This window comes from Nostoc sp. (assembly GCF_036919555.1).
In the GTDB taxonomy this organism is placed as follows: Bacteria; Cyanobacteriota; Cyanobacteriia; order Cyanobacteriales; family Nostocaceae; genus Nostoc.
This window is the reverse complement of the sequence record NZ_JBALCS010000051.1, coordinates 115,344-230,686: the sequence shown is the minus strand read 5'-3', so window position 1 is coordinate 230,686 and position 115,343 is coordinate 115,344. Positions and strand designations below refer to the sequence as shown.

Here is a 115,343-nt window from a genome sequence, read left to right as displayed (position 1 = left end):
ATCGTTTCAATAAAATTGTTTCATAAATTCCACAGGTGTAGGCGATATCAAACAATTTTGGATTTTAGATTTGCAATTTTAGATTTGAGAGCAAGCATAGCGGCCTTGCTTGAACCGAAAAACCAATTCCATTATCCATTATCCAAAATCTCAAATTGATACGGTCAAAGATATGCACTACTACCTCCTACCTAAGGGGTAATTCGCTCGTAGGGTTTTTTGCGTATGTAGATAGCCGTCTAGGCTAACACTCCTGAGAACAGGGTAGACTGAGCAAAGAAGGCAACTAACTTGCATTTGATCATGACTAATCGCCTTGCTGAAGCTAAGAGCCTGTATCTCCGCAAACACGCCGAAAACCCGATTGATTGGTGGCCTTGGTGTGACGAAGCACTTGCAACTGCAAGGGCGCAAAATAAACCAATTTTTCTCTCCATTGGCTATTCTAGTTGCCACTGGTGTACTGTGATGGAAGGCGAGGCTTTTTCTGATATTGCGATCGCTGACTACATGAATGCCAATTATCTTCCCATCAAAGTAGACAGGGAAGAAAGACCTGACCTCGATAGCATCTATATGCAGGCTTTGCAGATGATGAGCGGTCAAGGGGGTTGGCCTTTGAATATTTTTCTTTCCCCAGAAGATTTAGTGCCGTTTTACGCTGGTACTTATTTCCCTGTAGACCCGCGTTATGGTCGTCCGGGATTTTTGCAGGTGTTGCAAACGCTTCGCCGTTATTTCGATACAGAAAAAGAAGACTTACAGCAACGCAAAGCCTTAATTATTGAGTCTCTTCTCACGTCTGCGGTGTTGCAAGACGGTATGACAACCGAGCTTGAAGACCATAAATTACTCCGCCAAGGTTGGGAAACCAGTACAGCTATAATTTCTCCTAGTCAATCTGGCAATAGCTTTCCGATGATTCCCTACACAGAATTAGCACTGCGGGGAACTAGATTTAATTTTGAATCTCGCTATGATGGCAACCAAGTTTGTACCCAACGGGGACTAGACTTAGCACTGGGAGGCATTTATGACCATGTGGGCGGTGGCTTTCATCGCTATACTGTTGACCCGACTTGGACAGTACCCCACTTTGAAAAGATGCTCTACGACAATGGACAGATTGTGGAGTTTCTGGCTTCTTTGTGGAGTACAGGAGTGCAAGAACTAGCGTTTGAGAGGGCAGTTGCTGGTACTGTACTATGGCTAAAGCGGGAAATGACCGCGCCGGAAGGTTACTTCTATGCCTCTCAAGATGCCGACAGTTTCACTGAATCTACGGCGGTAGAACCAGAAGAAGGAGCCTTTTACGTCTGGAATTACAGCGAATTACAACAACTGTTAACGCCTGAAGAATTAAAGGAATTAGAACAGTTTACGGTGACACCTAACGGCAACTTTGAAGGTCGTAATGTCTTGCAAAGACGCTATTCAGGGCAACTGAGTGCAACGTTGGAAACGGCACTGAGCAAGCTGTTTACCGCTCGCTATGGCGTTAGTTCTGAAGAAGAGGAAACTTTTCCCCCGGCTCGTAACAACCAGGAAGCAAAAACCGCTAACTGGCCAGGTCGCATTCCCTCGGTGACAGATACGAAGATGATTGTCGCCTGGAATAGCTTGATGATTTCTGGGCTGGCTAGGGCTGCTGGGGTTTTCCAACAACCGTTATATCTGGAATTAGCAGCACGAGCGGCGAATTTTATCTGGGAAAATCAGTTGGTCGATGGGCGTTTCCACCGACTCAACTATCAAGGAGAACCAAGTGTTTTAGCTCAGTCTGAAGATTACGCCTTTTTTATTAAAGCTCTCTTGGATTTACAAGCTTCCAACCCTGAGCAGAAGCAATGGTTAGAAAAAGCGATCGCTATCCAAGATGAATTCAACGAATTTCTCTGGAGTGTAGAATTAGGTGGATATTATAACACATCAAGTGATTCGAGTCAAAATTTAATTGTCAGAGAGCGTAGTTACGCGGATAATGCTACACCAGCAGCTAATGGAATTGCGATCGCTAACCTTGTGCGTCTGGCTTTACTCACCGATAATCTAGATTATTTGGATTTAGCTGAACAAGGTTTAAAAGCTTTTAGAAGTCTAATGCATCGCGCTCCCCAAGCTTGTCCCAGTTTATTTACAGCTTTAGATTGGTATCGTAACTCTACCTTGATTCGCAGCACAAGTGAGCAAATAAACGCTTTGATCCCCAAGTATCTGCCGGCGGCTGTGTTTGCCATAACATCTGATTTACCAGAGGGAAGTGTTGGGTTAGTTTGCCAAGGTTTGAAGTGTCTTGCACCAGCAGAAAGTGTAGAGCATTTATTACAGCAAGTGCAGCAAAGTCAAAATAGAGGATAATTTTGGCAACATCGGACGCATAACCGTGAATTAGGTGAAGTGATCATGACGACCCATAGCGAATTAACTGCCATAGTCTTAGCAGGTGGTAAGAGTTCTCGGATGGGTCAAGATAAAGCCCTGATTCCCATTCAAGGGGTGCCATTGTTGCAGCGAGTTTGTGGGATTGCTCGAAGCTGTGCTGATACTGTTTATGTAGTCACTCCCTGGCCAGAACGCTATCAAGACTTGCTTTTGCCTGGTTGTCAGTTTATTCGGGAAGTAGCTTTGTCTGGAGAATCTCTAGCCCACGGGCCTCTAGTTGGTTTTGCCCAAGGGCTAGCCGAAGTACAGACAGATTGGGTGCTGCTGCTAGCTTGCGATTTGCCGAGGTTGCAGGTTGAGGTTTTGCAAGATTGGGTAACTAAACTTGATAGCGTGGGAGATGATGCGATCGCAGCTTTAGCCGATCATCCCAAAGGTTGGGAACCTCTATGTGGTTTTTATCGCCATCGCTGTTTGCCACAACTCCTAGAGTTTATCAACCAAGGGGGGCGATCGTTTCAACAGTGGCTTCGGCAATATCCTGTAGAAGTTTTGCCTTTAGCAGAACCAGAAATGCTCTTTAACTGTAATACACCAGAGGACTTGGCTTTAAGTTAATCCAGAGTATAAAAAATGCTAGTCTTTATACCTCTGTTTACGATTGCAAGAAGTCTACTTAACCCGACAGAATTTGCGATCGCTATCACTTTCAGGATATTGCCAAGAATAGGCAAAATGGCTAACCCCCTTCAGTTGGGGAGCAAATTGGTGAAGTGCTTGCATTTGCGCTTCTAGGGATGGACGATTACTGATGGATTTTCCCCACTGACCTGCTAAAGCCGGGATGATCTGCGTACCCGGTTTTGCCATACTCAAAACCCGTTGCACTTCCGTCACAATACAACTAACATTACCGCAACTCCCATATAACATGGGATGCCACTCCAATGTAGTGGGGAACCGATCCCAAGGTTGCAAACGGGAATCATAACCTTGTCCTAGAGTTTGGTTGCCTTCAGGAAAAAACACCACTCCTGTAGGAATACCTTGCTGCTTTGCTGGGTAACTAGCTATGTTGACAAAATCTAGAATTCCTTGCATGGCGTGGGCAACGGCAAGCTGCCATAACTCCCATTGCAAAAGTGGTTGTCTATCAGTTGCAGACAGGATTAACTTTGGCGCTGGTGGGGGAATGCGTCCTTGCCAGAGGGGTTCTCCTTCTTGAGGATAAAGTTTATCGACTTCCGCTATATCTCCAGCAGTGACGTATCCCTTACTCAAAAAGCGGCGAATCAAGTCCAGCCCTTTGTAATTCTGTGCCCGTTTAAATAAAGCTTCTTGGGTTGCAGGACTAAATAGCCATAAATCTGAAACTTTGGTGGCGATGGAATCACTTCCAGCTTGTCGGGGATAACGCACATAGTCCAATAGCAAGCCATCTGGACGACGGCGCAAAATTTCTTGTACTAATTGGTAGTAGTCGCGTTTTGCTTGCAAGTTGTAGGGGTCGATAAATACTTGAGAGCCGTTATCTACGACATATAGGCTCGTTTGACCTTTGCCATTACGAGCGATCGCACCTTGTCTATCTCGGCGCTGGGCATAAGTATAGCCGAAATTTATGGTAAACATCCAGGCGTAGACCTTCAAACCACGTTGCCGACCTTTTTTAATTGCTGTGGCGAGTATATCGACGTTTTCTGCCCCTGGAGTGCGAATCACAGCAGGCCAAACCGTCGGGTTAGCTCTTGCTGGCAATAGTACCTGTCCGTCGTAAAATACTTCTAAATAAACTTGGTTATAGCCACGGTTAACAATCCGATCCATAATCTGATCAATTGTTCCTGGCTGAATGTCACACGGATACAACCGCAACCAAATGGCTTGGATTTGCGGCCAAGTCCGAGTGCGGCATTCCCGTAATTCCTGTCCCTGTTTTTCTACCATATTTTGGTAGTTCCCTTGAGCATCTTCATTGCCTTTGAGGGCTGATAAACGTAAGTTTTCTTTTTCTTGCACCGCCGTTGATGATAACTGACAATACTCGGTTCCTTGCGCCCTTGCTGCTTCACTCTCAAAGTTGGGGAGCAACGAACTACTAGTGAAAACAACAGCGAATAGGCATCGCCAAAATAATGTTGATCTTGCAACGTTCAAGGGATGGTTAGACATACCTACCAGTAGATGGACACATTAAAAATTCAAAATTCAAAATTGAAGAAAGTTTCAGATTCTTATTTCTGACCGGAGTTAGAGCCACCAAAACTCTGAGCTAGGTGTTGACGTTCGGCCTTAAACCCTTTAATTTACGATAATCATCGACCCCAACTCAGATAATTGTGGACAACGTGTATCGAATTATATATAGGACTCATATCTGATTTTTGAACAAGATTTCGGATAAAACCCTGATCAAACGGGATTTTCAGTCTCAGTATGTTTTCAGAAATCAAATCGGATTCCTATAGTTAACTAGTAAAGGTTTTAAAACCTATTTTTTCAAGACTGCCAAAGACCTATTTGTGTTGCCACATTTTTGTATAAAGACATAAATGCATACAGGGCAGTATAAAACACCTGAATAGAAAGCAAGTTTAGTGTACTATTGGGTAGATTCTGCCTCTACCTTAGTACAACATCTCATTAATTCGTAGCGAATTTTCTGCGTGCCTCTGCGTGCCTCTGCGTTAAAATTCCAACCCTCAATTCGCCACAATTTTACGCAAAGCTTTACTCAGTTAGAGAAAATCTACCAAAATCAGTAGGATTTTTTGAACCAAGAATACCCTGACTTTTAGCTCTGTAAACTAAAAGCAACATTTGTTATTTTTGAATGTGGTGCTGAGTATGCCATTTTTACCCCAGAAGGAATTTTAATATGCATCGTCGTTGGCTCTTATCTGCTTTAGCACTTTTGATCAGTATAGTTTTAGCTGCTTGCACGACTGCAACCACTCAGCAGCCAGAAATAAAAGTCACAAACCCTACTGAGACGACAAACACAAATTCTCAGCAATTACCAAAAGGATCAGCAAAAAGAGTTGTTGCTCTTTCTTCTCTTGCTGCTGACATTATCTCTCGACTTGATCAAACAAAAATTGTCGGAATCACTGGTAGCAGATTATTTAAGAATGACTCCAGATTCCAGGATATTCCCCGTGTTAGTGAAGGTCAAAGTCCGCCAAATTTAGAAAAAGTGGTAGCACTCAAACCAGATTTAGTTATTGGTGCAGAAGGTTTTTCTAACATCCCAATTCAAAAACTTCAGCAGCTAGGAATTCCGACCTTTCTCACTAAGGTGAATAACTGGGAATCTCTAGAAGAACTTACTAAAACACTTGCTAAATCAATTGACGCTGATTCTCAGCCTTTGTTAAATCGTTATAAAACTTTCTTGCCAGAAAAGCCAACTCAGGGTTTTTCTACTCTAGCGCTGGTGAGTCGTCAACCAATTTTAGCGCCGAATAAAAATAGTTGGGCAGGGGATTTGCTGGCGAAATTCCAGGCGAAAAATATAGCAGCAGATTTACAAGGAAAAAGTCCAATTGGTGGCTATGTGACACTTTCGGCTGAGAAGGTTTTAGAAGCAAATCCAGAGGTGATAATTTTGGTTAATCCTCCACAAGGGAATTCGGAAGTAGCGCTTTTAGATTCGCTAAAAAAGGAAGCTTTTTGGCAGCAACTGCAAGCAACTAAAAATAACCGAGTTTATGTGTTTGATTATTTTGGTCTGGTGAATCCAGGTAGTATAGATGCAATTCAAAAGGCTTGTCAGCAGCTTAAACAAGCGTTGTTTGCACCACAGGGGACTTAAGTCAATAAATGTAATTTAAAATTTCGTTTTCACCTTCTAAGTAAGTGGACGTGAATAATTAAAGCTTACTTCTTATATATATTGGGGAACTGTGATTGCAGTTGAGCCAACTTCGGCAAGTCATTTACCATCACGTAAGGGTAATTCGGATTGCGGTCAATAAAGTTTTGATGGTACTCTTGGGCTTGATAAAAACTCTTTAAGGGAAGTAGTTGAGTCACTATCTGCTTATGAAAGATGTGTGCTTTGTTTAGTTGATTAATATAATCAAGCGCGACCCGCTTCTGCTCGTCATTAGCAAAAAAAATGACTGAACGATATTGCTTCCCTGAGTCGGGGCCTTGTCGATTCAACTGTGTTGGGTCATGTGCCACCAGAAAGTAAATTTTCAAAAGCTGCTCATATGATATTTGTGATGGATCATAGGTGATTTTTACTGACTCAGCATGACCAGTCAATCCAGAACTGACAAGTTCTTAGTCTGCGGTTGCTGCACTGCCACCAGAAAAGCCAGAAACAACATCAGAAACACCTTTGAGATGCTCAAAAACCGCTTCCATTACCCAGAAGCATCCTCCTGCGAGAACTGCCGTCTGTTTTCCCTTAGCTGTAGAAGTTGAGATATCGGTAGCGGGATTAAAAAGTATTGCATAGGACGCACTACGCATTATTACAACAGATGTCAGCGAAATGATGCACAAGCAGAGTAATAAGTATCGGGAGAGACTAAAACTGCGAATTGACATAAGACTTTAAAGCCCTCCATTTATTGAATAGCAAACCGACTACTACTAACTCCGAATGATTAAAATATAAAGTCCATACCAAAACAAGTTCAGCGACAAGAGCCACATAGCAGCAAAATATCAAGGTCTATAATTTTATGGAGTTTCATCGGTGATTCTTTACTAATGTTGTCATCACTATAGGATTCATTTCTGAAAGCAAGATTAAAAAAATATTAGAAGTTGCCTGAGAGGATGCTGAGAATTTTCGGACTTTTATCGCTGCTGATGGAAATGCTTGCTGGGGTTGAGATTAATACTTTTTGGTTAAGGAAAGTTATCTGTTTAGGCAAGCTGTTCTTGAGCGGCAGCCTCCCAGGATGGGTTAAGAGCCTCCAGGCTCTTAACTAGTTAAGCCAATACATTTACAGCGTTTTTCAGGTAAATGAGGTACACAGATAAGGGCACAACAATGTTGTGCCCTTACAATAATTTGTACGTGTATGTATGGGGTTCTCCCCCTGCCCCTTTTCCTCATCGATGGCTGTGCTTTTAATCTTTTGCAGAACTAATTGGTTTTTGAGCAAAGGGGATATTTTTTTTACCTTCAGGAGAAGTACCTCCAAGGCTGCGGAAATACAGTCCTCCAATGGTGAGTAAAAAGGTCACATATCCCACTGCTTGGACAAGATAGAGATTGTCTCTGTAACCAAATAAAGATTTGAGGATAATGCCAGGAAACTGTTCGTCAGGCAAGATTGTGGAAGTATTTGAAACCATTGGCCCCAAAATACAGGAGTGGACTTTAGTAAAGCGTTCGTAATAGAAACAAAGGTTTTCTGTGGCACGACTGCTAAGGGCAAGGTTAGCCACAGCCTCGTCAAAATGTTTCAAGGCTGAAACCACCAATCCAGCCACAATCAACACTAATAAAACGCCCATTACCTGGAAAAACTGGCGGATGTTAATGTTGACACCCCATTTAAATAGCAGCACCCCAATGGCAGATGCCCCTACCAAACCACCAATAGCACCCAACGCTGGCATTAATCCTTGTTGAAAATTAGCAGCAACGAACAAAACAGTTTCAAAGCCCTCGCGGACAACGGCAATTAAAATTAAGGTAAAAACGCCCCAACCAGCATTTGAGTTTTGTGTCAGCGCTTCTGTTACCGCTCCTTCAACTGTAGCTTTCATGAATCTGGCTTGTTTAGTCATCCAGATTAGCATCCAACTGAGCATTGCGATCGCTAACACACTAAACACACCTTCTAGCGCTGGCTCAACTACGGTGGTGTATTGAGGATTCGCCGCTCCCAGTACTTGAATTACCCAACTGAATAGCACTCCTATTAAGGCACTGACAACAATGCCAACGCCGACACCAGCATATACCCAAGAGTTGAGTCGGGATTGTTTAGCTTTTTTTAGTAAAGCTAGCACAATGCCAACAACAAGGGCAGCTTCCACTCCTTCTCGAAGTGTTATTACAAAAGTAGGTAGAGCAGTACTAAAATTCATCTTTTATCCTTTGTCTTTTGTCCCTGTAATCCTTCTCTTAAGCAAGCTACGCGCAGCGTCTCCCTTAGGAGAAGTTCTTATGACCGGAAGCCAAAAATTGAAAAATCCAGAGCGGAGGAAATCTCCGCTCTGGATTTTCGCTCCGTTCAGACTTTTATCTTTGTCATTAATCCCTAGCCAATAATTAATGACTAATGACTATTGACCAAAATCGCGTAGCATCTTTTTCAGTTCGAGATTATGCATCTCTTCTTGCCCAATCATGCCGCGAGCGAATTCTTCAAGATAAATGCTGGCATTGGTGACAGTTTCGAGCAGATCTTTATACAGATCCAATGCCTTTTTTTCATGAGACAAGCTTTCTGCCAAGATATCCTTGACTTTATGCTGGTAGGTTTCTTCCATTGGGGCGATTTTCAGGGAGGGATGCCCATCTAAACCGGTGAGAATTTCTCCCACTTGTTCGGCATGAAGTAAAGACTCACTTGCCTGTGCTTTGAAAAAAGCCACAATTGGAATACGGTTAGGACCAGTCACCATCAAAGAATAATGTGTATAGCGCACTACCCCTGCTAGTTCAAATTCCATGATGGCGTTCAGCAGGTCAATGGTCTTTTTCTGGTCAAGTTCTTGCATCAGTTCTTAGTTCAAGTAACGAATGGAATGTAATGAGTTAGGAGTTGGAAGTTATGAGTTAGGAGTTGGAAGTTAGGAGTTGGAAGTTAGGAATTGGAAGTTAGGAGTTAGCAGATCGGGATTCTTAACTCATAACTCATAATTCATAACTCCTAACTCCTAACTCCTAACTCCTAACTCCTAATTCATAACTCCTAACTCCTAACTATTTCCTCATTTTAAACTCCTTACCCTATGCTTCCCATTAAATGAAAGTGTTATTGCTATGCTTGGGTATTGGATTTGTCAACCACTTTTTGAGAGTTTTCCTCAATGGTTTTCACCAGCTTGGTAACATCATTAGGATTTTTGACTGCTTTTGCTGGTGGGATGGCGGCGGGCCAAACTTTTATTAGTTCAGCGAAACTACTGTCGATCGCTTTGTGTGCTTCGGGATCGGCTTGAGCTACTTGACTAGAAATTCCTTTGTATAAATCATTGGCGTAAACGACAAAACCACGAGAGTCTTGATACTCAATTGGTGCGGTTATTTTACCATCTGCGATCGCAGCGCCATATTCGGAGTTAGCTGAATCTAGCAATTCGTTAATTATCTGGAGCACAAATCCTGGTTTTGAGCGTTGATCTGCTGGCAAAGCTGCGATCGCGGAATCAACTGCTTGCATTGAAGAGGCAAAATTAGTTTTAACTTTGCTATCCTTCGGACTAGATTTCACCAAATCTTGCAAACTCACCAATGTTGTCTTAAATTCTTTGACTTTGCGCTCATTAAGTTGATCTTCTACATCAACGTAAATCTCCTCAACTGGATGTCCAATATGAGGTTCTGCCTGTTTCGGCTGATTTTGATCCAGTAGTTCTTGTGCTACCAAAAGATGCCCTTTCATTAAGCCTAATTTAGACATGTAGTCAACATCTTTTGCCTCACCGGTGAGTACCACTTCCTGAACACCAACCTGGTCTTTAATTTGGTTGAACTGTTCTTGAGTAATTACTTTTTTAGTAACTAAATCTTCTGGGCTGCCATAAGGACGATTTGCCTGAATTTTGTTGGATAAAGCCGGGACACCTAGCTTCGCTTCAAACTTATCCAATTCTGACAAGATAGCACTGTTAATGTTAATTTTTTCTTTGCCACCGTGACCACTATGACTGTTCTCACTTACTGCCTCTGTAGCTTGAGGGCTAGTAACTGGTGCTGATGGATTTTCTGCGGTTGGTGTACTGCTACATGAACTCAAGGTAACTATTAAGGCTGCTGCTGCTGTTAAACAGATATAACGAAATTTTATCATCTTTGCTCCTCGCACAACTAAAAAAGGTATTAATTGAAACATTTCAAACTATTACTAGAAAGTAGTTTGTTTGACACATTGTCATAGATTTTACTGTCGCATATAATGAGATTTTTTATCAACTATTTCCCTAAAACTTTAATAAATTAATTACGAATTACTAATAATATTGTCAAGAATTTTTAACAGGATTTTTAGAGTTGCTCTCAGCAAGTACTTCAAATTGACCCATGCAACCGTTTTCTGCGATCGCATCCTGATGGGGATGGAACATATACTTACCTGGGTAACGAAAAGCAAATTCTAAGATGTGCCTTTCTGCTACACCCATCGTAATTACATCACTTTTCTCGCTAGGAGTCATACTCATGCCATAGCGATAAACATCAAAGAAATTGGCGTGGAGATGAAACGTCACTGCCGGATCGTATTCAATAATGTTCAGAACATACAGCCGAATCAACTGATCTTTGTAAATGCGAATCGGATGATGCATGTAATAGTGGGGCTGACCGTTGAAGGCGTAATAGTCATTATGGCTATCATCATTCACGTCATATCCACCCATCACTAGTACAATCTCATCAGCTGGCGGACGGGGAGTAGGTGGATCGATGATAAACATTCCGTACAGCCCCTTAGCGATGTGACGGGTGACGGGTTGAATATGGCAGTGGTATAAGTGAACACCATAGGGTTCAGCATCAAATTCATAAATTGTGGCACTACCATTTCTGATTGGGCGAATACCATCCATTTCTGCCGGATGAACGCCATGAAAATGCAAAGAGTGAGAATGTCCCGCATTGTTAAGAAATAGTACCCGGATGCGATCGCCCTGTTTTGCCCGTAGCGTTGGCCCAGGTATGCGACCGTTTAAATCCCAGATGTTGTAAGAGACAGCACTATTGAGCTTTATTATGGAAGTACCCGCAGTTAACTGAAATTCCCGGATAGTCCGCCCATTTTCTTGCTTTACCGTCCCATAATCAAAATCTCTTAACATCTTCATCGGATTAGTAACATCGTCTGGTGCTTCTATATCGAGTGGTGGCACTTTGACCATTGACTGATTTTGTAGATTTAGCATCTGCCAAAGTGCAGCTGCACCAGTCACTCCAGCACCTGCTAGGCCCAGCTTCAGTAATTGACGGCGGCTCCACGGTTTTTCGTTACCTAGAGCGAAGTTGTTGGGCATGACATTTAGTTACGGTTAGCGCCAAAAAAGAATTGCAAATCTTTTGCAATTGCTTTTAAATATTAGAGGAATTAATAATTATTGTCAATAATTTTATAGTAGTTCAAAACTGCTACTAAAATTATTCGATTTAGATCGAGCTAGAATCTGTCTTGAAAATAGGGAGTAGGGTATTTCTTTTTCGTTCTTGGTTGTGGGATTTTACCGTGATTATCTGTCTTGCAAAACTCTAGGCAATTTTTCTCAGTTAATGGTATTTTTACTTAAATCAAAAGTATAAATAAATTAAATAAATAGTTTTTTGTATCTATTCCTGATCTGACTAATGCTTTAACATTAATCGGATTAGAAATAATGCATATCATAGTATTTAGGAACTAAATGCCGGCAATAAATTATTGGTAAGGTGTAAGATATTTAATTAGCTTAGAGATAAAAATATATCGCATTTCAAGAAATTTTCGATACCTATAGGAATTCGGTTTGATTTTTGAAAAGACACGTAGGGTGTGTTAGCGATAGCGTAACGCACTTAAGCCTTGAGAATGGTGCGTTACGAACTTCGTTCTAACACACCCTACAATACCTAATTTTTTTGTTCAGAAATCAAATATACCAAATAAGATACCTATAAAGAAAGCTAAGATAGCACTTTTCTTGCCATTCACGGGGGGCAGTGAATCCACATGGTGAAAAAAAGAACGCAATAGTTGGCTTTCAAATGTACTTTTTGGAATCATGATACTTTACCAAAATTAAGAATACAGTTTAGATTTTAATCTGAAAGCGATCATTCTTTGGAATACTTTTGCTCCTAATTGCCCATCACAAAATCCTATAGAAGATATTTGGTTACAAGCAAAAACCTGGGTTAGATGTTTTTGCGCTTTAATTCCAACATTCTCTCATTTAAAGTGGATGTTTGAGTGGTTTATCCGAAACACTACCTTTGATTTTCTGTCTCTCCAGATGTACGGAGTTTTTTCAGAAATCAAATACTAGTCGTATATAGGGTTTGTAATTTCTCTAGCAGCAGTTCACCGTCGCTTTTAGCAACATACTGTTTTGTCTGATGATTACTTCCACAGATTGTGCAGACGAATATAATGTGTTGATGATTCATAAATAAATTGCAGGGTTCAATTTCTGATGCTGTGTCTATAAAAATCCATATCGAACACTCAATGGTATCCGACATGGATTTTAGGCAATCAGCCTGTCTGGTCATTGGGTGAACAAACTAAGGGCAAATGAATTTACAACCGAATGACACAGCAATAGGGCTGGTTGACATTGACTTCTTGCATAAATCAAAAATTAAGAACCCCACCCCGCATTTGAGTAAAGCAAACGCTCCCCTCCCGAAGAGCGGGGAGGGGGTGGGGTGTTAGGGACTTTTGCAAGAGGTCTATTGACTTACGAAACACTACGCTTCCAAGTCAAGTCGGTACGCGGAGTCTGCCGCTTTCGCAGCCACAGTCCCAGCAGCAAACCAATTACCACAATTCCGGTAAAGTAAGTCAGCGAAATCAATCGGACAGACATCGGCGGAGCGACACCTTTGACTGGAATATTCTCTGCAACTTGGAATGGTTGAAATTGCTCTTTTGCGTTTGCAAGCGGCGCAACCTCGACAACAATGCTATGCGGGGCACCATCAAAGAACTCCTGCTCCCACGCCAATTTTCCGTTGCTGTCTGGAGTACCCTCATAAGCAAACGCCACCCAATTATTTTCGAGTTGGGTGGTTGTTACCTTCAACACCACATCTGTCACGGGTTGGCTAGTTTTGGGATCACTGACGCTAACCTGCAACTTGGCAGGTTGACCCACCGTTGCACTCTGATCACCCGATAGTTGCATATAAAGTCCTTGAGACTGCAATTTAGCGGGCTTACTAGAGGGCGGAACTTCTTCTTCCATACCTGGCATCGACATCGACATATGTGATTCGGCAAGTTCAGCGCTGATGTTGACCCAGAGGAGTGCAGCTATGGCTAGCACAATCAATCCACTCAACAATAATCGCACCTGTTGCGGAGCAATTTCTCCCGGTTGAATCGGTTGTCTACCCCCAATCACCCAACCTCCTAGTAGCCCAACTGCCAGCAAAATCACAACCAGGATGCCAAAGTAGCGGAACTTTAAGGGATTTTCAGGCAGCGTCAGCGTCAGCTTTTGCTGAATCGGCTCAAACGCATTGGCAACGAGCGGAGTAACTGCTACCAGGAGTTGATACGTTCCCCGGATCGGCAGGGTTTGTTGAACTTGCAACTGACCTGTTGGTGCATTGCCCTCAATGTCCAGCAACTTTGTTCCCTCGACGATCGGAAAATCTGTTGTGAACCAGGGGTTTTTAGGACGGGTGAACAATTGCAAGTGGATTTTGGCATTCTTTAAAGATTGCCCTTGAGCATCGAAAGCTTGCAGCATCAGCTGCACTGGCGGATTGTAGTGCCCAGATCCCAACACTGTGGTGGCTTCAGCTTCAAGGGGTCGAACCTGATTAATCGGTGGATTGGTTGTTAGCCGCACCGATGGTTGAGGGGATTGGGAAAGTCCGATCCAACCATATAGGATAATTCCGATCATGCAAATCGCACCGATTAGCTTAGACCACTTAAGTTTTGTCATTTGATTTCTTCACTCCTGCTAATCATTGACTCAATCAACTAATGGCAACTCACCATCAGTGTGTGGTGACGCAGAGTATGAGTCGTATCATGAATAGCGGGGTATGTAGTGAAATAAATTGTCCACAGAGTCAAAGAACATAGTCCAATATAGAGCGCTGATTGTACAGGCACTGATAGCACTTGACGGGTGACTTGTTGCTGGATCGAAATAGAAGATTGAACTGTCATTTTGTACCTCGCAGATAAAACGATATTAATGATTGATTCGGTAGGCATTCTGACTTCTATAGTTAGCAGTGAACAGTAAATCACTGAAAACAGATGAATAAGACTCTGTATGAGCCGTACTAGCATACTGAGCCAGCTGTTTCGGTTTCATTCATGAAGATTACCTATATTAACATCAATGTAAGGTTTAGTAAAACCTATCTAAATGACAGGGGCATTGCAATCTTATGTCGTAAGTGTGACTAGTTTTGTCGCTTGCTACTCACGGATGGTGCGAGAGTTACCCTTACCTTTTTGGCTAATTCATTAGTTTTAGTTATATTAAATTTCTCAATAATTTATCGAAAAAATGTATCTTAGAATACGGTTTTGTGGATAATAATTGGGTTTACAGCTATCGATCACAGAGCAATACCTTCTCTACCAGACGCTACGCATAGCTTGCTTCCCCGTAGGGGTACGGTGAGTTTCTCTACGAGACGCTACGCGTTCGCTAACGCAGAACTTTTCGGTCTACTGAAATTAATTATGCGAGGTAAAAAATAAGTACTTCGTCTCATATTTCACAATTGCAGAAAACTGCAAGTATTACTACAGGTGAAGGATACCGGCATTGGTATGGCGCTTGGGTTGCTAATACAACATCGATGAACACCACAAACAAGGGCAAATTAGTAAGATCAGAGCTTTACTAAGGATTCCCGCTAATACAAAGATGTCTATTAATAAATCAAAATAGTTGTGGCAAAACCACACTATTTTTTTTGTTAATGGGTTATATAAACTATAAAACTGAGAAATTAAGAAAGTAATGCTGACAAAAATTGCTGTTGAAAAAATTCTTGACCGTGCCTTGATGGGATACGACTTATCTCTCGAAGAAGGAGTGGTATTGTTAGAACAAACTGACCCGGAGGCGATCGCTGCAATACGTGTTACATCCGACACACTCCGCCACACTCAAGCCGGGGATACGGTTACATACGTAATTAATCGTAATATCAACTTTACTAATATTTGTGAGCAGCACTGTAGTTTTTGTGCTTTCCGTCGAGATGATGGTGATGCTGGTGCATACTGGTTAGATTCGGCGCAAATTTTGGAAAAAGCGACAGATGCGGTGCGCCGGGGTGCGACGGAAATTTGTATGCAGGGCGGATTAAATCCACAAGCGCAGATAAATGGTAAATCTTTGCCCTACTATCTCAAGGTAGTGGAAACCATCAAACAAGAATTTCCCCAGATACATCTCCATGCTTTCTCTCCCCAGGAAGTGGAATTTATCGCCAGACTTGACGAACTTAAGTATGCTGATGTGATTATTGCTTTGCGCGATGCTGGTGTTGCCTCAATGCCAGGAACAGCAGCTGAAGTGTTAGACGATGAAGTTAGGCGAATACTGTGTCCAGAGAAGATTGACACAGCCACTTGGCTAGAAATTGTCAGCACCGCTCACAAATTAGGCTTGCATACTACTAGCACCATGTTATCTGGGCATATTGAAACCCACGAGCAGCAAATTGGACATTTAGAAAAATTGCGATCGCTCCAAAAAACCGCCATCAATCAGGGATATCCAGCAAAGATCACAGAGTTTATTTTGTTACCCTTCGTTGGACAAGAAGCGCCGAAATCCTTACGTCGTCGTGTCGGACGCGATCAACCAATTTTAACCGATGCACTGCTGCTAGGGGCTGTGGCGCGGATTTACTTAGGTAATTGGATTCCTAACCATCAGCAGAGTTGGGTAAAACTGGGGCTTGCTGGTGCAACGGAAGCCTTAGTTTGGGGTTGCAACGATATCGGCGGCACATTAATGGAAGAACATATTACCACAATGGCAGGTGCTTTGGGCGGTACGTGTATGGAAGTGGAAACCTTGCAAGCTGCGATCGCTTCTTTAGGAAGACCTTACCAACAACGGGATACTCTTTATCAAAAAGTTAGGAGTTAAGAGTAGATTAGCCATGCACTCCATAAATACAGCTAAAAGAGAGCTTTTTTATTGGGTAACTGTTTTGTTTACGTTTGCCTTGGGCACTGCAACAGGAGACCTCTTAGCAGAGTCTTTGGGACTGGGTTATGCACAATCGGCACTGATATTTGGCGCTTCAATTGCAATTATAGCGATCGGTTATTTTTACTTCCGCATGAATGCAGTTTTGGCATTCTGGTTAGCTTACATCTTAACTCGTCCGCTGGGAGCATCTATGGGTGATTTACTATCCCAATCTGCTACAAATGGAGGTTTCGGTTTTGGTACGGTCGGAACCAGTATGCTTTTTCTCTCCATAATCGTAAGCCTGGTTATTTACTTAAGCCTTAAGCAGAAGAAGCCAGCCTTACTGCCGATTGACCGATAAAACTGATTAGCGATTGATCGCCTTCTCAACTTGAGCATTTCTCTGTTTGTGACCTAGCAATTTGGTGGTAATTTGCGATGCCTGCCTGCGGCAAGCGTTTGCGAACAGCGTGTTGCAGCAACAGTCAGCATTCTCTACGATGACTTACTATTTTTATTGTGAAAAAGAAATGAACAAAGTTGCAAAAGTCACAATTTTCTTCTGGATCATGAAGATCATCGCCACGACGCTTGGCGAAACGGCGGGTGACTTTATCTCAATGTCTCTTGGACTGGGGTATTACGTAGCCTTTGCCGTAACGTTCACCATTCTGGCTATTCTCCTGTTTTTTCAAATTCAATCCGACAGATATCGTCCTGCCCTTTATTGGGCGGCCATCATCGCTACAACCACAGCTGGAACCGAAGTTTCAGACTTGATGGATCGATCTCTTGGGCTGGGCTACGCAGTGGGATCGCTTATTCTGGTAGCCGGTCTTCTGAGCGTTCTTAGCATCTGGTACTACCGCGATCGGGATCTGAGTGTTTATCCGATCATCAGGAAAGATGCAGAAACCACTTATTGGCTGGCTGTCGTGTTCTCCAACAGTTTGGGAACGGCCTTTGGTGACTTTCTGACAAGCAACTTGGGACTAAGCTATATCCAGGGCGCATTTGTGACAGCCAGCGTCATTGGTATTGTCATCGCCCTTCACTACTTAACAAAGTTGAGTGATATCTTTCTATTCTGGCTCGCGTTCATCTTCACACGTCCCTTCGGAGCCACCTTCGGAGATTTTCTGACCAAACCAGTCAAAAGTGGCGGTCTATCACTGCCAAGGGAATATGCTTCCGCGATCGCCTTTATCCTGCTGGCGGTTGTCCTATTCTTTTCCGTGCGAAAGGAGAAAAAAGTACGTTACCCAATTGAGTGATGCGTTTAAGCATCTCGATTTTGGTACTATCGGCTCATCTATAGTTCTTGTGTGAATACTTGGAGTTTGTATCCTGTTCACAACTCTAAAGCAGAGAAGACTAATCGTGGTTACGCCTTCTAACGATGAATGAAATTAAAGTATGCTCCGACAAATTTCTAATTTCTGGTTGCGTCATATACATCCTCGTTTAGCTCCCTTAATTGCCACAATTGGTATTGTTGGACTTGCTAGTTGTCTGCTCATCCTTTTTGTTTTAGCAAAACTGGCTGAAGAGGTTTTGGAGCGAGAAGCTTTTGCATTTGATACTACTTTTCTGTTATGGCTACATCAGTTCGCCAATCCAAATTTAGATAATTTAATCCTATTTATTACAAATCTTGGTAATCCTAATACAGTGATTGTAGTTGCAGGCGTTACTGTCTTGTTGCTTTGGTGGCGACGTTACCGAGAACAAGCAAAAGTTTTTGTAATTGCTTGCTTGGGAGCGTTAATTTTAAATACAGGACTAAAGTTGTTTTTTTCTAAACCTCGCCCTGAACTGTGGCATCAGTTGATTTCTGAAAAATCTTTTAGTTTTCCTAGTGGTCATGCACTAGGTTCTATGGTGCTTTATGGTTTTATTGCTTACGAGTTGGCAACTCACTATCCTCATTTTGCCAAAGTTATTTATAGTTTGACAGTTATTTTAATTGCTGCTATTGGTATCAGCCGCTTATATTTAGGAGTCCACTGGCCTACAGACATAATTGCAGGTTATGGAGTCGGTTTTTTGTGGCTGATGATATGTATTACGATGCTTAAATTGCAAAAATTGAGGTAGGGAAAGTTAGATAACTCTAACTCACAAGCTCTTGGCAAAGCCTCTCCAAGAGTTGACATTGCGATGATAATTGTCCAATCAGATTTTTTAATCCCCTGATTTTTTGCCCAAGATGCTTGTAATTGAGCGTCTTTTAGTGAATGAGACAGCCCAGCCCACTCTCTACTCCCCACTTAAATGATCCCCAAGATACCAATTCAAGATACGATGGACATTGATTTACGTATTCTTCTACTTAATGCATATGAAGCGCTATTGGTCGCGTTTGCTTGCGCTGGTTTTGGTTGTAGCTATCGGCTTAATGGGCTGTTCTGGCAGTCCAGATAGTTTGAGTGGGGATTATCGCCAAGACACCTTAGCTGTGGTCAATATTATGAGACAAGCTCTGGATTTATCACAAGATTCACCAGACAAAACAGCAGTTCAAGCAGAAACACGTCAAAAAATTAATGACTTTTCATCTCGCTATCAGCGGGTTAACTCTGTTTCTGGTCTTGCCTCCTTTACAACCATGCGAACAGCCCTCAACTCCCTAGCTGGACACTACAGTTCTTACCCAAATCGTCCTGTACCCGAAAAACTCAAAAATCGTTTAGATAAGGAGTTACAGCAGGTTGAAGTAGCGCTGAAGCGTGGCGGTTAACTCTTGCCCAGGCGAAGGTCATGAGACTGTTGGCGAATTGATAGGGGGTCTAACCCCTCAGCCTCAATCCATCTTAATTTTTTGAATTTTCAGTGCGTTTCAACGCACTTTAGCTATTAGCCGGCAATTTATTGCAGGGCGGGAAAGCATCGCCAAACCAAGGTTTTAGTGGTGAGGGGTCTAACAAAAGAGTAGATTGACCAACAGTCTCATGAAATTCGCGGCCACATGAGACTTTACCTACCTCCGTGGGTTTCAAATTCCTGGAGTCTGCGTAGGCGGTGAGTCCAGCGCTGCGGGAGGGTTTCCAACGCCAGTCGCTCATGGGGGAAACCCCCAAGACCGCGCTGGCTCCTCCGCAGGCGACTGGCGAACCCAAAGGGACTTCGTTTGTGTAGCCGCGATTTCTAATCGCTTACTTCGTCTCCATCCAATTTTCACCAACACGCGCATCCACCAGTAACGGTACACTCAACTGGACTGCGTTTTCCATCACCGACTTAATTTGCGGTTGTAATTCTTCCCATTCCTGTGGGGGGATTTCAAACACTAATTCATCGTGAACTTGCAACAACAAACGCGCTTGATAATTCTTCAAAATCTCATGCAATCTTACCATTGCAATTTTGATAATATCAGCGTTTGAACCTTGAATTGGTGCATTAGCAGCAGAGCGTAATAAACCCGCATCATAAGCACCCAAATTCTTCAATTTACTCAGATCAATATCTTCTGGGTTACTACCTTTTAATTTGCGTAAACTATTATGAGTAAAGTCAAAGTAACGACGGCGACCGAGAATAGTTTCTACATAACCAAGAGCGATCGCTTCTTTTTTCACTCGCTCCAAATATGCAAATACTTGAGGATATCTTTCATTAAATCGCTTAATGAACTCGTTGGCAATAGTCTTATCTATCCCAGTTGAGCGCGAAAACCTTAGAGAACCCATTCCATAAATCACGCCAAAATTGATAGTTTTTGCCATCCCTCGTTCTTCTGATGTTATATTTTCTTTTTCAAATACTAACCGCGCGGTAACAGTGTGAACATCTTCATTTTGCTGATATGCTTGCACTAATATCGGCTCTTGACTCAAATGAGCCAAAATTCGCAATTCAATTTGTGAATAATCAGCAGCCACCATTAACCAACCAGCTTCTGGCAAAAACGCCTTCCGAATTTGACGACTAAAAGCTGTACGAATGGGGATATTTTGCAAATTCGGATTAGAAGAAGATAACCTACCAGTTGATGTCGCTGCTTGATTAAAATCGGTATGCACTCGTTGCGTATCTGGACGCACCAATGCAGGTAATGCATCAACATAAGTAGACTTTAATTTCGATAGGGTGCGATACTCAATGATCGCCTCAACAAATCCAGTGTTATCATCTTCTTGGAGTCTTTCCAGAGTTGCTGCGTCTGTAGAGTAGCCCGTTTGAATTTTCCGAGAATGTTTAGTGCTTAATCCCAACTTTTCAAACAAGATTTGGCTCATTTGCTTCGGAGAACCCAAGTTAAAATTTTCTCCAGCTATTTCAGTTGCTTCCTCTTTTAACCTGGCTAACTCAGTTTCTAAATGCTGCGAAAGTTCTTGTAAATAAGCTGAATTAATGCGGACACCTGTGTATTCCATTTGGGCTAAAACTGCTTCTAGCGGCTGTTCAACTTCCACTAATAGCTTAGATAAAGCTGGAAAATTATCCAGTTTCTCACGCAATTTCGCTACTAAACCAAAAGTAGAATAAGCATCCATACCGCAGTAATCTGCTACGACGGTAATATCTATATCAGCGATGGTTTTACCTTTAGGAACTAAATCTAAATAACTTTTAGCCGTCAATCCCAAATAGTGCTGCGCCAAATCCATCAAATTATGTTTAAAATCTGGATTTAGAATATAACTTGCCAGCATAGTATCAAACACTACTCCCGCCAAATTAATTCCTTGACACCTTAGAACTAAGCGGTCAAATTTGGCATTTTGTAGAGCTTTGGGATAATCGGCACTTTCGAGAATTGGGCGTAATGCTTCTAGCGCCAAATCTTTATGCAAATTTTCCCCAGTTTTGTGCCCCACAGGAATATAGGCTACCTCATCTGGTTTCGTTCCCCAACAGCAACCAATTCCTACTAACTCAGCATCTCTTGGTTCTAAATCAGTGGTTTCAGTATCCCAAGCAACGGGAGTATCTGGATTAGTGAATGTTTGCAAAAGTTTCACTAACTCAGTTAGTTTTGCTTTGGTGTTGATGATGCGTGGTGTAATCGGGGAAGTAGATTGTTGTGGAACTGCTGCTGTATCACTAGCACTGAAAAACCACAAATCATTATCTTCATCATCCTTCAATTCTGAGTTAGTAGAGTTGGGATTAATTGTGTCAGTTTTGGCTTCTTGTTTTTCTGCAACTTTGCCACCAAAACGTTGCTGGAGGTCGTTGATTTTGCCTAAAAAAGACTTGAATTCTAACTTTTCTAAAATTGGTGATAAGACGTTTGTATCAAACCCTTTTAATTTGCAATCTTCTAAATTAAATTCTATTGGAACATCTAAAACTATGGTTGCTAAATAGCGAGACTTATCAGCGTCTTCTTTACCACTTGCGAGTTTTTTCTGAGTTGCGCCTTTAATTTCATCTAACGCAGCATAAATATGATCAAGAGAACCATAGGTATTTAGCAGATCCACTGCTGTCTTTTCACCGATTCCTTTGACTCCAGGAATATTATCTGATTTATCACCACAAAGAGCTTTGAAATCAACAATTTGTGAAGGTAAAACGCCCATTTTTTCTTTGACTTGTTCTGCTTCAAATTCTGTGATGCTATTTGTAGAGCGTTTTAGGGCATCTGGACTAAAATTCAGAACAGTGATTTCTTTGTCAGAGTCGATCAGTTGAAATAAATCGCGATCGCCCGTGAGAATCTTCACCCTATACCCAGAAGCAGTTACTCGTTGTGCTAAGGTTCCCAAAATATCATCTGCCTCGAAACCAGGGGCAGTGAAAAATGGTAGATTGAAGCCATTCAGCAACTCATGGAGGTTTGCTAAGTCGGGAATGAAGTCTTCTGGCGTTTCTGGGCGATCGGCTTTATAAGTCTCGTCAGCTTCGTGCCGAAAAGTTGCCTCACCCAAATCAAAAGCGATCGCCATTGCTTGGGGCTGTTGTGTTGCCATTACCTCTAGCAGGCACTTCACAAAACCAAAACATATACTGGTCGGAATCCCCGTTTTGGTACGCAGTCCTCCATCTCGCCCTTTGGCGAAAGCAAAGTATGAACGATAAGCGAGTGAGTGTCCATCTACGAGGATGAACGTGGGGCGTGTTGCGGTTGCAGAAGTGAAAGTTTCAGACATAGCCCTATTTTAGCCAGAAGCTTCGTTACATAGTTAACGAGAACGCTATTCCCAATCCAAAATCTCAAATCTAAAATCCAAAATGGTATAACCTCTTACTGGAACTTCAAATCTAGGAAATTATGCAGAAAGCATCTGCCACACATTTGGCATCTACTGATCATCAGGCTGCTGCAAAAGACATTAAACTATTAGTTTTGGATATAGATGGCACGATCGCCGGAGAGTCTAACACCGTCAGTACAGGTGTAAAGCAAGCTATTATTGCAGCCCAAGCACGAGGAATTCAAGTGGCGATCGCTACAGGTCGAATGTATCGTTCCGCCTTGCGCTTTCACCAAGAAATCGGCTCTACTTTACCATTAATGGCCTATCAAGGAGCCTGGATTCAAGACCCAATCACCCAAAAAATTCATCGCCATTGGGCTGTTTCTAGGGAAATTGCCCACCAGCTAATCGACTATTTTGAACAGCCGGAGTTGCGATCGCTTCTATCTGTCCACTTTTACATCAATGATCAGCTATATGTCCGTGAGTTAACCAGAGAAACCCAAATTTATGCAGAACGTTCTGGTGTTATCGCCATTCCTGTGGGTGATTTGCGCCAAGCTTTAACAACTGAACCGACAAAAATTCTCGCTTTGTGTGATGACACTGATGTGATCGACAATCTATTGGGAAATTTGCGCCGCCAATACACACCTGCTGAACTTTATATGACAACATCTGTTGCTACCTTTTTTGAAGCAACTAACGCCTCTGTGAATAAGGGAACTGCTGTGCGTTACCTAGCCGAAGAATTTCTGGGATTACAGATAGCTAACGTTATGGCGATTGGCGATAACTTCAATGATCTCGAAATGCTGGAGTATGTTGGACTTAGTGTAGCTATGGGTAACGCACCAGTTGAAGTGCAAGCGATCGCGCAGTGGGTAGCTCCTAGTGTAGAGGAAGATGGAGCAGCAGTAGCAATTGAAAAGTTTTTGCTGTAATGAGGGCACTTATTCAAACCTAACCCATAAAAATCAGAAAGGACACCGACGACTGGCCGTGTTTCGTCTCGGTGCCCTAGCTGGTTCGCTCCTCACACACCTGCTAATGTAGCCGAGGTGATGCATTCAGTCAATAGCTGTGATAAAAATTTTTATTTTCTGGTTAAGTGACAGAATTTCATAGCGAATTAAAATTGGCTAACCTCTGCGCTTCTCTCAGCGTCCCTCTGCATTTAAAAAAGCTACGAATCTCGGAAATGCTGTACTAAACAACATTACCATCTATCCGGTAAGCGTAAAGCTCAGTCACGAAAAGTGCTGAGATACAAGCGACTCGTGCGGTTTTAACCGCATTGAATCTTTCCTGACTGGGAACTTTTTATACCAACTATGCTAGTATAAAATAGGAGGTTGAAACTATGCTTGTATTTGAGTTTAAAGCTTATGGGAAGTCAGCGCAATTAACGGCAATAGATGATGCAAAACGGAGCAGCAAATGCGGTCAATCCACAATATAGTGGCCAGGAATGCTCTAGCTGTGGCGAAATTGTAAAGAAAACTCTATCAACTCGAACGCACGTTTGTAAGTGTGGTTGTCTCATGGATAGGGATGAAAACGCAGCTAGAAATATCCTTAGTCGAGGATTGGGTACTGTGGGACACACAGGAACCTTTGCACTAGATGCAAGCAACGCTTTAGGAGATGAAACCTCTACTCTAGTTGGTGCAAACCTGCTTGAGCAAGTTATGTCTTAAATTGAAGAATCTCAGTGTCTTTAGACCTGAGAGTGTCAATGACTTATAACTCCAAGGGCGCAAAAATCCCCAAATTTTCCTCTAGCACATATTTTAATACTGACTGAGTAGCCATGAGCAATCCAAGTCTGGCTTGAGCTATCTCTGGTGAGGTAATTTTCACCTCACCCCAAATCCGGCAATTAGACCAGAACTTTTCAAAAGCTTGGCTTAAATTCAGCGCGACTTTATCCCATTTCACAGAACCGCTAACATCAGGGCACTCTATGTTGTCTATGACTTGTACTAACTCGGCAATTAGACGACGCTCATCTGGGTGATTTAGTCGCAATGTTCCATCACTGTTGAGCCAAGGTATGGGGTTGGGGGCAATAACACTCCAAAATGCTGGACTACTATTTGGAACTGGTTCTCTAAGTTTAATCAATCCCTCTCGGTGAGCCAGAAGCACTAGCGAACAGCAGCGTGCATGAGCATATTGAACAGCAAACAGTGAATTGGGCATTGGGCATTGGGCATTGGGCATGGGACATTGGGCATCAATTGTCCCCTCATCTCCCCTTGCTCCCCCTGCCCCCTGCTCCCTGCCCCCTGCTTCCCCTGAACTTCCGACTGCCACACTTTGTAACCAAGTCGCTAATGTCGAGTGAGTCAATTCAAAATATATCCAACCAGGGGGAACTATTTGGATGCTAAAAACGCCACCACAGATCCCTGATATATCTGAGGCGATCGCACTAGCAAACTCCATAGCTTTTCGATTCTGAGATTTTGAAAGTCGCAGGGCTACACCTGAGATATACAAAACTTTACTATAATCTCTATCTTTATATAGATGACTTTTCTCATCTTTTATGCTTTTAGATTTAATATTATGAGTACTAATACTTAGTAATTTTATTAAATGGCTATATACTAGCTGTTTTATTGACGTATATTTGCTGGCTAGTAATTTATCATGCACGTAATTTTATTGAAATAATCATGTAAAATATATTTTTTAATTTTCTGTCATCTATCTTGGGGTATAAATCTAATCTTTATGAAGAAAAATGAGAGGAGGATAAAATTTAATGAATAATCGATGAATAGTAAGTAAATTTTACTACCATCATTGTACAGTAGGAAGTATAACAAAAGAGTAGAGAGTAATTTGCTTTCTATTCTTTGGATTGGCTGGCGCTGTTAGGCGTTAAGCCTGCCTCGCCAACACAAAGACACTCCTTGCACCTTTTTATTTACACGTCTTTGTTTTCAGCCGAACGCTCTTTGTTACCTATGCAATCTCAATCCTCCTTTTCTGAGGCATCACGGCCTTTTTTGACTTGGCAACGCATTCTTGACTGGGCTCAAGAACACTACCGCTGCCGCACCTTTAGCAAAGATGAGCGCATTCCAGCTCGACCTGGATTGCTATATTTAGTGCAAAGGGGTGCGATCCGCATGGTGGGAACCGCACAAGTTAGTGCGACTGCTAGTCAGCTAACGTCTCGACGAATCAACAGAACCCCAGAAGAAGCGTTCTTGGGTTTTGTGGGAGCGGGACAGCCATTTGAAATTGTTGCCCAATCACCATTCACACTTCAGGCTTACGCCCATGTTGACCAAACTGCGGTGCTGTGGATGTATTGGCACGACCTAGACAATTGGCCTCACTTCCGTCGTGAAGTCATGGATGCCTTTAGGTATCAGCACCAGCGTAAGCTGCTGTGGCTGAGTGCCTTGGGACAACGCCGCACAATTGACCGACTCTTAGGATTTCTGACATTGTTGATTGAGGAATATGGAGAGCCAGCAATGAGCGACACTGATCCTGATGTGATTCGCGGTTATTGTCTGCCTTTTCCCCTCACCCATGCCCAAATTGGTAGCGCGATTGGTTCCACTCGTGTCACCGTCACCCGTTTGATGGGCAAGCTGCGTCAACGTGGCTTAATCCTGACTCAAGGCGATAATCTCATTTGCTTGCCAGCAGAGTCAATTAATAGAGCTGGTTAAAGCACAGTTCAGAGCGGCGATTTCCGCCACTCTGTCTTGAGTGCGATGGGCTACGCCCCGCGGTCGGCGATCGCTCCTGTCAGCGAATTTTGACAAACCCAGCTTGGGTAATTAGTTCCTGTCCCTGTTCACTCAGCAGTAAGTTGGCGTAAGCGACACCTGCTTGCTGCTCAGTCTGACCATTTTGTTTGACCACCACAAACAGATTCCGGGTAATCGGGTATTTTCCTGATTGGAAAGCCTCAATGTTCAACTTGTTTCGTTTACCAGGACATTCCGACGGGAGGACAGAAGGTTCTTGGTAAGGAGCAATGTATGTCCCTTGCGTCCGCCCCAACGGCAAGGCTTTGATTGAGCATTGAGGAATCACCTCTGGGGCAGAAGCGTAATAGATGCTACCAGGACTACCAGCCAATTTTTGCAAAGCTTGGGTGGTTGTGGAGATAAATTCCACATTGGAGCTGAAAGCTTGACCACCCAAGATGTCTTGCACAAAAAGCTCAACCGTACCGCCATCAGCAATACGGCGGGAATAGGGCTTAATCGGAATATTGGGGCCACCCACCTGGCTCCAATTATTGATTTTGCCTGTGTAAATTGACTTTAACTGGTCTATCGTTATTCCTGGGATGTTGAGACTGGGGTTAACTGCGACTGCCAAACCATCAATTGCTACAGGAATTTGTTTCAAACTAAACCCACGCTGCTGGGCACGGCTTAATTCCTGATCTAGAACTGGACGGGAAGACTGAGCAAGAGCTAATTGACCGTCTATCAGCGACTGGATACCAGTACCAGAACCAGGAGATGCATTGCTGGGTTCTACATAACGCAGTCGAAACCCTGGTTGCGCCGCTTGAATTACTGGATCAACAACTAGTCGAATCGGTGCCCAAGATGTACTGCCTCCGTAATTGAATAATCCTGTAGGAACATCCTGTACTGAGGTGAAAGTCCTGCCACTAGGTTGTTCTGATCCAGTTTGGGGCGTTTTGGTGCTAGCAGAATTAATTGTATTTAGCTCAAGACCAGACTTTCTGCTGAACCACCAAAAACCGCCAGCTACTAGCCCGACCGTGATTAGGATGGATAAGACAAGAATAGGTATTTCGTTTTTTTGGGACATAGTAAATTACCCGTGCGTCCATTCAATACAAGTGCTTGACTTGATAGGTGCTTGCTACTTGAGATTGTATTTGGAGAACGGGTATTTTTTTAACGAATTCTGACAATCCTCACTTCTGACTACTTTATAAGCCAAGGGATAATAAATTTTCCCATCAATATCTTCGCCAAAAACTTTGTCTGACACCTTTATGCTTAGTTGAAATTACTCAAGGAACGGGCTTAGAAGAAGTCCTCCTCGGAGATGGTTCGCATTTAATCCGCGATTCAGCCGGAGTAGGGAGCCTTTCCCCAGATGGCGATCAAAGATGTCGCCATAGTTACCTACAGATGTGAGAACGCGGCGTTGCCACTCCTGATCGAGACCGAGTTCTGGTGCGGAAATCGGCATCGCCCCAGCACCGCCTGCATACCAGGGTGTTTCCGGTCTTTCTGCGTTGATTAATGTATGCACTGTCCACGCGACGATCGCCGACCACTGAGCGTCCTCGGTTCCGGTTGCAGCGATCACCGGAAAGGTCGTCAGTGGCTCCGGGAGGATGCGGCTCGATAATCGGTTCACTCCAGGGTCGAGGCGGATCTTTGCAAGGGTCGTGATTTCACCAGCGATCGCGTGGCAATTTTGCACGTTGTATGTATCGATCATTTCCCCGTCCTCAGAGAATGGCCGACGGAACCAGTTCTTGTGGAGCGCACCGAAGTAAGCTGTGAGGCTCCGCTCGACCGAACTGCCAATCATGAAGCAGATGCTTTCTTTGGCCAGGTCGCTGACGTGGTGTGCAGCCGAGGTGGACGCCACCATCACCGCATTGGATTCTACGAAGATAGTAGGGCCAGGCAGCAGTTTACCGGCCAGCTTCTGCTCGTCAATCTCCGAACCTGTGAGAAAGTATACGTCATCCTGCTGGTTACGCACAGCGTCGAAGTCCTTCGGCGTTTCGTACTGATGATATTCGATGCGGTCAGAAGATCCCAGTACGGCGGCGGCGATCGCCCGACAGACGTCAACGTTGAGACCACTCCAGCTTCCTGGCTCGGCTTCAGTTGCCAGACCTGTCCGTTCGACGCTGCCACAGCGAACCACATTGTGTTCCTTGACACGTTTGATCACCGAACTCGCCTGAGCGGTGGAAATCGAGCCGCAGACACCAAGTAGAGTCAGCAAGACTAAGACAAAGCGCATGAATTCTCCTCAGGGAATGTCGAAAAATGGGGATATTTGAAGATTACTGAGTAAAGAAGTGGGGAATCTCACTTCTTTACTCAGCACTCAACGAAGAGGCAGGGGGCAGGGGGCAGGGAGCGGAACATGGGTCTCAATCCCCCACTTTTTATAAGTGGTTCTCGTGGCTGTGGGGTCGAATCCCACTTCTGTTCTATCCCCCCTGCTCCCTGCTCCCTGCTCCCTTGCCTCTTTTTTAAGGGTTAGCCACTGGATAAGTGCTTGGTAGTGGGTTAAAGCCCTTGGGAATTTTGTTGACTATCCCCTGGCGCTTGTCCTCCGGCGTGATTCCGATCGCCCGGCAGCCTTGCCCACCGTAGTGCGGTAGTGTGTTCACAACGGTGTCTGGAATCTTCGCAAATGAGGCTGGCAGTGGCGGCGAGATGCCGAGAAGTCGTTTCGGATCGAAGCCCGACAACAGGCTATCGGTGATTGGCGAATTGATGTCCCGTGGGCCGAGGTACTTCTGCTCAAATCCTGGCGGACCGAACTTGTTGAACTCTGGGGAGTTGCCAGCAGCGAGTGCCTGTGCCTCATCAGGCAGACTGGCGAGGGCGGGCAAACCAAAGATCGTGTTGATCGTCTCGATCACCGAGTTGTGGTCGCCCTCAGCGTGGGAGACGGCGTGCGTCCGCGCGTAGGGTGAGATTAGGATCAACGGCACACGGACACCACGGGAGAGCGGCAGCCCGTCAGGCCCATAGGACAAGATCCTCGGTGGCACATGGTCGTAAAAGCCATCGGACTCGTCGTAGGTAATGATGATAGCACTCTGCTGCCAAAGCTTTGGATTTGAGGCGATTGCGTTGATCACCCTGGCCGCCATCCCCTCACTGAGCTGGCGATCGCTGTAGCCCGGATGGTCGTCATCGCCCGACTTCGCTGCATTAATCGCGGCGATCTCATCCGGCGGCGTGTTGGGGTTAGTGATCGGCGGCTTCAAGCCCTGCTGGTTCGTGTAGCCGCCACGGACGTAGAACACGCCGCCTTTGGGCAGGGTATCTTTGGCGATGTCGGTGAAGAAGTCACCAAGCCCACGGAGGTTTTTGCTCACCTCCGGCGTGTTGGCGATATAGCCGAAATACTGTGCGCCGTTGTGATGGGTGACATAGGCATTGTGGGAAGCGATGCCGTTGGTATCGGTCGGCTCAAGATTGTAGCCTTCTTGATACCAGTGCCAATTCACAGGCTCAGTTCGGAGTTTCTGGATATAGGGGATATCCTGCTGGATATCGGCTAGATCGAATGAATGATTTCTGTTGCCAGCTAAAACTGACCGAATATTGCGCCCCTGGAAGGTGAGCGGTAGACTGGCGAAGGTCAGGTTCGAGGAGATATTGCCATCGGCGTAGCTCTCTTTCGGACCAGCAGGTTGCTTGTTGTTCGTCGTTGTGTCGAACTGGGAGCCATAGAATGGCTGTGGGTCGTTGACTAGGGGTACACCCTGCGTCGTGCCAGTGTGGCTGCCCACGGTGTAAGATTTGCCGCTCGCACCGTGCTTCACCCACTGCGTTTCACCCGACTGGCCCGCGATCATCGCCACCGCATTCGGGGTTGAGGGTGTGTCTTCGGTTGCAAAGATGTTGTCGAAGACCGTGAAGCGACTAGCCCACTTCCAGAAGAACGGAATGGTGTCGCAGTCGATGTGCGACATCACAAGGTGGGCAAACTGCTTGCCCTCAGCAACGTTGGCTGCTCCACCCTTGGACGCAAAGCGTGTGTACTCGTCGTTGACGAACTGATCCATCTGTGGCTTGCCGTCCACAACATGGAGCTTGGTTGCAAGTCCGGTATGCGAGTGGTCAACACTGTCAACGGCGCTGGCGTTCTGTTCAGACCCGATCCGGAATGGCTGAACCGTGACAGTCTCGCCTTTAGCATCCGTATAGGTCTGGGTGAAGCCCGGCGTTTTCTTTGAGTCACGAGGCTTTTGTCCATCTGAGTAGAGTCCGTTAACACCGGGCAACGTGCCATACTCGTTGTCGAAGGAGTGGTTCTCGTTAAAGATTACGAAGACATACTTGATCCGCTCGTGAACTAGTTTCGCGAGCAACTTCGGCGGCAGCTGGGGTTCCTTGTGCGGATCATTTAAGTATCGCGTCACGTCTGGCGTTGCATCTGGCTGAGTTGTGACGGTTGAGTTTGCTGCCAATCCTTCGTGTGCAGAGGAATCCTCTGCGATCGCCGAGCCGAGAAACATCGACGGTAGTAGCAAGAATGTTAGAGCAAAATAGAACTTTGTAAATCGTTTCAAAGCACATCTCCTTAGTAATTTTTATGCAGGTAATATCACTATGCAAAATTCACAATTCGTAATTCATATACAGCAAGCGTTTGATTGATTTAAAATAATTATTTTGGTTACGCCGTGCTTTATTGGTTCCGAAATTGACAAAAACTTAATACCGTTGAGCAGAAGCAAAATTATGCTGCTATTTAAGCTTTTTGCTTTCTTTTCAGCCACAAACCGATAGTAGCAACAACTGCTATTCCAGCAAAAGGTTGAGGTTCAGGAACAGGCTCACTTTTAGCGAAAGTAACGGCAGTAATGCCCGAACTTTGGACACTTCCAAGGTCGCTGTTGTCCAAAAATTTTCCATCATTGGTACTACTCGTACCTGTGAAATTGCTGTCAAAATATAGTTCCAAACTCTGCAAGTTATTGTTTTGCTCTGCCAATAAGCCGCCGTCTGCAAAAGCAAGTATGTTCTCTTGAATGTAAGCTGTATTGCCAGCCAAACTGTTGGATAATGTTCGCAAAACAGTATTGTCATTAACTAAGTTGATAGTCCAACTTGTCAAATCTACAAAAGAACTAGAAGCGGGTAATTGATCCACATCCACTGTGTAAGTTCCATTAAAAGAACCTTTTGCTAAATTCACAGGTAGCCCTACTGAACCATCAAGAGCCGTAGAAGCAAAATTTCCGGAAATATTAAATGTTTTCAAATTGACAGCCTGAGCAGGATCTGTGCCAATAAGTGCAAGCATAGCGAAACCAAGGGCGGCGGTAGCAGTTACTTGCGATAACTTTCTTAAAGGTGTTGCACTCAGCATAAGTTTAATCTTAATATTTTTGTCCATAGTTTAGATAAGTGCGGTTTTTGCACACCAAGAATAATGCCAAAGTGAAGACACTGCTATGGGTAGGCTTGAAGGTATAAAGAAAAATCCAAAAGTCAAAAATGACTGCACCCATAATTTGATACAATCTCCATCGCCGCAAATTATTCTTGATTTTCCCCACAAGGGACAAAATATTAAAGCAGTTGTCCATTAGCTCTCTGGGTTCGGCAGTTACTCACTTGGGAAAACCTCAAGATTGCACTACCTCAGCAGCTGCTAAAAATCCCCACTCCTGTATTTTGTTACCTGAAAATTAATAACAAGTTAAGGAAAAGCAAAGTTTATTAAATAGTCATGGCAGTATTACTCCGATTTCTCACAAGTGAGAAAAAAGCATTCATCCAATCTGGATAGCAGATCAATACCTTCGCCAATTTTTTAGAACGCCTGCACAATGCGGGTTTCGGGATATAGGTTTAAAGCCCAATTCAAAAGCCTGAAACCATTACAATCCAAGGGATTGAGCTTTTTTGTCTCGCCCTAACCCTCTAATTTTAGCGAAGGTATTGCAGATACAGCAGTTTTCTTTTGCATGAAGGTTATCGCACTGGTTCAAAGTCATAACCAGTGCGCGAACGAGAACCAGGAACGATTTTCACAAGTTGGACTGGCGCATTGCGATCGCCTGATGCTAAAAACCGAATTGTACCAGAAGCACCAGTAGCAGAAAAGTCAGAGGAGGCTAGTGCTTGTTGAACTCCCGATCGTGTGGGATTGCGTTTTAATGCCGCAATCAGAGCGACAGTGGCATCATAGCTGAGAGCGCTTCGCCAACTCACATCACCGCCCCATAACTGCCGAGATTTTTGGGGAAAATCTGACTTAGGATTGCTATCAATATGCCAGGGAACTGCCAATACCATCCCCGTAGCTTGTTCTCTGCCAATTTCTAAAGTTTTGACGGTGTAAACATCATCTCCTCCCAGCAGAATTAACCGTTTCTGGTTAATCTGAACTACTTGCAGCGCTTTATCTAAAGTTTCAGTGTTAGCAGCTAACATCAACACTTCTGCACCTTGTTTAGTTGCTTGTTCTACACTTTTAGCCGCACTAAAATCCACCTGCGACAAATCAAATTCGCTGGATACTTGTCCACCTTCTAGGGAAACAGATGAAACAAACTCAGACTTTAAAGACTGGCTATAGTTACTCTGAGAATTAAAGAAAACTGCGGCATTTTTTTTCTGCAAGGTTTTCGCCATATAGTTGGCTAAACTTCTAGCAGCCATAAAATCACTGGGAACTGTGCGAAAAACGTAGCGGCTAAAGTTAGAAATTTTTACAGATGTGCTGGTAGGAGATATGGCTACAAGTTGTCCAGAAGTATAAATAGTACCTGCGGCTAAGGTGGAATCGCTAGTAGTGGAACCAACTACACCTAATACTTCTGAATTGCTGACTAGGCTGGAAGCGATTTGCTTGGCTATTTCTGGATTGTCGTCGTCATTAGCTATCCCTACCTTCAACGGCACTCCCTTGACTCCTCCAGAGCGATTAACTTGATTTTGGGCTTGGGCGATACCACGTAAAATTTCTAAAGAAGCATTGGGGTCAGTGCCTATTGGTACAGAAGCCACAATGGTGTAGCTTTTGGAAGACCCGATGCGGGCATTGTTAAGAAAGATCAGCGCTTCTGGATCGTTACGGTTGAGTTTTAGGGCATCTGTGAAATTAGCGATCGCCTGATCATAACTTTTAGCAGCGATCGCCTGTACTCCTTCTTTTTTTGCAGAAGAAATGTCACCTGGAGTCAAAGTTTTTTCCCCAAAACTAATCCGGCCTTGTAGGGATAGATTGCGGCCTGTTTCCTGATTTGGAATGATGGTATTACCAATTTTGACCCCAGAGCCATTAGTAAACCACCACACACCACCGCCAACTATTCCAACTGTCAGCAGCAGGGACAAGGCTAAAACTGTGGTTTCATTCTTTTGTGACATGAACAAATTTGAATAAAATAAAAATGTTTATTTTGCTAAATCTAACTATTTTGATCATTTAAGTCTGACAAATCCAGCTTTTTCGATCAGTTCTTGACCTTGAGGTGTCAGCAGCCAATTTGCATAAGCTTCGCCAGCTTGCTGATCTGTTTGACCATTTTGTTTAACGATGACAAATAAATTGCGGGTAATTGCATAGTCTCCACTACGAAATGCTTGACTATTCAACTGATTACGTTTATTGGGACATTCAGATGGAGGTATAAACGGTTCTTGGTACGGAGGCACAAATTGACTGCTTGTGCGCCCTAGTGGCAGGGACTTAATCGTACACTGCGGTACAACCTCTGGGGCAGAAGCATAGTAAATTCCGCCAGGACTCGCAGCTACTTTTCGTACCGCTTCAGTGGTTGTGCCAATATAACTAACGTTTGCACCAAAATTCTCTTTATTTAGAACATTTTCGACAAAAAACTCGGCTGTACCTCCAGCTTCTTTGCTGCGAGAGTAGACTGTAATTGGTAAATTTGGACCACCTACTTCTTGCCAGTTGGTAATCTTGCCTGTGTAGATATTTTTGAGTTGGGCGACAGTTAAACCAGGGATATTGAGACTCTGGTTAACTGCGATCGCAATACCATCAATCGCCACCGGAATTTCTTTCAAACTAAATCCTTTTTGTTTAGCTTCTGTATTTTCTTCGGCTTTAACTGAGCGAGAAGATTGAGAAAAAGCTAGTTGATTATCTATCAACATCCGAATCCCAGTTCCAGATCCTGGCTCACCTGATGGAGGTTGAGTGTAACGTAAAATAAACTGAGAGCAGAGGTTTTTCAGTACGGAGTCTGCCTCTTTACGGATGGGTGCCCAGGTTGTGCTACCACCATAGTTGAATGTCCCCTCTGGGAGGTTGGGCACGTCACATTTACTGGGCGACTGCTTTATGGAATTAGCTGTGTTGCCAGTCTCCGAAGGTTTAGTAACAGTTCCACTTAATTGCGCCCACCGTTCCATAAAAAACCATAGACCACCAAAGATTAAACCAATGGTGATGACGACGGCTAAGAAAAGGCTAAGTGTTTCGTTTTTATGAGACATAGTGGCTGTTAGCAGCAAAAGTTTTTTAAAGTAAGCGAGATAATAATTTATAGATAAGTCGAAATATGGCTGCCACTGAAATAGCTACTAAGCCTGCTGCAACTGCTAAAATAATTACTGTCTGAATGCCACGACCCCCTTGTAAAAAGGGGAGAAAAAAAATAATCGCAAAAGTAATTGTCGGAATAATTAATAAATCGAACTTTTCAATCCACCGCCTGGTTTGGACAAATATTAGTATCCCCAAAATCACAGATGCAACAATGAAAGTAGGTATTGGTGATTTTATTAGACTGAAGAGAGCGATCGCAATCAATGCACCCTCAAACCCACTAAATGCCGCCCCACCTAATAATTCCAGTGTAGAAAACGCTGGTTGAGTTGGTGGACGGCGGGGGACGACGGGACTAGAACCTTTGGGTGGTTGTGGCGGAAGTGTTACAGAAGGCGAATTGAGTTGTGTAGGGGCTTGAGCCGCCTGTGAATTAAGTGCATCTAGAACCTCCTGGGCTGACTGGAAGCGCTGATTGGGGGCAGGAAGTAGCATTTTGTCTAAAATGTCAGCAAGGCGAGGGTTAACAGTCACTTGCGTTCGCCATTTCCACTGGTTACTATAGGCATCAAATAGTTGAATTGCTTCCTGATTTGTTAACAAAGTAATAAGAGTTACAGCCAACGCGTATAAGTCTGTAGATGGGAATACTTGACCCCCAGCCATCTGTTCCGGCGGTGCAAATCCCATAGAATAAATTCCCGTGGAAGATGCCGCAGAACCAAGTGCAGCGTTTGTTACTTGCTTGACTGCGCCAAAGTCTAGTAAGAAAAGTTTACCATCACGACGACGCATGATATTAGAAGGTTTGATGTCTCTGTGGATAATGCCTCTGTGATGGACAAACTCTAGTACCTTCAGGATTTCTTGCAGCACCTGCAAAACTTGCTGTTCAGAGAATTTGCCATTTTGAACTAATTCTTCCTCTAAGTTTTGCCCATCAATGTATTCTTGTGCTAAGTAAAAAAATTGGTCTTGCTGTCCTGGTTGCAAGCTATTAACTATCACTGGAAAGAAGGCAAACAAGTCAGGAATTTGCTCGTGATCATTACCAAGTTGTGCTAAAACTTCTGCCTCTCTCTCAAACATTAACTGCGCTTGTTGCAATTGAGTTGTGCTTAAATTTCCTGCTGGTTGAAACTGCTTAACCACGCATTGACGCATTCCAGGTATTCGGCGATCGCGTGCCAAAAATGCTGCTCCAAACCCACCCCTTCCCAGCAGCTTTGTTGTCACGTATCGACCATCTAGCATCAGTGGCATACCGCAGGTAGTACAGTACTTCTGCTGCATTGTTCTCAGCGTCGTAATATCATCTAAATCGGCAAAATAGTTTTGTGGGCGTGGACAACGTGGACGAGTGCAGTAAACTTCCATTTTCGTGATTAGTCACTAGTCAAAATAATTCCTAATTGATAATGACGCTCGTTCGCCTTTGGCGTCTCCCAAGAAGAGACAATTCGCTAACGTAATTCGTAATTAGTTCAGGTTACAGACCAACTAAATTTATTCATTAAGAACAGGACAGTTTTTCTTGGTGTCAAACCCCCGGCTTGCCTACGACACCCTGCACAAACACCGATAGGTTAATAATTACGAATTACGAATTACCGAAGAAGAATAAAGGTGCCAGTCGCCAGAATTCAGAATTGAATTCTGAACGAAAAAGTGGATGAATCGTGGTAAGCGAGCAAGCGACTTCAGTCGTCCAGGAGAAGAAAAGAATTAAAGAGCTTGAAACCCCTGACTTGACTGCTGGGGTATTCTGACCGGAGAAGACAGGAAACGTCTCCGGCTTTGCTCCTGAATTCTGACTCCTTTTCATGAATTATTTGTTACCTGATTTTAGCCTTCGCTGGATGAGATGGGCGTTGCTCCATCCAAGGTAGTTACCACTATGTTTTTTTGTGCCAATATTAACACATCTTGATTCCATCCAGGGTTAGCAAACTGGGGTAAAATTTCCCGACTAAAAGCTTCTGCGGCCTTGGATCTATAACGATTAGGATTAAAAATCAGCCATAGTGTCCGTTTGACGACGACGCCTTCAATGTTGGCACAGTGGAGAACGCCCATTTGTAACTCTTTAGCGATCGCACTAGTTGAGACAAAGGCAGCCCCCAAACCAGATTGCACAGCATTTTTAATTGCTTCAATGGAATTCAATTCCATTTCAACCTTAAAACGCCTGGTATCAATCTCACAGCGTGATAGCACTTGGTCAATTACTTTGCGGATAGTCGATTGGGAATCTAGGGCAATGAATTGTAATTTATATAGGTCTTCTTTGTGGATTTTTTCAAGTTTGGCAAAGGGATGAAAGACAGGTAGAATCAGCGCTAGTTCGTCTTCAGCGTAAGGAATAACTTCTAAGGATTCTGATAGTTCACCGGGAATTTCACCACCGATAATCGCCAGATCAACTTGTCCGTTAGCGACACTCCAAGCAGTTCGCCTGGTGGAGTGGACGTGTAATTGCACTGCCACATCTGGATATTTTTGTCGGAACATCCCGATCATTCTGGGCAAAAGATAAGTGCCGGTAGTTTGAGAAGCACCGACAATCAAAGTACCGCCTTGGAGATTTTGTAAATCCTCGATCGCGCGGCAGGTTTCCTGACACAGACTGAGGATTTTTTCACCGTAGCTGAGGAGTAGATGCCCTGCTTCGGTTAATTGGGCGCGTCGTCCTCCACGGTCGAATAAGGGGACATCTAGCTGCCGTTCGAGATTTTGCACTTGCAAGCTCACGGCAGGTTGGGAGACGTAAAGACTATCAGCGGCCCGCTTGAAGCTTCCTTCTTGAGCGATCGCTTTCAAAATACGTAACTGATCTAAAGTGAAAGGAAGGTCAGACATAAGGCTCAAACCACAAATTTTAAAAGGAGCGGATGCACGCAACAAATCAGGTTTGGCAGCAATCAGCCCGTCATGATTTGTTGCATATTAAACTTGAAGGCTTGACTCGAAAAAGACATTAGCACAACATTTCGACTAAAGTCTCCTTTTGAATACTTTGTGGTATTGGTTGTACTGAGTTCCATTTTCTTTAAATTATTTCACTTGTGTATATGCTGCTGATTTCTTGGTTGACACCTAGTCATTTTGTCATACTGGGGTTACAAATAGCTTTTGCGATCGCTCACAGTGGAGGCGCTGCTTTGCGTCCTTGGGCAGAAAAATATATTGGACCAAGGCTTTATCGCATTCTCTTTGCATTAGTTAGCCTCCCGTTGGCTGTGATATTAATTATTTACTTTTTTGGGCACCGCTATGATGGTTTGCAACTTTGGCAGGTACAAGGGGTGCTAGGAGTGCGAGAATTTGTTTGGCTGCTGTCAGCGATCTCGTTTTTGTTTTTATATCCTGCTACCTTCAATCTACTAGAAATTGCTGCTATTCAAAAGCCCCAAGTTCATCTTTACGAAACAGGAATTATTCGGATTACCCGTCATCCCCAGATGGTGGGACAAATAATTTGGTGTGTTGCCCATACTCTGTGGCTGGGTACTACCTTTACACTTGTGACTTCCATTGGATTGGTGTTGCATCACTTGTTTGGGGTTTGGCACGGCGATCGCCGCCTCTTGCATCGCTATGGGGAAGCCTTTGAAATTGCCAAACAACGAACTTCAATTATTCCCTTCAAAGCAATTATCGACGGACGTCAATCTATCAAATGGCAGGAATTTCTCCGCCCTGCCTATTTGGGAGTTGCGATTTTTATCGCTTTGCTTTGGTGGTCGCACCCTCTGTTACTGGAAGCAACTAGTAGTATAGGATGGTAATTTTAGGTGATCCCTAGTGTCAGCAGAAAATCCTAAATAAATGAGAATTTCAGCTTATCAATTGCCCCCAAATCAATGTAGGATAAGTTAAAACATCTATTAGTGGAGGTCTGTTGAGTCAGCTTAAGATTTTACATTGGTAGTTGTTGGTCAGTTGCTTTTCCTTGGGAGTAAGTGGCAGATTCAGTCAAATTCCCAGCTAGAGACGGCAATCAGGAGTTTAACTTCCAAAAAAGCCACCGTGAAAGTCGCGCTGGCTTTTTTATCAGAGACACATCAACGCGCTCAATTTTTGCCTAATTAATTATTCTGTGTCCTGAGATTTGGTTCCTGAAAGCGCCCCCACTTGACTCTTAAAGAAAAAGAAACGAGTTCCTCATTCAATCCCCTAACTTTAGTTATGGATTTCTACTCAGCACGGGCTAAACCCTAGCTATCGGCTAACAGGACTCGGAACTCAGCACTACTGAATTCAGTGGCGATAGGTAATTTAATATAAAAACCTTATAATCCAAGAGGTGTCATGGTGTTGTCGGTTAGTGAACGGACATTTACTCAAGAAGTTTTAGAATCTCCTATTCCTGTTTTAGTTAACTTTGAAGCACCTTGGTGTGGCTTGTGTCGAATTATCCACCCACTGTTGTTGGAATTCCAAGCCGAATGCGGGGAGGAAATTAAATTAGTTGGGGTTAACGCCGATCAAAATTTTAAATTGTCTACTACTTATAGGCTGAAATCACTACCCACTTTACTATTGATTGAAAATGGCACTATTCGCCATCGCTTGGAAAGCTTTCGCGGCAGAGAAGATTTACGTCTAGCTTTAGAAGAGATTAAAGCCAGCTACAGCAGTTGCCCCAAAATCTACAAAAGTTCAAAAATAGTGGACTTAGAGTATCGGTCAGCCTGATGGGTATTGGCATTGGGCTTCGGATCAAGGGCAAATGACCAATGACAAATGACCAATGACAAATGACCAAATCTAAAACCATGCTTAACACCCCACCCAAAGGTCATTGGGTGGGTTATTTTATCCTAAAGGGTGTGTGTCACAATTATTAACAGTTCCGACACGCTAGTTAAGAATTCTAAAAGTAGGCGTCAGTGATGGAAGTAATCTATCAGTATGCCTGGCTGATTCCGGTATTACCTCTTTTTGGGGCAATGCTGGTCGGTCTAGGGTTAATCTCGTTGAATCAGGTGACAAACCGCCTCCGGCAGCTTAACGCTGTGGTGATTATCTCCCTAATGGGAGCAGCTATGGGGCTGTCGCTTGCCTTGCTATGGAGTCAAATTCAAGGACACGCGACTTATATCCGCACCTTGGAGTGGGCCGCAGCAGGTAATTTTCACCTGAACATGGGCTACACTATTGACCACCTGACAGCCCTAATGCTGGTGATTGTGACAACGGTCGCCTTCTTAGTCATGGTTTACACCGATGGCTACATGGCTCACGATCCCGGTTACGTACGGTTTTATGCTTATCTCAGTTTGTTTGGTTCTTCAATGTTAGGTCTGGTACTCAGCCCCAACATAGTACAGATTTATATATTCTGGGAACTGGTGGGGATGTGTTCTTACTTGCTGGTCGGCTTTTGGTACGATCGCAAGTCAGCAGCCGATGCCGCTCAAAAAGCATTTGTAACTAACCGCGTGGGTGACTTTGGTCTATTACTCGGCATTTTGGGTCTGTTCTGGGCAACAGGAAGCTTTGAATTTGATGTCATCGGCGATCGCCTGTCCCAACTAGTACAATCAGGTTCTATCAGCAATTTTCTCGCTGTCCTGTTTGCGATTTTAGTTTTCTTAGGGCCAGTTGCTAAATCAGCCCAATTCCCCCTCCATGTCTGGCTACCAGATGCAATGGAAGGCCCCACCCCAATTTCTGCCTTAATCCATGCAGCAACAATGGTGGCAGCAGGTGTTTTCCTGATTGCCCGGATGTACCCAGTATTTGAACACGTTCCAGCAGCAATGAACGTGATTGCCTTTACTGGGGCGTTTACCGCGTTTTTGGGGGCTAGCATTGCCATTACCCAAAATGATATTAAGAAGGGCTTGGCTTACTCCACCATTTCCCAACTTGGTTACATGGTGATGGCAATGGGAATCGGTGCTTACAGTGCTGGACTATTCCACCTGATGACCCACGCCTATTTTAAGGCAATGCTGTTCTTGGGTTCAGGTTCAGTAATTCACGGCATGGAAGGTGTTGTCGGTCACGACCCCGCCTTAGCACAAGATATGCGCTTGATGGGAAGTCTACGCAAGTATATGCCCGTCACAGCAACTACCTTCTTGATTGGTTGCTTGGCAATTTCTGGTATTCCGCCCTTTGCTGGCTTCTGGTCAAAAGATGAAATTCTGGGCAAGGCTTTTGAGGCTAACCCATTTCTCTGGTTGATTGGCTGGCTAACTGCTGGGATTACCGCTTTCTATATGTTTAGAATGTATTTCTCGACATTTGAAGGCGAATTCCGGGGTAATGACGAGAAAATCAAGCAAAAACTCAAGAAGGCGGCGGCGACAATCGTCCTGGAATTAGAGTCAGAAGAACCAGTCCCGAATTTTGGGCCTGGGGCAATGAAAAAAGGAGAATTGGCCGCAACTGGTGAACACCATGATTCCCATGACTCCCATGGGCATCATAGCGATTCTCCTCATGAGTCGCCGTGGACAATGACTCTGCCCTTGGCACTGTTGGCAGTGCCTTCGATTTTGATTGGTTTGCTAGGAACTCCCTACGCCAATTATTTTGAAGAGTTTATCTTTCCTCCTAGCGAAACCCTCTCCGAAGTTATAGAAAAGGCTGCCGAGTTCAATCCGACTGAATTCTACATTATGGCGGGTGCCTCAGTCGGAATTTCTTTGATTGCGATTACCTTGGCTTCGCTGATGTATTTGCGCCATAAGATTGACCCGGCTGCGATCGCTGCTAAAATCAAACCACTTTACGAGTTATCCCTCAATAAGTGGTACTTTGATGACATTTACCATCGGGTTTTTGTCCTCGGCTTGCGTCGCCTAGCTAGACAAGTTATGGAAGTTGACTTCCGCGTTGTTGATGGTGCTGTTAACCTCACAGGCTTTTTCACCCTTGTCAGCGGTGAAGGTCTGAAGTACCTAGAAAACGGTCGCGCTCAATTCTATGCCTTGATTGTGTTTGGGGCTGTATTGGGTTTAGTGATTGTCTTTGGTGTGACCTGATTTTAATTGGGGTGGACGGCTGTCCGCCCCTACATTATTTCTTTATGGTAGTTAGTTACCTTGTGACTACAAATTTAATAGATGAACTTAAAAATATAGAAATCCGACTTGAATTTTAAAAATATACTGGGACTGAAAGCCTTATCCAGTCACGCTTTTATTTTAAATTTTTTTTAATAATCAAACCGGATTCCTATAGATGCCAAAAAAACTAGATAGTTAAAAGCATACTACCAAAATCAAGGAGATTATCTGGCTAGTTTAATAGACATACTGGGCATAAATCAGGATTCAAAATGGTTTCAGATAATGAGGCAAAGCTACCAACTCAAGTAAATGCATCACCTACCAAAAACTTTTTTGTAGAGATGCTTACTCGCGATATTGATCTAGAAGATTCAATTCTTGATCTTCTAGATAATTGTGTTGATGGAATACAACGCATTATTAAAGATAGCCCAAGTTCAGATAAGCCATATCAAAATTTTTGGGCAAAAATAACATTTTCAAGTGAAGGATTTAAAATTGAGGATAACTGTGGAGGTATCCCCCCAGAAGCTCAACACTATGCTTTTAGAATGGGAAGACCGACAGATATCATCAATGGTAACACTTACACTATTGGTACTTATGGTATTGGTATGAAAAGAGCTATCTTCAAGATGGGATGCTCAAGTGAAATAATATCTAAAACCGAAAATGATTCCTTCAAAGTTACAATTAATCCCGAATGGCTAACCTCTGATAGTTGGGAATTACCTATTGAAAGAATACAATCTTCTCTATCTGAAAATGGTACAGCAATTGAAGTAACACATCTACGTGATGGAATTATCACACAATTTGCGTCGCCACAATCACCTCTCTTTAACTCCCTTGTAGGAAAAATCTCCCATCATTACAGCTATATTATTAACAAAGGATTTACTATCTATGTGAATGGAGCAAAAATCCCTCTAATATCTCTAAATCTTCTCTGGGATGGTGTTGAGAAAATAAGCAATCAAAATGCTGCCATTGCTCCATATCTTTATGAAGCTCAGAAAGATGAAGTTCAAATCAAGCTAGCCGTCGGTTTTTACAGATCAATAGCTAGCGAAGATGAAGTAAATGATGAGACAGAGGGTATCAGACGAAGTAGTGATACAGCAGGTTGGACTATTATTTGTAACGACCGCGTAGTATTATATTGTGACAAAACACGTTTAACTGGCTGGGGTGAAGCAACAGTTCCTAGTTATCACCCTCAATTTATTGCTATTTCAGGTGTCATACATTTTCGTAGCAAAGATGCAAGAAGTCTTCCTATTACAACTACAAAGAGAGGGATAGATGCATCTTCTGATATCTATTTATATGTGAAGAATTTTATGCGGGAAGGGCTGAAAATTTTTACTTCCTATACCAATAAGTGGAAGAGAAATATTCCTGAAGAAAAAGAAATAGTAAGTAAAGCTAAGATTGCCGATCCAAATGTAATATTCGAGGCAATACCTGAAGAAGTTTGGAAACCAGTAAAGAAAAGAACAAGCGATAATAGATCCTTTTCTACTGAAAGAAAGTTTACTCCTATCCTACCCGTGCCAGAGGCTCAAAATTCTGGAAATAAAAGAAATAACATAAGCTTTTCAAGACCTTCAAAAGAAATTGAGATAGTTGCTGAATATTTATTTGAAGACTTGGAGCGTGATCCCTCAGAGGTTGGTAATGAGTGCTTTGAAAGATTTTTAAAAGAAGCTAAACAATGACTGGTACATCTATTCCTTATCACCTACGACAAAATAAAGCAATTGACAGATATGCATTTATGGAACTTATCTCAAAAATTGACAAGTTCTGTGACATTTCTGAGTACAGTTATATAGGTTTTGGTGGTCATTCACTGGAAGATTTTAAGTATATCCACTCTTATTTTAGAATTTCTAAGATGATTTCAATAGAGGAGGATGAAGAGGTCTATAAGCGGCAGAAATTTAACCAGCCGCATAATTGTATTGACTGTTTTTTGAAAAATAGCAGTGATTTTATAACTAATTTTCAAAGAAATGATGGAACTATTATTTGGTTAGATTATACAAAACCCTCCGATTTAAGGAATCAAATCGAAGAATTTCAAGCTATTATTAATAAACTTCTTCCATTTGATGTTATAAAAATTACATTAAATTCTCATGCTGCCTCCTATCTACCAGCACAGCCAGGAGCTAAATCAGATGAAATACAGAAACTAAGGCTAGAAGAGTTAAGGAAAAGATTAGGAGATATTTTCCCCTCTGCTGAAGTGACTACAGATATGATGACACAAAAGAGGTTTCCAGAAGCATTATGTCTAGTTCTAAAATTTGCTGCTAATCTAGCAACCCAGGGAAGACGTGATGTTTCTTTTCAACCAATAACTTCCTTCTCATATTCTGATGGACAAGAAATGTTAACTGTTACAGGCATTATTTTAGACAAGGAACAAGAAATTAGTTTTTTTAATAAAACTAATATAAAACAATGGGAACTTAGCAACACCAATTGGAGGAAACCACAAAGGATAAATGTACCTAACCTAACGGTTAAGGAACGTTTGTACATTGACGCTCTTTTGCCTAATTCAGAAGCGGAAGTCATTCAAGAAAAATTAGGATTTTTATTTGATAAAAACGAGAAATTATCACTTGAAATGTTGAAAACATATGTTATTTTTTATCGTCAATCTCCATTCTTCTCAAGAATCCTTATTTGATAACCAATTTGCTTATTCAGTACCTGTTATGCTGAACTTTTAATTAAGCATCAAACGCTAAGAATATTTTAAGGAAGGTGCAAAACGAACTTCTGCCATAAATCTAGGCTTCAATATCGTCCCAAAGCTCTGAAACTGGAAAAGTTTGTCCTACTGCTGCTTGTCGCACGGTCTTTTGCAGATCGGCTAATATTTGTGCTTTTGGCTCTTGTTCATCAATCCAAGCTAAACCACTGACGTTATCAGAATTTATGGAACTTATAAGCTGTTGCCAAAGTTCTATAGGGACGAGTACATCTGTTGTTTCTCCATCTGCGTTGGTGACATAACGAATCTGACTTTCAATTTGTGCGATTATCATAGGGGTTATTTCTCCTGTGATGTTTTTTTTGCACAAAATCGCTTTTTTCAACAACTACCAAACAGCATTGTGTATTTTTAGCGATCCGACAGGCTACGCGATCGCACCACTAAACTATAATTTTAGCGGCTTTTTTAGGGTAAATTTTTGACTTGACCGCGAGTATCCCAACCCACATTCCGCGCCCCCAACTGTCAAAAAAGATTCCCAAGAGAAGAAATGGAAGATTGCCAATTTAATTAAATCAACCTAACGAGGAAGACGAAATCCCCAAAAAGCTGTTACTTAATAACTAGTGACTTTTTGCCAAACATGATTTTGATAGCAGACGAATTGTGATGAATACAGCTAATTTTCCGTGGCTGACGACGATTATTCTGTTTCCGATAGCGGCGTCGCTACTTCTTCCCATCATCCCGGATAAAGAAGGCAAAACAGTGCGCTGGTATTCCCTGATCGTAGGGCTGATAGATTTTGCACTAATTGTTTATGCTTTTTCTACTGGGTATGATTTCTCCAATCCAGATTTGCAGTTGGTGGAGAGTTACCCCTGGGTACCCCAACTTGATTTGAATTGGTCAGTAGGGGCAGATGGCTTATCCATGCCCCTAATTATTTTGACTGGATTCATTACTACGCTGGCGATTTTAGCAGCTTGGCCTGTTACCTTCAAGCCGAAGCTATTTTATTTCTTGATTTTGGCGATGTATGGCGGTCAGATTGCCGTGTTCGCCGTCCAGGATATGCTGTTATTTTTCCTGGTCTGGGAACTGGAACTGGTGCCGATATACTTTCTGCTGTCGATTTGGGGAGGCAAAAGGCGGCAATATGCAGCGACCAAATTTATTTTATACACTGCTGGCGGGTCGCTGTTTATTTTGCTATCTGCCCTGACAATGGGATTTTACGGCGATACGGTGACGTTCGACATGCGATCGCTCGCCCTTAAAGATTTCGCCCTCAATTTCCAACTTGCACTTTATGCTGGCTTCCTAATTGCCTACGCCGTCAAGTTGCCGATTATTCCTTTGCACACTTGGCTACCTGATGCCCACGGTGAAGCTACAGCCCCCGTGCATATGTTGCTAGCAGGGATTTTGCTGAAAATGGGCGGTTACGCCTTAATTCGGATGAATGCCCAAATGCTCCCCGATGCTCACGCTTTTTTTGCACCAGTATTAGTGGTTTTGGGGGTAGTTAATATCATCTACGCTGCCCTGACATCCTTTGCCCAGCGCAACCTGAAGCGAAAAATTGCCTACTCCTCAATTTCCCACATGGGCTTTGTGATGATTGGTATTGCCTCCTTCACCGATTTGGGATTAAGTGGGGCAGTGTTACAAATGGTTTCCCACGGGTTAATTGGAGCGAGTTTGTTCTTCCTTGTCGGCGCAACTTATGACCGGACACACACCTTAATGTTGGATGAAATGGGTGGTGTCGCTAAGAGAATGCCGAAGATTTTCGCCATGTTCACCACCTGTTCAATGGCTTCTTTGGCATTGCCAGGGATGAGCGGTTTCGTGGCAGAATTAATGGTATTTGTGGGCTTTGCTACTAGCGATGCTTATAGCTCTACCTTCAAAGTCATTGTGGTGTTCTTGATGGCAGTGGGAGTGATTTTAACTCCGATTTATCTGCTGTCGATGTTGCGGGAAATTTTCTACGGAGAAGAAAACAAGGAATTAGTTTCTCACCAAGCTTTGATAGATGCTGAACCCCGTGAAGTATTTATCATTGCCTGTTTGTTAGTGCCAATTATTGGTATTGGTTTCTATCCAAAATTGCTGACTCAGATGTATGACGCTACAACTGTACAATTGACGGCAAGATTGCGTGATTCTGTGCCGACATTAGCACAGCAAAAAGACGAAACACTAAAGGTTTCTTTGAGTGCGCCCCAAATCGCTAATTAAGTTGCGATCGCTAGTTTAGTTTAAATATTTTTTAGTTTGAGGGCGGGTTGTGTACCTGCCCTTTTTGTTACTCACTCGTAACTTTTGATTCGTTAAAGTAAAAACAACTCATCGAACTGAGTCCAAAAAATCCTGTATGTGGTAAGTGAGTAGATGTATTTTTTACAATTTTCATAAAAATATATTTTAAGCTAATTGATTTGTTTGCAACCAGTTAAGTAAATCTTCCATAGCAGTAAAATCTAACAAAGCTTCACCAAGAGTTTCTAATTGATTTAAAGAAAGAGATTGGATGTGCTCTTGCAATTGTGGTGATAATTCTCCCAATCGTTTTTGTAATAACCTTAAAATAAGCTGTTGTTCACCTTCTAGTTTACCTTCTAGTTTACCTTCTTGTTTTCCACGCTCGTAGCCGATGCGCTCACCTGTAGTTACATATCTCATAGTCCGCTCCTGCTCAAATTGTTTAAACTCTTCCCAAAACTGATTTTCTAATGCCTTTGGTAATATCATAACCCAATCGATAAATCGATACAGATTACGAATATCTTGCTCTTCTAAGCCCAAATCATATAGCCTGCGAATTAAGCTAAATTTCCATATTTTGCGTTGTTCGGGTGATGAGCGCGTCTGCTGCGTTTTCAAATGCGCCATGACGACAGTTGCAAATGGATTATTGCTATTTTCTAACTCGTGAAATCGACTTTCGTAATCCAAAAGTTTAATACTGCCAAACTCAAAATTTAAGCGAGTATTGGGATAATTGTAACTGTAATTGCTTGGTCGCCATTCGCGGTTTTGATCGCAGAGAATTGCAAGGCTCGTTGCTGGTTGATCAAAACGGTCAAATATGCGAAAATTGTACGTAAACATCCGCTTGCTAAAGTTATCTTCTTTTTGTGCCTGAATTTCAACATGGACTAATAACCAAAGTTCTTCCCCTTGGGTTTGCCAAACTTTGACTAATTGATCAGCATATCGCTTACCCTGTTCGGCTTCACGAGCTATTTGTTGAAATTCTTTATCTAGAAATTCGTAGGGACGTTCCCAATCAATTAATGCAGAAGTTTCTGGAAAAAAGAAATGCATTGCTTGGGGAAAATAAGCTTCTAGAATTTCTTTCCAAGGGCTATCAAAATCAGCGCGTAGGCGTAGCCCGTCGTAGACATCGCTAATATTGGTCATATTTATCCAAGAGGCTGATTTTCGTCAAATTGATGTGGATACTGGAATCCACAATCATTTTACCTTGGTATACCTATTTAATTATCGATACATTTCCTACAATCAAGGTACAATCATATTTGGCAAAACCGCTCATGTTAAACTACAATCCGTTGCATTGTTTGCCATCTTCCGAAGAACTACCCGACTCAGATGATACTGCTGTGGATAATGAACTACAAAATTTAATTCCCGGCTTGCTGAAAACGATACTGGCTTTGGTTTGGTGTGATCGCTGGGATTGGTTCTTTGGTGTTGACATGGGTATTTATTATCACCCAGACAAATCAGCAATTGTCCCTGATGGGTTTCTCAGCTTAGGAGTTAAACGCTTTATTGATGAGGACTTGCGCCTGAGTTATGTGCTCTGGGAAGAAAATAAACTGCCAATTTTAGCACTAGAAGTTATTTCTCAAATATATCGGGAAGAATACACCACCAAGAAAGAATTTTATGCCAAAGAATTAGGAATTTTGTACTACGTTGTATATAGTCCCCTTCGTCGTAAAAATCCACCTTTGGAGGTGTATCACCTAGTTGATGGGGAATATATTTTAATGTCAGGAAATCCCGTTTGGCTACCAGAGATTGGTTTAGGAATTGGGCGAGAACGGGGAATTTATCAAGGTATCGTGCGCGAATGGCTCTACTGGTATGACGAGGAAGGGCAAAGATTGCTGACACCAGAAGAACGCATCAGGGAAGCCGAAGAACGCACAACTTTTGAAGAACAGCGACGTGTGCAAGCAGAACAACAGGTGAAAATGTTAATTGAAAGATTGAATGCGCTAGGTGTTGAGCCAGAAACTTTGTCATAGATTCACCAACTTTTGCAATGGCAAGCGATCGCGCCTACAACTCAGTGATACAGAAATTCTGGACTTCATTGATTACCTGAAGCTACAACTAACCTAAAACTGCTCAACTTAGGTTAGGTGCTGTTATGTGAACTTGGGATAATTGCGATTACCCTTCTGCTACACTGAGATGCTAGGCTGGGATAATTGCGATCGCAGAATTAGAGTTAAATAAAAGTACCTGATATTAAAATACTTGCATGAACTCAAGGGTTGATTTGTTGACTCGCATTACTCAAACTCCTGGTCAGTGTGGTGGTCGTCCTTGTATTCGAGGTATGAGAATTCGTGTGAGTGACATTTTAGAAATGTTGGCTGAGAATGTCAGTGTTTCTGAGATTTTAGAGGATTTTCCCGATCTCGAACTCGAAGATATCCAAGCCTGTCTATTGTTTGCAGCACGGCGAACAGACTTTCCTCGATTGACAGCATGAAAATTTGGATTGATGCTCAGTTGCCTCCTAACGGAACTTAAACATTTTTGAGGGATAAACAAGCCTCAAACCCATGCTGGGTAAGGTAAATACACCAAATAGTCAAAAATGGCTGAAACTCAGATATGTCAAGAAACCAAACAAAACGATGTCAAAGTATTTCTGTATATAGATTTGAGGCTTTTTTGTGGGTGTTTTTTGTCTAAGTCCCACTAATTGGACATAATTAATCGTCCTGCCCTTCATCCTAACAGTTGTGATGCCTGTGGCAAGCTGTTAGAAAACGTCTACACACAAGTAGTTAAGGCGAATTCAGTGTCTCAATCTGCCATTCTTCGACTGATAGTTCTGCTGTTTCTATTGCCTTTCGACAGAATGCATCAATATCTTTTGCTGATAAGTTGACCTCAATGAAAGCTCCATTGTGAAGTTTTCGGGTATGACGAAAGTCTTTTTCATCCCATCCTACAAAGCGAGGGAACTCCTGCATAATGTCTTGGAATCGCTCAGGCTCCAAATCGGCAAGCAAATTCAAGGTAATTTCCAGGACATCTCGCCAGCTTTTTACAGAATGCTCTTGACCAAATAGATGGAGTCGTTTGGGAATAGTACCAGTCAGGATACTAGGTTGAGACGACTGTGCTAGCTCGTCACCAAAGTAGTTCCAAATCTGCAAAGCACGTTCGGCAAGATATGCTGCCCGTGCTTCAATATCCTCTCTTTGCCAACGCTCTCTATTGTAGAAATACTTATTCAATTCCAAATGACTATTTTGAAAGTGAATGCACTTAGACGGAAACTTATCGTTAGAAAGCTCTGAATTATAGGCTGTAAGTGTTAAATTTCCTAGACAATGACGAAGTAATTCATGAGTTACAGCACAATTTTCTCCTAAATGCTCTTTCCACCATTCATTCAGAGTTTGTGGCATGACGTGCTCAATAGAAAGCCCATCAAAAGATACCTGCTCTTTATGTTTGAAAGATTCCTCAATTGATTCAAGAATTAGCTTTGCTTTCTCAGAACGATTACCTCCGTATAGCTTCACATCCATTAATCTAGCTCTAAATTCTACGTCCTTGGGATAGTCGCGACTCTGGAGAGCCAACTTAAATCGCCCTACAAAATTATCGGAAGCCAGACTGGTATCTTTACTAACTTGTGAGTAAAGTAATGCAAATATTCTATTCAATCCTCTCGTTTGAATATTGCAAACAAAACGACGAAGGATAAAGTTCTCGATAATTTGCAGAACAGAAATAAATTCGTCCTCTGTGATTCTGGTTTGCATCCAATCATCGTAGCAGTTCAGAATAAATGGATAAACAGTTGCAACTTCCAAGCGATTGAGGCGATTGAAATACTTACGTACCTTATCCTTTTTTTCTCGCTCTGGATTCAAAAGCCTTACATAGTATTCGGCAAATACATGCAAATCCTTAAGGTACGTCAGTGCATCACTTTTGTTAATTCGCTCTTTTATTTCAAAATAAATTTCACTTTGCTTTACATCTACACCACTTTTTGTCAGGTAGTGACGAATAAATTCTGTCAGGTTTTCTCCCAAAAGTTCCTGCATAGGCTGCCAGTACTGGATATAGACAGATTCCTGACTATCTGTGTGAATTTTCATAAAGAAATAGTTACGAATCAGGTCTGCTTGGCTTAAAGGTCTCCCTTTAGCATTAAGACTTTCAAAAACTAGGTACGGATCATCATCAGTACTGAGTACAACACTTACAAGTGAAAAGTTACTACAGAGAACCTTTTTGATTTTTTGAAATTCTAACCCACTCTGTCGAATTTTATTTTCAAAGAAAGAATAACATTCTGAAATACCACTTCCATCACTCTGTAATTGAGAATTGATGATACGATAAAATACTTCACGATCTATCTGTGTGGGCTGTAATTTGTAGTAATCTAGGTCTTTATTGTATGGGTTAACTAGAATAGTATTGTGAATTTCTGCTGCTAGTTCCTCTACTGACTGCTTGGCTCTATCCCGCAAAGCGGAAAGAAGAATAAAAACTGTCGTTAAGCGCTGTTGCCCGTCAATCAAAAGATATTTGCTTACTCCTTCAGGCACGGATGTGGTTGGCATAGTGACAATGGAACCCATGAAGTGAGGACGGGGATTATCCATTGCACAGAGTTCTACAAGGTCATTCCACAATGCTTGCCATTCAGATTTTTTCCAACTGTAGGCTCGCTGAAACAGGGGTACAACGTACTGTTTTGCTCCTTCAATAATTTGTTGCAACTTAATTTCTGAGGCTTGCATTACTTATAGATCCTCTGTAGTCGTGAGTTATACTGTCAATCTAGAATTATTATTCCCAAAAATAGCAAGACATTAGAGGTGTTAAAAAATAACATACAAACCCTAGTAGATTCCACGCACCACTGAAAGCCAGCACCAAACGCACTGGTCTTTGAACAGATCGAAATATAAATAATTTCAATGATACGGGTGTAGAGTTTTGAACTGAGATAATAGCGATCGCTACTACCGTTGCATTACAATATATTGCAATATAAGACTATGCAAGACAGCCTGATTTGACAGAACGATGAGCAAAGAAAATATTACGTTTCGGATGGATAGCGATCGCAAAGCTACACTTGATGCGATCGCAGCCGGAATAAACCGCGATCGCAGCTACGTACTTACAGCATTTACGGCTGTTATGAGGTAGAGTAGCAGCAATTATAGCAATCCGAATTGAAACGTGAGAAAATACTGAGATTAAAAGTACGTATTTTAAAGCCTTTCAGCGATTTTCTCTCTCACGAATGATTTAGGATTGCTATAGTAGACCTCTTGCAAAAAGTCCCTAACACCCCACACCCAAGCCCTCCCCGCTCTTAGGGAGGGGAGCGTTTGCTTTACTCAAATGCGGGGTGGGGTTCTTAATTTTTGATTTATGCAAGAAGTCTAGTGTACCTCATAACAAGACGCAAGTGCTGTAGCTATCCGCTAACGGAACTGGGAACTGTTTTGCCCAATGCCCAACTAGCTGGATATAAGCCAGTTTGTCATTCTTAACACACTTTTTTAATATTTTTTATAACCCAAATATTACTACTTATTTCGGGTCAAAATAGGCAAAAATACTTAAGCAATCAGCTTTAAATAAGTATTTTTTAATAATAGCGATCGTAAAAATCTATGCAACCCTTAGCCTCAACTTCTAAGCCACAAAGCTAAAGCTGAGAGTGAATAATTGACAGAGCGCTGCGGATGGTCGTGCTGGAAACACTACTATTAGATGCGATGTGTACGACGGGCTACGCCTACGCACTGATGGCAGCACGGAGCAAGAGTATCTTAGCTTCTTGCTGCTTTGCAGGTAGTGGGGTACTTTAGTAAGTATGATATGGTACTGCTTATAGTTTCAGGATCTAGCTTGCAAACAGCCAGTATTTCTGAAGTTATGCATACCTCAGTCATGCCATTGAACGTGTCATAATTTCCAAAACTAGCCTCAGTGCTATCACTGTTGCACCAGCAGCAGTTCCATCTACTGCCAGTTGTAGATAACCAAGATCAAGTTATTGGTCTTGTCATCTGGTACTGCCAGACATGACAAACCAGGTTGGCTCATTGGAGTTTGTGTGAATAGTACATTTGAAAAAAGTGTATAGATATCTACTAACGTGAAACATTTGTCACAACTTTGTTGGGATTTCGGACAAAGTTTGTTGTCATTTTGTCATTAAATAATGAAACATAAATTGAGGTAAATTATGCCCAAAATTTTAATAATAGAAGATGAAGAGGCAGTTCGTGAAAACATTTTAGACTTACTAGAAGCTGAGGGTTTTGAAACTCTTGCTGCGGCTAATGGCAGAATCGGGCTACATTTGGCTATCTCCGAAGCTCCCGATTTAATTGTCTGTGATCTGATGATGCCAGAAATGGACGGTTATGGTGTGCTAACAGCGTTACGCGAAGATCGGTCAACGGCAATAATCCCCTTCATTTTTCTCACTGCAAAATCTGCCAAATCTGACTTCCGTCAAGGTATGGATATGGGTGCCGATGACTATATAACTAAGCCATTCACTCGGGCTGAGTTATTAAGTGCCATCATGAATAGGTTGGAAAAGTACGCTACTTTAAAAAGATATTTATCTCCTCAGACTAGAATTAACAACTTATCTCCGAAAATGCATCTATTAGAAATTAGCTTACATCGGGCTATCAAACAAGATAAATTTCAAGAATTTGAAATTTATTATCAACCAATAGTTGATATGAATTCGGGGAAAATAGTAGCTGCTGAAAGTTTATTGCGCTGGAAAAGTACGGAAATGGGGATGATTTATCCAACAGAATTTATTCCGTTAGCAGAGTCTACAGGTTTAATAGTTCCACTTGGTAAATGGGTATTAAAAACGGTGTGTCAACAGATGAAAAGCTGGCGCGATGCCGGAATTTATTCTATGATTGTTGCTGTCAATCTGTCAGTAATGGAATTTAATCAGCCAGATTTGATTCAGAAAATAGTCAATTTAATAGCTATGAATGATTTGGAACCACATTACTTAGAGCTAGAACTCACTGAAAGTATGATTATGCAAGATATAAATAGTGCGATCGCTACTATGAACAAATTGCAATCCTTGGGTATAAAAATTGCGATCGATGACTTTGGTTCGGGCTACTCTTCTTTAATTTATCTGAAAAACTTACCAATTAACACATTAAAAATAGACCGTTATTTTATCCATAATGTTGCTAACGATCCACAGAAATCAGCGATTACTAAAGCATTGATTGAAATGGCTCATAATCTAAATCTAGATGTAGTTGCTGAAGGTGTAGAAACGGAAGCCGAACTGGCTTTTTTGCGGCAACAAAACTGTAATTCTATCCAAGGCTTTCTATTTAGTCGTCCATTGCCAGCAGCAGAATTTGAAAATTTTTTTAACTAAGAAATGCTTATATGTTTAAATATTGGGCATTGGGCATTGGACATTGGGCATTGGGCATTGGGGAGTAAATTATTTTCCTAGTACCTTAAGGGATTTCCAAGAAATAAATTATCCCATTCCATAATAAATAGTTGGAGATTTTTTATTTGGAAGTCCCTAATAGGTTGACTAAGTGACATGACTCCTTTCCTGAAGGTAGGGAGGCAACTAAAGAATCACTTCAAAGACTTCCTAGTTACTCTCTTACGGGATTTCGACTTTGACCTAGACTGAGATATCTCAGTACAAGAGCAAACCGTCTGCATAGGCGTTTTGGATTCCCGACTGTCCATCGGTACTAATTAGGATCTTAATATATTAGTGGCAAATGCAACACTCGTAAATATAAAGCGGTGCTAGAAGCACGGGGTTTTAAACCCAACTTTTCGATAAAAAATCAAACTTTAGACTGGCGACAATTATTAAGTCTCAAGTCTAGAGTAGAAAAATTGTGTATAGTGTCTACCGCCATGAAAGTCGCTGCGCGTTTCTTGCTGCCAGTTTTTTTACTAACCTTGGCAGTAGCGTGTAACCAGATTCGCGCTTCCTCAGATAATCCCACACCACAAACACCTGTACCTTCTGCCCAACATACACAGAATCTTACACAGCCAAAAAATATTGTCCGTACTGAAGTACTTTCACCGACACGCATCCGGATAAATCTGAAGAATTTACCAGCACCCTTCGCAACAAAAAGTGCCTCCAAGCAACCAAAGGTTGTGCCCATACCGCAAAATCCGGTGCTGCGCGTACCACCAGGCTTTACAGTTAACGTCTTTGCCGAAGGTTTAGATGCCCCACGCTGGCTAGCTTTAACCCCCAGTGGTGATGTTCTGGTGACTGAAACTAGGGAAAACCGGATTCGTCTGTTGCGTGACAGCAATGCTGACGGTGTAGCCGACGTTCGAGAAACCTTTGCAAGTGGCGACAACGGACTTAATATTCCTTTTGGGATGGCGTTTGCAGGCAATTCTTTTTTCTTGGGTAATACTAATGCGGTTTTACGGTTTCCTTACACCAAAGGTCAACAGCGACTAACTGGCATCGGTGAAAAAATTGCTGACCTTCCTGGTGGTGGCTATAACCAGCACTGGACGCGTAACGTGGTGGTATCACCCGATCGCAATAAATTATATGTTTCAGTTGGCTCAGGAAGCAATGTGGATGAAGAACGCCTACCACGGGCTTCGATACAGGTGATGAATTTAGATGGTTCCCAGGAGCAAACTTTTGCTTCCGGCTTGCGTAACCCTGTTGGTTTAGATTTTCATCCTGTAACTAAGGAACTTTACGCCACTGTTAACGAACGCGATGGAATCGGTGATGACTTGGTTCCAGACTATCTGACACGCGTTAAACAGGGGGCATTTTACGGCTGGCCTTATGCTTATCTGACACCAAACAACCTCGATCCCCGCCAAAAGACGGATGACAAAAGTAAACGCCCCGACCTAGTAGCCCGTACCCAAACGCCTGATGTCCTGTTCCAGGCGCACTCAGCAGCATTGGGTTTGCAGTTTTATGATGGTAAAACGTTTCCAGAAAGATACCGTTACGGTGCTTTTGCGGCTTTTCGTGGTTCTTGGAATCGCGATCGCGGCACTGGTTATAAAATTGTATTTGTTCCCTTCGATGCTAAAGGGCAATCGCTTGGCTACTACGAAGATTTTCTCACAGGATTTTTGCTAAATCCTTCTGTACCAAGCACTTGGGGACGGCCTGTTGGTTTACTTGTGTTGCCAGATGGCAGTCTACTACTAACAGAAGAAGCCAATAATCGGATTTATCGGATTCAGTATAAGGGGGGTTAGGCAATTCAAAATTCAAAATTCAAAATTCAAAATTAAGAAATTCAGAGATAGAATCGATTCCCTGGGGTCAAGTTAAAACAGTTTAAAACAGTGAAAATGATTGTAGAGACGTTATATCTAACGTCTCTACAAGGGTTTCAGGTAAAGCATCATTAATTTCTGGAGATATCTACTAGAAATATTGTTACCATTCCCATCCCCAGCTTTATTGTGTTTAATTAAAAATACTGATAATCATTTGGTTGAAAAATTAGTTATGACTCAGAATGACAATAATACTCAGTCAAATATCAACGAATTGTCTCCACATTCCGGTACACGATATTGGGGTGAGGTGGAGGTGATCGAGGAGGGAGAAACCTATAGAATTAGTCGTATTGAAATCAAACCCAGGCACGGCATTAAACCACAAATCCATTATCACCGCAATGAACATTGGGTTGTAGTTTCCGGTGTGGCGAAGGTGACTTGTGGCGATACGGAAATATTACTGAATCGAAACGAATCAACTTATGTTCCCTCAGCAACCCTACATAAGGTAGAAAATCCTGGACATATTCCGCTAGTTATTCTGGAAATTCAAAATGGTGAATATTTAGGTGAGGATGATACTGAGCGTCCTTATGACTTAAATTTGGTCAAACCTGTAGCTGAAGGACAGTAAGAATTTTAGATTTTAGATTTTGGATTTTAGATTGAAATTTAATCCAAAATTGTCAATCCAAAATCCAAAATTGAATTGCCCCATGCCTAATTAAAACCATCCTTCTTGTTCCAGGGTTTCAATCAGCTGTAAGCCACGGGGATCACCCACTCCTAAAAGTGAGGCTTTAGCGTCTTCCCGTACTCCTAAATCTTGGTCTTCGGCAAAGGCTTGAATTAGGGCGTCGATCGCTGTGGCATAAACTACATTAGAAGGTAGTTCGCGGCACAGTTGACCAATTGCCCAAGCACTGTTACTCCGCACTGCTGCCACAGGATCTTGAACTAAGGCTTCAATTAATGGTGGTATTGCCCCGATAACTGCTTCGTAACCCACTGCTCCCATCTGTGCTAAGGCGCTAGCAGCCCACAAACGCACTGCGGAAATGTCGGTTCTTAAGGCATCTGCTAAGGGTGGTAAAGAACGGCGATCGCGACAGTTTCCTAAAGCCCAAACAACACCTTTACGCACATAGCCATTCCAATCACTGTTTAGTTGAGCAATTAATGGACTCACTGCTTCTGAACTGGGATTACGTCCGATGCCATAGGCTGCACTCACCCGCACTAAGGGACAGATATCAGTTAACAGGCGAATCAGATGGGGGGTAGCACGCGCATCTTCTAGATCACAAAAAGCACGCGCTGCTAACATTCTTTGCTGGGGCTGGGGATTTTCCAGCAAGGCTAGCATCACTTCTGGATCAGGCTTTGCCACAACTGATTCGGCAGTTAGCGGCTCTATTTTATCTAAGGGGCTTTCTAGCTCCTCCTCAATATCAAGTAGGCTTAGATCGTTTTCGTCATACATAATTTCATTTCAATCCCGAAAAGGGATTAACACATAATGCGATGTGCCAATAAGTTAAATCTTTATATATATTAGTTGCGTTATTATACACTTTCCGTTCTCCCTCGTTGAGTTTTATCCAAACGAGAACCGCTATAACTCAGACCCTACACTATGTTATCGCTATCTTTTAGTTTATTGTTCTGCACTCAGGAATTTTACCATCCACAGGGATTGGGTTTGATAACCTAACTGATTGTAAAGATTTAATGCGGGTTTGTTTGATTGAAACACTTGTAATCCAATCTGGCGATCGCCTCTTTGAATAGCCCAATTTTCCACATATCGCATCAATGCTCTACCAATACCCCGTCGCCGATGTTCTGGTACAACGTAGAGGATAAAGATGTGAGCATGACGGTTGCCATGTACTTGATCTATGGCATTGCCCACCCAGAGGCAGGCAATGGGGTATTGCGTATGGGGCATGGGGTATTGGTTATTTCTCCCCTGATCTCCCTCACCCAAAAAATCGACCCACCACAAGGGTGTATCGCTGGAGAAGTATTGCTTAACTGTTTGTTCTAGGTGAGAAAAATCCTCATTGGGAAAAAGATCCTGGTAAGTTCGCTGCATGAATTTAAGCAGCAGCGATCGATCCAAAGCGGAGCCACGGCGAATAATATACCCAGGTAGTAGTTGTTCAGACACTTCTGATGTTTATTGACGTTAGCTAGCTGAGTTATATGCTGCTGGTAGGAAATCAGTAGGAGTGGGGCCAGAACTTACTCCTACCTGTTCAATTGGTGCGGGTGCTGCCATATCGGAGGGTAAAAAGATGCGGGCGCTGACTGCCACTAGGGCAAAGAGAAATACCAATACCGCAAGCAAGGGGGCGATGTACTGACGAAATATAGCCATATTTAGATTGCAAATATCTAGGAACTTTTATGAGAATCTAGCTGAAGATTTGTGAAGTATTCTTAATTTATTTTAGCGATTTTTTAGGCATGGGGAATGGGGCAATTCAATTTTGGATTTTGGATTGACAATTTTGGATTAAATTTCAATCTAAAATCCAAAATCTAAAATCTAAAATTCTTACTCCCCACTCCTCACTCCCCACTTCCGCTTATGGGCGATCGCGCTCTAAGTCATCAAGCACTCTCTCGCAATACCAATTTTCCGGCATCCCAGGATAAGTCTCCTTTGCCTGTTCAATTAACCGTTCGGCAGCGGCAGCGTCACCGGATAACTTAGCGATTAGCCTGTTTTTGAGATAGCTATCAGATGAACCCTCCTCTACCTGGTTTGGTATCCTTTCATTTATAGTTGATGGCCGGGACTGCTCTCTCCGCAACTGCCAAAATAAAACGTAATAAAGTGTACCAAAAATTAAAATTAGGCTGAGTGTTCCGAAAAAAGTTAGGAGGTTAAATGCTAGAAATCCCAGAACTAACTGCGAGAGAACATAGCCAAGTAATAAACCAGTGAGTAAGAGGATGAATGTGCCGACAGCAATAACTACTTGATTCCCCATATATCCTCTTCTTCGTCCTCAAGTCCTGGTCTGGATAATACTACCACTGGCTTTTGATTCCAAGGGGCAAAGAATGGCAATAATAGTAATCCGGGTAAAGCAGCTATTGCTGTCAGTAGAAAGAATGTAGACCAGCCGGTGGCTTGTACCCATGTACCTGCTGGAGCCGTGAGAATATCTCTACTAAAAGCCTGCAAACTCGAAAGTAAGGCGTACTGTGTAGCTGAAAACCTTTGGTTACAAAGACTCATCAAAAATGCTACAAAAGCAGCAGTTTCTAGACCAGCACAGAATTGTTCAATATTAACGGCAGCTAACATTAGATAGAAGTTTTTACCGACTACTGCTAACGCAAAGAAAGCCAAGTTGCCGACAGCTTGCAATATGGCGAATATCCAGAGCGAGCGATTAACACCAATTTTGGTCATTATTGCTCCTGCTGCCAAGGTGCCAATAATAGTGGCGAAAATTCCCAATGCACCAGGAAATGCTATGTCGGTTTGAGTGAAATGTAAGCCTTTATCTAACAAAAATGGGGTGGATACATTCTTTAGTAAAGAATCCCCCAACTTGTAGATCACAATGAATATTAGGATTAAAAGCGCTTGGAGCCAGCCATGACGCTGGAAAAATTCAATAAAGGGTAATTGGACAGCGGCAGATAAAGTCTGAGGTGGGCGATCGCGCAGGACTGGTTCTGGTGCAAAAATAGAACTTATCACGCCTACGAGCATCAACAGCGACATCAACAAGTAAACAGCTTGCCAAGGCATTCTGTCTGCTAAAAATAAGGTGACGTAACCGGTTACTAGAATGGCAATGCGATAACCCAATAAGTAAATAGATGCTCCAGCACCTCTTTCTTCTACTTCCACTACATCACTGCGGTAAGCATCAACTAAAATGTCTTGGCTGGCGCTAAAAAAAGCAACGGCCACAGCAGCAACTATTAAAGGTTGTAGCCCAAGGGATGGTTTTTGTAAAGCCATTGCAGCTATACTTAACAGTAATGCTACTTGTGTAATTACCAGCCAACCTCGACGCCGCCCCAAAAAAGGCGGTACAAATCTATCTAGTAAAGGCGACCAGATATATTTGAAAGAATAGGGGAGCTTTACTAAACTAAAAGCGGCGATCGCTGCCAAGCTAATTCCTTCTTTGGTCAACCAGGCTTGTAATGTCTGACTGGTTAAATACAACGGCAACCCTGATGAAAAGCCAAGAAATAACAAAGCTCCCATCTTCGGGCTGCCAAAAATTCGTAGCAGCGATTTATTTACTTCCACAATCTTGAAGATTCCTTTTTATCTAATTGAATTGCAGTTATTTTGCCATATCTGCTGTCTAATTTCGTGTAAGCACACAAAGCTGCTAAGATTTTCTTTATTTTTTCTTAATTGAATAAACCTGATGCCCCCTGATTTGTAGCCCGTGTGCAGTAAGGCATTTTTCCCAACCTTCTCGCGTACCAATGTTGCTTTTTTGGTTAAGCAATCCTAATTCCTCTTCTTGTTGCGTGAGTTTAGCAAATTCTTCGTAACGAGGGTAGTTGCTGGTAACAAATGTTTCCTTACGGTGCAAAATCGGCGGATTCGCCCTAGTTTCGTAATCTCGGTGAGTGACGAATAAGGTTTTTAAATCAATACCGATGCTGGCTTTTAACGCCGGATGGGGATCAGTGTCGAATTCGGGGTAAGACAGATAGGATATTTGCGGCTTATCAGTGTGATATTTGATTAATGTGGCTTCATCTACACGCCCAATGGTACGGCTAGCGCAACCTTCACAAATTCGTAGTATGGGATCAATTGCAGCAAGTGCCGAAACATGGACGTAAAGGGCACCGCGCGTATGTTTACCAATTTTGCTTTTTTCGCAAGTAGTTTGAATTACCCCAGATTTGCCTAAGCTGAAAAGCTTTTGATCGGCTACTTGACAAGCTTCCTCATAGCTACTAAAAAAGGCTTTGATATCGTGACGCATTTCTGCTGCTAGCTTCTGCCATGCAGGGCGTTGATCAAAATGGGTGAGGGCGAGATAAACTTGGATATCCAGAGAACGACGGTAAGCGATCGCATCCCATTCTGCTTCATCAGTAGCTTGTAAAACTACACCAAAGGCACGGCGGAAGTTACCAAATTCGCTCAGTAATTCCTGTTCATTTTCCAATTCACCTTTTACAGGTAATCTACCGCGCTTGGTAAAAAAAGCCATGAGTGGTTGTAACTGTTCTTGATAATCTTCAAACCGCTTGATGGGGATGCGGACTCGCGGTGTAGAGGTGGTAGAAAAGAAGCGGATAGCTTTGTAACTTTCTTTTTCAGCTTCATCTCGAAAAACAAAGTATACGCCTAGCGCGATCGGTACTGCATCTACATTTAGGACTTCATCAATATAAGTTTTGAGTTCTTCTTGTTCGTAATATTTCTGAAAAGTATTGCGGCGCGTCACAATGCCATCGTTGTAAGCAAGTTGGGTTTTGCTGGGTGCGTTAATTAGTATTTGAGCCGCGACAATTAAAACTTTCCCCGTGAGTTCCCAAGCTTGGCGAAGGCTTTGACGGCGTTCTTCTGGATCTTCAATGACGTTAAGGATATAGCCTAAGTTGACCACATCGGCGGCGGTGCGTGGGACATCGGGATGGTAGTAAGGGTCCCAACCTGCGCTGGTGTAGCCTAAGTTTTTTACTCGCTGGACATCACCACCGTAGCCGCAACCGTAATCAAAAAAAGTGGTGTCTTGATTTAAGATTGCCCATTCTATTGCCAATCGCACGGGGCGAGATAAATCAGTGCGAGCGATCGCAGCTCTATGACGCTCAATTTCTAGCGCTTCCGGCATAATACTAATTCGTAATTCGTAATGACGCTCGTTCGTGAAACGTCTCCCCTTGGGAGAAGACTCGCTAACGTAATTCGTAATTAAGAATTTAAATTACGAATTGCAGAGTATTAGTTACGAATTATTTTGTCAATCTTTGACCGCCAGTTCAATTAAATCTTCAATTTTCTTGATATTTTGCTCGCCTGCTAAGTAGCCAATACCGCGATGCAAATGTAAGCGAAATTGGGTGGCGAGGGTTTCTTTGTCGGTGGGATAGCCGTCATTGTGACAGCGTTGCTTGAGGGCGAGGAGGAGAATATCGGACATTTCGCCGCCAAAGACGCGCCAAGTCATTTCGACATTGCTATCTTGGGGAATTGGGACGGGGGAAGGTGTGGTTGCTTCTGCGAGGGAACGACAAAATGCCCAACGACATAAAATATTCCATTGGTCGATTTTAGTGCTGCGTCTGAGTTTGGTAAGTTGGTCTTTGGCTGTTTGGGAGAGTTTTATTCTTTCGATTGGGGATTCCATGATTAAAGGTTAAAGGATTACTCTACATTATGCTTTCACATAATTAACAATAGTTAACAGCTTGTTATTAATTTGGTATAATCTGCATTTAGGCATATAAATAGAATAGTTTGATTTATTCTCGCCGACTTACTTAAATATCTTAATACATATTTTTTGGAACTTTTTTTAGCTAAGAAGAGTAAAATAAATGAAAAACTATTTTTTATTTTGAAAGGATATTATGGCTAAATTGCAATTACATTTTAATGGTTCTTTTGCGCTAAAAAAAGACGAAATAAGTAGAATTCTTCATGCTGCTGCCCAAGATAAAGGATTAAATGATAGCTTGCCCAATTTGATGGAGAAAACAAGTTTAGGTAATGGCAAAGTAGGACGAGTAAAAAGTTGGGCAGTACGTGCAGGGTTAATTAAGAATAATCGTCCCAGTCCAGAAGGGGAAATTGTTTTGCGACTAGACCCCACCTTTGAGTCAAATATTACAGACTGGTTAATGCACTTTTATTTAAGTTTTGGCGATCGCGGTCTAAAACCAACACCAGAGAATCCTGCTGATTGGGGTGGATGGTCTTACTTTATATATACATTTTTACCTCGTTATAGTAAATTTACGAGTGAAGAATTGCTCTATCACAGTGCGTCAATATTTGAAGAAGAAAGTAAAGTGATTGCTGACAGAATTAAATTTATCTTAAGAGCATACACTGAGTTCACTGCTTTAGCATCCTGCAAGTTTGTCACCCAAGAAAAGGATAAATATATTAGTGGATATGCCCATTTACCTAACTCTTATCTATTAGGATACTTTTTGGCAAAGCTGTGGGAACGTGACTTTAAGGGCGAAGGTTCGGTTCTCACTGAGTCTATCTTCAACCAGAAAATCGGACTGGCTGCCGTTTTGGGGATACAAGTCGATGCATTACAAGAACAGCTAAATGCATTAGAAGCTTACGGCATCATTGAACAGCGACGGGCAGTACCTCCTTTTCAAGTGATTCCGCGCTGGGATGAACCCTTGGCACTGCTAGAGAAGGCGTATGACAGATAAAGATTACTTGCTGCTGGGAGATGCTAGACCCGATGACCGAATTCATCTGCTACTTTGGGACACACCTGATGAAAATGAACTGGTACGTATCGCTCATTACAACAACGCCCAACGGGTCAATTACCGAAAAAATTTGCTACAACGGATTCATCCGGGAGAAAGTTTTCTTGCTCTTCATCACAATTTAGATATGGAACTAAGTGCCATCAAGTCAATGTGTTCTGGGGTTAGCAAACAGATTGTTTTACTCGAAGGGTTAGATTGTCTGATTACCTATCTGCAAGTTACATCTGGCAGTCGCATTACCCTTTTCTGGAAACAACTGGAAGAAACTCGGAAGCTAGAAAGACTTTTATGGATACTGCTACCCCAGCAATTAGCGCCTAAAAATTGGTTGCCAGAGCGAATTAAGTGTATTCCTTCAGGATAATCATCCTTTTGCATTTGCCATTTTAAATTTACTATGCTCCTCAACCAACTTATTGAAATCAACGAAAAGGGTAGTATTGCCAGTTCTGTAAACTTTGGCATGATGGATAATTCAGACAAGAATTTATCTTTATGTGAAAGTTTTATCTTTAACTATGACCCAACAAAACCTGAGTCATCAACAGTTGGTATTTTGGATGCGGTGCGCCGTAGCTATCATAGTGCAAATCAGCCGAACATCCATTTGATGATTCAACAATATGGTAAGGGCAAGTCGCACTTTGCGATCGCGAGCGCCAACTTTTTCCAAAAACCCTTCCACAGTCAGGAAGTGCAAGGGATTTTGTCACAATTAGAAAAGGCTACATCTGCGAAAAGTCAGGCTATCTCTGAAGGATTAAAGCTTTTTAAACAAAACCAACGCCACCAACATTTAGTTATCTGTCTTAGTGGAGATCAAGGTGGCGACATTAGGAAGCAATTTCTGCAACAACTCGTCAAAAATCTGGAAGAAGCAGGTATTCAGGATTCCTTAGCACAAGATATATGTAGCGAACCCCTACACTACTTAGAAAAGTTGAATATAGAGAACCGGGCAGAAGCAGAGAAATATCTACAAAGTATTGGGAATCCTGATGGTGATTTAAATTCTCTCATTCGCTTACTCAGAGAAAATAACTCTGGTGTTCTATCGACTGTTAAAAAACTTGCCTTTCAAATCACGGGATTTACTCCTGATTTTACTGCCAATATAAATATTGAAGTAATTATAGAAGACCTGTTAAAAAATTATTGTACTGGACAAAATGCCCATTTCCAGGGGATTTTAATTTTATTTGATGAGCTAAATTACTATCTGAAATCTTGGGCAGCAGATGACATAGGTGCTGGAGGTACCGCACTGCAAAATATTACTAACATTTGCGAAAACTACAAAGGGAAAATTGCTTTACTAAGTTTCACCCAAATTCATCCTGGTAGGGCATTGGGCATTTCCGCAAATGCCATACCAGAGTACCAAAAGATAGCAACTCGTCTTGCACCAAAAGATGGTACTACCTATGATAATCCTACTTCTAGCTTAGAACTAGTAATAGAAAACTTATTGTTGCGAAAAAATAACTTCAGTTGGCAAACATTTCGTTCTCAATGGCATAACACGCTGATAAGAGAAGCTGAAACCGCCTTCGAGGGAAGAATTAAAATTTATAAAAACAAAGGCTGGTCTTTCCAAGAGTTTTATACCCACTTATCTGAGGGTTGTTTTCCCCTACATCCTCTTACAGCATATCTGCTGTGCAACCTTGATTTTACCCAAGATCGGACTGCTATTCAGTTTATAAAAGGCTATGTCAAAAATTTCATTGCAACTCAGCCTGTAGAAAATGCTGGAAAACTTAATTACATTTATCCCATTGCTTTAGTAGATACCTTTATTGAAAACTTTTCTAATTACCCTGTTTATACCAATTATAAAAAAGCTGTAGATTTAGTTATAGGTGCTGATGATGCAGATGAATTAATTGCTCTTAAAGCTTTATTCTTATATGAAGCTAGTGGAGAAAAACTGACCAAAGCAGACCAAGAAGAACATCAAGAGATTTTAGTAGCTTTAACAGGTTTAACTAAATTGAGACTCCAGACAGCACTAGATAAACTAGAAAAGGAAAGAGACTTAATTTATCACCAAGCAGAAATTAAGCTTTATCGTTTCTGGGAAGGAATCAACCCTAAAAGTATTCAAGAAGAAATTGAAGAAAAAATCAAATTTCAGACAACATCGATTAATGATGTTATTGCCTATTGTGGTGAAATTAATATTCTTGAAAAAGATAAAAAAGATAAATCTAATAATACAATTATTGCTACAAAGTTTGTCAAGGATAACAAGTTAGTGGGTGAAGAATGGCGATTTGAGCGGAAGATATATAGTATTGATAAATTCATTAAAGCGCTAGAGAATAATCGTATTCTGAGAGATACCAAAGAGAAGGGAATTTTAGCTTATGTTCTAACAGAGACTCAAGAGGAGTTGCAAGAGTTTCGTAATACTGTAGCTAATCATTTATCTAAATCACCAATTAAAAATTACATTGCCGTTGCAATTCCTAGAGAAGAAACCGGGAATTTAGACCGTATAATTATACAGATAAAAGCTCTTGAAGAGACGAACAGTGCTGATAAAAGATTGTTGGAAAAAGCTTATCAAGAACAGCTTGAGCGTTGGCAAAAAGAAGCAAACACACGGTTAACGAGGTTGTTAAATAATTGTACATATCATTGTGTGGGAATCGATACAATTCCATCTGCGGAACAACACAAAGCGCAACGGTTAATCAGTGTACTTTTAGAAGATTTATATACCTTTGTTCCTCCTGTGGATGAAATGGATAAAATGCGTTCAGGCCATCCGACAGGTAAAAAAATTATTGCCTGGATTGCCAAACAAATCTTCATAAAAGATAATTTCAACGAACAGACCTTTGATCGTTCTTACAGTACTGTTATTGACCAGATTTTTGTCAAGTTATGGGGTCTATTGAAGAAAACATCTGATAAATATATCGTTCAAGAACCAACTAATGAACAAATCCGTGCTGCCTGGGATAAAATTTCTGAAATAACTGACCTAGAAGGATTACCGCAAAATACTTTTGGTCTAGAAACAATTTGGCAAGTACTTTCTGCGCCACCTTTTGGTTATAGCGAGTATAACTTTACCATGTTGCTAGCAGGATGGCTGGCAATCCACCGCAAAGAAGTATCTCTCAGGGGTTATATCGAACTTGGTTCTAAAAAGTTAAATATGACGTTGAAAACACAATCCTTGAAAGACTGGGGTAATACTGATATTCTCCAAAACCCCACCGCATTTGTTGACGACTGGATTATTAAACAAAAGTCCAAACTAATTCACCGCCAACAAGCAGAAATGCCGATTTCGGCATCGCTAATAAACTATTATGATCAGGCGCAGGAGTATCTAGAGGCCGTTACTGCTTTTTTAGAGTCTAATGAACCGGATGAGTTAGAAAAAGAAGAATTAACTAAGAATAGAAAACAGGTGAGTGCGGCGGTTGATGAAATTGACAAGTGGTTCCAACCAGTGCAAGCTGTGGAAAACTTACCTCCTGAGGCACAATTGGCAGCACTGTTACCACTTTACCCGCAACTGCTGAAGCGATCGCCAAACACCTCAATTTTACCAACAGAACAACAACGCGATCGCTTCTCCCAAGCATTGCAAACTGTCAGTGATAAAATTGGCCAACTTGTAGCAGCAGAAAACAAGCGTGCTGAGTCACTATCTACTGAACAAGCTTGTAGTGCTTATCAAATAGAAATTCAAGGAATTATTGACCAGATTACCCAGATTGTAGACTTGCCTCTCCACCTTATTGAGAGTTTGCAAAATGCCTTCCGTACCAGCAACATCAGATTAACAGACATCAGGCAGCAGGCAGAAGCAGGACAAAAGCAAGCCGATGATACACAAATCATGCTGAATATTCGCAATTCTGCCACAAAAATCAAAACTATTCATCTTTCTCAAGAAGCGCTTCAAGAAGTTGAAAATTTACAATCTCGCTTCAATTATCCCGATAAATTTCAGCGTGAAGTTGCTGAAGTTGTGCAGTCAATTCAAAACAAAATTACTGACTATCGTTCTAGTCTAGCAAATCTCCACACTCGACTCCAGTCAGTAAACCATCTCATAGAATTAGATGTTATTAATACAAAATATGCCAAATTGGATGTTGTCTTTCAAGATTCGGCTGATTACAGAAACTATCAAGAAATACAACCACAAATTCAGAGTTTAAAGCATGACCTAGAGCAGATACAAAATCTGGAAATTCGCTATCAACAAAGTAATTCTATTGCCAGTTGTAATGATGTTTTGGCAATAATTGCTAGTCGGGAGTTAAATATCTATAATGCTGACCGCTTTCAAGAAATAATTACTCAGTTAGAAGTCAATTTTAGGCAGAAAATCCAAGAATATACTGTTCAGCTACAAGAATGTAATCATAATTTAGAGCATTTGACAACAGTAGAAGATGCACAAAGACTCCAAAAAGAGTTACTGAAAAAATCGCATTGTTACTCACGCTCTGAAATAGAAACAGAGTACGAAGCAATTATCTCAGAACTGGCACTACTAATTGAGTTATTGCAGATAGCCGAGTCAACAAAGTTAGAGACTTTAGAAGCTTGTCAAACTCAGTTAGAGAGACTACGAGATTGGGAAAATAAGACTGAAGGACTGAGAGAAAAATTTAGCGATCGCCTTCACTCACTCCGTACAGAAATACAACAGAAACAATCACAAATTCTCCAGAAACAACAAACTATTGCCCAACAATGGGTTAAAGATTTAGAAAATAGTTACACTGAAATAAACCAATTATCAGATGATACAAAAAAGTTTGAAACTGCAAACAATTTACTGGAGCAAATTCAAGCTGAAAAAATTGATTATATTAACTTGCTTAGTATTCCAGAAACTCAGTTATTAGAAAATATAGAGCGTCAATGCATTGAAGAACGGGATAAAGATACAGCTAATCAAATTTTCGTGCTGTTCCGGCAACTTCCTTATTTACAGCAACAAAATATTTACGAGAAGTTAGGGCAAATGCTTTCAGAAAAGGCGGAGGAGTAATAGGGATGAACGATAAACGTATCATACTAGACCCTACCGGACTTTACGATATTCCCTCCGGCTATATCCCTGTCACTACAGAGGTAGAATGGATACAGTTTTTTGGTGTTAGTGCTGCTCCCTGCTGGGTAAAAGGTGAGCGATTATGCGAATGGGCAAAAACTTGACTGTCCTCCAGTACTGGAACCCAAGGGAAGGATGGCGATTGGTAAAACTGATGATAGCAGGTTTGTGGTTTTGTCAGGCGATCGCTACAGTCTTCCCCATGACATTAGTATTGTCAAAGGCTCCGCTAGCTTAAGTTCTTTCAGCTACACTAGCAATAAAAAAATTATCGGTTCTCACGGAGGGCTATTTCCTGAAGAAGTTGTAGTTGGTGTATCTGTGCTGCGAAAATCTATCCAACGTCATCCTGTGTTAGTTTTTTGCTTGGGTGAAGGTAAACCCAAACAATTAGGAGAACTGGAAATTACTATCGATAATCCCAACTCAGTACCACTCACAAACCTTTGTCTATATATTCAGGAATTGCCCTCTTTTCAAGAAGGAAAACCATTAGCACAGGAAATTCCAGCCAATCAGCACTGTAGTTTCAAAATAATAATTCCCGAAGTGCAGGAATTGCCACCAAATCAAGGAAATAACCTATTCCTCTCTGGTGAATTAACTTTTAGATTTGCCTGTCTTGAAACTGCAAGCGCTGCCCTAGTTGCTGAATCTAAAATTATAGTTAAGCAAATATTCAGTAGTGGATTTGATATAGATGAATTCTTGTGAAGAAATAATCTACAATAACGATTTGGTTCGTGAGGTTTTTGGCAATCTCTGTATTGATAAAACTAGACTGCCATCGAGTGGACTCAGTTCTATAGGTTTACCTAGTTTTGTGGCTGAATGGCTACTAGATAAAATTGTCCCTGGTTCCGGAACACTCACATCTATAGAATTAGAAAAAGTCAATAACTTTATTCAAAAAGCATTCCCCCGAAAAGATGACCGCAACGAAATTATTTTTGACCTGACTCAGGGAGAAATACGAAAACTCATTGCTCTAATGCAGGTTCGTATCAAATTAGAACAAGGAGGAAAAACAATTCCTGAACCATTGGCACAAATTCCGGCCCTGAATTTAACTGAATGCAGCATTGCTACTGATATTGTAGAACGCTATAAAATACTTTTGCGCCAAGGAATTTGGGGCAAAATTACTTTAGCTATGCTTCCCGATGGTAAAGTGGAAGTGATGGATTTTGAACCATTTCAATGTTCGCAAGTTGACTTGCAAAGTTATGCCGAATGTCGGGGAAGATTCAATACACAACAATGGCGAGATTTAATATTTTGCTCAATGGGTTTTAACCCCCAGCATCCCAGTTATGACCAGGAAGCAAAAACATGGATATTGGCTAGGTTGCTATCATTAGTAGAACCTAATTATCATGTGATAGAACTAGCTCCTAAAGGCACTGGTAAAAGCTTCTTTTTTGAAAATATCAGTAGCAAAGTTAGCTTAATTAGTGGTGGTAAAGTTACTCCCGCCCAATTATTTATCAACGGTAGAACTAAAGAAGTTGGTTTACTCGGTCGTCATCAAGTTGTGGTTCTAGATGAAGTTCAAAGTTTAACATTCGATAATCCTGAAGAGGTCATTGGCCCACTGAAAAATTATCTTGCTAGCGGTCGTTATAATCGCTCTGGTTTTGCAGATATTTCTAGTGATTGCGGGTTAGTGATGCTGGCAAATATCGAATTAGATGAGCAATTACAACCACGCAATGAAGATAATTTAATGGCTAACCTACCAAAGTTTTTTACTGAGACTGCATTATTAGACCGATTATCTGGGATTATCCCTGGTTGGAAAATTCCCAAGTTTCAAAGAGAAATGGTAGCTTCTCAAGTTGGTTTAAAAATGGATTTCTTTGGTGAAGCCTTGCTATCTCTACGCCAAGATAATCGCTTTATATCCTATGTACAGCAGCATACTCACTTTGAAAAAAATGTTACGATTCGTGACCAGAATGCCATCCTCAAATCAGCATCAGGTTTTCTGAAAATTCTCTATCCCCATTTAGAATTAACATTAATGGACTACGAGGATGATTGTCTAGAACCTGCTTGTAAACTGCGACAAGCTATCCGAAATTCACTATATTATCTCGATGATGAATTCAGGCAGCTTGGTAGAGAAATTCATGTAGAAGCAAAGTAACAGTCAGTTACAGCATAGTTTTAGTAGTTGGTCTTTAGCTGTTTGAGAGAGTTTAATTCTTTCTATCGGGGATTCCATAATTTTCATTAATAATAAATTTTACCAGAAATTGAGATAATTTTCGCTTATAAACCCAAACAGTAGCGAACCGCAGTTTCAACTTCAAGCATCTTGGAGTCAGAAATTTTGCCAACTGGGTCAGCAGGAAAGCGATTTGGATCTAAAGAACGAATTTGAAAACATAAAAACACTGTTTCTAGTCATAATCCACTATCACTTGGAGATACTCGTATATTGTTTGGATAATCCTGCCTAATATTTGTTCCTTTCGTACCAACAACTACAGTTACAACCAAAGGTAATTGGTTGATAGCGTCTATAGATAATACTAAAATTGGTCGTGTTCCTGCCTGTTCTCATCCCCGCACTGGATTAAGATTGATAAAATAAATTTGTCCTCTCTCGATGCTCACCACTTTTTTAAACCCTTTTTTAACCCATGCATTTCTGTAATACTAAATTCATTATTTATAGAGGCAATTTCTGCCTGTATATCTAAATCACTAGCCATTGCAGCTAGTTGTTCATTCATATATTTAACATCAGTAAAGCTATCTGATATTTGCTTCTTTTCTTGCACTTGTCTTGTGATAAGTTCTAAAACCCATTCTAGTTCTTCTAATGACAAAGCACGTAGGTCACGCTCTATTTTTAGTAAATGTTGTGAGTTGATCATTGCTTACCTACTTTCCAAAGGTCGTTATATATATTGTAAATATCTTTTTTAGACAATATCTACTACCAGAAATATTGATTTTCTATCACTGTAGTTTGGCGGGTGGTAGAGTCGTATTTGAGGAGATATTCGCGGGCGATCGCTTCATTTTCTCGCAGTGTTTCCACTTCTTTCTTGCCAATCTCAGTATCCGTAGATAACAAAATTACTTGGTGGCTGGCGGATGGAAAGTAACGTTCAACTAAGTTGCTGCGGTGAGATGAGTCTAGTCTACCTAACGGTGTATCGATGGCTACTGGTAGGCGGTGTCCAGAGACTTTGGCTAAACCCCAGAGGAATGCGATCGCCAGTAGTTGTTTTTCGCCAGCAGAGAGGCGATGTTTCGGGACTGGTTTACCATTTAAATCGTAAAGCAAAAGGCTGAAAGTCTTGGTATCAATAGTGATGCGATGCACTAAATCTGATTTATGGAGAAGATAAAGAAAGCAATTTTTAACTTCTTCCTCTAATTTATTAAGTTTTCGCAGAGTTAATTTTTCACGAAAAATCTTGAGTGTGTTTTGAACTTTAGCTGCTGAGGTAATAATATGTTCGCTATTTTTATGTTTAATGTTTTCTACAGTATAATCGCTTAATTCTCTCTTTGACTTAGCAATAATACTTTCTAATTCAGCTAAACGGCGACGGATTGTTTCATAATTTGCTTTAGCTTCAACAACTTGATTTTGTGCTACTTCTAGTGCTTGACGCAGCTTTGTATAATCTTCTGGTGCTGCTGCTGTTTGCACTTGTCTTTCGAGAGTATGAATTTCTTCTTCTTTATTTTTGAGAATAGCTAATTTCTCTTTTGCAGAAAGTTGAGAATTTTGTAAGTGATATATGAGATTATCTAGCTGACTTAAAGTCTCATCATCAGCTAATAGCCAAAGTGCTTCTAACTGGATAGTCTTCGCATATAAATTATCTACATCTTGGACTAGAAATGATTGAATTTGTTCAACTTGTAGCGGGGAAATTTCACCTTGATTTAGCCAATTCAGTAAGCGCTGATCTCGCTCAATTAACAAATCTTTAGAAATTTGTACCTGTTGATGGCGAAATTCTTTTTCTCCCTGTGTTTGCATCTGACTAAGCAAATTGGGAATTAATGCCAGAGGTAAAACATCAGCCGCCAATTCACACATCGACTGACGTACTTGTTCAATTTGCGCAGTTTTTGTATCTTGTTGTAGTTCTAGTTGATTGCGTTTTGCTGCAATTTTCCCGCCTTCAGAAATAAATTTATCAAAGGCTTCTTGCTGCTTTTGTTCTAATTCTTCTACCTGATTTTTGAGAGTTTCTAATTTTTCTCCTGTTGTTTGATAATCTTCTTGCTGTTGGGTTAATCTAGTTTCAATTTCCTCTATATTTGCTAAATCTTTACTATTACCAACTTCTTTAAGTTTACGGTTAACTAAGATATCTAAATCAACTGCTAAACGATCTGCTAACTCTAGCCCTAAAAGTCCGCGAATTGCATCTACTACAACTGGTGGTGGTGTTTCCTGTTCTGCGAGTTCTTTAACCTGTTCACCATCAAAGAGAAATAAGTTAGAAATACCTAATGGCAGGAGATTTTCAATATATTCATCCCAGATATTAACTAAAGCATCAGGCCATGTATCACTGTCGCCTAAAATACCTAATGTATCTTTACCGTCTTTAGGATTTTTTGTCCAACTACGCACAACACGATATTTTATTGGCTTATCGTTTTCAATATGTTCAAAAAGTAATTCAATACGGGTGTCTGCAACTCGATCTATTCTCTTGGAAAGTTGCTCCTCTTGGGGAGACCCCAAGACCGCACTTTCCGCTTTGTTGTTAACACATTGGTTGAGAAAATCGCTATAACTTAAATTACCACGGGTAGAACATTGGGCGCGGGGGCCGTAAAGGGCGAGACGAATGGCATCCATAAGGGTAGTTTTTCCGCCGCCATTCATACCGCCTAAAAGGATTATTGGGTGTGAGTTTTCCTCATCAATTTTTGGGTTAAGATTGATTACCTGTTTCCCACTGTAGGGGCCAAAGTTTTGTAATACGAGTTCAAGAAATATCATTGATTTTTAAGATTATTAAATACCGGGAAAGGCAAGGTTTATAAGATAAGGGCGAATGGAATTCGCGGTTACACAGGCGAAGTTTATCAGATACCGGGCGAATAGAATTCGTGGCTATACAGGCAAAGTTTATCAGATACCGGGCGAATAGAATTTGCGGCTACACAGGCAAAGTCCACCTTTCCTTCGGAACGCTACGCGAACGTGGACTAAATTCGTACATAATTATTAGTTTACTTGGGGGTCAGTTCCCAGGTGGGAATAATTGATTTTTGACTATGATGGGTAGCTTGGTTTTTGATGTAATTAGCTACATTGTCGATGGCATCATGACTAACTGTAAACGCTCCATAGCTACCTTGCCATTTGAAAAACTCATCCGGTTTGATTTCGTGGGTGATGAAATGGGAAGAACTTCCCTTAATTTGTTTAATCAATTCAGAGACACTTATGGTCGATGGAAAACCTGTTATAAAATGTACATGATCTTCAATCCCACCAATTGCAATTACAGTGCATTTTAACTCTTCAGATTCCCGGATAATTGCCCCGTAAACTTCCGGATATCAGGCGTAATTAAGGGTAATCTATCCCATGTCGCCCAAACATAATGTAGATACAGTTGCGTAAAACTTGATCTCATTTCCTTTAACCCACGAATGTGGGTTTCGTCTGTGTAGCCGCTAATTCCATTCGCCCGGTATTGAATTATTGAATTATTGTGTAAAACTTGCTCTCATTTCTCTTTAACCCACGGAGGTGGGTTTCGTCTGTGTAACCGCGAATTCCATTCGCCCGGTCTTCTATTATTCTATTCTTCTGAATTTTTCTTTGAAAATTTCATACTTGCCCAAGTTACCTGTTCCTCATTTTCACTTTCACCTTCATCTACTTCATTGATTGCTGCAACATCGCCCAAAGTCATCTGCTTGACTTTTGCAACGTCACCTTGACTAACTGCTTCGCTTAATTCGCGTTTCAACCGAGCATTTTTAATCGCATCTTCTGGAGAACGGGAACTCGTATTAAAACATTTTTCTAGGGTTTCGTATATTCCCACGCGACGAGTCTTTTTGCGATACTGGCGTTCTGTGTCTAACAATTTCGCCATAAGTTCTAAGTGCATCGCGTCACCTTCACAGATTTCTTCTAATACTATCCATTCATCACGACCTAGTAGGCTATAGTCAGCACCAGGACGGGGGTCTTGAAATTCTTCGCCAGTCACTTCTTGATAAATCCGGGGTAAGCTATCATCAAATTCGTGTTTGTCTTCTAGCCAAATGCGGCGAATTTCGCTCATTTCTTCGAGAGTAATTAGGGTGATGTCGCGCATATTTTCTGGCGCTGTACGACGGGTTTTTGTTTGCGCTTCTAATAATCGTCTAAGCCAATGTTCCCGCCAATATTTGGTATAAGGCCCATGAATTGGTTCAATAGAGGCTTCACCATCTACATGACGCTCAAAAAGTTGGACTTCTCCCCAAATGCGACGGAAGTCTCTTTTATCACGGTCATCTCTATTATCTAATTCATTGCGGATATCTAATAGAGGCTGCATCCATTCTTTCTCTTCATCATTTTGAATCATTGCCTCCATTGATTTATCTTTACTAACAATTGTGCAAACCCAGCACCCAAATCGAGAATCACCACAGCTAGCAGTAGAAGTATCAACAACTAGAGGACATTCATTATCTGCTGTAGCACCTCGATACATGGTGAACAAGTCTTTGTTACTATATTCCCAAGGGTTTTGCCACTGATTTAGGTAAATCCAAACTTCATCAGTACGCCAATCTTCGATAGGGCTATAAATTAAAGAATTAGGCAAGCTTGGACTATGGTACAGCAGAGATGTAGGTGAACTTGAATCAGAAACGAGGCGATCTTTTAGGCTACCTGCTTGATGTTTTTCCATTGAGATAGCACGTTTGACACTTTCAGCCTTGCGCGTACCTAAAACAAGAATAACTTCCCCATTTACTCTAACCACATCACGGATAAAGCGGTTAGAAGGATGAATTTTCAGACGGTCTGTACACCACCGAAATTTTCCTCGCGGCGTTGGATAACCTTTACCAATCAAGCTTACCCAAAATGTCTCTTTAATGTCTGGTTGTAATAAATGGGGTTCTATGGGCATTTTCTGTTCTTTAGCAGTAACCCTCATTCTTTCTAAGGATTTACGTACCCAAACAGAGACTACAGGGTTTTCTACTAGTGTGTCAGTTGTAATAACATGAATAGTCTTTTTTCGCTTTTCAACTGGTAGTGCTGCGATCGCATTCCAGATAAGCTGTAAAGTGGCAGTACTATCTTTGCCGCCCGAATAGCCCACCACCCAAGGTATCTCATCCAAACAATACAATTCTTGAATTTCAGTGGTGAGAGCTTGGATATAGTCCACTAACTCTGCTACAGTACGTGCTTGTTGAACTGTCTTTTCTGGTTGTTGTGCTGTAGTCATTTCTCCTTCTCTCTGGAAACACTGGCGTAATATCTAGGCGAATAGGGCGAATAGAATTCGCGTCTACACAAACAAAACCCACTTCCGTGGGTTGAAAAAATAGTTTTTAAAAACTTTACTACTAATATCCAATTTTTTGGATAATTAAACTACATAATACAATTCTGTTTTTAAAATTTAACATGAAAGATAGTGCATCTGACCCTACCGCTGACATCGCTAGAGAGTACCTGGAACGAGAAAACAAGGAAAAACAGGTACTAGCTTTACTCCTGGAAAACTTTTTAGGGAGAAAAGATCAGATTCTCGTCCAAAAAACCGAGATGGGTGGTACTGAGGCTTATGTTAGCTCTGTTACGCTGGAATGGTTCGCAGGTCGTGTTCACTTTGCCTCTGGCTTACCTCTATTTCAGAAAAAGTATAATCCTGAGACTGATAATGTCGAGATTGACGCGGATAGCATTGATGAAATTCAGCAACGTCCACTTGATTGGTCACGTCAAGCACCGCTAGTCCAGTATTTAGCGGCTCGACATAACCATAAGTTTCCACCAGTGCTAGTAGTAATTAATCAACCGTGGGTGGATAATCCCAAAGCTGCTGAGTGGGATAGCGAAGGACGCGCTACAAAGTCTACTACTGATTTTATACCCCTAGATAAAGACGCTAAAGTAGGTCTGTTAAATATTTCTGAGGATGATGTCACCATTTATGCACTAGATGGTCAACACCGATTAATGGGGGTTCAGGGGTTGATGGAGTTAATCAAAACTCGTAAACTCCAGCGCTATAAAAAAGATAAAGGTGCTGATGACAGTTTTATTACAGTCAATGATTTGATAGAAAAGTACCAAGTAGACCTTGCTTACTTGCAAAATTTACCCAAGGAAAAAATTGGTATTGAGTTCATCTGTGCGGTAGCGGTTGGTGAAACTCGCACCCAGGCGAGGCGGAGGGTGAGATCAATTTTTGTTCATGTCAACCTGATGGCAGCACCCTTGACTAAAGGACAACTAGCACAGTTGAATGAAGATGATGGTTTTGCGATCGTTGCTAGAAAAATTGCAGTTACACATCCACTATTAGAACAACGACAAGAGCGCAATCCCCGTGTTAATTGGAATAGTGCAACAGTGGCTTCCAATTCTACAGTTTTAACGACTTTGCAAGCTCTGCAAGATATGTCTGAGCGATATTTGGGTCAAAAGTTCCCCCACTGGAAACCCTTGGAGAAAGGTCTAATTCCCATGCGTCCAGAGGATGAAGAACTTGAGCAGGGAATTCAGGAATTTAAAAAGCTATTTGATTCTTTGGCTAGTCTTTCCAGTTATAAGATTTTAGAACACGAGGATACACCATCTTTACGGCGGTTCAGCTTTGAGAAAGATGGAGGTGAAGGAAATATGCTTTTCCGTCCGGTTGCTCAAGTTGCATTAGCGCAAGCTTTAGGAATTTTGGTTTTTAAAAAAGGTTTTTCGCTGGCAGATATTTTTAAGAAACTGCGGAAGTTTGACCAGCAAGGTGGTTTTAGTGGTATGGAATATCCGCAATCTCTCTGGTATGGGGTTTTATATGACCCAAATAAAAAGCGAGTGCAGGTTGCTGGACGAGATTTGGCGGCGAAGTTATTGGTTTACGTCCTGGGTGGAATTCAAGAGCAGATGGAACGTGCTGAACTTCGTAAGTCTTTGGCGGATGCTAGGACTGTGGAAGATAAAACTATAGGTTTTGATGGCAAGCTTGTTGAACCGAAAGCGGTAGGACTTCCACCTATCCTGTAATTATGCTTGAAATATATTTTGGCGATGCCATTGCAGCGCTTTCAGTTCTGGAAAGTTTTGCTCTGTATTTGGTAGAAGTATTGTTTCACCATGAAAATCTTTCATAGGTTTAGCATGGAGAGATACTTCTTCCAAATCATTGCTAACGATGATTTTGTATTGCTCATCTACAGCAAACCAACCCCTATCAAATGCCCAATGATGATTTTTGCAAAGAGCAATTCCATTATTAATTTTACTATCATAAAACTGTGAGAATGGCTTGATGTGTGCGCCATCCACAATATTTTGATTTACTTTTTTAGTTACTTTGAGTCCACAGAAGGCACATCTGTAATCATAAATATGTATAATTGCTGTCCTGAAGAAAGCATTTCTAATAACTGCTCGTTTTGAACTCCATCTGGGATTAGTCTCTAATTTTCCTGTTTCAATTAATTTTTCTATGTCTACTGGGTCATCTTGAAAAGCTTGATTTATTTGTAAAATAGCTTCTATATCATTTTCATTATCAGAAAAGAAAGCTGCCACAAGTGCGTCAATTAGTTCTTTTATAAAAAATTCATCTTGCAAAAAGTTAAATAATTCATTGTCTAGATATGCGTATTCAACAGCCTCTTTTAGTTTGTTAATTGTTTTTGGCTGTAACCCATTAAATTCAGGCTTAAATTTTAAGTACCAAAACCCCTCATTTTGCAGATGGAAGAAAGGATAGTGTAAGCCACCTTTGTAAGACAGAGAACCGATTACATTCCAATACGTCTCAAATGTTTGAACTAATTCGTCGGAAACTAGAATCTCATTAGTAGTAATAATACCCCGCGCAATCAAATCAATGACAGATAAAAGTAATATTGGTTTATATTGAGCATTACCACGCTTCCGGCTACTACTTACATTTAATTCAGAAAACCGTTGACAATAATCTGCTATATTTTTCATATTTAATAACTTAATTAAGCAAGCAAGAAAATTAATTTAAGAATTTACTCAGGTCAAATTCTTCTTCTAGCTGTTCTTTTGTGCCTCTTTCAGAAATCAGAACTAATAGAAGTCGCTCTGAGTAGTCAACAGAACCTCGCAACTCGTTTTGTAAAATTTCCAGTCCTCCATTAGCATATTCTTCAAATATTTGAGTACGTTTATCTTCATCTTGTTCTTCTTTAGATGAGAGGATGTTGATATCTTTAGTTTCATTGATTCCTAATAATTTAATGATTAGGTCATATCCCAAGGAGGCAAAATTTTCTTGTGGAATTGGAGATGGTTCTCTTTTTGTGGTTTCTCCCAAAGGAACGCGCTTTTTATATTTAACGCCTAAAGCTGCTGCAAACACCATTACTTCTACATAAGTCTGAAAAGGCCCAGTTGTGTCTTTTGATGCTACTAGAGATTTCACCAACTCAGCCTTATCTTTAGCAATTCTGATTCTATTTGCAGCCATGATATTAATATCTACATTGTTGCCATTTTAACCGACAGCCAAAAGCGATGCCTACCCACTTAGCAAGGTATTATTTTATGATAGTATGCAGGCGATCGCTAAACAAACACTAAACAAACAAATTATCCACTAACATAGTCCATCCTGGTAACACGGGTTCAGCTTCCGCCACCTCACCACGGCGATACACTTGCGGTTCTTCAGGATTATTAGCGCGATATACTCTAATTACTTCCTCTTTGAGTACATCCACATCCCAAACTACCAAAGTACCCGCCGCAAAATAATTACGGCGTTTGCTAGCCATATTTTTCTCTGCTGTCTCACCATAATCATTTTCACTTCTCACCTCAGCAGCAAACACAGGCGCACCATTAAGGAACTTCCCACCTGTAGGTTTGCCAGTATAAAATGCGGCATCATGACTTAAAGAACGACGATGAGGGAGATTGACAATAAAACCACCATTATCAGGTAAAGCGTAGCCACTTTTTGTCAGTCGTTCATAATCACGCAAATTAGCATAAATTTCACCGCCTGCATGTCCTGGTAAAAATCCAGTTGGAGACATCAGCACCAATTTTCCATTAACAATCTCTGCTTTACAATTGTCAGGTAAGTGGTACAAATCTTCAATAGTTGCTTCAGTTTTAATACTCATATAGCGTTTCCTAATCTAGTGAGGTACAGCTTAAGCTTTATCTCCCCTCTCCTTACTAAGAAGAGGGGTTGGGGGTGAGGTTTTAATCTTCTAATTAGTTAGCGATAATCTCAATTTCAGCATTTTCTCTTCTCTGTGCGTTCTCTGCGCCTCTGCGGTAGCCTGTGGCAAGCCGCTTATGCGTCTACGTTTCTCCAAAACTTATATTGACAATTGAACATCCTCATAAACCAAAGAAATAGGAAAGTGAAAATCAACACTAGTTAAATGAATTTCATTCCCCTCTTCATAAGGATGTAACTCCCAGATTCCTCTGTCATTTATACGAAAGCAATCTAAACTAAATTTTTCAGCATCAATGAGGACATATTCTTGTAAAGTCTGGATACGGCGATACTGCGTAAATTTGCCGCCTCTATCGTAAGCTTCTGTACTAGGGGAAAGAACTTCGACAATTAAACAAGGATACTGAATAAATTTAATAGCTTGTCTGTCCCTTTCATCATAAGTCACTACAACATCTGGATAGTGAAATGGCCCGTTTTCAGATACGCCTACTTTTGCATCTGCCATAAAAGCGCGACATGGACTTCCCCGAAGGTGGCTTTTTAACGCCGAAGCTAAATTTAAGGCAATGCTATTATGAGGAATAGTTCCCCCAGTCATGGCGAAAACTTCACCATTGATATATTCATATTTAATATCTTGGTGTTCTTCCCATTCCAAGTATTCCTGGGGAGTCATATAGTTTCCGTCTGGACTCGCAACCATAACTTCATCCTTTAAACATTACGTTCAACCACGATAATTTCAGTATATTCATACTCATTCGGACTTTGTTTCACCAAAGGATATCTTTCCCCAGCCAACTCAATATAATCTTGTTCGCAATCCGGCTTAGATGAATAATACGTAAGCACATATTCTCTACCGATTCTGTCTGTCATTTCTGCTTCTACTTCACCCCGCCACTGAGTCTTAGTAACTAAAACTATTAACTGATTCGCTAATTGGGGAATTGTTTTAGCAATATGTCGCCGCGAACTTTCATCCAAACTACCGAAGGGTGAATCCATGACAATTGGGAAAGTGCTACTATCGGGAATCATCATCATTTTTCGCTTCTCACTCCATTCCCGTACTTTGTCAATGATGCTGGCAATAAAGGATAAACTGAGAATTTGATTCTCCCCAGTGGATGCTGCAACTGGTGCTTCCACACCTGTGGTATTTTCTACTAATGTCAGTTCATATTTATCGCTAATTTTAGGAATGTATGGAGTCACAGAAATTTCTGTGAATATCTCTTGTACTCGTTTTTCTAGTTGCAGACGAAATTGTTGCTCTTGACGATTTCTAACTTCTGTTAACCGTTCGATTGCATCTTGAGTGGCGTTAATTCGGCGCTGTGCTAAAGTTTGCTTATCTTCATTCAGCTTTTGTTTAGCAATTTGTTTGTTTAAACCTTCAATTTCAGTTGTGAGTTGAGCAATTTGCTGCTGATTTGCACCCTGTTCTCGATTTAATTCATCAATTTTACTTTCAATTTCATCTAAACGTTTTTGCAAACTGCTAATTTCTTCATTAGCATCTTTTCGCAACCGTTCTTGAATATTGTCTAAATCGCCTTCAATTTGAGATATACTTTGCCTTAACTGATTAATCCTAGTTTGTTCTCTATCAACTTCTTCCCAAAATCCTATGGCTTGCTTATCAATTTCATCTACTTGAGCGCTCATGCGAATTGCAGTTTCTTCCACCGCCGAGGAACCTGCTTTATTTAACCAGGTACTCACATGAGTATGAGAGTGATTACCCTTGTGTAATTCCGCGCCACAAATACAGCGTTGAGAATTGAGTAAATCATTCACAAATTCCCGCGAAATTCCTGATGTTAACTCGCCTCGCTGCTTCAAATCATTGATAATTCCGCGAAACTGTGCTGTGGTTTCTGACAGTAAAACGGTATAACCCCGCGCGGAAATAACTTTTTTCAGCGCCTCCTTGGTTTTTTTATATTCTTCTTGATTCACCGCTTTCTGTGATTCTAAATCCTGCCATCTTTCTTGTAATTCCTTAGCAGCACTCAATTCTCGTAAACGGTTACTTGTCTCTTTTTTAAAAGTTTGTTGATATTCTAACTCTTCTTTAATTTCAGTTTGCCGTTTGGTAATGCGTTCACGCTCTCGCTCTATCTTTTCTTGCTGTCGTAATAGCTGTTTGGTTTCAGAATCACCAATAGCTTTTAACTCATTTTCTAGAGCTTTTTTAGCATCTCCCAAATGTCTGATGGAACGGTTGATTACTTCCACACCCAAGAAGATTTTTGTAGCTTCGGCAATTTCAGCTTTTTTGTCAGAACGAACGATTTCTTCAATCCGTTCGCCGTCAAAGAAAAAATATTGATGTAAAGTAGCCGGTAAAATTTGATTGATTATATCGTCTGGTTGCTGAGTTGGTATATTCCATTTACCATCATCCGCACCAACCCACATGGTTAATTTAGTTTTGCCAGCGTCAAAATCACCTTCGTTTTTATATCCTCGACAGGCGCGTTTCACTCGATAGCGTTTACCTTCATGTTCCCAGCCAATCTCTACCCAAGACTCTACAGCTTGACCTTTTTGAGTTTCTGCGATCGCACGCTTATTCACTAACTGCTCTATCGATGCAAACGCCGCACTAAATTTATCATACAATACCCATGTAAAAGCATTCAGCAAGCTAGTTTTGCCAGAGCCATTATTGCCATGAATAATTGTCGTGTTCTGAGCATCTCCCCCAGCCAGGATCATCTCTGGTGTCGTACCATAAAAGGAGCGAAAGTTGCATAGCTTGATTGAAGTCAGCTTCATCGCACCTCTTCCTTAATAATGTCCAAAATATTATCATTTATATGGCTGTTAATCTTCTTATCTAGTCTGCCTTTTTCCAGCTTCCATACCCGCTCAATAATTTGCCGTACTTCCGGCGGAGCGCTGGTAATTGGCTCCTGTACATCATCAATATTCGCCTCTTGTGACATATTGAATTTTGAAATATACTTTTTCTATATTTTAACTTTCTCTAGTGCTGCGATCGCCTCCGTAAAGCCACTGTTTGCGTTATCTTTAAAATCCGAATTTTCTTTGAAAAAACACTTTATTGTTTAATTCTTTTCTGTTATTATTTATTTTAGCTAATCTAGCTCATAATGGGATGTTAGTAAAATTTTTAACGTCAGCTATATCCGATTATTATTAAAGTCATAATTTTATTATTTCATACTTAATGCGTCTTTTTTCAAAAGTCGAAAAATTTTACAAAAAAATACAACTATTCTCTGGTTCATTATCAAATATCTAATAACCCATATCGCTTTTGTAAATCCAGTAATTTCATTCTGGCAACGCCCGCGTTATCAGCCAAATCAGCAAACTCCACAAAGCGACGCAATTCTTTTTTCAACAAATTACGCTCAACTTCTATAGTTTCTCTATCTAAATCTGGTGGCAAAACAATCATGTCAAATATTGTTGCGCGTTCTTTAGCCGGATGAGGACGTAAAACTCGCCCCCGTCGCTGAATAAACTGCCGGGGATTACCAGAACTTGATAAAATCACCGCAGTTTGAATTGCCGGAATATCAACACCTTCATCTAAACAACGAATTGCCACCAAACCCTGCAACTCACCACTTTCAAATTGACGACGTAAAATTTCCCTTTCTTGTAAAGATGTTTGAGCCGTATAAGTACTTACCTTATACCCTAAATCTACTCCCAAAATTTTAGCAACAGCTTTGAGTTGGCGTAGTGATGAACGTTGTCCCGCATCTTGTGAACCATCACTGCAATAAAAAAGAGTGTGAGTAGTTTCGCGGCGAGTTGCCATTAAATCCCGCAAAGCATTTAATTTATTTTCCGCCGCACCAATTAATCTTGCTCTTTGCATCAATAATGGCTTTAAATCTTCATTGTCTTCAAAGTTTCCTGCTTGTCCATTTTCTCGATCTCGATAAAGCAGCGATCGCCCAATTCTTTTAGTTAACTTTAAATAGGCAATACTTTCTGCTTCTGTTAACTCTACTAACACCGGATAATACAGATAATGTACCAAAGCACCTTGAGCGATCGCATCCCTCAAAGTAAACTCTGGTTGCAGAACTGGGCCAAAATAATCAAATAAAGATTGCGTACCACAATCATCAAAATACCTCTCCGGTGTCGCAGATAAAGCCAGTCTCAACCCAACACTGCGCGGTAAACTTTCTTCTAACTTGGGTGCGCCTAAATTATGCGCCTCATCCCCAATAATTAAAGTTTTGGCAGGAAAATATTTGAGTTGAGACTGAAAACCATCTCCAATTAATGTGGAGTTCGTAGTAATCACAGTCACAAACCGTTGAGAACCAGAACGCAGATTATAAATTTGCCCAGAAAGTTGACTTTGCCAACTGCGTAAATTCTCGAAAGCTAAAATGGGTTGCAAATTAAATTTTTCGCATTCTCGCGCCCATTGGGTGACAAGATGGCGATAGGGACACACCACCAACAGAACTTGTAAATTAATCTGCTGATATAATTCACAAGCGATCGCTAGTGCAGTGATCGTTTTACCACTACCAGTAGCCATTTTCAGCGTCCCTCTGCCATTGTTGCTAAACCAGCTAGCGATCGCTTGTCGCTGATATTGCCGCAATTGCAGAGATGGAGGCATTCTTGGGCATCCTGGTAATGGTTGCGGAGTGTAATAGCTGCCCTTACTTTCCCTTGCAATTGGTAATTTCAACCGGAAAGTGGGCAGTTGCTGCACTGGATTTGGCGTCAGGTACATTATGTTAAGGGCATTGGGCATTGGGCATTGGGCATTAGGCATTGGGCATTGGGCATTGGGCATTGGGCATTGGGCATTGGTTATTCCCGTTGTCCCCCACTCCCTACTCCCTACTCCCCATTTATTCAGTTGTAACCACGCCAAACACCAATCAGGGAACCTTGCACTTGTACTTGCATGGCGCTGACTTCAATGGGATTGTACTTAGGATTTGCTGGTTTGAGGGTGACGCGATCGCCTTGGCGATAAAAACGTTTTAATGTCGTACCAAATCCATCAACTCTGGCGGCGACGATCGTACCATTTTTTAAATGATTTGGTTCTGCTACTGGACGCAAGAATACTACATCGCCATCAGCAATTAAATCTTCAATCATGCTATCGCCAGCCACCCGCAAAGCATAAGTTTGGGGAGGTAACTCGAAATTAGAAAAGTCTAGATGATCTACACCATCAGTAAACGGTTCTATTAAACCACCAGCAGCGATGGTCCCCAAAATTGGCACACCTTGCTTAACAGTATGCAAAACCCGAATCGTTCGCGCTTGGCCTTCAGTCCATTCTATATATCCTTTAGTTCGTAAATGTTCCAAACGACTTTGAATTGGTGCTGGTGACTTCAAATTCATCGCTTGCATCATTTGCCGAATTGAAGGCGAATGCTGGTGCGATCGAATGTATTCTGTCACCCATTCGTAAAGTTCTTGTTGAGCTTCCGTTAGACGTTCCATAAATTTGCGGGAAGTAATTATTAATGTCTCTAGAACATTAGTACTACAAAAAACTCCCCATAACAAGAGAAAAGTAAAAATATAAAAGGCAAAAGCAAAAATATTCTCTTTTCTTTTACCTATTTATTCTTGATTTTTATAAATGTAAGTAGTCAAGAGCCAGCCCCACACTCGCCATTCTGACTCCGAACTCCTATACAAACGCGATTAATCGCGTCTTTGAACTCCTTTCATTTTGCCCCTAAAATACTCGCAAGTAAGGCTTTTTGAGCGTGCAAGCGATTTTCTGCCTGTTCCCAAACTCGTGATTGAGAACCTTCAATAACTGCCTCGGTAATTTCTTCACCACGATGGGCTGGTAAACAGTGTAAAACAATTGCCTCTGGATCAGCAAGGCTCAATAGCTGCTCTGAAATTTGGTAAGGCTGGAAAATTGGCATTCGGTTATCTGCTTCAGTTTCTTGCCCCATACTCGCCCAAACATCAGTATAAAGTACAGCAGCGCCCTTAGCTGCTGATTCTGGATCATCAGTGAGGAGGACTTCAGTTTTGTTGTTAGCGATCGCTCTTGCTTGTTCTACAATCTGAGAATCTGGCTGATATCCGCTAGGAGTGGCAATTCTAATATTCATCCCCACCAAAGCACAGCCCAACATCAGAGAATTGGCCACATTATTCCCATCGCCCACGTAGGTTAAAGTTAACCCAGCAAGAGTACCAAAGCCTTCTTGAATCGTCAATAAATCTGCTAATACCTGACAGGGGTGTTCTGCATCAGTCAGCGCATTAATTACCGGAATCTTGGCATAGTGAGCAAAAGTTTCCAAATCCTGCTGTGCAAAAGTGCGAATTGCCAAAACATCCAGATATCGATCTAATACCCGTGCGGTATCCTGCAAAGGTTCCCCGCGACTAACTTGAGTGACATTGGGGTTGAGATCGATTACCTGTCCACCCAGTTGGTACATCGCCACAGTAAAACTTACCCGCGTGCGAGTTGAAGCTTTGGAGAACAACAACCCCAAAACTTTATTACACTGCAACTTCAACTGTTGTGATTTAAGTTGAGTTGCCAATTGCAAGAGTTCTTGAAGTTCCGTTGGACTGATGTCCGCCAAACTTAATAAATCTCGTCCGATCAACACTGCCATGCTTGTGATGTGTAAACAACAATTATATATTTCTGTTGCTTTAGCAGGCGTGTCAAAAAGATATATTTTACGTCTATCCTAGAATTTGAGTGCGATCGCTTCTAATACCATATTACGAATCGTGATGTGTAAAGCCCCCGTCATTTATGCCTACGGTGTACACACAAGTCATCGAATTACCCAAAACAAAACAAAAACCTCACCCTGTCCTATCTTTAATCCCTCTCCTTAGTAAGGAGAGGGACAGGTTTTGCAAAAGCAAAACCAGCGTGAGGTTTCTTTGGAGTATTCGATATAAGCGTAAATTGCTTCAAGAAAGACTTGTGTGTACACGATAGCCCCAAAGCGGAGAGAGGCTTTAAGTCTTACTCCCCAACCCTTCCCTTCGGCACGCGGCGCGAACGTAGAGAAGGGTTGGGGGTTAGGTTTGAGAGAAAGTTGCACACCGCCTGAAATACCTATACATGATATGGGGCGCACAGCTAGCTGTACGCCCCTACATCTGTACGCAACTTACTTTTCAGCCAAAATCGCGTAAATTTCCCGTTTAACTTGCTCTAAAAGCTCACGCACCCGATTTATTCGCTCCATATTGCCACTGCGAGCAACCTGCACCACTACAGCAGCTAATTCTGTTGCGGCATTTCGCAACTCGATAAACTCTTGGGGCTTACCTGTCACGAAACTTTTAAAGGTATCCCAAGGAGTGTCTGAAGTTTCCTGTTGGGCACGTTCTGCCAATAATTGTCTACCCTCATCCGTAATCGTGTAAATCCGCTTGCCACCTTCCTGGGCGCTCTTGAGATAACCACCTTCCTCCAGTAATTGTAGTGTTGGATACACTGAGCCAGGACTGAGGCGACGGAAACCACCGTAGCGAGTTTCCATCTCTTTAATTAGGTCGTAACCATGACTAGGATGCTCCGATAACAATTCCAGCAGGATGAACTTGATGTCACCCCGACGAGTCCGATGTTCATCTCCCCAACCACGACTAAACATTTCATTGCCGAAGTGTTTGCCATGATCTCTGCCATGATCTCTGCCATGATCTCTGCCATGATCTCTACCATGCCCAAACCAAGACCTAACAAGCAAGAAATCATCTTCATTAACTCCTGCCCATACAGGTGCGCCAAAGCGTGACCGAAAGTGTCTAAACATAAATGAATCTCAAATCAACTTTCTCTACTATACGATATATCGGAATATATCGCGATATATCGGAATAGAATTTTGATGAAGATTTGTGAAGAAAGCAACTGTACCAACGCAAAGCTAGTCGAAGCTGATGAAAGCTTGGACAGTCTTTGCTCAGGCTGTGCGTAAACGTTCAATATCCCTCATTGGCGGCGCACCGAACATACGGGAATATTCGCGGCTAAACTGTGATTGGCTCTCATAACCCACCTGATAGGCAGCATTGGCCGCATCGGAGTTTTCGGCAAGCATCAGGCGACGTGCTTCCAATAGTCTTAATTGCTTTTGATATTGAAGCGGACTCATTGATGTCACTAACTTGAAATGGTGATGAAAAGATGAAGGAGACATACTGGACTGCCCAGCTAGCTCCTCAACCCGCATCGGCTTTGTGAAATCAGCCTTGATGAGTTTTATCACCTCGGCAATGCGCTGCATGTTGCTGCCAGATGTCGCAATCTGGCGGACAGCTTCGCCCTGTTCACCCATTAAAAGGCGATAATAGATTTCGCGGATAATCATCGGCGCTAAGATAGGGATATCCTGTGGCGTATCCAAAAGCCGTGTCAGTCTGATGGCGCAATCGAGCAACTGTGCATCGGCGTTGCTGACGAATAAGCCTCTAACAGAGTTTTCTTTCTTACCCGTGCCTGTCCTGGTTTGGGCAATAATATCACAGAGTTGAACTGGGTCTAAATTCAGCTTAAATCCTAAATAAGGCTTGTCTGGCGTGGCCTCTACAACAAATGCACTAAGCGGCAAATCAACCGAGACAACAAGATATTGAGCCGCGCCATAACGATAGGTTTCCTCACCCAGCAATGCTTCTTTTTTGCCCTGAACGACGATGCCAACAATAGGGTTATAAACACCGCATATTGACGTGGAAGCAGAAGATTCCCGCATAAATTCCAGATGATTTATATCTGTTTTATGGACACCGTTCCCCTTGCCGTCGGTGTGCTGGGTTAGTAATACCGCCAGTTCTTTACACGCATTGACGGCCGCGCCCTGCTTCAGTATTTCAATCGCCATACTGGTTTCCTGACTGATCTAATCATTTTTATTCGCTCATTATAGAGAATATTTATCCTTTCATAAGCCTTATTTTGGAGGATTAGGCAATAATATGCGATCTTTGTGTATTTTAAACTCCGCTTTTAACCCATATTATGAACACATGCAAAGGAAACAGTGAAAGGATAAGGCAATGACAGAAATCGCATTGGTAACGGGATCGAGCAGAGGGCTTGGCAAAAATACCGCTTTGACTCTTGCCAAAAAAGGGGTTGGTGTGATCGTGACCTATCATAGCAACAATGAGGAAGCCAAAAGCGTTGTATCTTCTATCGAAGAGATTGGGGGTAAAGCTGTTGCGCTACAACTGGATACCTCAAACACTAAAACCTTTGACGCTTTCGTGGAGGAAGTCAAGCAGTCACTCCAAGATAAATGGCAGACAGAGCATTTTGATTTCTTGGTCAATAATGCTGGACTTGGTGTTTATGCGTCTTTTGCAAATACAACCGAAGACGATTTTGATCGCTTGATGAATATTCATGTGAAGGGCGTTTTCTTCCTGACACAAAAACTTCTCCCTTTGATAAATGATGGGGGACGTATCGTCAATATTTCGTCTGGTCTTGCCCGTTTTGCTCTGCCAGGTTATGCAGCTTATGCAACCATGAAGGGGGCTATAGAGGTTTTGAGCCGATACATGGCCAAGGAATTGGGGCAAAGACATATTACCGTGAATGTAATAGCCCCCGGCGCGATTGAAACGGATTTCACCGACGGCGTGGTGCGTGATAATCCTGAGATTAATAACTTCATTGCTTCGCAAACAGCCCTGGGGCGCGTCGGTCTTCCTGATGATATCGGAGGTGCGATCGCTTCTTTGCTCTCCGGAGAAAACAGATGGGTAAATGCACAGAGAATTGAAGTCTCCGGTGGCATGTTTATTTAATTCAAACCAACTTAAACAGAAAGGAAAATAACCATGTTAAACGTAGAAAACAAAGTCATTGTGATCACTGGAGCCAGTAGTGGAATCGGTGAAGCCACCGCTAAACTGCTGGCCAAAAACGGCGCAAAAGTTGTTTTGGGCGCACGGCGCACAGAAAAGCTAGAAAAGATTGTTGAGGATATCCGCAAGCAAGGCGGCACAGCAGAATTCAAAGCCGCGGATGTCGCCAATCGCGAGGATATGAAAGCCTTGATCCACTTTGCCAAAGAGAAGTTTGGCCGCGTCGATGTCATCTATAACAACGCAGGCGTTATGCCCCTGTCCCCGATGAATGCGCTGAAAGTCGAGGAGTGGGATAACATGATTAACGTGAACATCCACGGCGTTTTGAACGGCATAGCTGCTGGTCTACCGATCATGGAAGCACAAGGCGGTGGACAGTTTATCAATACCGCGTCCATCGGCGCACATATGGTCGTGGCTACTGGTGCGGTATATTGCGCGACAAAATATGCCGTTTGGGCCATATCCGAAGGATTGCGTCAGGAATCGAAAAATATCCGCGTGACAACAATATCCCCCGGTGTGGTTGAGACTGAACTCGGCTCTGATATTACGGAGGAGTCAGCAAAAGGCGCTTTGAAAGAATTCCGCAAAATCGCACTGACCCCAGATGCGATCGCTAGAGCTGTCTTGTATGCCGTGTCCCAGCCGGATGACGTCGATATCAATGAAGTGATTGTCCGCCCGACGGCAAGCGCATTCTAACGCTGAGAGAACATCATCACAAATAGACAGATGGCACATTGAGATACTAGGCATTGGGCATGGGGAAGAATTAAATAATTACCTCTTTCCCCTCTGCTCCCTACTCCTCTTTTGGTAACAGCGATCGCTGCAATTATCCCAGCCCAGAGTAGCAGTTATGAAAATACTTGTATTATAAATTGCAGTTTATTAACTTTTATGCCCGGAAATTTTAATTGTAAAAGTATTGATTTTAACAAAAAAAATACTTAAGATTAGCAGCTTTAGCATTTTCAGGTCTAGGCTTAAACTATTATGAAAAAAATTTACCTAAAATCAATTATTCAGTAAAAATACGTATGCACATTTAAGTCTTCTCACTATATGAATAGTAGAATTAGCCCATACAGGAGAAGACTGTGACGCTCTTAAACCAAGCTCAAGTAGAGCAGCTAAAGGAAATAACTACACAGTTGCGACAAGTAAGACAAGAAAAATCCATCTGCATAGAAGAAATAGCCGCTAAAACACTGATTCGAGCAGGTGTTTTACAAGCTTTAGAAGAAGAACGATTTGAAGAATTGCCTGAGCCTATTTTTGTTCAAGGATTCATCCGTCGCTATGGAGATGCTTTAGGACTGGATGGAAATGCTTTATCACATACTCTTATAAGCAATGTTGTCTGCCAAAAGCACAATAATTATCATCAGAATTTAGACAACAAACCAAAGGCATATATACCTCTTGTTCTAACCTACATTCTATTATTAGTAGCTGCATCTGCTGGTCTTTTTTATACCCTTAATCCACCACGAATTACATCTGAATCCCTGACTCCAGAAGTCAATAGTCAACAGTCAATGGTTCCTAATAAGTGAACAGTAATTAGGGAGTGGGGAGTGGGAGAGCAGGGAAGCGGAGAATGACAAATGACAAATGACAATTTTCAAGATATTTCCGGTTTACGCAGATGCCAAGTAGTGGATTGCTCATAAGCGTAAGCTACCTGAAACAGTTGGTCTTCTCGCAACACATTGCCAATTAGTTGTAATCCTATGGGTAGCCCTAGATCATCAAAACCACATGGCAAACTTAAACTAGGTAAACCAGCAAGATTCACAGGAATAGTCATCAAGTCAGTTAAATACATACTCAAGGGGTCAGTAGTTTTTTCCCCTGCTTTGAATGCTGTAGTGGGAGATGTGGGACAAACTAAGATATCAACCACGCCAAAAGCCCTTTCAAAATCTTGTTTAATCAGGGTGCGGACTTTTTGGGCTTTCAGATAGTAGGCGTCATAATAGCCAGCCGAAAGTGCATAAGTACCGATCATAATCCGGCGTTTGACTTCTGTACCAAAACCGGTGGCACGGGTACGAGTGTACATCGATAGCAGATTATCCGCATCAGGAGCGCGATACCCATATTTAACGCCATCGTAACGAGCCAGGTTTGCTGAGGCTTCTGAGGGGGCGATGATGTAGTAGGTGGGTAAACCATAGCGAAAGCGGGGACAGGATACTATCTGAATCTCTGCTCCCAAACTTTGTAGTTGCTCTACTGCTTTAGTAACAGCTTGTTCCACTACAGAGTCCAAACCTTCACCAAAAGTTTCTTTAATGATTCCAATTCTTAACTGACCTCTGGGTTTGAAGTCTGGTTTTAAGCTGGCGGCATAGTTGGGAATGGCAACTTTCAGGCTGGTAGAGTCTTTGGGATCGTGACCCGCGATCGCACTTAATAATATCGCCGCATCTTCTACTGTATTTGCAAATGGCCCAATTTGATCCAAAGACGAAGCGTAAGCTACCAAACCATAACGGGAAACTAAACCATAAGTCGGTTTCATCCCTACCACACCGCAAAAAGATGCCGGTTGGCGAATAGAACCGCCAGTATCAGAACCGAGAGCAACCACACATTCTTGGGACGACACCGCAGCAGCCGAACCCCCGGAAGAACCACCTGGAACTCGTGACAAATCCCAAGGATTAGCCGTGACTTGGTAGGCAGAGTTTTCGGTGGAACTACCCATTGCAAACTCATCCAAGTTGGTTTTGCCTACCATTACCGCCCCAACATCTGCCAGTTTTTGCGTCGCCGTTGATTCATAAGGCGGCACGAAATTTTCCAAAATTCGGGAGGCGCAGGTGGTAGGAATTCCCTTGGTACATAAATTGTCCTTGATCCCCACAGGAATCCCTGCTAGCAGCCCAATTTCTTCTCCCGCAGCAATTTTGGCATCCACAGCACCCGCCTGCTCTAATGCCCGTTCTGTGGTAACACATAAAAAGCTGTGCAATTTTGGCTCTAATGCTTGAATGCGCTCTAAAGCTTCTTGGGTAATTTCAACGGCAGAACGTTCTTTTTTAACCAGTTGTTGGTGCAACTCGCGGATGGATGCCATGATTGCTCTCTTTGTGACTCAAGTGATTGATTTTAGTACATATTGACCGAGATTGGGTATGGGGCATTGGGCATTGGGCATTGGGCATTGGGTATGGGGCATTGGGCATTGGGCATTGGTTATTTTCTCCCCTGCTTCCCACTCCCAATCATTATAAAAATAAGACTAATACCTCTGAAAAAGTAATTGAAGAAGGCAGAAAGCAGAAGGGACTGCTCAGTTGGGGATTCAGACCCCTCCTGACTTGGAGCCACTGAACAAAAATTCAGTGGAAGCTTTATGCCCTTACTCCTTTCAGTCGTGGGCAGAGGGCAGCAAGCAGTATTTCCTTCTGCCTCCTGCCCTCTGCCTTTCTTGGTAATTGTGGTTATGAAAAAATTGCCAAGCTTAAACAAAATAATATTAGGAATTTAACATCATCCGTAAATAGAAGGACTACAATCAAAACGGACAAATGTTTCATGCTCCAAAAAAAGAGGATTACAAAGCTGTGTCCGACTTAAACCGAGGAATTATGAAATTTGAGGGTGCAGATTCTCCAAAAGTAGTCACTATCTCTACCGTGTTGCTTCTGGGATCGATCGCTGCTCTGATCATCTGGGCGCTGCAAGCTGCCTATGCGCTAAACTAAAACCATTAGCAGCCGAGAAGGACACTGGCAAAAACGGTTTCCGTCGTAGCCAAGTGTCCATTCAGCAACTAGTAAATAAAAACGCCCTAATAACCATCAAAAATTTCAGAAAAACTTTAGATTTTAGATTTAAGGTTTTAGATGGAAAATTTAAATCTAAAATCCAAAATCCAGAATGTTTGAACCTTGGGGTGTCTTAGTTATTTTAATTGTCTGCTCCCTCTTGGGCGGATTACCCCTGATTGCCTGGATTACTTACGCGCTTACGGGCAAGCAATTATCACAAGTTGGTACAGGAAACATTAGTGTATCAGCTGCCTTTTATCACGGCGGTAGGTTTGTCGGAATTCTGGCAGTCTTGTCAGAAGCTTTTAAAGGAGTTGCAGCAGTCTTCCTCACCCGCGCTTTCTTCCCAGATGGATCGTCTTGGGAATTGATTGCTCTCATCGCCTTGGTAATCGGTAGATATTGGATCGGCAGAGGGGCAGGTACGACAAATGTTGTTTGGGGATTTGTCGTACATGATCCACTGGTGGCAATATTTGTATCTTTCTTTGCAGGTATTAGCTTTACAATTCTGCACTCGAAACAGGTAGTCAAATTTGGGGTTTTGCTTCTCTTTCCTCTGTTTGTGGCACTTCTGCACATTAGCGATATCCCCAGAATGCTTGCTGCTATTGCCTTAGCTGGTTTAATGGGCTGGATTTATACAAAAATTCCTGATGACATGAACCTGCCAACCCAAGAGGCACAAACAGAATCGCAAGTGATGTTGGAATTTTTACGCGGCGATGTCTACGACGGGCTACGCCAACGCGCTATGGTTTCTCTAGATGAAGAGTTGGATGCTGCCATTGTCGGAGAAAAGGCGGCAACATTATCTCAAGTTAAGCGCTGGGGCTATCCAGTCCCGAAGGGGTGGGTACTTGCCCCAATCGATGATCCCCAACTATTGACAGAATTTCTCCAGCCATCAGAATTATCTCCCTTGGTGGTGCGTTCTTCTGCCATTGGAGAAGACTCAAAACAGGCTTCTGCTGCTGGGCAGTATGAAACAGTTTTAAATGTTACCAGTCCACAGGCATTACAGTCAGCGATCGCTCAAGTTCAAGCCTCCTACAATCATCCACCTGCCGTGCAATATCGGCGCGATCGCGGCTCAAATGATACAGCAATGGCTGTGTTGATTCAACAACAAGTTCAGAGTGTCTATTCTGGTGTAGCTTTCAGCCGCGATCCCATTACCCAGCAAGGTGATGCGATCATCATTGAAGCCCTTCCCGGCAGTCCGACGCAAGTCGTTTCGGGAAAAGTTACACCAGAACAATATCGCGCTTTTGTGCTGGAAACAGAAAATTCTTCCTCTGTGCAATTAGAGGGTGAAGGACGAGTCCCACAAGCATTAATCAAGCAAGTCGCATACTTAGCCTACCGACTCGAAAAACGTTATCATGGCACTCCTCAAGATATAGAGTGGAGTTATGACGGTCAAACACTCTGGGTATTGCAAGCTCGACCGATTACCACTCTGCTGCCCATGTGGACACGCAAAATCGCCGCCGAAGTGATTCCCGGAGTCATTCACCCCTTAACATGGTCAATTAATCGTCCCTTAACTTGTGGAGTTTGGGGAGAACTTTTTACTTTAGTTTTGGGCGAACGCGCTTTGAGGCTAGATTTCGCCGAAACCGCAACTCTGCACTATTCCAGAGCTTATTTTAACGCCTCCCTGTTAGGAGATATTTTTCTCCGTATGGGACTACCGTCATCAAGTTTGGAATTTTTAACCAGAGGAGCTAAATTAAGTAAGCCGTCTTGGGAGTCAACTTGGGAAAATTTGCCAGGACTAGGGAAGTTGCTGAGGCGGGAATTAAGTTTAGAAAAAGACTTCAAGCGGGACTATCATCAACGGTTCATTCCTGGGTTGTCGCAGTTGGCGCAGTCAAATATAGATAACTTGGAACCATCCAAGCTGTTGGCAAGAATTGACTTTATTTTGGAGTTGCTACGTCATGGGACATATTACAGCATTTTAGCTCCCTTGAGCGTTGCCCTCCGCCAGGGGATTTTTCGGGTGAAGGATCACCAAATTGATCACAGCGTTACCCCAGAGATCGCGGCATTGCGATCGCTGAGTGCAATCGCTACAGATGCCAAGGAGGTATTGCTGGAGTTTGAGCCACAGCAGGTATTTGAGCAATTAAAGCAAACCCCAGAGGGAGAGAAGATCCTGCAAGAATTTAACGAATTGCTTCAGGATTACGCCTATTTAAGTGAAGTCGGAACTGATATCTCCGTTCCCACTTGGCGGGAGAATCCCCAGATGATTAAGCAGATGTTTGTGCAGTTAATGCAGGGTAACGAACCACAATCAGGCGCTAAAGACGCGATTAATAGCATCTTTGCTGGTAAAGGCAAACGCTCTTTTGTGCAACGGCGTGTGGATATCAAAGGACGAGTTACCGAAGTTTATTCCCGGCTTTTGGCTGAATTGCGTTGGAGTTTTGTCGCTTTAGAGAAGATTTGGCTAAAGTCAGGTTTACTCAAGAAAACAGGAGATATCTTTTTTCTAGACTTTGATCAAGTGCGGCGTCTAGTTGTGGGTGGAGATTCCAGGTTAATTGAGCAGTTGGATAAGTTAGTGGAATTGAGGCGATCGCAATTCCTGCAAGATAGCGAGATCATTCAAGTACCCTTTTTAGTTTACGGCAATACACCCCCTCATCCCTTAGCTCCCTCTGTACTCTACTCTGACCAAATCTTACAAGGCATTGGAGCCAGTCAGGGGCAAGCCGAAGGTAGAGTGAAGGTGTTGCGAAATTTACAAGATGTGCCAGAAATTGACCGAGATACGATTCTGGTAGTACCTTACACAGATTCCGGCTGGGCACCATTGTTATTAAGAGCTGGAGGATTAATTGCCGAAGCTGGTGGACGGCTTTCTCACGGTGCAATCGTGGCTCGTGAATATGGAATTCCCGCCGTGATGGATGTTCGAGGTGCTACATGGCTATTGCAAGATGGTCAACGAGTTAGGATTGATGGGTCTAGGGGTATTGTAGAATTATCTAACGATTTAAGACCATCTTAAGTCCAGCTTCATCGATAAACACGCTAAAACTCATAACTCAGCACTTAGGACTGATGCAGAACAGGCAAGAAAAAATTTCGCAAGTGATAGTGACTGCTGGGCAGATGCGCGATATTGAAGAACGGATCTTTGCGGCGGGAATGCCTGTAGTAGCTTTGATGGAAAAGGTTGCGGGATTAATTGCCCGTCGCATTCAAGATATTTACCCGAACCTTGGACAAAGGGAAAACAATTCAAAATTAGTCTCCCACTCCTTAAATCCCCGTGTTGGAATTCTTGTCGGCCCCGGTCATAATGGCGGGGATGCTTTAGTAGTAGCCCGTGAATTACACTTTTGTGGGTATGAGGTTTGGATTTATTCTCCTTTCTCTAAGCTTAAGGAATTAACTTCGCAGCACTTGCAGTATGCTGAAAATTTGGGCATTCCAATTTATCAAACAATTGAACAACTGCCAAATTCTGATTTGTTGATTGATGGCTTGTTTGGGTTTGGTTTAGAAAGAAACCTTACTGATCCCATCGCCTCTGCAATTAATCAGCTAAATGAATTGTCTGTGCCGATTTATAGCATCGATTTACCTTCAGGTTTACACACCGACACTGGCGTTGTATTAGGAACTGCCATTCGCGCCACTCACACATTTTGCTTGGGTTTATGGAAACTAGCTTTTTTCCAAGATCAGGCGCTGGAATATCTCGGCAAAGCTGAGTTAATCGATTTTGATATTCCTTTAGCTGATGTAGAAGCTGTTCTAAAAGATGCACCCAGAATTAAACGTATTACACCAGCAACGGCACTTGCAACTTTACCCCTACCCCGTCCACCAGTCACCCACAAATATAAGGAAGGACATTTACTGTTAATTTGCGGTTCGCGGCGCTATGCAGGTGGAGCAATTTTAACTGGTTTGGGTGCGAGGGCAAGTGGTGTGGGGATGCTTTCGATTGCCGTACCCGAATCGCTAAAATCTCTTTTGGTGTCGCATTTGCCAGAAGCGCTAATTGTCGGTTGTCCAGAGACGGAAACCGGAGCGATCGCTCAATTGCAATTACCAGAAAAAACCGATCTGAGTTCCTTTAATGCGATCGCCTGTGGCCCCGGTTTAACACGAGATGCTAGCCCCATTGTGCAAGAAATCATCGAAAGCGATCGCCCTTTGCTTCTCGATGCCGATGGTTTAAATATTCTCGCACAAATGGGAGCGATCGCCACGTTAAAAAAACGTCAAGCCATAACCGTACTCACACCCCACACAGGCGAATTTGAACGATTGTTTCCTGATGTCCCCGATGCCAAACATGACAGAGTAAAAGCAGTACAGTCAGCAGCCGGACAAAGTGGGGCGGTAGTGTTGTTGAAAGGGGCAAGAACTGCCGTAGCAAACCCTGAAGGTGCCGTTTGGATTGTTCCTGAAAGCACACCCGCCTTGGCGCGTGGCGGTAGCGGTGACGTGTTAACTGGGCTACTGGGTGGATTGTTAGCACAAGCAGCAACTAAACAGATTCCCATAGAAGATATTGTGGCAACTGCCGCTTGGTGGCATTCACAAGCGGGTATTTTAGCAGCCCAAGAGCGTACCGAATTAGGTGTAGATGCCTTTACATTGACACAATATTTGATCAAAGCTCTAACTTAGTCAATTCCCTCGTTCCCAGTCTCCGACTGGGAATGCCATCCTAGAGGCTCCGCCTCTAATTTAAATATAAATCATGGGACGCAGCCGCTACCACGTACTAGGAACCCAGCCACACTTCCTCACCTGCACAGTTATAAATTGGATACCACTATTCGGCAAAGTTGAATTTACACAAATTATTTTAGATTCCCTCAATTTTCTGCAACGTCAGCAGCGTTTAACCTTGTACGGTTACGTAATTATGGAAAATCATCTCCATATAATCGCCTCTGCCGCCAGTTTATCTAAAGAAATAGGAAACTTTAAATCATTCACAGCTCGCTGTATTATTGATTTACTTGAGAAAAACAATTCCAACTACATACTTAACCAGCTTCAGCTTTATAAATTAAAACATAAGACAAGACAAGAATATCAACTTTGGCAAGAAGGTTTCCATCCGCAGGCAATTCTAGATGAGGAAATGTTGAGACAAAAATTAGATTATATTCACAACAATCCTGTCAGGCGTGGTTATGTGGATGATCCGGCACATTGGCGGTATTCTAGTTACCGTAATTACATCGGGGAACTAGGTTTATTACAGGTAGAGTTGATTGATGTGTGAGGGAAGGCAGAGCCTTTAGGATGGCATTCCCAGTCGGAGACTGGGAACGAGGAATGAGGAGATTTAGCCATTGACTAAATACCAACGCTGTAGCGCCAGCCTTTGAATTTCGCGCCAGGGAATATTATGTTTTCGCGCTAACTCTGCACAATCTTCATATTCTGGCTGCACATTAACAATAACTTTTTCTGGTGATTGTCCATTCCATGCTAGTTTGACACGCACTTTGCCATATTCCGTTTCCACTTGTTGAATTTCCCGTTGTAAAATCGCGCGTTGCTGAGTTGTTCTCCGAATGCCCAAAGTAGTTGTTTCGCGGAATACAACCGCTTCACAACCGAGTAAATTTTCTGGATGACAAATCACAGTCAGCAAAATCCCTGGACGGGACTTTTTCATGCCGATCGTTTGGGTAAAAACATCCACCGCACCAGCCGCAAACAATGCCTCAAACACATAGCCGATCGCCTGCGGATTTATATCATCAATTTGGGTTTCTAATACTGATATCGTTTCTAAATTTGCGGTAGTATCTTCAGAATCGCTGAAATTAGACTGTAAACTTGCGCTTTCACCCAACCAGAGGCGTAGAATATTGGGAATGGGTAAATTTATGGTTCCTGCTCCCAGTCCTATCTGCTTGATAGCGATCGCAGGTGGTGAACCAAAATCTCTTGCCAAAGTAGTGGCGATCGCAGCTCCTGTTGGTGTCACCAATTCTCTATCAATGCCATTGCTATAAACTGGACAACCCCGCATTTCCCACAGCTTTAATACTGCTGGAACTGGTACTGCCATCTGACCATGTGCAGCCCGAACAGTGCCGCCACCAGTCGGGAACGCCGAGCAGTAAAGTCGAGGCCATCCTTCCTTATTGCTCTCAATCCCCAACCAATCCAACCCCAAGCAAGTACCCACAATATCTACGATCGCATCTACAGCACCTACTTCATGAAAATGAACTTTTTCAGGGGAAATGCCATGTACCGCTCCTTCTGCCACTGCTAGCTGTCGGAATACCGCCAAACTCCAAGCTTCTGCCCGTGATGGCAACTCCGCTTTGAGAATCATTTGCTCTATTTCTGGCAAGTGGCGTGTGCGATCGTGACTGTGTTCGCGATCGTGGTCGTGGTGGTGATGATCGTCTACTAAATCCACATGGACTTTAGTCGCCTGCTGACCATTGCGTTGGACAAATTCCGCCCTTAACTGATATTCCTGTTCAATACCCAACCCATTGAGTTTTTCAACTAAATACTCCACAGGAACACCCAAACTTACCAAAGCCCCCAGGCACATATCACCAGAAATTCCTGTCGGACATTGAAAATAAGCAATTTTATTCATAATAAATTAGTCATTAGTCATTAGTCATTGGCATTGATCAATAATTAATAGTTCTTCTCCCTCTGCTCCCCATCTCCCCCACTCCCTACTCCCTACTCCCTCACTCCCCCATTCTCCCACTCCCTGTGTTATGGCAAAAATTTTCCCAGTTCATCCGGATAATCCTCAAATTCGCCGAATAGAGGAAATAAAGTCGGCGCTCTTTAGTGGCGCAATCATGCTTTACCCTACTGATACAGTTTATGCGATCGGTTGTGATTTGAATGCCAAGTCGGCGGTAGAACGAGTGCGGCAAATTAAACAGCTAGCAAATGATAAACCACTGACATTTTTATGTCCCTCGCTTTCAAATGTGGCAACTTATGCCTTCGTAAGTGACACAGGCTATCGGATTATGAAGCGCCTGATTCCAGGTCCATACACGTTTCTGCTCCCAGCGACTAAGTTAGTACCGCGATTGGTGCAAAGCCCCAAGCGGAAAACTACTGGAATTAGAGTACCAAACCATACTGTGTGTTTGGAGTTGCTGGCAGCGTTGGGCAATCCGATTATTTCAACTTCAGCACATCTGCCACCAGATGGAGAAGATAATGGGATGATTCGGATAGAAAAAGAAACTGTTCAGTCGCGGGTAGAGCTATTTGATCGTTTGGATAAGTTGGTAGACATAATTATAGACACTGGCCAGGAACCTACATATGAAGTGTCTACCATCTTGGATTTGACGGAAGACGAAGCAGTAATGATACGGAGGGGTTTAGGTTGGGAAGCAGCAGCAGCATGGGTATAAGAATTCCACTTCACAGGCGCACCTCTGGGTTTCGGAAATTGTGATAAAAACAACTCCACTTTTGAAATTGTCATATTTAGATGCGATGTCTATGACCGGCTGTTCAATGACGCAGTGGATATAACAGGATGGCGGCAACAGTTGGCACAGCAAGGTATTTGACAACTTTGAGAAAATGGTGGGTACTCGTGTGCCAGCGTTAAGAATAGTGGCTTGTGACAAAAACCGACACATTGCGATAACTATAACTCTTTCGTATTTCCTACAGTTTTATATATGACCTTTAGATATGAGCATTACATACGGCAAGTTTTGATGGATGAATGCCTAAAGATTCTCCAGCCAAGTCCGATCTTGATTGCTGTGTCTGCGTTGTAATTACGGTGCAATACTACTACCTGGAAAAGTCATGAAAGCTAACGTCGTCAATCTACCAAACTCTAGACCCATTTTTGAGAACCACCTTTCGACTGAAGATTTTTCAGACAGCAGCAGCAATACCTTGATTGAATTGCTGTGTGAGGAAATGCAAAGGCAAGTGAAAGCAGCACCCAAATGCGTAGAAGCTTTAGCAAAGCGCATAGCCGTAGAAGTAGAACGCATTTGCGACAAAAGCTCCCGTATCCAAACATCTGGGGAAATCAAATCCTGGCAGATGACGTTGGGAAGGCATCGGATGCAAAAGTGCTTACGTTACTACCAACTAGGTTCCAAACAAGGGCGGGTGGAATTACATAGTAATCTGGGTGCTATGGTTTACCGCCATATAACTATGTCCGGCTCGGAGTTGGGTTTTGAGGCTCGTTACAGCCTGATTGAAGATTTTTTACAAGCATTTTATATCGAAGCTATCAAAGCTTTCCGCCGAGAAAACGAACTACCTAACGATCACACGCCGCGTACTCAGCTGCAATTAGCTGAATATATGTCCTTTACGGAGCAGTACGCCAAACGCCGGATCAATTTACCTGGTGGTGCAAATCAGCAATTGATTATCTTACGGGCCCAAGGTTTTGCTCGTCGTCAGCCCCAAGAAACTACCGTGGATATTGAAATGGCGGTAGAGTCTGCCAAGGGTGAAGAAGCAGAATCTTACCAGCGTAACTCGGCGGTGCAACAGCTGCGATCGCAGATGATTGCCCAAACTAATTTCGATCCATCTGAAGAGTCAGAACGCGATCGCGTCATCACTGAATTAATGAAATACCTGGAGTCTCAAGGTCAATCTGACTGTATGAACTACCTCAGCTTGAAACTCCAAGACCTCTCAGCCCCAGAAATTGACCAAATTCTCGGTTTAACTAGCCGTCAGCGCGATTATCTCCAACAACGCTTTAAATACCATGTAGAAAAGTTTGCCAAACAACACCACTGGCAATTAGTACATCAATGGTTAGGTGCGGGTTTAGAGCAAAAGTTGGGTTTATCTTCTTTGCAGTGGGAAATCTTTGTGAATCAACTCACAGAACAACAACACCAGATATTACAATTAAAAACTGCACGGGAAAACGACCAAGCGATCGCTAAAACCATCAAATGCACCCCCAAACAGCTGCAAAAGCGCTGGACTCAACTTTTAGAAATCGCATGGTCTATCCGCAACGGTCATACTGAAGCCGAGACGGGCTAAAATGAAGGCGAATAAAATATACACAAAACCATGAACCCAGTATTTCCCCAACTCTCTAGTCTTTGGAGAGCGGAAAAACTCCAACTGGTAGAAGATTTATGGGATGAGATTACCGCTACACCAGCAGCGCTTCCAGTTTTAGATTGGCATAAACAAGAGCTAGCCCGTCGCAAAGCCGAATATCTGCAAAACCCAGCCATTGGCAGCAGTTGGGAAAATGTAAAAGCCAGAATCTCTCAACGACATGGCTAGAAAATTAACTATCCTTACAGCCGCAGAACTAGATATTATTGAAGCTTTTGACTGGTACGAGCGGCGCGAATTTGGATTAGGTGCTGAGTTTTTACGTTGTACTGATGCCTGCCTGAATTTAATTCCGCGTCACCCCAGCACATACCAGATTGTTCATGAAACCTATCGCCGCGCTACAATCAGGCGTTTTTCCTACGTCGTTTTTTACGAGTTTAATGAACAAGAGATTATTCTCTACGCTGTTTTCCACTGTTCCCAAGACCCAGAAAAATGGCGTGGTCACTTGCAATAGAAGGCACGTTTACAATAGCTAGGAAAAGTATTAAAAGAAAAAAGCAAAAGGAAATTTTCTTCTTTTCCCCCTTCTCTGAATTAGTAACGCATTACTCATCCAAATTATTAATACATTTGTATTTATTTAGTACAAAAATACCATTTTTTTGCACTTTCATCAAAAATTCATATTAAGCAACTGACTATTTGTGACTGCTTCCGTGGAATCCTAGAATAAGAGGTACTTTTACCAAAGGAATTTAGGATGGCTTTGACTCAAGGCGGACGGGCAAATAAATCTGGTCAGGTTTTAGAAACGACTGTAGAAGGAACATTAAGGGCACACGAATATTATCAAGTAAGTCCCAATGTACCGAAACAGCACCAAAGAGAATACATATTAAACTCTACTGTGCTACCAAAATGCTATGCCAGAAGTGTTTATATTGGAACTGGAATATATCAAACCGATCTATATGTTGACTTTTACGTTATGGACTCAGTTAAATTTCCATCTGGGTTAATTATTGAGTGTAAATGGCAAGAAAGCGGTGGTTCAGTTGATGAAAAATTTCCTTACCTCAACTTAAATATTCAGTCCTCTTACCCTGCACCAACTATTTTAGTGATGGGCGGCGAAGGTATGAGGCAAAAAGCACTTGATTGGTTTAAAAAACAAGTTGACTATAATCAAAACTTATTAGCAGTTTATAGTTTGGATAGATTTATTGCATGGTCAAACAACCATCTCTAATAAGACGTAATTAAAAATTCTGAAATTGTTCCTCGATTTTCTATATTAGAGTTAATTGTTCGTGCTGCTTGTATTGTGTGGATTTGAAAACCAATTTCTCTATAAATGTCTTCAATCTCCTTACAATCAGAGTTTGATACCATAACTTTGACACCTCGGCTTGCTAGCGTTGCACAAATGGCGCTCAATTTTTTTTGGTCATCCTCACTAAAACAGTGGCGACTATAAGCTGTAAAATAGCTAGTTTTACTAATAGGATGGTACGGTGGATCAAAATAAACAAAATCATCACTGCTGTTTGCGTAATCTAGTACTTGCTTAAAATCTGCTGTTTTCACCTCAGCCCTAGAAAGTGCTTGTGATGCTGAACCCAGTAAATCTATTTGACAAATCTTGGGATTTTCATATCTACCTAATGGTACATTGAATGTACCTCGTGAATTGACTCTATAAAGTCCATTGAAACAGGTTCTATTAAGATAAATTAAACGAGCTGCTCTTTCAATATCTCTGTCGTAATTTTCATCTCTTACCTTGTAGTAATACTTATTTTTATCTTTGCTATTTTTACTTTTATCACCACTTATTTTATAAAAATTAGCATATTCATTATGTTCTTTTTCATGCTCTTGTAATAATAAAATTAAATCGTCAAGGTTATTTTTAATACATTGATATGTATTAATTAATTCTTCATTAATATCAGTTAGATATGACGATTCGATTGTCGAGTATCGATTTACTAAATAGAAAAATAAAGCGCCACTGCCTAAAAACGGTTCATAGTAACGCTTAACGTTCCCAATATTTGGGGGCAAATATTTAATATATTTGTGAATTAATTTACTTTTACCGCCAGCCCATTTTAGGAATGGACGATAATAACTTTTATCATTGAGTTGAGTTAGCATTACTATTAATTTAATCAAATTGAAAACTACATGGTGTTGATGAGAAATTATATTTTATATTAGTATGGTGCGACAAAAGCAACACGTATTAGAATAAAGTCATGAAAAAAAGGTAAGATAGACCACCTGAATTATAATAGAGGAGTATAAATTCAGATGTTTGACGGATTTTGGGATAACGTCTTTCGCTACCCCCGGTACTTAATTAGTATCGTCTTAGGACTGTTTCTAAACACCTTTGCGCCATTAGTGCCACTGTTGAAGCGCCCAGTCACCTTAATCGCCATCTTGGGTTTATTTGTGAGCAGCCTAGTCTTCCTGACTCTCACCCTACGGGCAATGTTGGGCTTGAGTACAATCTAGACTAGCGCTATATCGGGGCTATGCCCCACAGACGGTTGCTCTTGGCGTTGCTCCCGCTAAGTACTGTCTACCCAACTTGCATCTATTTTTGTCGTACAACCTCTGTGAGGAGGCGAAATTTTTATGGCTACAAATCGCCGGGTTTCCCGCGTTGCTGAACTGATCAAACGGGAAGTTAGCCAAATGCTGCTCAACGGCATTAAGGATGACCGTGTGGGTACAGGAATGGTTAGTGTTACTGATGTTGATGTTTCCGGCGATCTCCAACACGCCAAAGTCTACGTCAGTATTTATGGTACAGATGAAGCTAAGGTAGAAACAATGGCAGGCTTAAAGTCGGCCACGGGTTACGTCCGCAGCGAACTTGGGGCGCGGATACGGCTACGTCGTACACCAGAAGTCATTTTTCTCGAAGATCGCTCTATAGAACGCGGTAATAAGGTACTAGCACTACTAGACCAACTTAACCATGAGCGTCCCCCAGAAAATCTGGTATCAGTAGAAGACATCACTGATCAAAATGATCAGGAATTCTCCGAATAAGTAACTAAAACAACAATGTAACTTCAGAACAATTAATCTCAGCAAATCCGCCAAACAGTTTACAGACGTGATCTCGTCACGTCTGTTTTAATATAACCATAACCTGATTCAGGGATTCAGTAGTTGTATATATACGCTTTCTGTTTGTCTTGGCTTTCGCCTCTACTCTAGTATTTTCCCTTTCCCTCTGCTTCCCCTGCTCGCATATTTTTTATTTGGAAGTCCTTTACTCCTCCCTCTTACAGATGTTTATCTCAGGAAAACTGTTTAATATAAGTGCTGAAATTAACCTAAGTAATTACGGATTTCCTTAATAAAATGTCAGCAGATCCTAGTGTTAAAGCTTTCGTCGTATATTTTAGGCGTTATACTTTGCAATATTTTATACCCTAGTGTCTGACAAATATTCTTGTGTTGTTTACCCTTAGATAAATACCAGCAGTTCTATATCTGGTTTTAAGGTGATTATTTGATATGTAAGCGATAGCGCCCTGAATTCTTCCCAACCGCCAAATCTTGCTTAAACGTACTAATGGCAAGACTTTCAGACTTGTTGAATAAAAGTCATACAGCTAAAGAAGCATGTTAAGTTAACTACTTGGAATTTTTTTTGTAAAGCGGATTTTGCCAAATTGTCAGGATTTGTTGACTTCCTTAACATTTCTTGAGATAATTTCAGGATATGTGGGGTCAAAATAAAAAGAGTTCCGTATAGTAAACTACAAAATCCTAGCCACAAGTCTAATTTCTGTCATGTTTGTTCCTAACTATTAACGGGAATACTATCGTAAGTGTTAATTTGTGAGTAAAAACCATGAGTGTGAATACGGTGCCTTCTATCAATTACTACTCTCTAGATGTGATTCAAGACGAAGCACGCCGACTGGTGCAAAAGGGAATGATTAGCAGACAACAGCCAATATATACCCTCTGCCAATACATTCCAGCAAGAGAGTGGGTTTGCGTTGAATGCGAATTAGAAAAATGTGACTTTTTGTTACGCGATCGCATTGGCGATCTAATTGGTCGTGAACAATGGGATAACGACTAATCAATGTTTGATTTCGGATTTGGGATTGGGAGTTTATTTTTGATGTGTGGATGTCACAATCAACGATTCGCCGCCCAATCTGGGGGATAATCTCTGGTTTTTGATGAGCATTGCCCCATACAGAATCTTGCGTTTTTCATTAGCACAGAAGCATTGGAGTCTGAATTTATACAACTTTTCAAGTTAAACAAGGCATCAGAACCATTTATTCTGTATATCTGGTGCTACAGCTTGAGTCTAGTATGTAGATTCTGTGAGGTTCCTACATTTACCTATCGGGTAAGTGTAGGAACCTCACTTTTGACTTGCAATTCATTATCGTAAATAAAAGGGTTTAAGACCCCAACCATAAAGATAGCCCCAGTTTCAGTCGGGGTTTAAATCCCCCGGAGTTGCTCCTCTTGGGGAGACCCCAAGACCGGAGTCCTCTTCTCTGCGAGACGCTACGCGAACGTCTGAAATTGTCTAAAATGTTTGAATTTTGAATGCGTGAATTTTGAATTGCTAACCTACTTGCTCTAAATACTGATTAATGTCTTCAATGATGCGGGTAAGTTCAGCTTCAGTAGTCAAGCGGATGTTGAGGTTGCGGACAGTTAGCAAAACTTTGGCTGCGAAGGGCGTCGGCCAGATATTAGGATTACAGAAAATTTCTAAAAAGACTTCACCTGTATGACGATATTCCAGGGGAGGTTGGGGAGTTACTTTACCGCCGCCAGGAGTGGGTTTAGCGGCGACAGCCTTCAGGCGCACCATCAGTTTATCCGTCTCTGTCTTTAATTCTCGTGCTGCTTGAGATGAAAAACTGAAAGACACAGAACCTTCAATTAGGTTCAATGTTAAAGGAGTTGAAGACATATATTTTTGATTAAAACTTCTTGATAAGTACTAATATTACCGGAAGGAGGGGACTAAATCCCACTCTAAAAGTTTCCCGCGTCTTCTTCAAAGACCACTGATGGAATTTATCAAAGATTTGGGTTTAAAACCCCCTCTTTCTAAGACAGCCAATTCAAGGAAAGACTTTCATTGGAAAATAGCGCACCGAATTTGTGATGATGCTGGAATGGTATTTGTCGAAGATTTGAATTTAATTGGACTTTCTCGCGGAATGTTAGGGAAACATTGCTTAGATGCGGGATGGGGTCAATTCTTCCAAATACTTGAGCAATGTTGTTTTAAGCGCGGTGTGTATTTTCAGAAAGTTAATAGTAGAAAAACAAGTCAGATTTGCCCAAACTGTCAAATGGAAACTGGTAAAAAGGACTTGTCACAGCACGTTCATAGTTGCACAAATTGCGGATATATGACAAACAGAGACGTGGCAGCAGCGTTGGTTGTCTGTCAGAGAGGACTTGCAGCCGTGGGATACACGGTGAAGATGCTTGGTGAGGGTAAATTCGTTGGAATCCCTGCGACCCAAGAATCTTCGGGCTTATAGCCCGGAGAGTATCAAAGTATGTATTTTTAATACAATCTGTTCTGAACTAAGTGGACATATGAATAACAAAATTAATTAAAATATTCCTGGAATTAATGCTAAAAATATGCTGTTATCTGTAAAGCCATTACTAATGCCTATCTAACTTGTAGCTACTATTAGTTAAAAAGAATCTCAATAAATTGCGATAAAATATAGAGACTATAGAGAGACTTAACTCTTACTGCGTAAGACTTTGATACAGTTTATTTGTGTTTATTTATGTTTTAAGTTTTACATTAGAAGTCATAGAACTTGATGTGATAAATTATCTATGACTTACGATAACCGCGCAAAAGTGCGAAAGGTTTTAATTATTACTCTACTGCTCAACCTGTTTGTAATGGGATTGAAAGCACTTGTGGGCTATTGGACAGGTTCTTTGAGTTTGCTAGCTGATGCCTTGCATAGTGTGACAGATAGCGCCAACAACGTTTTAGGATTAATTGCAAGTAAATTTTCTTCTCCACAACCCGATCGCGAGCATCCCTACGGACATCACAAATTTGAAGCTGTGGGAGCTTTAGGAATTGCCTCATTTTTAGGAATCGCCTGTTTTGAAATTCTCCAAGGAGCAATCGAACGAATTCTCAAAGGTGGTGGTGAACCTGTGAGAATATCGCCATCTGAGTTGTGGTTATTACTAATTGTGCTGGGCGTGAATATTTTTGTGGCGTTTTACGAACGTGCTGTGGGTAGGCGGGTAGGTAGCTCAATTCTCATAGCTGACGCTACACATACCATGAGCGATATTTGGGTGACAATCTCTGTAATTGCCGGTTTGATAGGAGTTTGGCTAGGTTATCAATGGATGGATTTGGTGTTATCTTTTCCTGTCGCTTTGTTGGTATTTTGGAGTGGTTGGTCAGTTTTAAAAGAGAATTTGCCTTGGCTTGTGGATCAAATGGCGATCGCACCAGAAGTAATTCATGCGATCGCTACTTCTGTTCCAGGTGTAATTAACTGTCATGATATTGCCTCTCGCGGTGTTCTTGGTCGTCAAGTGTTCATTGAAATGCATTTAATAGTAGATGCACCAGACGTAGAAACCGCCCACCAGATCACCGAAGAAGTAGAAAGCCGATTAGAAGAAAGGTTTCGTCCAGTGAGGATTTTAATTCACGTCGAGCCACCAGGATATAAGTCTGAGCAAATTAGCTTTGAAAGTTGAGCAAAATAGTCTCAGCAATTCCAAATCACGCCCTGTTCAGAATATAGGACTCCGATTTGATTTTTGAATTGTTAACAGGATTTCATTTGAAATCTTATTCATAAATCAGACAGGAGTCCGATAATGGGGGATTTAGATCCGCCACTTTCATGTTGAGCATCAAATTTGCGACGATCGCAACTAGTTCTCCTGGATCAACTGGTTTAGCTACATGAGTCTGAAAGCCTGCTTCCAGGGACAGGCTACGATACTCGCTATCGCCATAGGCAGTTAAAGCGATCGCGGGAAGTTTTCCCCAAATATCAGGCTTCAGCGCCCGGATCTTGCGGATGAAGGTATAGCCATCTTCATCAGGCATAGCAATATCACAAATCAAGACATCTGGTTGCAACTCAGGTAGTATTTTCAATGCTACCGTTGCCGATGTAACTGCCATAACGCTGGCTCCATCAGTTTCCAACACGGTAGTAATGTAAAAACGGCTATCTTCATCATCATCAACTACGAGGATGTTTAAGCCAGCAAGGGGAAGAGCAGGTTGCATAACATCTCCATTAATGTTGATCAAATGAAAGTTATTTCTAATGATCTGCTTGTTTTTCTCTATAACCACACCATTTATAATTTTACTGCGATCGCGCCTATTTTCCTAGACAATAACTCAATTCGTCCAACCACTATCGAATTGATGGTTAATTATTCGCTGGCATTTATAATTATTGACTTGAGAAAATTTATGTTAGTGTTTAAATTGCTTTACATTGAAAACATTAACTTTAAGGAATAGTTTAAATTCCAGAATAATCTTGCTAATTACTGACTGCTTTATTAAGTAGGTAGGCGTAATTAAATATAAGATCAAACCTCACCCTCAATCCCTCTCCTCAGTAAGGAGAGGGAAGCCGGAGGCAGGGTGAGGTTTTATATTTAATTTGACCTACTTACTAACAGGTTGGGATTTTAATCGAGGCTTTAAAAAATAAAAAATTCTGAATTTTGAATCTTTCAACCCAAAATTCAAAATTTAAAATCTCAAATTCGGTGATCAGCTTTTAGTTAAGTAAATTCAAAACTTGATTACTCCCATTCAATGGTTCCTGGCGGCTTAGAGGTGATGTCATAAACCACCCGATTCACTCCTTTCACCTCATTCACAATCCGGGTGGAAATGACTTCCAGGACATCGTAAGGGACTCTAGCCCAATCAGCAGTCATGCCATCTTCACTGGTAACAATCCGCAAAACAATGGGGTAAGCGTAAGTACGTTGATCCCCCATAACGCCAACAGTCCGAATTGGCAGCAATACAGCAAACGCTTGCCAGAAATCATGATATATGCCGCGTTGGTTAATTTCTTGCCGTACAATCAAATCGGCATCGCGCAAAATGTTTAACCGCTCAGATGTGACTTCCCCCAGGATGCGAATTGCCAAACCAGGCCCAGGAAAAGGTTGTCGTTGGACAATTTCTTCTGGTAAACCAATGGAACGCCCAACTTTGCGGACTTCATCTTTAAATAGTTTCCGCAGTGGTTCCACCAATTTAAATCTTAGGTCTTTGGGCAAACCGCCAACATTATGATGACTCTTAATTTTCACCGCTACCCGCTCACCAGTTTGGGAGTCAACGTTGGTGTCAGCAGATTCGATCACATCTGGATAAAGAGTCCCTTGAGCCAGATAGTCAAACTGACCGAGGCGCTTGGATGTTTCCTCAAATACACTGATAAATTCGTGTCCAATACGGCGGCGTTTTTCTTCAGGATCTGTGATATCAGTAATCCTAGCTAAAAAGCGATCGCGGGCATTAACATACTCTACAGGAATGTGAAACTGCTCTTGGAACAGCTTTACTAATCGCTCTGGCTCATACTTTCGCATAAAGCCTTGATCGATAAACACGCAAGTCAGTTGGTCGCCAATCGCTTTGTAGAGCAAGAAGGCTAGGGTAGAAGAATCCACTCCCCCAGACAGTGCCAACAGCACCCGCTTTTCACCGACTCTGGCGCGAATTTCCCGAATTGCCTCTTCGACAAAAGCCGATGTTGTCCAAGTAGGTTCGCAATCGCAGATATGATAGACAAAATTACGGATTAATGCCAATCCACCAATAGAATGTACCACCTCTGGATGGAACTGAACGCCATAAAGTTTCCTTTCGTGGTCGGCAATGGCAGCACAGGGAGTATTTTCTGTATGTGCAAGCAATTCAAACCCTGATGGCATTTGGGTAACTGAGTCTCCATGACTCATCCACATAGTAGTGCCATCTTCGACATTAGTGAGCAAATCTGTGGGATCATCAATATATAATGATGCTTTGCCGTATTCACCTCGCTCGGCCTTTGCCACTTCGCCACCGAGTTGGTTCACCATCAGCTGCATCCCATAGCAAACACCCAAGATGGGTATTCCCAAATTCCAGATTTCTGCGTCACAATGGGGAGCGTGATCACCATAAACCGAACTCGGTCCACCAGAGAGGATGATTCCCTTAGGATTGAGTTGGCGCAAATGTTCAAAACTAGTGCGATAGGACAAAACTTCTGAGTATACTTGAGTTTCGCGGATGCGACGGGCAATCAGCTCCGAATATTGAGAGCCAAAGTCCAGAATTACAATCAATTGGCGATCAAGCCGCCCAAAATTTTCCAATGTTTGGGGCGCTTGTTCTGTTGGTAGAGTCACCACTGTATTCATGACGGAGAGTTATGTCTGTTAAGGATAGATGCTTTGTGGTCTATGGTGATGCTATTATTCAGCCAGGATAGGCTGATAATGGTATAGAGAGCCTTTACAAACGCGAGTTTATGTGCGTTTGTCTAGTCCCTGAGTCGGAGATGGTATTAAAACGATAAACTGATCCGAGAGTGGTTACTTAAAAGACTATTTATTTGGATTGTTTACGATTATTCATAATAAATTAACATAATTTTCCGATCAACAGAGTCGCAGTTTTACTCTTCACGATAATTTTGCGATCGCGATCAAAGAGGATAGAGCCACAGACTCTAACTCCCGCGCCACGTTCACTATGGCTTTGGATGTATTCTTGAGAACGAACATCGATGGTTTCGGCGATCGCAGTGTAAACTTGATTTACCCAATCATTATCAGTTGCAGCATCTAGCGATCGTAGATATGTCAGTGCGGCTTCGGCGGTAGCACTATTAAACACAGCTTGGATATCTGGTGATTTTAAACCAGCGATCGCACAGTGCGCTGCTAAAATTTCCCGCCGTCCATCAGCCAAGTAGTGATGAGTGTGAAAAATTCCCCCAGCGAGTTTCATCAGCTTACCGTGATAGCCAAATAATAAGATTTCTTTCACGCCCAGCACATCAGCTTCTACTAACATTGGGCCGAGCCAGTTAGCAGTTTTGACCAATTGCTCAGGATTAATCCCTAGTTTACGCGCCAAATCTAGGCCATTCTCCCCGATACAGAATACCAAACTCTCAAAACAACTGGCTTTATTTTGTAATTCGGCCCGAAAAACTGCAAGCTGATCTGGTGTACTCAAAGGTTGAGAAATACCAGTTGTGCCTAAAAGGGAAAGTCCTTCAACCACACCAAAAGCAGAATTTGAAGTCCGAACAGCAAGCGATCGCCCTTCGGGTAGAATAATCGTCACCATGATTTTTTCCCCCGGTGCTAGTATTCGTTGCAAATTCTCTTGCAACAGCCTATGAGCATAGGTATAAATAGCCGGCTTGTCATCAGCATTCACCTGTCTGCCAATTCCTTCCCCTCCTTTAATAATTACAACCTCTTCACCTTCTTCTCGCCATTCCACCAATGCCCAAATCGGTGTATCTTTAGTCAAATCAAGATTATCACCAGGGTCACTACGGGCGATCGCTAAAGCCATACTCTCAGATAGTCCTGCTACCTGTTCAATTGGGATTTCTGCGATTTGGCTTGGTTCAATCAAATCTATAGACGCTATGCTTAATGGTTGGCGATCGCGTAACCAATGTAAAGCTGCAACAGATGCAGCGCAGGCAAATACTGGGAGTGTGTAGCCAGAACGAGACATTAATAAAAACAGTTTTAGACGGCAATTTAATTTGTTTGATTAGTTTAGCATAATATATATTTGTGCTAAATGGGATGGGGAACATTCACCAATTTTTTAGCCTACAAGCTAGAACGCAAGGGTGGGAAGTTAGTGGAGATAGATAGATGGTTCCCCAGTTCCAAGCTTTGCTCTAATTGTTTTTATCAAATGAGTGAGATGCAATTGGATGTCCGTGAATGGACTTGTCCTCATTGCAATACCCATCACTCACGTGATGGAAATGCAGCCACCAATATTAGAGCAGAAGGCATCAGAATACTAAAGGCGGAATCTTTTCTGCCGTCTCTGCTGTAGGAGGGGAGGTAAGACCAAAACTAGGGCGAAAGTCAAAGTTGCGGCACTCCCCCGTGAGTACAGAAGCTCAGACTTCAGCCGCAGGCAAGTCTGAGTAGTTCACACATCAACTGTAGCTTAGTACAGCTTTGCGTAAAATCGTTGCTAATTGAGGGTTGAAACTTTAACGCAAAGGGAAGGCAGCGCAGTCTTGGGGGTTTACACTTCTTATGCCCCCCTACCGCATTGAAATTTTTAGAGAATACATGGTCTACTGAGAAACTAGACCCTTAAATAATCTGGTTGCAAAGGACACTTCTTAAATATGAACACAGTAGCGTTCACGGGTATTTCGTCCTGGGGCTGGTTGTACTGGATAATAGAGCCGCACTTAGCTATGCATATTCCAGATGGCTTCTTGAACTTACCTGTTATCCTTGTCACCTGGATAATTGCTATTGGTCTAATTGCACTAGCTATTAGGCGATCGCAGGCAGAATACCAAGAACGAGCTGTACCTTTAATGGGGGTTTGTGCAGCATTTATCTTTGCAGCCCAAATGATTAATTTTCCGATTCCTGGCGGCACTTCTGGACACCTTTTGGGCGGAACACTAGCAGGAGCTTTATTAGGGCCGTGGGCTGGATCACTAGTGATGGTGACAGTATTCATCGTGCAGGGTGTTTTGTTTCAGGATGGTGGACTGACGGTATTAGGAGCCAACATCTTTAACATGGGATTGATCGGTACATTTGGTGGTTATTATCTCTATCGCACAGTTAGATTTGCGACAGGGCGCGATACCTTGCGAGGACTGGTAATTGGCGCAGCGATCGCAGCTTGGACAAGCGTGGTAGTTGCTTCAGTTGTGTGTGCCTTGGAACTTGCTTTGTCGGGAACGATTCCTCTAACGGTGGCTTTGACAGCGATGGCTTCTTGGCACGTCATAATTGGCATTGGCGAGGCGCTGATTACTGTAGCAGCACTCAGTTTTATTTGGCGGACTCGACCAGACTTATTTTACGATCCGCCCCGTCAGACAAAATCACCTACCTCTCGTCCCATCTCTCGGTATTAAAAGGTATTTATGGAATCAGGACTGAATACTTATGAGTAGCAACCTCTCGCACTCGCGCAACCGGGCTTTTGTCATCGCTGGCTTAGGTATTGCTCTGCTGATTGCAATTTTCCTTTCGCCACTGGCTAGCAAAAATCCCGATGGGCTAGATAGAGTCTCAAAAGACCTGAAGTTTGACAGCAAAGAATTAGAACAGAAACCTGCTCAGAAATTACCCTTTTACGGCATATTTGATGAGTATGCTCTTAGAGGTGTACCATCCG

General features: G+C 42.1%; 102 protein-coding genes and 7 pseudogenes (2 of these 109 cut by a window edge). 54 read left to right on the top strand and 55 right to left on the bottom strand.

All coding sequences use genetic code 11. The features are described 5' to 3' along the window. The 3 genes from V7K36_RS15730 to V7K36_RS15720 form a co-directional block, all read left to right on the top strand. Window positions 1–13: the final stretch of a hypothetical protein gene (locus tag V7K36_RS15730; RefSeq protein ID WP_334826388.1), read on the top strand. It extends 143 nt beyond the left edge of the window; 13 of the gene's 156 nt are visible here — the last part of the coding sequence; its start codon lies off the left edge, out of view; the stop codon is at window positions 11–13. Between the two features lie 290 nt (window positions 14–303). Further along, window positions 304–2,358 (top strand): thioredoxin domain-containing protein, encoded by a 2,055-nt coding sequence (locus tag V7K36_RS15725; protein ID WP_335117188.1) that lies wholly within the window; start codon window positions 304–306, stop codon window positions 2,356–2,358. 45 nt (window positions 2,359–2,403) lie between these two features. Then, complete coding sequence (locus V7K36_RS15720) at window positions 2,404–3,000, top strand: molybdenum cofactor guanylyltransferase (RefSeq protein WP_335117187.1); 597 nt, start codon at window positions 2,404–2,406, stop codon at window positions 2,998–3,000. Between the two features lie 54 nt (window positions 3,001–3,054). Here V7K36_RS15720 and V7K36_RS15715 read toward each other — a convergent pair whose 3' ends face one another. Beyond that, the gene (locus V7K36_RS15715; protein WP_335117185.1) at window positions 3,055–4,554 is read right to left on the bottom strand and encodes a family 10 glycosylhydrolase; all 1,500 of its coding nucleotides are present in this window, start codon (window positions 4,552–4,554) and stop codon (window positions 3,055–3,057) included. Between the two features lie 706 nt (window positions 4,555–5,260). Here V7K36_RS15715 and V7K36_RS15710 point away from each other — a divergent pair. After that, window positions 5,261–6,196: an ABC transporter substrate-binding protein gene (locus tag V7K36_RS15710; protein ID WP_335117183.1), complete on the top strand. Its 936-nt coding sequence runs from the start codon at window positions 5,261–5,263 to the stop codon at window positions 6,194–6,196. A 65-nt stretch (window positions 6,197–6,261) separates the two neighbouring features. Here V7K36_RS15710 and msrA read toward each other — a convergent pair. From msrA to V7K36_RS15685, 5 genes and pseudogenes are all read right to left on the bottom strand, one after another. Then, window positions 6,262–6,864 (bottom strand): annotated as a pseudogene (msrA, locus tag V7K36_RS15705) (peptide-methionine (S)-S-oxide reductase MsrA). A gap of 609 nt (window positions 6,865–7,473) precedes the next feature. Further along, window positions 7,474–8,442: an FTR1 family iron permease gene (locus tag V7K36_RS15700; protein ID WP_335117181.1), complete on the bottom strand. Its 969-nt coding sequence runs from the start codon at window positions 8,440–8,442 to the stop codon at window positions 7,474–7,476. A 198-nt stretch (window positions 8,443–8,640) separates the two neighbouring features. Next, window positions 8,641–9,078: a ferritin-like domain-containing protein gene (locus V7K36_RS15695; RefSeq protein WP_298914352.1), complete on the bottom strand. Its 438-nt coding sequence runs from the start codon at window positions 9,076–9,078 to the stop codon at window positions 8,641–8,643. Between the two features lie 263 nt (window positions 9,079–9,341). After that, window positions 9,342–10,373 carry a helix-hairpin-helix domain-containing protein gene (locus V7K36_RS15690; protein ID WP_335117179.1) on the bottom strand — a complete coding sequence of 344 codons (1,032 nt, stop codon included), beginning with the start codon at window positions 10,371–10,373 and terminating at the stop codon, window positions 9,342–9,344. Between the two features lie 172 nt (window positions 10,374–10,545). Next, complete coding sequence (locus V7K36_RS15685) at window positions 10,546–11,571, bottom strand: multicopper oxidase domain-containing protein (protein ID WP_335117177.1); 1,026 nt, start codon at window positions 11,569–11,571, stop codon at window positions 10,546–10,548. Window positions 11,572–12,378: 807 nt separating this feature from the next. Between V7K36_RS15685 and V7K36_RS15680 the strand changes: the two are divergent. After that, window positions 12,379–12,573, top strand: a pseudogene (locus V7K36_RS15680) (IS630 family transposase); the annotation flags it as partial. Between the two features lie 414 nt (window positions 12,574–12,987). Here V7K36_RS15680 and V7K36_RS15675 read toward each other — a convergent pair. The 3 genes from V7K36_RS15675 to V7K36_RS15665 are packed head-to-tail and all read right to left on the bottom strand — an operon-like array spanning window position 12,988 to window position 14,586. Then, on the bottom strand, window positions 12,988–14,205 hold the full coding sequence (locus V7K36_RS15675; protein WP_335117175.1) for a hypothetical protein: 1,218 nt from the start codon (window positions 14,203–14,205) through the stop codon (window positions 12,988–12,990). Window positions 14,206–14,243: 38 nt separating this feature from the next. Beyond that, window positions 14,244–14,435: a CbtB-domain containing protein gene (locus V7K36_RS15670; protein ID WP_335117173.1), complete on the bottom strand. Its 192-nt coding sequence runs from the start codon at window positions 14,433–14,435 to the stop codon at window positions 14,244–14,246. A 25-nt stretch (window positions 14,436–14,460) separates the two neighbouring features. Continuing rightward, window positions 14,461–14,586, bottom strand: coding sequence for a hypothetical protein (locus V7K36_RS15665; protein WP_335117171.1), 126 nt, complete (start codon window positions 14,584–14,586; stop codon window positions 14,461–14,463). Between the two features lie 660 nt (window positions 14,587–15,246). Here V7K36_RS15665 and cofH point away from each other — a divergent pair. From cofH to psb27, 5 genes are all read left to right on the top strand, one after another. Further along, on the top strand, window positions 15,247–16,389 hold the full coding sequence (cofH, locus tag V7K36_RS15660) for a 7,8-didemethyl-8-hydroxy-5-deazariboflavin synthase subunit CofH (protein WP_335117169.1): 1,143 nt from the start codon (window positions 15,247–15,249) through the stop codon (window positions 16,387–16,389). Between the two features lie 13 nt (window positions 16,390–16,402). Next, a complete protein-coding gene (locus V7K36_RS15655) occupies window positions 16,403–16,798 on the top strand; it encodes a hypothetical protein (RefSeq protein ID WP_335117167.1) in 396 nt (131 codons plus the stop codon). Between the two features lie 139 nt (window positions 16,799–16,937). Next, window positions 16,938–17,711, top strand: coding sequence for a COG4705 family protein (locus V7K36_RS15650; protein WP_335117165.1), 774 nt, complete (start codon window positions 16,938–16,940; stop codon window positions 17,709–17,711). 142 nt (window positions 17,712–17,853) lie between these two features. Continuing rightward, the gene (locus V7K36_RS15645; RefSeq protein ID WP_335117163.1) at window positions 17,854–18,534 is read left to right on the top strand and encodes a phosphatase PAP2 family protein; all 681 of its coding nucleotides are present in this window, start codon (window positions 17,854–17,856) and stop codon (window positions 18,532–18,534) included. Between the two features lie 238 nt (window positions 18,535–18,772). After that, window positions 18,773–19,177 carry a photosystem II protein Psb27 gene (psb27, locus tag V7K36_RS15640; protein WP_335117160.1) on the top strand — a complete coding sequence of 135 codons (405 nt, stop codon included), beginning with the start codon at window positions 18,773–18,775 and terminating at the stop codon, window positions 19,175–19,177. A gap of 109 nt (window positions 19,178–19,286) precedes the next feature. Here the strand turns inward: psb27 and V7K36_RS15635 are convergent, their stop codons facing one another. Both V7K36_RS15635 and polA read right to left on the bottom strand, forming a co-directional pair. Then, a complete protein-coding gene (locus V7K36_RS15635; RefSeq protein ID WP_335117158.1) occupies window positions 19,287–19,502 on the bottom strand; it encodes a hypothetical protein in 216 nt (71 codons plus the stop codon). 90 nt (window positions 19,503–19,592) lie between these two features. Then, window positions 19,593–22,538 carry a DNA polymerase I gene (polA, locus tag V7K36_RS15630; protein ID WP_335117156.1) on the bottom strand — a complete coding sequence of 982 codons (2,946 nt, stop codon included), beginning with the start codon at window positions 22,536–22,538 and terminating at the stop codon, window positions 19,593–19,595. Window positions 22,539–22,660: 122 nt separating this feature from the next. On the opposite strand from polA, the gene V7K36_RS15625 reads away from it, so the two are divergent. Together V7K36_RS15625 and V7K36_RS15620 are read left to right on the top strand one after the other, a co-directional pair. Next, on the top strand, window positions 22,661–23,530 hold the full coding sequence (locus V7K36_RS15625) for a Cof-type HAD-IIB family hydrolase (RefSeq protein ID WP_335117154.1): 870 nt from the start codon (window positions 22,661–22,663) through the stop codon (window positions 23,528–23,530). 498 nt (window positions 23,531–24,028) lie between these two features. Then, a pseudogene (locus tag V7K36_RS15620) lies at window positions 24,029–24,286 on the top strand (zinc ribbon domain-containing protein); the annotation flags it as partial. Between the two features lie 43 nt (window positions 24,287–24,329). On the opposite strand, the gene V7K36_RS15615 reads toward V7K36_RS15620, so the two are convergent. Then, the gene (locus V7K36_RS15615) at window positions 24,330–25,037 is read right to left on the bottom strand and encodes a DALR anticodon-binding domain-containing protein (protein ID WP_335117151.1); all 708 of its coding nucleotides are present in this window, start codon (window positions 25,035–25,037) and stop codon (window positions 24,330–24,332) included. 527 nt (window positions 25,038–25,564) lie between these two features. Between V7K36_RS15615 and V7K36_RS15610 the strand changes: the two genes are divergently transcribed. Beyond that, window positions 25,565–26,284 (top strand): Crp/Fnr family transcriptional regulator, encoded by a 720-nt coding sequence (locus tag V7K36_RS15610; protein ID WP_292795523.1) that lies wholly within the window; start codon window positions 25,565–25,567, stop codon window positions 26,282–26,284. Window positions 26,285–26,363: 79 nt separating this feature from the next. On the opposite strand, the gene V7K36_RS15605 is transcribed toward V7K36_RS15610, so the two are convergent. From V7K36_RS15605 to V7K36_RS15565, 9 genes are all read right to left on the bottom strand, one after another. Then, window positions 26,364–27,410: a PstS family phosphate ABC transporter substrate-binding protein gene (locus V7K36_RS15605; protein WP_335117149.1), complete on the bottom strand. Its 1,047-nt coding sequence runs from the start codon at window positions 27,408–27,410 to the stop codon at window positions 26,364–26,366. Window positions 27,411–27,614: 204 nt separating this feature from the next. Next, window positions 27,615–28,592, bottom strand: coding sequence for a hypothetical protein (locus V7K36_RS15600; protein WP_335117147.1), 978 nt, complete (start codon window positions 28,590–28,592; stop codon window positions 27,615–27,617). A gap of 235 nt (window positions 28,593–28,827) precedes the next feature. After that, on the bottom strand, window positions 28,828–30,885 hold the full coding sequence (locus V7K36_RS15595; RefSeq protein ID WP_335117146.1) for a phospholipase C: 2,058 nt from the start codon (window positions 30,883–30,885) through the stop codon (window positions 28,828–28,830). Between the two features lie 182 nt (window positions 30,886–31,067). Further along, window positions 31,068–31,715, bottom strand: coding sequence for a PEP-CTERM sorting domain-containing protein (locus V7K36_RS15590; RefSeq protein WP_335117144.1), 648 nt, complete (start codon window positions 31,713–31,715; stop codon window positions 31,068–31,070). Then, a complete protein-coding gene (locus V7K36_RS15585) occupies window positions 31,699–31,908 on the bottom strand; it encodes a hypothetical protein (protein WP_335117142.1) in 210 nt (69 codons plus the stop codon). The genes V7K36_RS15590 and V7K36_RS15585 overlap by 17 nt, the downstream gene beginning before the upstream one ends. A 388-nt stretch (window positions 31,909–32,296) precedes the next feature. Next, window positions 32,297–33,697: an ABC transporter substrate-binding protein gene (locus V7K36_RS15580; RefSeq protein WP_335117140.1), complete on the bottom strand. Its 1,401-nt coding sequence runs from the start codon at window positions 33,695–33,697 to the stop codon at window positions 32,297–32,299. Between the two features lie 54 nt (window positions 33,698–33,751). After that, on the bottom strand, window positions 33,752–34,795 hold the full coding sequence (locus tag V7K36_RS15575) for a substrate-binding domain-containing protein (RefSeq protein ID WP_335117138.1): 1,044 nt from the start codon (window positions 34,793–34,795) through the stop codon (window positions 33,752–33,754). A gap of 25 nt (window positions 34,796–34,820) precedes the next feature. Beyond that, window positions 34,821–36,224 (bottom strand): serine/threonine-protein kinase, encoded by a 1,404-nt coding sequence (locus V7K36_RS15570; protein WP_335117136.1) that lies wholly within the window; start codon window positions 36,222–36,224, stop codon window positions 34,821–34,823. Between the two features lie 468 nt (window positions 36,225–36,692). Continuing rightward, window positions 36,693–37,706 (bottom strand): LysR family transcriptional regulator, encoded by a 1,014-nt coding sequence (locus V7K36_RS15565; protein ID WP_334826348.1) that lies wholly within the window; start codon window positions 37,704–37,706, stop codon window positions 36,693–36,695. Window positions 37,707–37,918: 212 nt separating this feature from the next. Between V7K36_RS15565 and V7K36_RS15560 the strand changes: the two genes are divergently transcribed. The 5 genes from V7K36_RS15560 (at window position 37,919) to V7K36_RS15540 (ending at window position 44,576) form a co-directional block, all read left to right on the top strand. Continuing rightward, the gene (locus tag V7K36_RS15560) at window positions 37,919–38,635 is read left to right on the top strand and encodes an NnrU family protein (protein WP_335117134.1); all 717 of its coding nucleotides are present in this window, start codon (window positions 37,919–37,921) and stop codon (window positions 38,633–38,635) included. 523 nt (window positions 38,636–39,158) lie between these two features. Further along, window positions 39,159–39,545: a thioredoxin family protein gene (locus tag V7K36_RS15555; protein ID WP_334826346.1), complete on the top strand. Its 387-nt coding sequence runs from the start codon at window positions 39,159–39,161 to the stop codon at window positions 39,543–39,545. Between the two features lie 197 nt (window positions 39,546–39,742). Further along, entirely contained in the window at window positions 39,743–41,845 is a 2,103-nt protein-coding gene (locus V7K36_RS15550) for an NAD(P)H-quinone oxidoreductase subunit 5 (protein ID WP_335117132.1), read from the top strand. 296 nt (window positions 41,846–42,141) lie between these two features. Then, window positions 42,142–43,593: an ATP-binding protein gene (locus V7K36_RS15545; RefSeq protein ID WP_335117130.1), complete on the top strand. Its 1,452-nt coding sequence runs from the start codon at window positions 42,142–42,144 to the stop codon at window positions 43,591–43,593. After that, window positions 43,590–44,576 carry an O-methyltransferase gene (locus V7K36_RS15540; protein WP_335117128.1) on the top strand — a complete coding sequence of 329 codons (987 nt, stop codon included), beginning with the start codon at window positions 43,590–43,592 and terminating at the stop codon, window positions 44,574–44,576. The genes V7K36_RS15545 and V7K36_RS15540 overlap by 4 nt, the downstream gene beginning before the upstream one ends. A gap of 103 nt (window positions 44,577–44,679) precedes the next feature. Here the strand turns inward: V7K36_RS15540 and V7K36_RS15535 are convergent, their stop codons facing one another. Continuing rightward, window positions 44,680–44,937, bottom strand: coding sequence for a hypothetical protein (locus tag V7K36_RS15535; protein ID WP_335117126.1), 258 nt, complete (start codon window positions 44,935–44,937; stop codon window positions 44,680–44,682). Window positions 44,938–45,275: 338 nt separating this feature from the next. Here V7K36_RS15535 and V7K36_RS15530 point away from each other — a divergent pair, with 338 nt between their 5' ends. Continuing rightward, a complete protein-coding gene (locus tag V7K36_RS15530) occupies window positions 45,276–46,853 on the top strand; it encodes an NAD(P)H-quinone oxidoreductase subunit 4 (protein WP_334948149.1) in 1,578 nt (525 codons plus the stop codon). Between the two features lie 186 nt (window positions 46,854–47,039). Here V7K36_RS15530 and V7K36_RS15525 read toward each other — a convergent pair whose 3' ends face one another. Beyond that, window positions 47,040–48,038, bottom strand: a complete 999-nt coding sequence (locus tag V7K36_RS15525; RefSeq protein ID WP_335117123.1) for a DUF4351 domain-containing protein — start codon at window positions 48,036–48,038, stop codon at window positions 47,040–47,042. A gap of 134 nt (window positions 48,039–48,172) precedes the next feature. On the opposite strand from V7K36_RS15525, the gene V7K36_RS15520 reads away from it, so the two are divergent. Both V7K36_RS15520 and V7K36_RS15515 read left to right on the top strand, forming a co-directional pair. Continuing rightward, window positions 48,173–48,895: a Uma2 family endonuclease gene (locus V7K36_RS15520; protein ID WP_335117121.1), complete on the top strand. Its 723-nt coding sequence runs from the start codon at window positions 48,173–48,175 to the stop codon at window positions 48,893–48,895. A gap of 239 nt (window positions 48,896–49,134) precedes the next feature. Further along, window positions 49,135–49,368 (top strand): DUF433 domain-containing protein, encoded by a 234-nt coding sequence (locus V7K36_RS15515; protein ID WP_094347793.1) that lies wholly within the window; start codon window positions 49,135–49,137, stop codon window positions 49,366–49,368. Window positions 49,369–49,669: 301 nt separating this feature from the next. Here the strand turns inward: V7K36_RS15515 and V7K36_RS15510 are convergent, their stop codons facing one another. Beyond that, window positions 49,670–51,652, bottom strand: a complete 1,983-nt coding sequence (locus tag V7K36_RS15510; RefSeq protein WP_335117119.1) for a DUF262 domain-containing protein — start codon at window positions 51,650–51,652, stop codon at window positions 49,670–49,672. A gap of 289 nt (window positions 51,653–51,941) precedes the next feature. Between V7K36_RS15510 and V7K36_RS15505 the strand changes: the two genes are divergently transcribed. The 4 genes from V7K36_RS15505 (at window position 51,942) to V7K36_RS15490 (ending at window position 56,826) form a co-directional block, all read left to right on the top strand. Beyond that, a complete protein-coding gene (locus V7K36_RS15505) occupies window positions 51,942–52,067 on the top strand; it encodes a hypothetical protein (protein WP_335117117.1) in 126 nt (41 codons plus the stop codon). Window positions 52,068–53,118: 1,051 nt separating this feature from the next. Beyond that, window positions 53,119–54,309 (top strand): EAL domain-containing response regulator, encoded by a 1,191-nt coding sequence (locus V7K36_RS15500; protein ID WP_335117115.1) that lies wholly within the window; start codon window positions 53,119–53,121, stop codon window positions 54,307–54,309. 509 nt (window positions 54,310–54,818) lie between these two features. Beyond that, a complete protein-coding gene (locus tag V7K36_RS15495) occupies window positions 54,819–56,162 on the top strand; it encodes a PQQ-dependent sugar dehydrogenase (protein WP_335117239.1) in 1,344 nt (447 codons plus the stop codon). 256 nt (window positions 56,163–56,418) lie between these two features. Continuing rightward, window positions 56,419–56,826, top strand: coding sequence for a phosphomannose isomerase type II C-terminal cupin domain (locus V7K36_RS15490; RefSeq protein ID WP_335117112.1), 408 nt, complete (start codon window positions 56,419–56,421; stop codon window positions 56,824–56,826). 90 nt (window positions 56,827–56,916) lie between these two features. Here V7K36_RS15490 and V7K36_RS15485 read toward each other — a convergent pair whose 3' ends face one another. From V7K36_RS15485 to dndE, 7 genes are all read right to left on the bottom strand, one after another. Continuing rightward, window positions 56,917–57,675 (bottom strand): HEAT repeat domain-containing protein, encoded by a 759-nt coding sequence (locus V7K36_RS15485; RefSeq protein WP_335117110.1) that lies wholly within the window; start codon window positions 57,673–57,675, stop codon window positions 56,917–56,919. Window positions 57,676–57,849: 174 nt separating this feature from the next. Further along, window positions 57,850–58,365 (bottom strand): GNAT family N-acetyltransferase, encoded by a 516-nt coding sequence (locus tag V7K36_RS15480; RefSeq protein WP_335117108.1) that lies wholly within the window; start codon window positions 58,363–58,365, stop codon window positions 57,850–57,852. Between the two features lie 18 nt (window positions 58,366–58,383). Further along, complete coding sequence (locus V7K36_RS15475; RefSeq protein ID WP_335117106.1) at window positions 58,384–58,575, bottom strand: hypothetical protein; 192 nt, start codon at window positions 58,573–58,575, stop codon at window positions 58,384–58,386. Between the two features lie 211 nt (window positions 58,576–58,786). After that, window positions 58,787–59,194: an ABC transporter permease gene (locus V7K36_RS15470; RefSeq protein ID WP_335117104.1), complete on the bottom strand. Its 408-nt coding sequence runs from the start codon at window positions 59,192–59,194 to the stop codon at window positions 58,787–58,789. Further along, window positions 59,179–60,480 carry an AmpG family muropeptide MFS transporter gene (locus V7K36_RS15465; protein WP_335117102.1) on the bottom strand — a complete coding sequence of 434 codons (1,302 nt, stop codon included), beginning with the start codon at window positions 60,478–60,480 and terminating at the stop codon, window positions 59,179–59,181. Before V7K36_RS15465 ends, V7K36_RS15470 begins: the two co-directional genes overlap by 16 nt. A 97-nt stretch (window positions 60,481–60,577) precedes the next feature. Continuing rightward, window positions 60,578–62,035: a DNA phosphorothioation-associated putative methyltransferase gene (locus V7K36_RS15460; protein WP_335117100.1), complete on the bottom strand. Its 1,458-nt coding sequence runs from the start codon at window positions 62,033–62,035 to the stop codon at window positions 60,578–60,580. Between the two features lie 129 nt (window positions 62,036–62,164). Then, window positions 62,165–62,551: a DNA sulfur modification protein DndE gene (gene dndE / locus V7K36_RS15455; RefSeq protein ID WP_335117098.1), complete on the bottom strand. Its 387-nt coding sequence runs from the start codon at window positions 62,549–62,551 to the stop codon at window positions 62,165–62,167. A gap of 223 nt (window positions 62,552–62,774) precedes the next feature. Here dndE and V7K36_RS15450 point away from each other — a divergent pair, with 223 nt between their 5' ends. Genes V7K36_RS15450 through brxL form a run of 6 tightly spaced genes read left to right on the top strand, consistent with a single transcriptional unit; the run spans window position 62,775 to window position 70,906 of the window. Continuing rightward, window positions 62,775–63,599 (top strand): hypothetical protein, encoded by an 825-nt coding sequence (locus V7K36_RS15450; protein ID WP_335117096.1) that lies wholly within the window; start codon window positions 62,775–62,777, stop codon window positions 63,597–63,599. Next, window positions 63,589–64,029, top strand: coding sequence for a hypothetical protein (locus V7K36_RS15445; RefSeq protein ID WP_335117094.1), 441 nt, complete (start codon window positions 63,589–63,591; stop codon window positions 64,027–64,029). Before V7K36_RS15450 ends, V7K36_RS15445 begins: the two co-directional genes overlap by 11 nt. A 33-nt stretch (window positions 64,030–64,062) precedes the next feature. Beyond that, window positions 64,063–68,694, top strand: a complete 4,632-nt coding sequence (locus tag V7K36_RS15440; RefSeq protein WP_335117092.1) for a hypothetical protein — start codon at window positions 64,063–64,065, stop codon at window positions 68,692–68,694. A 5-nt stretch (window positions 68,695–68,699) separates the two neighbouring features. After that, entirely contained in the window at window positions 68,700–68,861 is a 162-nt protein-coding gene (locus tag V7K36_RS15435; RefSeq protein WP_335117090.1) for a hypothetical protein, read from the top strand. A gap of 31 nt (window positions 68,862–68,892) precedes the next feature. After that, entirely contained in the window at window positions 68,893–69,471 is a 579-nt protein-coding gene (locus V7K36_RS15430; protein ID WP_335117088.1) for a hypothetical protein, read from the top strand. Further along, the gene (gene brxL, locus V7K36_RS15425) at window positions 69,458–70,906 is read left to right on the top strand and encodes a BREX system Lon protease-like protein BrxL (protein WP_335117086.1); all 1,449 of its coding nucleotides are present in this window, start codon (window positions 69,458–69,460) and stop codon (window positions 70,904–70,906) included. Before V7K36_RS15430 ends, brxL begins: the two co-directional genes overlap by 14 nt. 15 nt (window positions 70,907–70,921) lie before the next feature. Here the strand turns inward: brxL and V7K36_RS15420 are convergent. The 6 genes and pseudogenes from V7K36_RS15420 to dndC all read right to left on the bottom strand — a co-directional run. Then, window positions 70,922–70,984 (bottom strand): annotated as a pseudogene (locus V7K36_RS15420) (DNA sulfur modification protein DndE); the annotation flags it as partial. Between the two features lie 47 nt (window positions 70,985–71,031). Then, a pseudogene (locus V7K36_RS15415) lies at window positions 71,032–71,310 on the bottom strand (type II toxin-antitoxin system PemK/MazF family toxin); the annotation flags it as partial. A 65-nt stretch (window positions 71,311–71,375) separates the two neighbouring features. Continuing rightward, window positions 71,376–71,642, bottom strand: coding sequence for a hypothetical protein (locus tag V7K36_RS15410; RefSeq protein ID WP_335117084.1), 267 nt, complete (start codon window positions 71,640–71,642; stop codon window positions 71,376–71,378). Between the two features lie 62 nt (window positions 71,643–71,704). After that, window positions 71,705–73,744: a DNA sulfur modification protein DndD gene (dndD, locus tag V7K36_RS15405; protein WP_335117082.1), complete on the bottom strand. Its 2,040-nt coding sequence runs from the start codon at window positions 73,742–73,744 to the stop codon at window positions 71,705–71,707. A gap of 233 nt (window positions 73,745–73,977) precedes the next feature. After that, window positions 73,978–74,387 (bottom strand): annotated as a pseudogene (gene tnpA / locus V7K36_RS34130) (IS200/IS605 family transposase). A 168-nt stretch (window positions 74,388–74,555) separates the two neighbouring features. Further along, window positions 74,556–76,214 carry a DNA phosphorothioation system sulfurtransferase DndC gene (gene dndC, locus V7K36_RS15395; protein WP_335117080.1) on the bottom strand — a complete coding sequence of 553 codons (1,659 nt, stop codon included), beginning with the start codon at window positions 76,212–76,214 and terminating at the stop codon, window positions 74,556–74,558. A 182-nt stretch (window positions 76,215–76,396) separates the two neighbouring features. Between dndC and V7K36_RS15390 the strand changes: the two genes are divergently transcribed. Further along, the gene (locus V7K36_RS15390; RefSeq protein ID WP_335117078.1) at window positions 76,397–77,995 is read left to right on the top strand and encodes a DGQHR domain-containing protein; all 1,599 of its coding nucleotides are present in this window, start codon (window positions 76,397–76,399) and stop codon (window positions 77,993–77,995) included. On the opposite strand, the gene V7K36_RS15385 is transcribed toward V7K36_RS15390, so the two are convergent. The 11 genes from V7K36_RS15385 to V7K36_RS15335 all read right to left on the bottom strand — a co-directional run bounded on the left by V7K36_RS15385 (window position 77,996) and on the right by V7K36_RS15335 (window position 89,032). Further along, window positions 77,996–78,937: an HNH endonuclease gene (locus V7K36_RS15385; RefSeq protein ID WP_335117076.1), complete on the bottom strand. Its 942-nt coding sequence runs from the start codon at window positions 78,935–78,937 to the stop codon at window positions 77,996–77,998. It abuts the gene before it with no gap. Window positions 78,938–78,968: 31 nt separating this feature from the next. Continuing rightward, window positions 78,969–79,439: a DNA phosphorothioation-associated protein 4 gene (locus V7K36_RS15380; protein WP_335117074.1), complete on the bottom strand. Its 471-nt coding sequence runs from the start codon at window positions 79,437–79,439 to the stop codon at window positions 78,969–78,971. A 109-nt stretch (window positions 79,440–79,548) separates the two neighbouring features. Next, window positions 79,549–80,100, bottom strand: coding sequence for a Uma2 family endonuclease (locus V7K36_RS15375; RefSeq protein ID WP_335117073.1), 552 nt, complete (start codon window positions 80,098–80,100; stop codon window positions 79,549–79,551). A gap of 201 nt (window positions 80,101–80,301) precedes the next feature. After that, on the bottom strand, window positions 80,302–80,871 hold the full coding sequence (locus tag V7K36_RS15370; protein ID WP_335117071.1) for a Uma2 family endonuclease: 570 nt from the start codon (window positions 80,869–80,871) through the stop codon (window positions 80,302–80,304). An 11-nt stretch (window positions 80,872–80,882) separates the two neighbouring features. Continuing rightward, window positions 80,883–82,955 carry an AAA family ATPase gene (locus V7K36_RS15365; protein ID WP_335117069.1) on the bottom strand — a complete coding sequence of 691 codons (2,073 nt, stop codon included), beginning with the start codon at window positions 82,953–82,955 and terminating at the stop codon, window positions 80,883–80,885. Continuing rightward, window positions 82,952–83,125, bottom strand: coding sequence for a hypothetical protein (locus V7K36_RS15360; RefSeq protein WP_180277607.1), 174 nt, complete (start codon window positions 83,123–83,125; stop codon window positions 82,952–82,954). The genes V7K36_RS15365 and V7K36_RS15360 overlap by 4 nt, the downstream gene beginning before the upstream one ends. 308 nt (window positions 83,126–83,433) lie before the next feature. After that, the gene (locus V7K36_RS15355; RefSeq protein WP_335117234.1) at window positions 83,434–84,915 is read right to left on the bottom strand and encodes a DNA phosphorothioation system restriction enzyme; all 1,482 of its coding nucleotides are present in this window, start codon (window positions 84,913–84,915) and stop codon (window positions 83,434–83,436) included. 125 nt (window positions 84,916–85,040) lie between these two features. Next, a complete protein-coding gene (gene lexA / locus V7K36_RS15350) occupies window positions 85,041–85,646 on the bottom strand; it encodes a transcriptional repressor LexA (RefSeq protein ID WP_335117067.1) in 606 nt (201 codons plus the stop codon). 230 nt (window positions 85,647–85,876) lie between these two features. Beyond that, window positions 85,877–86,797: an ornithine carbamoyltransferase gene (argF, locus tag V7K36_RS15345; protein WP_335117065.1), complete on the bottom strand. Its 921-nt coding sequence runs from the start codon at window positions 86,795–86,797 to the stop codon at window positions 85,877–85,879. Window positions 86,798–87,310: 513 nt separating this feature from the next. Next, window positions 87,311–87,961, bottom strand: a complete 651-nt coding sequence (locus V7K36_RS15340) for a PadR family transcriptional regulator (protein ID WP_335117063.1) — start codon at window positions 87,959–87,961, stop codon at window positions 87,311–87,313. 150 nt (window positions 87,962–88,111) lie between these two features. Beyond that, window positions 88,112–89,032, bottom strand: a complete 921-nt coding sequence (locus V7K36_RS15335; protein ID WP_335117061.1) for an AraC family transcriptional regulator — start codon at window positions 89,030–89,032, stop codon at window positions 88,112–88,114. A 175-nt stretch (window positions 89,033–89,207) separates the two neighbouring features. Here V7K36_RS15335 and V7K36_RS15330 point away from each other — a divergent pair, with 175 nt between their 5' ends. From V7K36_RS15330 to V7K36_RS15320, 3 genes are all read left to right on the top strand, one after another. After that, the gene (locus tag V7K36_RS15330) at window positions 89,208–89,963 is read left to right on the top strand and encodes an SDR family NAD(P)-dependent oxidoreductase (protein ID WP_335117059.1); all 756 of its coding nucleotides are present in this window, start codon (window positions 89,208–89,210) and stop codon (window positions 89,961–89,963) included. Window positions 89,964–89,996: 33 nt separating this feature from the next. Then, window positions 89,997–90,731: an SDR family oxidoreductase gene (locus V7K36_RS15325; RefSeq protein WP_335117057.1), complete on the top strand. Its 735-nt coding sequence runs from the start codon at window positions 89,997–89,999 to the stop codon at window positions 90,729–90,731. A gap of 398 nt (window positions 90,732–91,129) precedes the next feature. After that, entirely contained in the window at window positions 91,130–91,588 is a 459-nt protein-coding gene (locus V7K36_RS15320) for a helix-turn-helix domain-containing protein (RefSeq protein ID WP_335117055.1), read from the top strand. 68 nt (window positions 91,589–91,656) lie between these two features. On the opposite strand, the gene gatA is transcribed toward V7K36_RS15320, so the two are convergent. Further along, entirely contained in the window at window positions 91,657–93,117 is a 1,461-nt protein-coding gene (gene gatA, locus V7K36_RS15315) for an Asp-tRNA(Asn)/Glu-tRNA(Gln) amidotransferase subunit GatA (protein ID WP_335117053.1), read from the bottom strand. Window positions 93,118–93,143: 26 nt separating this feature from the next. On the opposite strand from gatA, the gene V7K36_RS15310 reads away from it, so the two are divergent. From V7K36_RS15310 to V7K36_RS15290, 5 genes are all read left to right on the top strand, one after another. Then, complete coding sequence (locus V7K36_RS15310; RefSeq protein ID WP_335117051.1) at window positions 93,144–93,374, top strand: hypothetical protein; 231 nt, start codon at window positions 93,144–93,146, stop codon at window positions 93,372–93,374. Window positions 93,375–93,571: 197 nt separating this feature from the next. Continuing rightward, window positions 93,572–93,748 (top strand): hypothetical protein, encoded by a 177-nt coding sequence (locus V7K36_RS15305; RefSeq protein ID WP_334826432.1) that lies wholly within the window; start codon window positions 93,572–93,574, stop codon window positions 93,746–93,748. A gap of 175 nt (window positions 93,749–93,923) precedes the next feature. Continuing rightward, a complete protein-coding gene (locus V7K36_RS15300; RefSeq protein WP_335117049.1) occupies window positions 93,924–96,839 on the top strand; it encodes a glycerol-3-phosphate acyltransferase in 2,916 nt (971 codons plus the stop codon). Between the two features lie 53 nt (window positions 96,840–96,892). Then, window positions 96,893–98,476, top strand: a complete 1,584-nt coding sequence (locus V7K36_RS15295) for an NAD(P)H-hydrate dehydratase (protein WP_335117047.1) — start codon at window positions 96,893–96,895, stop codon at window positions 98,474–98,476. A 73-nt stretch (window positions 98,477–98,549) separates the two neighbouring features. Further along, window positions 98,550–99,083, top strand: a complete 534-nt coding sequence (locus tag V7K36_RS15290) for an REP-associated tyrosine transposase (protein WP_335117046.1) — start codon at window positions 98,550–98,552, stop codon at window positions 99,081–99,083. Window positions 99,084–99,146: 63 nt separating this feature from the next. On the opposite strand, the gene larC is transcribed toward V7K36_RS15290, so the two are convergent. Beyond that, a complete protein-coding gene (gene larC, locus V7K36_RS15285) occupies window positions 99,147–100,430 on the bottom strand; it encodes a nickel pincer cofactor biosynthesis protein LarC (protein WP_335117044.1) in 1,284 nt (427 codons plus the stop codon). A gap of 130 nt (window positions 100,431–100,560) precedes the next feature. Between larC and V7K36_RS15280 the strand changes: the two genes are divergently transcribed. The 5 genes from V7K36_RS15280 to V7K36_RS15260 all read left to right on the top strand — a co-directional run bounded on the left by V7K36_RS15280 (window position 100,561) and on the right by V7K36_RS15260 (window position 104,129). Then, a complete protein-coding gene (locus V7K36_RS15280; protein ID WP_335117042.1) occupies window positions 100,561–101,220 on the top strand; it encodes an L-threonylcarbamoyladenylate synthase in 660 nt (219 codons plus the stop codon). Between the two features lie 409 nt (window positions 101,221–101,629). Continuing rightward, the gene (locus V7K36_RS15275; RefSeq protein ID WP_335117040.1) at window positions 101,630–102,850 is read left to right on the top strand and encodes a HetZ-related protein; all 1,221 of its coding nucleotides are present in this window, start codon (window positions 101,630–101,632) and stop codon (window positions 102,848–102,850) included. A 30-nt stretch (window positions 102,851–102,880) separates the two neighbouring features. Next, the gene (locus V7K36_RS15270) at window positions 102,881–103,102 is read left to right on the top strand and encodes an addiction module protein (RefSeq protein ID WP_335117038.1); all 222 of its coding nucleotides are present in this window, start codon (window positions 102,881–102,883) and stop codon (window positions 103,100–103,102) included. Continuing rightward, window positions 103,095–103,394 (top strand): type II toxin-antitoxin system RelE/ParE family toxin, encoded by a 300-nt coding sequence (locus V7K36_RS15265; protein ID WP_335117036.1) that lies wholly within the window; start codon window positions 103,095–103,097, stop codon window positions 103,392–103,394. The genes V7K36_RS15270 and V7K36_RS15265 overlap by 8 nt, the downstream gene beginning before the upstream one ends. Before the next feature lie 246 nt (window positions 103,395–103,640). Then, window positions 103,641–104,129 (top strand): PD-(D/E)XK nuclease superfamily protein, encoded by a 489-nt coding sequence (locus V7K36_RS15260; protein WP_334826284.1) that lies wholly within the window; start codon window positions 103,641–103,643, stop codon window positions 104,127–104,129. Here the strand turns inward: V7K36_RS15260 and V7K36_RS15255 are convergent. Then, the gene (locus tag V7K36_RS15255; RefSeq protein WP_335117034.1) at window positions 104,126–105,040 is read right to left on the bottom strand and encodes a DNA adenine methylase; all 915 of its coding nucleotides are present in this window, start codon (window positions 105,038–105,040) and stop codon (window positions 104,126–104,128) included. The two genes, V7K36_RS15260 and V7K36_RS15255, sit on opposite strands and share 4 nt — an antisense overlap. Window positions 105,041–105,196: 156 nt before the next feature. Between V7K36_RS15255 and V7K36_RS15250 the strand changes: the two genes are divergently transcribed. From V7K36_RS15250 to V7K36_RS15240, 3 genes are all read left to right on the top strand, one after another. Further along, window positions 105,197–105,403 carry a DUF751 family protein gene (locus tag V7K36_RS15250; protein WP_190731327.1) on the top strand — a complete coding sequence of 69 codons (207 nt, stop codon included), beginning with the start codon at window positions 105,197–105,199 and terminating at the stop codon, window positions 105,401–105,403. Between the two features lie 123 nt (window positions 105,404–105,526). Further along, complete coding sequence (rbfA, locus tag V7K36_RS15245) at window positions 105,527–105,946, top strand: 30S ribosome-binding factor RbfA (protein WP_335117032.1); 420 nt, start codon at window positions 105,527–105,529, stop codon at window positions 105,944–105,946. Between the two features lie 814 nt (window positions 105,947–106,760). After that, window positions 106,761–106,997, top strand: coding sequence for a DUF4327 family protein (locus V7K36_RS15240; protein WP_069073690.1), 237 nt, complete (start codon window positions 106,761–106,763; stop codon window positions 106,995–106,997). Between the two features lie 504 nt (window positions 106,998–107,501). Here V7K36_RS15240 and V7K36_RS15235 read toward each other — a convergent pair. Further along, a complete protein-coding gene (locus V7K36_RS15235) occupies window positions 107,502–107,855 on the bottom strand; it encodes a hypothetical protein (protein WP_335117030.1) in 354 nt (117 codons plus the stop codon). A gap of 100 nt (window positions 107,856–107,955) precedes the next feature. On the opposite strand from V7K36_RS15235, the gene V7K36_RS15230 reads away from it, so the two are divergent. Beyond that, window positions 107,956–108,438: an RNA-guided endonuclease InsQ/TnpB family protein gene (locus V7K36_RS15230; RefSeq protein WP_442948467.1), complete on the top strand. Its 483-nt coding sequence runs from the start codon at window positions 107,956–107,958 to the stop codon at window positions 108,436–108,438. Between the two features lie 313 nt (window positions 108,439–108,751). Then, window positions 108,752–109,648: a cation diffusion facilitator family transporter gene (locus tag V7K36_RS15225; protein WP_335117028.1), complete on the top strand. Its 897-nt coding sequence runs from the start codon at window positions 108,752–108,754 to the stop codon at window positions 109,646–109,648. Between the two features lie 94 nt (window positions 109,649–109,742). Here V7K36_RS15225 and V7K36_RS15220 read toward each other — a convergent pair whose 3' ends face one another. Then, on the bottom strand, window positions 109,743–110,192 hold the full coding sequence (locus V7K36_RS15220; protein WP_335117026.1) for a response regulator: 450 nt from the start codon (window positions 110,190–110,192) through the stop codon (window positions 109,743–109,745). 24 nt (window positions 110,193–110,216) lie between these two features. Here V7K36_RS15220 and V7K36_RS15215 point away from each other — a divergent pair, with 24 nt between their 5' ends. Then, window positions 110,217–110,435 (top strand): hypothetical protein, encoded by a 219-nt coding sequence (locus tag V7K36_RS15215; protein ID WP_335117024.1) that lies wholly within the window; start codon window positions 110,217–110,219, stop codon window positions 110,433–110,435. A gap of 290 nt (window positions 110,436–110,725) precedes the next feature. Here the strand turns inward: V7K36_RS15215 and guaA are convergent, their stop codons facing one another. Both guaA and cbiD read right to left on the bottom strand, forming a co-directional pair. Next, window positions 110,726–112,348, bottom strand: a complete 1,623-nt coding sequence (guaA, locus tag V7K36_RS15210) for a glutamine-hydrolyzing GMP synthase (RefSeq protein WP_335117022.1) — start codon at window positions 112,346–112,348, stop codon at window positions 110,726–110,728. A 223-nt stretch (window positions 112,349–112,571) separates the two neighbouring features. Then, window positions 112,572–113,687, bottom strand: a complete 1,116-nt coding sequence (cbiD, locus tag V7K36_RS15205) for a cobalt-precorrin-5B (C(1))-methyltransferase CbiD (RefSeq protein WP_335117020.1) — start codon at window positions 113,685–113,687, stop codon at window positions 112,572–112,574. Window positions 113,688–113,759: 72 nt separating this feature from the next. On the opposite strand from cbiD, the pseudogene V7K36_RS15200 reads away from it, so the two are divergent. From V7K36_RS15200 to V7K36_RS15190, 3 genes and pseudogenes are all read left to right on the top strand, one after another. After that, window positions 113,760–114,121, top strand: a pseudogene (locus V7K36_RS15200) (zinc ribbon domain-containing protein); the annotation flags it as partial. 206 nt (window positions 114,122–114,327) lie between these two features. Further along, complete coding sequence (gene cbiM, locus V7K36_RS15195) at window positions 114,328–115,080, top strand: cobalt transporter CbiM (RefSeq protein WP_335117018.1); 753 nt, start codon at window positions 114,328–114,330, stop codon at window positions 115,078–115,080. Between the two features lie 31 nt (window positions 115,081–115,111). After that, window positions 115,112–115,343: the 5' portion of a PDGLE domain-containing protein gene (locus tag V7K36_RS15190; protein WP_335117016.1), read on the top strand. Its footprint extends 143 nt past the window's final position; only the first 232 of its 375 coding nucleotides appear in the window; it begins with the start codon at window positions 115,112–115,114; its stop codon lies beyond the right edge, outside the window.

Excerpts from the sequence above, each read along its gene's own strand:
- V7K36_RS15725 (WP_335117188.1), top strand. The coding sequence starts at position 304 with ATGACTAATCGCCTTGCTGAAGCTAAGAGCCTGTATCTCCGCAAACAC.
- V7K36_RS15720 (WP_335117187.1), top strand. The coding sequence starts at position 2,404 with ATGACGACCCATAGCGAATTAACTGCCATAGTCTTAGCAGGTGGTAAG.
- V7K36_RS15715 (WP_335117185.1), bottom strand. The coding sequence starts at position 4,554 with ATGTCTAACCATCCCTTGAACGTTGCAAGATCAACATTATTTTGGCGA.
- V7K36_RS15710 (WP_335117183.1), top strand. The coding sequence starts at position 5,261 with ATGCATCGTCGTTGGCTCTTATCTGCTTTAGCACTTTTGATCAGTATA.
- V7K36_RS15700 (WP_335117181.1), bottom strand. The coding sequence starts at position 8,442 with ATGAATTTTAGTACTGCTCTACCTACTTTTGTAATAACACTTCGAGAA.
- V7K36_RS15695 (WP_298914352.1), bottom strand. The coding sequence starts at position 9,078 with ATGCAAGAACTTGACCAGAAAAAGACCATTGACCTGCTGAACGCCATC.
- V7K36_RS15690 (WP_335117179.1), bottom strand. The coding sequence starts at position 10,373 with ATGATAAAATTTCGTTATATCTGTTTAACAGCAGCAGCAGCCTTAATA.
- V7K36_RS15685 (WP_335117177.1), bottom strand. The coding sequence starts at position 11,571 with ATGCCCAACAACTTCGCTCTAGGTAACGAAAAACCGTGGAGCCGCCGT.
- V7K36_RS15675 (WP_335117175.1), bottom strand. The coding sequence starts at position 14,205 with ATGACAAAACTTAAGTGGTCTAAGCTAATCGGTGCGATTTGCATGATC.
- V7K36_RS15670 (WP_335117173.1), bottom strand. The coding sequence starts at position 14,435 with ATGACAGTTCAATCTTCTATTTCGATCCAGCAACAAGTCACCCGTCAA.
- V7K36_RS15665 (WP_335117171.1), bottom strand. The coding sequence starts at position 14,586 with ATGAAACCGAAACAGCTGGCTCAGTATGCTAGTACGGCTCATACAGAG.
- cofH (WP_335117169.1), top strand. The coding sequence starts at position 15,247 with ATGCTGACAAAAATTGCTGTTGAAAAAATTCTTGACCGTGCCTTGATG.
- V7K36_RS15655 (WP_335117167.1), top strand. The coding sequence starts at position 16,403 with ATGCACTCCATAAATACAGCTAAAAGAGAGCTTTTTTATTGGGTAACT.
- V7K36_RS15650 (WP_335117165.1), top strand. The coding sequence starts at position 16,938 with ATGACTTACTATTTTTATTGTGAAAAAGAAATGAACAAAGTTGCAAAA.
- V7K36_RS15645 (WP_335117163.1), top strand. The coding sequence starts at position 17,854 with ATGCTCCGACAAATTTCTAATTTCTGGTTGCGTCATATACATCCTCGT.
- psb27 (WP_335117160.1), top strand. The coding sequence starts at position 18,773 with ATGCATATGAAGCGCTATTGGTCGCGTTTGCTTGCGCTGGTTTTGGTT.
- V7K36_RS15635 (WP_335117158.1), bottom strand. The coding sequence starts at position 19,502 with ATGAGCGACTGGCGTTGGAAACCCTCCCGCAGCGCTGGACTCACCGCC.
- polA (WP_335117156.1), bottom strand. The coding sequence starts at position 22,538 with ATGTCTGAAACTTTCACTTCTGCAACCGCAACACGCCCCACGTTCATC.
- V7K36_RS15625 (WP_335117154.1), top strand. The coding sequence starts at position 22,661 with ATGCAGAAAGCATCTGCCACACATTTGGCATCTACTGATCATCAGGCT.
- V7K36_RS15615 (WP_335117151.1), bottom strand. The coding sequence starts at position 25,037 with ATGGAGTTTGCTAGTGCGATCGCCTCAGATATATCAGGGATCTGTGGT.
- V7K36_RS15610 (WP_292795523.1), top strand. The coding sequence starts at position 25,565 with ATGCAATCTCAATCCTCCTTTTCTGAGGCATCACGGCCTTTTTTGACT.
- V7K36_RS15605 (WP_335117149.1), bottom strand. The coding sequence starts at position 27,410 with ATGTCCCAAAAAAACGAAATACCTATTCTTGTCTTATCCATCCTAATC.
- V7K36_RS15600 (WP_335117147.1), bottom strand. The coding sequence starts at position 28,592 with ATGCGCTTTGTCTTAGTCTTGCTGACTCTACTTGGTGTCTGCGGCTCG.
- V7K36_RS15590 (WP_335117144.1), bottom strand. The coding sequence starts at position 31,715 with ATGGACAAAAATATTAAGATTAAACTTATGCTGAGTGCAACACCTTTA.
- V7K36_RS15585 (WP_335117142.1), bottom strand. The coding sequence starts at position 31,908 with ATGGACAACTGCTTTAATATTTTGTCCCTTGTGGGGAAAATCAAGAAT.
- V7K36_RS15580 (WP_335117140.1), bottom strand. The coding sequence starts at position 33,697 with ATGTCACAAAAGAATGAAACCACAGTTTTAGCCTTGTCCCTGCTGCTG.
- V7K36_RS15575 (WP_335117138.1), bottom strand. The coding sequence starts at position 34,795 with ATGTCTCATAAAAACGAAACACTTAGCCTTTTCTTAGCCGTCGTCATC.
- V7K36_RS15570 (WP_335117136.1), bottom strand. The coding sequence starts at position 36,224 with ATGGAAGTTTACTGCACTCGTCCACGTTGTCCACGCCCACAAAACTAT.
- V7K36_RS15565 (WP_334826348.1), bottom strand. The coding sequence starts at position 37,706 with ATGTCTGACCTTCCTTTCACTTTAGATCAGTTACGTATTTTGAAAGCG.
- V7K36_RS15560 (WP_335117134.1), top strand. The coding sequence starts at position 37,919 with ATGCTGCTGATTTCTTGGTTGACACCTAGTCATTTTGTCATACTGGGG.
- V7K36_RS15555 (WP_334826346.1), top strand. The coding sequence starts at position 39,159 with ATGGTGTTGTCGGTTAGTGAACGGACATTTACTCAAGAAGTTTTAGAA.
- V7K36_RS15550 (WP_335117132.1), top strand. The coding sequence starts at position 39,743 with ATGGAAGTAATCTATCAGTATGCCTGGCTGATTCCGGTATTACCTCTT.
- V7K36_RS15545 (WP_335117130.1), top strand. The coding sequence starts at position 42,142 with ATGGTTTCAGATAATGAGGCAAAGCTACCAACTCAAGTAAATGCATCA.
- V7K36_RS15540 (WP_335117128.1), top strand. The coding sequence starts at position 43,590 with ATGACTGGTACATCTATTCCTTATCACCTACGACAAAATAAAGCAATT.
- V7K36_RS15535 (WP_335117126.1), bottom strand. The coding sequence starts at position 44,937 with ATGATAATCGCACAAATTGAAAGTCAGATTCGTTATGTCACCAACGCA.
- V7K36_RS15530 (WP_334948149.1), top strand. The coding sequence starts at position 45,276 with ATGAATACAGCTAATTTTCCGTGGCTGACGACGATTATTCTGTTTCCG.
- V7K36_RS15525 (WP_335117123.1), bottom strand. The coding sequence starts at position 48,038 with ATGACCAATATTAGCGATGTCTACGACGGGCTACGCCTACGCGCTGAT.
- V7K36_RS15520 (WP_335117121.1), top strand. The coding sequence starts at position 48,173 with ATGTTAAACTACAATCCGTTGCATTGTTTGCCATCTTCCGAAGAACTA.
- V7K36_RS15515 (WP_094347793.1), top strand. The coding sequence starts at position 49,135 with ATGAACTCAAGGGTTGATTTGTTGACTCGCATTACTCAAACTCCTGGT.
- V7K36_RS15510 (WP_335117119.1), bottom strand. The coding sequence starts at position 51,652 with ATGCAAGCCTCAGAAATTAAGTTGCAACAAATTATTGAAGGAGCAAAA.
- V7K36_RS15505 (WP_335117117.1), top strand. The coding sequence starts at position 51,942 with ATGAGCAAAGAAAATATTACGTTTCGGATGGATAGCGATCGCAAAGCT.
- V7K36_RS15500 (WP_335117115.1), top strand. The coding sequence starts at position 53,119 with ATGCCCAAAATTTTAATAATAGAAGATGAAGAGGCAGTTCGTGAAAAC.
- V7K36_RS15495 (WP_335117239.1), top strand. The coding sequence starts at position 54,819 with ATGAAAGTCGCTGCGCGTTTCTTGCTGCCAGTTTTTTTACTAACCTTG.
- V7K36_RS15490 (WP_335117112.1), top strand. The coding sequence starts at position 56,419 with ATGACTCAGAATGACAATAATACTCAGTCAAATATCAACGAATTGTCT.
- V7K36_RS15485 (WP_335117110.1), bottom strand. The coding sequence starts at position 57,675 with ATGTATGACGAAAACGATCTAAGCCTACTTGATATTGAGGAGGAGCTA.
- V7K36_RS15475 (WP_335117106.1), bottom strand. The coding sequence starts at position 58,575 with ATGGCTATATTTCGTCAGTACATCGCCCCCTTGCTTGCGGTATTGGTA.
- V7K36_RS15470 (WP_335117104.1), bottom strand. The coding sequence starts at position 59,194 with ATGGGGAATCAAGTAGTTATTGCTGTCGGCACATTCATCCTCTTACTC.
- V7K36_RS15460 (WP_335117100.1), bottom strand. The coding sequence starts at position 62,035 with ATGCCGGAAGCGCTAGAAATTGAGCGTCATAGAGCTGCGATCGCTCGC.
- dndE (WP_335117098.1), bottom strand. The coding sequence starts at position 62,551 with ATGGAATCCCCAATCGAAAGAATAAAACTCTCCCAAACAGCCAAAGAC.
- V7K36_RS15450 (WP_335117096.1), top strand. The coding sequence starts at position 62,775 with ATGGCTAAATTGCAATTACATTTTAATGGTTCTTTTGCGCTAAAAAAA.
- V7K36_RS15445 (WP_335117094.1), top strand. The coding sequence starts at position 63,589 with ATGACAGATAAAGATTACTTGCTGCTGGGAGATGCTAGACCCGATGAC.
- V7K36_RS15440 (WP_335117092.1), top strand. The coding sequence starts at position 64,063 with ATGCTCCTCAACCAACTTATTGAAATCAACGAAAAGGGTAGTATTGCC.
- V7K36_RS15435 (WP_335117090.1), top strand. The coding sequence starts at position 68,700 with ATGAACGATAAACGTATCATACTAGACCCTACCGGACTTTACGATATT.
- V7K36_RS15430 (WP_335117088.1), top strand. The coding sequence starts at position 68,893 with ATGGCGATTGGTAAAACTGATGATAGCAGGTTTGTGGTTTTGTCAGGC.
- brxL (WP_335117086.1), top strand. The coding sequence starts at position 69,458 with ATGAATTCTTGTGAAGAAATAATCTACAATAACGATTTGGTTCGTGAG.
- V7K36_RS15410 (WP_335117084.1), bottom strand. The coding sequence starts at position 71,642 with ATGATCAACTCACAACATTTACTAAAAATAGAGCGTGACCTACGTGCT.
- dndD (WP_335117082.1), bottom strand. The coding sequence starts at position 73,744 with ATGATATTTCTTGAACTCGTATTACAAAACTTTGGCCCCTACAGTGGG.
- dndC (WP_335117080.1), bottom strand. The coding sequence starts at position 76,214 with ATGACTACAGCACAACAACCAGAAAAGACAGTTCAACAAGCACGTACT.
- V7K36_RS15390 (WP_335117078.1), top strand. The coding sequence starts at position 76,397 with ATGAAAGATAGTGCATCTGACCCTACCGCTGACATCGCTAGAGAGTAC.
- V7K36_RS15385 (WP_335117076.1), bottom strand. The coding sequence starts at position 78,937 with ATGAAAAATATAGCAGATTATTGTCAACGGTTTTCTGAATTAAATGTA.
- V7K36_RS15380 (WP_335117074.1), bottom strand. The coding sequence starts at position 79,439 with ATGGCTGCAAATAGAATCAGAATTGCTAAAGATAAGGCTGAGTTGGTG.
- V7K36_RS15375 (WP_335117073.1), bottom strand. The coding sequence starts at position 80,100 with ATGAGTATTAAAACTGAAGCAACTATTGAAGATTTGTACCACTTACCT.
- V7K36_RS15370 (WP_335117071.1), bottom strand. The coding sequence starts at position 80,871 with ATGGTTGCGAGTCCAGACGGAAACTATATGACTCCCCAGGAATACTTG.
- V7K36_RS15365 (WP_335117069.1), bottom strand. The coding sequence starts at position 82,955 with ATGAAGCTGACTTCAATCAAGCTATGCAACTTTCGCTCCTTTTATGGT.
- V7K36_RS15360 (WP_180277607.1), bottom strand. The coding sequence starts at position 83,125 with ATGTCACAAGAGGCGAATATTGATGATGTACAGGAGCCAATTACCAGC.
- V7K36_RS15355 (WP_335117234.1), bottom strand. The coding sequence starts at position 84,915 with ATGTACCTGACGCCAAATCCAGTGCAGCAACTGCCCACTTTCCGGTTG.
- lexA (WP_335117067.1), bottom strand. The coding sequence starts at position 85,646 with ATGGAACGTCTAACGGAAGCTCAACAAGAACTTTACGAATGGGTGACA.
- argF (WP_335117065.1), bottom strand. The coding sequence starts at position 86,797 with ATGGCAGTGTTGATCGGACGAGATTTATTAAGTTTGGCGGACATCAGT.
- V7K36_RS15340 (WP_335117063.1), bottom strand. The coding sequence starts at position 87,961 with ATGTTTAGACACTTTCGGTCACGCTTTGGCGCACCTGTATGGGCAGGA.
- V7K36_RS15335 (WP_335117061.1), bottom strand. The coding sequence starts at position 89,032 with ATGGCGATTGAAATACTGAAGCAGGGCGCGGCCGTCAATGCGTGTAAA.
- V7K36_RS15330 (WP_335117059.1), top strand. The coding sequence starts at position 89,208 with ATGACAGAAATCGCATTGGTAACGGGATCGAGCAGAGGGCTTGGCAAA.
- V7K36_RS15325 (WP_335117057.1), top strand. The coding sequence starts at position 89,997 with ATGTTAAACGTAGAAAACAAAGTCATTGTGATCACTGGAGCCAGTAGT.
- gatA (WP_335117053.1), bottom strand. The coding sequence starts at position 93,117 with ATGGCATCCATCCGCGAGTTGCACCAACAACTGGTTAAAAAAGAACGT.
- V7K36_RS15305 (WP_334826432.1), top strand. The coding sequence starts at position 93,572 with ATGTTTCATGCTCCAAAAAAAGAGGATTACAAAGCTGTGTCCGACTTA.
- V7K36_RS15300 (WP_335117049.1), top strand. The coding sequence starts at position 93,924 with ATGTTTGAACCTTGGGGTGTCTTAGTTATTTTAATTGTCTGCTCCCTC.
- V7K36_RS15295 (WP_335117047.1), top strand. The coding sequence starts at position 96,893 with ATGCAGAACAGGCAAGAAAAAATTTCGCAAGTGATAGTGACTGCTGGG.
- V7K36_RS15290 (WP_335117046.1), top strand. The coding sequence starts at position 98,550 with ATGGGACGCAGCCGCTACCACGTACTAGGAACCCAGCCACACTTCCTC.
- larC (WP_335117044.1), bottom strand. The coding sequence starts at position 100,430 with ATGAATAAAATTGCTTATTTTCAATGTCCGACAGGAATTTCTGGTGAT.
- V7K36_RS15280 (WP_335117042.1), top strand. The coding sequence starts at position 100,561 with ATGGCAAAAATTTTCCCAGTTCATCCGGATAATCCTCAAATTCGCCGA.
- V7K36_RS15275 (WP_335117040.1), top strand. The coding sequence starts at position 101,630 with ATGAAAGCTAACGTCGTCAATCTACCAAACTCTAGACCCATTTTTGAG.
- V7K36_RS15270 (WP_335117038.1), top strand. The coding sequence starts at position 102,881 with ATGAACCCAGTATTTCCCCAACTCTCTAGTCTTTGGAGAGCGGAAAAA.
- V7K36_RS15265 (WP_335117036.1), top strand. The coding sequence starts at position 103,095 with ATGGCTAGAAAATTAACTATCCTTACAGCCGCAGAACTAGATATTATT.
- V7K36_RS15260 (WP_334826284.1), top strand. The coding sequence starts at position 103,641 with ATGGCTTTGACTCAAGGCGGACGGGCAAATAAATCTGGTCAGGTTTTA.
- V7K36_RS15255 (WP_335117034.1), bottom strand. The coding sequence starts at position 105,040 with ATGCTAACTCAACTCAATGATAAAAGTTATTATCGTCCATTCCTAAAA.
- V7K36_RS15250 (WP_190731327.1), top strand. The coding sequence starts at position 105,197 with ATGTTTGACGGATTTTGGGATAACGTCTTTCGCTACCCCCGGTACTTA.
- rbfA (WP_335117032.1), top strand. The coding sequence starts at position 105,527 with ATGGCTACAAATCGCCGGGTTTCCCGCGTTGCTGAACTGATCAAACGG.
- V7K36_RS15240 (WP_069073690.1), top strand. The coding sequence starts at position 106,761 with ATGAGTGTGAATACGGTGCCTTCTATCAATTACTACTCTCTAGATGTG.
- V7K36_RS15235 (WP_335117030.1), bottom strand. The coding sequence starts at position 107,855 with ATGTCTTCAACTCCTTTAACATTGAACCTAATTGAAGGTTCTGTGTCT.
- V7K36_RS15230 (WP_442948467.1), top strand. The coding sequence starts at position 107,956 with ATGGAATTTATCAAAGATTTGGGTTTAAAACCCCCTCTTTCTAAGACA.
- V7K36_RS15225 (WP_335117028.1), top strand. The coding sequence starts at position 108,752 with ATGACTTACGATAACCGCGCAAAAGTGCGAAAGGTTTTAATTATTACT.
- V7K36_RS15220 (WP_335117026.1), bottom strand. The coding sequence starts at position 110,192 with ATGCAACCTGCTCTTCCCCTTGCTGGCTTAAACATCCTCGTAGTTGAT.
- V7K36_RS15215 (WP_335117024.1), top strand. The coding sequence starts at position 110,217 with ATGAAAGTTATTTCTAATGATCTGCTTGTTTTTCTCTATAACCACACC.
- guaA (WP_335117022.1), bottom strand. The coding sequence starts at position 112,348 with ATGAATACAGTGGTGACTCTACCAACAGAACAAGCGCCCCAAACATTG.
- cbiD (WP_335117020.1), bottom strand. The coding sequence starts at position 113,687 with ATGTCTCGTTCTGGCTACACACTCCCAGTATTTGCCTGCGCTGCATCT.
- cbiM (WP_335117018.1), top strand. The coding sequence starts at position 114,328 with ATGAACACAGTAGCGTTCACGGGTATTTCGTCCTGGGGCTGGTTGTAC.